The organism is Nonomuraea longicatena (genome assembly GCF_039525605.1).
Classification (GTDB): Bacteria; Actinomycetota; Actinomycetes; order Streptosporangiales; family Streptosporangiaceae; genus Nonomuraea; species Nonomuraea longicatena.
On record NZ_BAAAHQ010000041.1, the window covers coordinates 92,486 to 173,575 of the forward strand.

At 69.6% G+C, this 81,090-nt stretch carries 88 protein-coding genes and 1 tRNA gene; 60 read left to right on the forward strand and 29 right to left on the reverse strand.

The features are described from left to right. A partial coding sequence (locus ABD120_RS31970) for a hypothetical protein (protein ID WP_343953943.1) occupies positions 1-762 on the forward strand: 762 nt, incomplete at its 5' end. Between the two features lie 65 nt (positions 763-827). Here the strand turns inward: ABD120_RS31970 and ABD120_RS31975 are convergent. Then, the gene (locus tag ABD120_RS31975; RefSeq protein WP_343953944.1) at positions 828-1,934 is read right to left on the reverse strand and encodes a citrate synthase 2; all 1,107 of its coding nucleotides are present in this window, start codon (positions 1,932-1,934) and stop codon (positions 828-830) included. 154 nt (positions 1,935-2,088) lie between these two features. On the opposite strand from ABD120_RS31975, the gene pdxH reads away from it, so the two are divergent. From pdxH to ABD120_RS32000, 5 genes are all read left to right on the forward strand, one after another. Next, positions 2,089-2,730 (forward strand): pyridoxamine 5'-phosphate oxidase, encoded by a 642-nt coding sequence (gene pdxH, locus ABD120_RS31980; RefSeq protein ID WP_343953945.1) that lies wholly within the window; start codon positions 2,089-2,091, stop codon positions 2,728-2,730. 10 nt (positions 2,731-2,740) lie between these two features. Beyond that, complete coding sequence (locus ABD120_RS31985; protein WP_343953946.1) at positions 2,741-3,997, forward strand: MFS transporter; 1,257 nt, start codon at positions 2,741-2,743, stop codon at positions 3,995-3,997. A gap of 113 nt (positions 3,998-4,110) precedes the next feature. Then, positions 4,111-4,815, forward strand: a complete 705-nt coding sequence (locus tag ABD120_RS31990) for an iron-dependent transcriptional repressor DtxR (protein WP_343953947.1) — start codon at positions 4,111-4,113, stop codon at positions 4,813-4,815. A gap of 123 nt (positions 4,816-4,938) precedes the next feature. Continuing rightward, positions 4,939-7,161 (forward strand): ATP-binding SpoIIE family protein phosphatase, encoded by a 2,223-nt coding sequence (locus ABD120_RS31995; protein ID WP_343953948.1) that lies wholly within the window; start codon positions 4,939-4,941, stop codon positions 7,159-7,161. 17 nt (positions 7,162-7,178) lie between these two features. Further along, positions 7,179-7,946 carry an alpha/beta fold hydrolase gene (locus tag ABD120_RS32000; RefSeq protein WP_343953949.1) on the forward strand — a complete coding sequence of 256 codons (768 nt, stop codon included), beginning with the start codon at positions 7,179-7,181 and terminating at the stop codon, positions 7,944-7,946. Here ABD120_RS32000 and ABD120_RS32005 read toward each other — a convergent pair. Together ABD120_RS32005 and ABD120_RS32010 are read right to left on the reverse strand one after the other, a co-directional pair. Continuing rightward, positions 7,943-8,107, reverse strand: coding sequence for a hypothetical protein (locus tag ABD120_RS32005; RefSeq protein ID WP_343953951.1), 165 nt, complete (start codon positions 8,105-8,107; stop codon positions 7,943-7,945). The genes ABD120_RS32000 and ABD120_RS32005 overlap by 4 nt on opposite strands. Before the next feature lie 26 nt (positions 8,108-8,133). After that, on the reverse strand, positions 8,134-9,279 hold the full coding sequence (locus tag ABD120_RS32010) for an acyl-CoA dehydrogenase family protein (protein WP_343953952.1): 1,146 nt from the start codon (positions 9,277-9,279) through the stop codon (positions 8,134-8,136). 180 nt (positions 9,280-9,459) lie between these two features. Between ABD120_RS32010 and ABD120_RS32015 the strand changes: the two genes are divergently transcribed. The 6 genes from ABD120_RS32015 (at position 9,460) to ABD120_RS32040 (ending at position 15,244) form a co-directional block, all read left to right on the forward strand. After that, the gene (locus ABD120_RS32015) at positions 9,460-10,842 is read left to right on the forward strand and encodes a hypothetical protein (protein ID WP_343953953.1); all 1,383 of its coding nucleotides are present in this window, start codon (positions 9,460-9,462) and stop codon (positions 10,840-10,842) included. Then, positions 10,842-11,612, forward strand: coding sequence for a class F sortase (locus ABD120_RS32020; protein ID WP_343953954.1), 771 nt, complete (start codon positions 10,842-10,844; stop codon positions 11,610-11,612). Before ABD120_RS32015 ends, ABD120_RS32020 begins: the two co-directional genes overlap by 1 nt. 120 nt (positions 11,613-11,732) lie before the next feature. Continuing rightward, positions 11,733-12,638 carry a hypothetical protein gene (locus ABD120_RS32025; RefSeq protein WP_343953955.1) on the forward strand — a complete coding sequence of 302 codons (906 nt, stop codon included), beginning with the start codon at positions 11,733-11,735 and terminating at the stop codon, positions 12,636-12,638. A gap of 3 nt (positions 12,639-12,641) precedes the next feature. Next, positions 12,642-13,373: a class F sortase gene (locus ABD120_RS32030; protein WP_343953956.1), complete on the forward strand. Its 732-nt coding sequence runs from the start codon at positions 12,642-12,644 to the stop codon at positions 13,371-13,373. Positions 13,374-13,385: 12 nt separating this feature from the next. Beyond that, entirely contained in the window at positions 13,386-14,036 is a 651-nt protein-coding gene (locus ABD120_RS32035) for a hypothetical protein (protein WP_343953957.1), read from the forward strand. A gap of 62 nt (positions 14,037-14,098) precedes the next feature. Further along, on the forward strand, positions 14,099-15,244 hold the full coding sequence (locus ABD120_RS32040; RefSeq protein WP_343953958.1) for an acetyl-CoA C-acetyltransferase: 1,146 nt from the start codon (positions 14,099-14,101) through the stop codon (positions 15,242-15,244). A gap of 440 nt (positions 15,245-15,684) precedes the next feature. On the opposite strand, the gene ABD120_RS32045 is transcribed toward ABD120_RS32040, so the two are convergent. The 5 genes from ABD120_RS32045 to ABD120_RS32065 all read right to left on the reverse strand — a co-directional run bounded on the left by ABD120_RS32045 (position 15,685) and on the right by ABD120_RS32065 (position 21,632). After that, positions 15,685-16,572, reverse strand: a complete 888-nt coding sequence (locus ABD120_RS32045) for a carbohydrate ABC transporter permease (protein WP_343953959.1) — start codon at positions 16,570-16,572, stop codon at positions 15,685-15,687. After that, positions 16,573-17,493: a carbohydrate ABC transporter permease gene (locus ABD120_RS32050; RefSeq protein WP_343953960.1), complete on the reverse strand. Its 921-nt coding sequence runs from the start codon at positions 17,491-17,493 to the stop codon at positions 16,573-16,575. It lies immediately after the preceding gene. 71 nt (positions 17,494-17,564) lie between these two features. Further along, positions 17,565-18,842: an extracellular solute-binding protein gene (locus tag ABD120_RS32055; protein ID WP_343953961.1), complete on the reverse strand. Its 1,278-nt coding sequence runs from the start codon at positions 18,840-18,842 to the stop codon at positions 17,565-17,567. Positions 18,843-19,035: 193 nt separating this feature from the next. Further along, positions 19,036-20,898 (reverse strand): acyl-CoA dehydrogenase family protein, encoded by a 1,863-nt coding sequence (locus tag ABD120_RS32060; protein WP_343953962.1) that lies wholly within the window; start codon positions 20,896-20,898, stop codon positions 19,036-19,038. Between the two features lie 59 nt (positions 20,899-20,957). Continuing rightward, entirely contained in the window at positions 20,958-21,632 is a 675-nt protein-coding gene (locus ABD120_RS32065; protein ID WP_343953963.1) for a nitroreductase family protein, read from the reverse strand. Between the two features lie 94 nt (positions 21,633-21,726). On the opposite strand from ABD120_RS32065, the gene ABD120_RS32070 reads away from it, so the two are divergent. The 3 genes from ABD120_RS32070 (at position 21,727) to ABD120_RS32080 (ending at position 23,833) form a co-directional block, all read left to right on the forward strand. Then, positions 21,727-22,230: an Lrp/AsnC family transcriptional regulator gene (locus ABD120_RS32070; protein WP_343953964.1), complete on the forward strand. Its 504-nt coding sequence runs from the start codon at positions 21,727-21,729 to the stop codon at positions 22,228-22,230. Positions 22,231-22,239: 9 nt separating this feature from the next. Next, entirely contained in the window at positions 22,240-22,800 is a 561-nt protein-coding gene (locus ABD120_RS32075; protein WP_343953966.1) for a DUF1697 domain-containing protein, read from the forward strand. A gap of 73 nt (positions 22,801-22,873) precedes the next feature. After that, complete coding sequence (locus ABD120_RS32080; protein WP_343953967.1) at positions 22,874-23,833, forward strand: isopenicillin N synthase family dioxygenase; 960 nt, start codon at positions 22,874-22,876, stop codon at positions 23,831-23,833. A gap of 146 nt (positions 23,834-23,979) precedes the next feature. On the opposite strand, the gene ABD120_RS32085 is transcribed toward ABD120_RS32080, so the two are convergent. Beyond that, a complete protein-coding gene (locus tag ABD120_RS32085; RefSeq protein WP_343953968.1) occupies positions 23,980-24,897 on the reverse strand; it encodes a polysaccharide deacetylase family protein in 918 nt (305 codons plus the stop codon). A gap of 249 nt (positions 24,898-25,146) precedes the next feature. Between ABD120_RS32085 and ABD120_RS32090 the strand changes: the two genes are divergently transcribed. Further along, entirely contained in the window at positions 25,147-25,872 is a 726-nt protein-coding gene (locus ABD120_RS32090) for a GntR family transcriptional regulator (RefSeq protein WP_343953969.1), read from the forward strand. Here ABD120_RS32090 and ABD120_RS32095 read toward each other — a convergent pair. Further along, on the reverse strand, positions 25,869-27,269 hold the full coding sequence (locus ABD120_RS32095) for an amidase (protein ID WP_343953970.1): 1,401 nt from the start codon (positions 27,267-27,269) through the stop codon (positions 25,869-25,871). The genes ABD120_RS32090 and ABD120_RS32095 overlap by 4 nt on opposite strands. Before the next feature lie 167 nt (positions 27,270-27,436). On the opposite strand from ABD120_RS32095, the gene ABD120_RS32100 reads away from it, so the two are divergent. The 4 genes from ABD120_RS32100 (at position 27,437) to ABD120_RS32115 (ending at position 30,419) form a co-directional block, all read left to right on the forward strand. After that, positions 27,437-28,039, forward strand: a complete 603-nt coding sequence (locus tag ABD120_RS32100) for a TetR family transcriptional regulator (RefSeq protein WP_343953971.1) — start codon at positions 27,437-27,439, stop codon at positions 28,037-28,039. Beyond that, positions 28,036-28,947: an SDR family oxidoreductase gene (locus tag ABD120_RS32105; protein WP_343953972.1), complete on the forward strand. Its 912-nt coding sequence runs from the start codon at positions 28,036-28,038 to the stop codon at positions 28,945-28,947. Before ABD120_RS32100 ends, ABD120_RS32105 begins: the two co-directional genes overlap by 4 nt. An 88-nt stretch (positions 28,948-29,035) precedes the next feature. Next, entirely contained in the window at positions 29,036-29,239 is a 204-nt protein-coding gene (locus ABD120_RS32110; RefSeq protein WP_343953973.1) for a hypothetical protein, read from the forward strand. A 202-nt stretch (positions 29,240-29,441) separates the two neighbouring features. Continuing rightward, the gene (locus ABD120_RS32115; protein WP_343953974.1) at positions 29,442-30,419 is read left to right on the forward strand and encodes an RNA ligase family protein; all 978 of its coding nucleotides are present in this window, start codon (positions 29,442-29,444) and stop codon (positions 30,417-30,419) included. Here ABD120_RS32115 and ABD120_RS32120 read toward each other — a convergent pair. Further along, positions 30,401-31,177, reverse strand: a complete 777-nt coding sequence (locus ABD120_RS32120) for a hypothetical protein (RefSeq protein WP_343953975.1) — start codon at positions 31,175-31,177, stop codon at positions 30,401-30,403. The two genes, ABD120_RS32115 and ABD120_RS32120, sit on opposite strands and share 19 nt — an antisense overlap. Continuing rightward, positions 31,177-31,686: a SigE family RNA polymerase sigma factor gene (locus ABD120_RS32125; RefSeq protein ID WP_343953976.1), complete on the reverse strand. Its 510-nt coding sequence runs from the start codon at positions 31,684-31,686 to the stop codon at positions 31,177-31,179. The genes ABD120_RS32120 and ABD120_RS32125 overlap by 1 nt, the downstream gene beginning before the upstream one ends. A gap of 79 nt (positions 31,687-31,765) precedes the next feature. Between ABD120_RS32125 and ABD120_RS32130 the strand changes: the two genes are divergently transcribed. From ABD120_RS32130 to ABD120_RS32145, 4 genes are all read left to right on the forward strand, one after another. Further along, the gene (locus ABD120_RS32130) at positions 31,766-32,491 is read left to right on the forward strand and encodes a helix-turn-helix transcriptional regulator (RefSeq protein WP_343953977.1); all 726 of its coding nucleotides are present in this window, start codon (positions 31,766-31,768) and stop codon (positions 32,489-32,491) included. Between the two features lie 70 nt (positions 32,492-32,561). Beyond that, positions 32,562-33,107, forward strand: coding sequence for a hypothetical protein (locus ABD120_RS32135; protein ID WP_343953978.1), 546 nt, complete (start codon positions 32,562-32,564; stop codon positions 33,105-33,107). Positions 33,108-33,374: 267 nt separating this feature from the next. Next, positions 33,375-34,694, forward strand: a complete 1,320-nt coding sequence (locus tag ABD120_RS32140; protein WP_343953979.1) for an aspartyl protease family protein — start codon at positions 33,375-33,377, stop codon at positions 34,692-34,694. A gap of 64 nt (positions 34,695-34,758) precedes the next feature. Then, a complete protein-coding gene (locus ABD120_RS32145) occupies positions 34,759-35,718 on the forward strand; it encodes a threonine ammonia-lyase (protein ID WP_343953980.1) in 960 nt (319 codons plus the stop codon). On the opposite strand, the gene ABD120_RS32150 is transcribed toward ABD120_RS32145, so the two are convergent. After that, positions 35,700-36,905 carry an MFS transporter gene (locus ABD120_RS32150; RefSeq protein ID WP_343953981.1) on the reverse strand — a complete coding sequence of 402 codons (1,206 nt, stop codon included), beginning with the start codon at positions 36,903-36,905 and terminating at the stop codon, positions 35,700-35,702. The genes ABD120_RS32145 and ABD120_RS32150 overlap by 19 nt on opposite strands. A 104-nt stretch (positions 36,906-37,009) precedes the next feature. On the opposite strand from ABD120_RS32150, the gene ABD120_RS32155 reads away from it, so the two are divergent. Further along, entirely contained in the window at positions 37,010-37,915 is a 906-nt protein-coding gene (locus tag ABD120_RS32155) for a helix-turn-helix transcriptional regulator (protein ID WP_343953982.1), read from the forward strand. A 74-nt stretch (positions 37,916-37,989) separates the two neighbouring features. Here ABD120_RS32155 and ABD120_RS32160 read toward each other — a convergent pair whose 3' ends face one another. Beyond that, the gene (locus ABD120_RS32160; protein ID WP_343954044.1) at positions 37,990-38,547 is read right to left on the reverse strand and encodes a TetR/AcrR family transcriptional regulator; all 558 of its coding nucleotides are present in this window, start codon (positions 38,545-38,547) and stop codon (positions 37,990-37,992) included. A gap of 96 nt (positions 38,548-38,643) precedes the next feature. Here ABD120_RS32160 and ABD120_RS32165 point away from each other — a divergent pair, with 96 nt between their 5' ends. Next, a complete protein-coding gene (locus tag ABD120_RS32165) occupies positions 38,644-39,537 on the forward strand; it encodes a TIGR03620 family F420-dependent LLM class oxidoreductase (protein ID WP_343953984.1) in 894 nt (297 codons plus the stop codon). Between the two features lie 186 nt (positions 39,538-39,723). Here ABD120_RS32165 and ABD120_RS32170 read toward each other — a convergent pair whose 3' ends face one another. After that, complete coding sequence (locus ABD120_RS32170) at positions 39,724-40,110, reverse strand: AQJ64_40280 family protein (RefSeq protein WP_343954045.1); 387 nt, start codon at positions 40,108-40,110, stop codon at positions 39,724-39,726. A 443-nt stretch (positions 40,111-40,553) separates the two neighbouring features. Here ABD120_RS32170 and ABD120_RS32175 point away from each other — a divergent pair, with 443 nt between their 5' ends. Further along, entirely contained in the window at positions 40,554-42,344 is a 1,791-nt protein-coding gene (locus ABD120_RS32175) for a hypothetical protein (RefSeq protein ID WP_343953985.1), read from the forward strand. A 26-nt stretch (positions 42,345-42,370) separates the two neighbouring features. On the opposite strand, the gene ABD120_RS32180 is transcribed toward ABD120_RS32175, so the two are convergent. Both ABD120_RS32180 and ABD120_RS32185 read right to left on the reverse strand, forming a co-directional pair. After that, a complete protein-coding gene (locus tag ABD120_RS32180) occupies positions 42,371-42,610 on the reverse strand; it encodes a hypothetical protein (protein ID WP_343953986.1) in 240 nt (79 codons plus the stop codon). Positions 42,611-42,729: 119 nt separating this feature from the next. After that, positions 42,730-43,581 (reverse strand): SAM-dependent methyltransferase, encoded by an 852-nt coding sequence (locus ABD120_RS32185; RefSeq protein WP_343953988.1) that lies wholly within the window; start codon positions 43,579-43,581, stop codon positions 42,730-42,732. Positions 43,582-44,139: 558 nt separating this feature from the next. On the opposite strand from ABD120_RS32185, the gene ABD120_RS32190 reads away from it, so the two are divergent. After that, entirely contained in the window at positions 44,140-45,471 is a 1,332-nt protein-coding gene (locus ABD120_RS32190) for a helix-turn-helix domain-containing protein (protein WP_343953989.1), read from the forward strand. 4 nt (positions 45,472-45,475) lie between these two features. On the opposite strand, the gene ABD120_RS32195 is transcribed toward ABD120_RS32190, so the two are convergent. Continuing rightward, positions 45,476-45,655 carry a hypothetical protein gene (locus ABD120_RS32195; protein ID WP_343953990.1) on the reverse strand — a complete coding sequence of 60 codons (180 nt, stop codon included), beginning with the start codon at positions 45,653-45,655 and terminating at the stop codon, positions 45,476-45,478. A 38-nt stretch (positions 45,656-45,693) separates the two neighbouring features. Between ABD120_RS32195 and ABD120_RS32200 the strand changes: the two genes are divergently transcribed. Next, positions 45,694-46,266 carry a GNAT family N-acetyltransferase gene (locus ABD120_RS32200; protein WP_343953991.1) on the forward strand — a complete coding sequence of 191 codons (573 nt, stop codon included), beginning with the start codon at positions 45,694-45,696 and terminating at the stop codon, positions 46,264-46,266. Between the two features lie 31 nt (positions 46,267-46,297). Here ABD120_RS32200 and ABD120_RS32205 read toward each other — a convergent pair whose 3' ends face one another. Next, positions 46,298-47,434 (reverse strand): methyltransferase domain-containing protein, encoded by a 1,137-nt coding sequence (locus ABD120_RS32205; protein ID WP_343953992.1) that lies wholly within the window; start codon positions 47,432-47,434, stop codon positions 46,298-46,300. A gap of 539 nt (positions 47,435-47,973) precedes the next feature. On the opposite strand from ABD120_RS32205, the gene ABD120_RS32210 reads away from it, so the two are divergent. Beyond that, positions 47,974-48,519, forward strand: a complete 546-nt coding sequence (locus ABD120_RS32210) for an RNA polymerase sigma factor (protein WP_343953993.1) — start codon at positions 47,974-47,976, stop codon at positions 48,517-48,519. Further along, a complete protein-coding gene (locus tag ABD120_RS32215) occupies positions 48,516-49,418 on the forward strand; it encodes a hypothetical protein (protein WP_343953994.1) in 903 nt (300 codons plus the stop codon). Before ABD120_RS32210 ends, ABD120_RS32215 begins: the two co-directional genes overlap by 4 nt. A 47-nt stretch (positions 49,419-49,465) precedes the next feature. On the opposite strand, the gene ABD120_RS32220 is transcribed toward ABD120_RS32215, so the two are convergent. Both ABD120_RS32220 and ABD120_RS32225 read right to left on the reverse strand, forming a co-directional pair. After that, positions 49,466-50,221 carry an SDR family oxidoreductase gene (locus ABD120_RS32220; protein ID WP_343953995.1) on the reverse strand — a complete coding sequence of 252 codons (756 nt, stop codon included), beginning with the start codon at positions 50,219-50,221 and terminating at the stop codon, positions 49,466-49,468. A 425-nt stretch (positions 50,222-50,646) separates the two neighbouring features. Continuing rightward, positions 50,647-51,708, reverse strand: a complete 1,062-nt coding sequence (locus ABD120_RS32225) for a methyltransferase domain-containing protein (RefSeq protein ID WP_343953996.1) — start codon at positions 51,706-51,708, stop codon at positions 50,647-50,649. A gap of 351 nt (positions 51,709-52,059) precedes the next feature. On the opposite strand from ABD120_RS32225, the gene ABD120_RS32230 reads away from it, so the two are divergent. Next, entirely contained in the window at positions 52,060-53,382 is a 1,323-nt protein-coding gene (locus ABD120_RS32230) for an MFS transporter (protein WP_343953997.1), read from the forward strand. 413 nt (positions 53,383-53,795) lie between these two features. Here ABD120_RS32230 and ABD120_RS32235 read toward each other — a convergent pair whose 3' ends face one another. After that, on the reverse strand, positions 53,796-54,533 hold the full coding sequence (locus ABD120_RS32235) for a class I SAM-dependent methyltransferase (protein WP_343953998.1): 738 nt from the start codon (positions 54,531-54,533) through the stop codon (positions 53,796-53,798). Positions 54,534-54,679: 146 nt separating this feature from the next. On the opposite strand from ABD120_RS32235, the gene ABD120_RS32240 reads away from it, so the two are divergent. From ABD120_RS32240 to ABD120_RS32250, 3 genes are all read left to right on the forward strand, one after another. Next, positions 54,680-55,468 (forward strand): SDR family oxidoreductase, encoded by a 789-nt coding sequence (locus ABD120_RS32240; RefSeq protein WP_343953999.1) that lies wholly within the window; start codon positions 54,680-54,682, stop codon positions 55,466-55,468. Positions 55,469-55,600: 132 nt separating this feature from the next. After that, on the forward strand, positions 55,601-56,137 hold the full coding sequence (locus ABD120_RS32245; RefSeq protein ID WP_343954000.1) for an RNA polymerase sigma factor: 537 nt from the start codon (positions 55,601-55,603) through the stop codon (positions 56,135-56,137). Continuing rightward, positions 56,127-56,876, forward strand: coding sequence for a hypothetical protein (locus ABD120_RS32250; protein WP_343954002.1), 750 nt, complete (start codon positions 56,127-56,129; stop codon positions 56,874-56,876). The genes ABD120_RS32245 and ABD120_RS32250 overlap by 11 nt, the downstream gene beginning before the upstream one ends. Here ABD120_RS32250 and ABD120_RS32255 read toward each other — a convergent pair. Beyond that, complete coding sequence (locus ABD120_RS32255) at positions 56,865-57,881, reverse strand: adenosine deaminase (protein WP_343954003.1); 1,017 nt, start codon at positions 57,879-57,881, stop codon at positions 56,865-56,867. The genes ABD120_RS32250 and ABD120_RS32255 overlap by 12 nt on opposite strands. A gap of 65 nt (positions 57,882-57,946) precedes the next feature. Between ABD120_RS32255 and ABD120_RS32260 the strand changes: the two genes are divergently transcribed. From ABD120_RS32260 to ABD120_RS32285, 6 genes are all read left to right on the forward strand, one after another. Continuing rightward, positions 57,947-58,459, forward strand: coding sequence for a SigE family RNA polymerase sigma factor (locus tag ABD120_RS32260; RefSeq protein ID WP_343954005.1), 513 nt, complete (start codon positions 57,947-57,949; stop codon positions 58,457-58,459). Then, positions 58,456-59,388 carry a PASTA domain-containing protein gene (locus ABD120_RS32265; RefSeq protein WP_343954006.1) on the forward strand — a complete coding sequence of 311 codons (933 nt, stop codon included), beginning with the start codon at positions 58,456-58,458 and terminating at the stop codon, positions 59,386-59,388. Before ABD120_RS32260 ends, ABD120_RS32265 begins: the two co-directional genes overlap by 4 nt. 352 nt (positions 59,389-59,740) lie before the next feature. Next, a complete protein-coding gene (locus tag ABD120_RS32270; RefSeq protein WP_343954007.1) occupies positions 59,741-59,959 on the forward strand; it encodes a hypothetical protein in 219 nt (72 codons plus the stop codon). A gap of 41 nt (positions 59,960-60,000) precedes the next feature. Further along, entirely contained in the window at positions 60,001-60,519 is a 519-nt protein-coding gene (locus tag ABD120_RS32275; protein WP_343954008.1) for a hypothetical protein, read from the forward strand. A 61-nt stretch (positions 60,520-60,580) separates the two neighbouring features. Then, the gene (locus ABD120_RS32280; protein WP_343954009.1) at positions 60,581-61,075 is read left to right on the forward strand and encodes a SigE family RNA polymerase sigma factor; all 495 of its coding nucleotides are present in this window, start codon (positions 60,581-60,583) and stop codon (positions 61,073-61,075) included. Next, positions 61,068-62,306 carry a hypothetical protein gene (locus tag ABD120_RS32285; RefSeq protein WP_343954010.1) on the forward strand — a complete coding sequence of 413 codons (1,239 nt, stop codon included), beginning with the start codon at positions 61,068-61,070 and terminating at the stop codon, positions 62,304-62,306. Before ABD120_RS32280 ends, ABD120_RS32285 begins: the two co-directional genes overlap by 8 nt. Positions 62,307-62,310: 4 nt before the next feature. Here the strand turns inward: ABD120_RS32285 and ABD120_RS32290 are convergent, their stop codons facing one another. Continuing rightward, positions 62,311-63,513, reverse strand: coding sequence for a pyridoxal phosphate-dependent aminotransferase (locus ABD120_RS32290; protein ID WP_343954011.1), 1,203 nt, complete (start codon positions 63,511-63,513; stop codon positions 62,311-62,313). 171 nt (positions 63,514-63,684) lie between these two features. Here ABD120_RS32290 and ABD120_RS32295 point away from each other — a divergent pair. From ABD120_RS32295 to ABD120_RS32320, 6 genes are all read left to right on the forward strand, one after another. Then, positions 63,685-63,757 (forward strand) — tRNA-Trp (locus tag ABD120_RS32295). Positions 63,758-63,834: 77 nt separating this feature from the next. Beyond that, entirely contained in the window at positions 63,835-64,080 is a 246-nt protein-coding gene (secE, locus tag ABD120_RS32300; RefSeq protein ID WP_343954012.1) for a preprotein translocase subunit SecE, read from the forward strand. Between the two features lie 68 nt (positions 64,081-64,148). After that, positions 64,149-64,898: a transcription termination/antitermination protein NusG gene (gene nusG / locus ABD120_RS32305; protein WP_343954013.1), complete on the forward strand. Its 750-nt coding sequence runs from the start codon at positions 64,149-64,151 to the stop codon at positions 64,896-64,898. Positions 64,899-65,007: 109 nt separating this feature from the next. After that, positions 65,008-65,439, forward strand: coding sequence for a 50S ribosomal protein L11 (rplK, locus tag ABD120_RS32310; protein ID WP_343954014.1), 432 nt, complete (start codon positions 65,008-65,010; stop codon positions 65,437-65,439). 66 nt (positions 65,440-65,505) lie between these two features. Then, positions 65,506-66,225 (forward strand): 50S ribosomal protein L1, encoded by a 720-nt coding sequence (rplA, locus tag ABD120_RS32315; RefSeq protein ID WP_343954015.1) that lies wholly within the window; start codon positions 65,506-65,508, stop codon positions 66,223-66,225. A 524-nt stretch (positions 66,226-66,749) separates the two neighbouring features. Continuing rightward, positions 66,750-67,388: a DUF1707 SHOCT-like domain-containing protein gene (locus tag ABD120_RS32320; RefSeq protein WP_343954017.1), complete on the forward strand. Its 639-nt coding sequence runs from the start codon at positions 66,750-66,752 to the stop codon at positions 67,386-67,388. A gap of 10 nt (positions 67,389-67,398) precedes the next feature. On the opposite strand, the gene ABD120_RS32325 is transcribed toward ABD120_RS32320, so the two are convergent. The 5 genes from ABD120_RS32325 to ABD120_RS32345 form a co-directional block, all read right to left on the reverse strand. Beyond that, positions 67,399-67,929 carry a DinB family protein gene (locus ABD120_RS32325; protein ID WP_343954018.1) on the reverse strand — a complete coding sequence of 177 codons (531 nt, stop codon included), beginning with the start codon at positions 67,927-67,929 and terminating at the stop codon, positions 67,399-67,401. Between the two features lie 139 nt (positions 67,930-68,068). Next, complete coding sequence (locus tag ABD120_RS32330) at positions 68,069-68,260, reverse strand: hypothetical protein (protein ID WP_343954019.1); 192 nt, start codon at positions 68,258-68,260, stop codon at positions 68,069-68,071. A gap of 50 nt (positions 68,261-68,310) precedes the next feature. Then, positions 68,311-68,880 carry a TIGR00645 family protein gene (locus ABD120_RS32335; protein ID WP_343954020.1) on the reverse strand — a complete coding sequence of 190 codons (570 nt, stop codon included), beginning with the start codon at positions 68,878-68,880 and terminating at the stop codon, positions 68,311-68,313. Positions 68,881-68,931: 51 nt separating this feature from the next. Next, the gene (locus ABD120_RS32340; RefSeq protein ID WP_343954021.1) at positions 68,932-69,072 is read right to left on the reverse strand and encodes a hypothetical protein; all 141 of its coding nucleotides are present in this window, start codon (positions 69,070-69,072) and stop codon (positions 68,932-68,934) included. Between the two features lie 85 nt (positions 69,073-69,157). Then, complete coding sequence (locus ABD120_RS32345) at positions 69,158-69,370, reverse strand: hypothetical protein (RefSeq protein ID WP_343954022.1); 213 nt, start codon at positions 69,368-69,370, stop codon at positions 69,158-69,160. A 195-nt stretch (positions 69,371-69,565) separates the two neighbouring features. Here ABD120_RS32345 and ABD120_RS32350 point away from each other — a divergent pair, with 195 nt between their 5' ends. The 13 genes from ABD120_RS32350 (at position 69,566) to ABD120_RS32410 (ending at position 80,582) form a co-directional block, all read left to right on the forward strand. After that, a complete protein-coding gene (locus ABD120_RS32350) occupies positions 69,566-70,408 on the forward strand; it encodes an SCO4651 family lipoprotein (protein ID WP_343954023.1) in 843 nt (280 codons plus the stop codon). A gap of 278 nt (positions 70,409-70,686) precedes the next feature. Next, entirely contained in the window at positions 70,687-71,211 is a 525-nt protein-coding gene (rplJ, locus tag ABD120_RS32355) for a 50S ribosomal protein L10 (protein ID WP_343954024.1), read from the forward strand. Between the two features lie 69 nt (positions 71,212-71,280). After that, a complete protein-coding gene (rplL, locus tag ABD120_RS32360) occupies positions 71,281-71,670 on the forward strand; it encodes a 50S ribosomal protein L7/L12 (RefSeq protein ID WP_343954025.1) in 390 nt (129 codons plus the stop codon). 155 nt (positions 71,671-71,825) lie between these two features. Next, positions 71,826-72,827: an ABC transporter ATP-binding protein gene (locus tag ABD120_RS32365; RefSeq protein ID WP_343954026.1), complete on the forward strand. Its 1,002-nt coding sequence runs from the start codon at positions 71,826-71,828 to the stop codon at positions 72,825-72,827. 74 nt (positions 72,828-72,901) lie between these two features. After that, entirely contained in the window at positions 72,902-73,630 is a 729-nt protein-coding gene (locus tag ABD120_RS32370; protein ID WP_343954027.1) for an MlaE family ABC transporter permease, read from the forward strand. Further along, on the forward strand, positions 73,630-74,409 hold the full coding sequence (locus tag ABD120_RS32375) for an MlaE family ABC transporter permease (protein ID WP_343954028.1): 780 nt from the start codon (positions 73,630-73,632) through the stop codon (positions 74,407-74,409). The genes ABD120_RS32370 and ABD120_RS32375 overlap by 1 nt, the downstream gene beginning before the upstream one ends. Then, positions 74,406-75,464 carry an MCE family protein gene (locus ABD120_RS32380; protein WP_343954029.1) on the forward strand — a complete coding sequence of 353 codons (1,059 nt, stop codon included), beginning with the start codon at positions 74,406-74,408 and terminating at the stop codon, positions 75,462-75,464. The genes ABD120_RS32375 and ABD120_RS32380 overlap by 4 nt, the downstream gene beginning before the upstream one ends. Further along, entirely contained in the window at positions 75,461-76,453 is a 993-nt protein-coding gene (locus ABD120_RS32385) for an MCE family protein (RefSeq protein WP_343954030.1), read from the forward strand. Before ABD120_RS32380 ends, ABD120_RS32385 begins: the two co-directional genes overlap by 4 nt. Then, positions 76,444-77,433, forward strand: coding sequence for an MCE family protein (locus tag ABD120_RS32390; RefSeq protein WP_343954031.1), 990 nt, complete (start codon positions 76,444-76,446; stop codon positions 77,431-77,433). Before ABD120_RS32385 ends, ABD120_RS32390 begins: the two co-directional genes overlap by 10 nt. Then, a complete protein-coding gene (locus tag ABD120_RS32395) occupies positions 77,430-78,425 on the forward strand; it encodes an MCE family protein (RefSeq protein WP_343954032.1) in 996 nt (331 codons plus the stop codon). The genes ABD120_RS32390 and ABD120_RS32395 overlap by 4 nt, the downstream gene beginning before the upstream one ends. Continuing rightward, positions 78,422-79,621: an MCE family protein gene (locus ABD120_RS32400; RefSeq protein ID WP_343954033.1), complete on the forward strand. Its 1,200-nt coding sequence runs from the start codon at positions 78,422-78,424 to the stop codon at positions 79,619-79,621. The genes ABD120_RS32395 and ABD120_RS32400 overlap by 4 nt, the downstream gene beginning before the upstream one ends. Then, positions 79,588-80,088: a hypothetical protein gene (locus ABD120_RS32405; protein ID WP_343954034.1), complete on the forward strand. Its 501-nt coding sequence runs from the start codon at positions 79,588-79,590 to the stop codon at positions 80,086-80,088. Before ABD120_RS32400 ends, ABD120_RS32405 begins: the two co-directional genes overlap by 34 nt. Beyond that, positions 80,085-80,582 (forward strand): hypothetical protein, encoded by a 498-nt coding sequence (locus ABD120_RS32410; RefSeq protein WP_343954036.1) that lies wholly within the window; start codon positions 80,085-80,087, stop codon positions 80,580-80,582. The genes ABD120_RS32405 and ABD120_RS32410 overlap by 4 nt, the downstream gene beginning before the upstream one ends. The last annotated feature ends 508 nt before the right edge of the window (positions 80,583-81,090 follow it).

Below are 81,090 nucleotides of genomic sequence, written 5' to 3' on the forward strand. Positions count from 1 at the left end.
CGGGAGGACGAGTACACCAACAACCTGGCAGGGGATTTCAAGGACACGCTCGCCGTCGAGGGTGTGAAGCTCGCGGCGAGCGTGTCGTACACGGTGGCCTCCGGCGGCATCTCAAGCGCCGTCGTCCGGGCCTGCGAGCTCCACCCGGACGTGATCGTGTACACAGGCCGGGCACCGGAGTTCCGCGACTTCCTCAAGCGGATCGAGGGCAGCGGCTGCGGCTCCGGGGTGACCAAGGTGGTCGCCGGTGACGACGTGGTGAAGGTGGTCGTCGACTTCGGCGCCGAGATCGCCGGGATGGAGCAGGTCGAGGTCTACCACCTGTCGCTGGCCAACCGGGCGACCTGGGCGGCAACCGACGTCCAGCGGACCGCGTTCGTGCGCCAGCTCCTCGACGGCAGGCACCTCACCGCCACGGACGACCACCTGCTGCTCACCTTCGACGCCCTGAGCGTCATCCACGACGCGGCGGGCAAGGCGTACCAGGCGGCCACCACGTCCGGGCTGCCGAGCCGGGGGGACATCCTCTACCGGCTGTCCAGGATGTCGGGGTCGAACGCCTGGGAGGGCTCCAGCGGAGTGATCGAGTTCGGCCCGGGGGACCAGCACACGCCGGTGGACAAGGCGCTGACCGTGCTCAAGGTCGTCGCGGAGAAACCGCGCCACGTCGTCCCCGTCCTCCGCTGCGGCAGGCTCGACGCCTCGGAGCGGGCGGAACCCGACCCCCTCTGCGAGAAGCTGTCCGACGTCGCGCCGAAATGACGAACGGCTGCCGCATCGGATGCGGCAGCCGTCCCGGCCTGCGGGGGCCGTGTGAAACGGAGGTGTCAAATGGTGCCGACGACCTCGTCGGCGCCCGGTACGTCGCTCAGCGGGCGCTCGGCCGGGCCGGTGTACCTGGCGCTGGGGCGGACCAGCCTGCCCGTGCGCTTCTGCTCCAGGATGTGCGCGGCCCAACCGGCCGTGCGCGCGCAGGTGAACATCGAGGTGAACATGTGGGAGGGCACCTCGGCGAAGTCGAGCACCACGGCCGCCCAGTACTCCACGTTCGTGGCCAGCACCCGGTCGGGCTTGCGCGCGTGCAGCTCTTCGAGAGCCGCCGTCTCCAGAGCCGCGGCGACCTCGTAACGAGGTGCGTCCAGCTCCTTCGCCGTACGCCTGAGCACGCGGGCACGGGGGTCTTCAGCACGGTAGACACGGTGGCCGAAGCCCATCAGGCGCTGACCCTTGTCCAGCTCGCTCTGGACGTACTTCTTGGCGTCGCCCATCTGCTCGACGCCTTCGATCATGTGCAGCACGCGGGCGGGGGCGCCACCGTGCAGCGGACCGGACATCGCGCCGACGGCGCCGGAGAGCGCGGCCGCGACGTCGGCGCCCGTGGAGGCGATGACGCGGGCGGTGAACGTCGAGGCGTTCATGCCGTGCTCGGCGGCGGAGGTCCAGTAGGCGTCGATGGCCTTGACGTGCTTGGGATCGGGCTCACCGCGCCAGCGGACCATGAACCGCTCGACGATGGTCTTGGCCTCGTCGACCCGGTTCTGCGGCACCATCGGCAGGCCGAGGCCACGCGCCGACTGCGCAACGAAGGACAGGGCCATGACCGAGGCACGGGCGAGGTTGTCGCGCGCCTCGTCGTCGGAGATGTCGAGCAGCGGGCCGAAGCCGTAGGCCGGAGCCAGCATGGCCAGCGCGCTCTGTACGTCTACGCGGATGTCCCCGGAGTGGACAGGGATGGGGTGAGGCTCCGCCGGGGGTAGACCCGGCTGGAACTTGTTGTCGACCAGCAGGCCCCACACATGCCCGAACGGGACACGGCCGACCAGCTCCTCGATGTCAACGCCCCGGTATCGAAGGGCGCCCCCTTCTTTGTCCGGTTCCGCGATCTCGGTCTCGAAGGCCACAACGCCTTCGAGACCGGGTTTGAAGTCGGACATTCTCGGCCGCCTCCCTTTCTTGATGTCGAGATACCGGCGGGTCAATTTAACCCTCTACCGTCGGGTGCTCGGACTTCGGGCACGCCGAAACGCGATCACCGCTGGTGGGGGCCGTTGTGTGGGGTCGCCACCAAGCGCGCAAGAATACCGTCTCGTGGATGCCACCTCGCTTCCAGGGCTGCGCCGCTCGTACGAGGGCGAGCCCCTGCTGGAGGCCAACGTCGCCGCCGATCCGATCGCGCAGTTCGCCCTCTGGTTCCAGGAGGCCCTGTCCGCCGGGCTGCCGGAGCCGAACGCCATGATCGTCGCCACCGCCTCGGCGGGCGGGCGGCCAAGCGCCCGGACGGTCCTGCTCAAGGGGTACGACGAGCAGGGCTTCGTCTTCTTCACCAACTACGAGTCACGCAAGGGCCGCGACGTGTCGGAGAACCCGCGCGCCTCGCTGCTGTTCCCCTGGCACCAGATCCGCCGTCAGGTGCGGGTGGAGGGCACGGTGGTGCGGCTCTCGCACGAGCGGTCGGCCGACTACTTCAACTCCCGCCCGTACGGCTCGCGCATCGGCGCGTGGGCCTCGCGCCAGTCCGCCGTGGTGCGCTCGCGCGAGGAACTGGACGCCCGCTACGAGGAGCTCGCGGCCCGCTGGCCGGAGAAGCCGCCGGTCCCCGACTTCTGGGGCGGCTACCTCGTCGTGCCGACGGAGATCGAGTTCTGGCAGGGCCAGCTCTCCCGCATGCACGACAGGCTGCGGTATCGGCGGGCTCACCCTGGATGGGTGCTGGAAAGGCTTGCCCCGTAGATTGTCATGAATGTCCATAGGGGAGACCGTCAAACGGCATCTGGTCGACACCCGCCCCTTGGCGGTGCCCGCCTACCGGCGGCTGTGGATCGGACAGGCCGTCTCCCAGCTCGGCTCCGGCGCCACCGTCGTGGTGGTCTCCCAGCAGGTCTACGACCTCACCAGGTCGTCGCTGTGGGTCGGGCTGCTCGGGCTGGCGCACCTGCTGCCGCTGATCGTCTTCGGGTTGTGGGGCGGCGCGGCGGCCGACGCGGCCGACCGCCGCAAGGTGCTGCTGGCAGGGTCCCTGGTCACCTGGGTCGCGACGCTGTTCCTGCTGGCGCAGGCCGTTCTGGGGCTGGACCAGGTCGCCCTGCTGATCGCCGCCGTGGCCGTGAGCGCCACGGGGTTCGCCGTCACCTCGCCGACCAGGGGCGCGGTCATCCCGAGGCTGCTGCCCGCCGAGCTGGTGCCCGGTGCCAACGCGCTCAACTCCCTGGCCTTCAGCGTCGGCGCGGTCGGCGGGCCGATGGCGGGCGGGGTGCTGCTGGCCTGGCAGGGCTACGCGGTCGCCTACGCCTTCGACGCCCTGCTGTTCTCCGTCAGCCTGTACGCCGCGCTGCGCCTGCCCGCCATGCGGCCGCTGGCGGAGGCGGCCAGGCCGGGCGCGCGGGCGGTCTTCGAGGGCCTGCGGTACGTGGCCACCAGCCCGGTCCTGCTCATGTCCTTCGTCGTGGACATCATCGCGATGGTCTTCGCGCTGCCCCGCGCCCTCTACCCGGAACTGGCCGCCACCCGGTTCGCCGACGTGCCGGGCGGCGCCGCCCTGGCGCTCGGCTGGCTCAACGCGGCCATGGCGATCGGCGGCGTCGCCGCGGCGCTGCTGTCCGGCTGGGTGGGCCGGGTGCGCAGGCAGGGCCTGGCGCTGATCGCCGTCATCGCGCTGTGGGGGCTCGTGGTCGCGGCGGCGGGGCTCGTGGAGGCGCTGTGGCTGGTGGTGTTCCTCATGGCGGTGGGCGGGGCCGCGGACGTGGTCTCGTCGGTGTGGCGGCAGTCGATCCTCATGTTGCACGCCCCGGACGAGATGCGCGGGCGTATGCAGGGCGTGTTCATGGTGGTCGTCGCGGGCGGGCCGCGCCTGGGCGACGTCAGGGCGGGCGCCATGGCGACGGCCTCCGGGCTGGGGGTCGCGTGGGTCGGCGGCGGGCTCGCGTGCGCGGTCGCGGTGATCGCCGTCGGCCTCTCGGCGCGGCGGTTCCGGAACTATTGTTCGGAGATCGGGAAGTAACGCGCGCATGAGATTGTTGCCGTCCTTTGCCACCGTGAGCCGTTCTCCCAATAGGGTTCCCTCAGACCCCAGACCCCGGCCACGACCGGCGTAGCATCGAGATGGGAGGAGCCTTGACCGCACACGGCCTGATCGACACCACGGAGATGTATCTCCGGACGATCTACGAACTAGAGGAAGAGGGCATTGTCCCTCTCCGCGCGCGCATCGCCGAGCGGCTCCAGCAGAGCGGGCCGACCGTGAGCCAGACGGTCGCCCGCATGGAACGCGACGGCCTCGTCAAGGTGGAGGGCGACCGCCACCTGGCGATGACCGAGCTGGGCCGTAGCCTCGCCACGCGCGTCATGCGCAAGCACCGCCTGGCCGAGTGTCTGCTGACCCAGGTCATCGGGCTGCCGTGGGAGGAGGTGCACATCGAGGCCTGCCGCTGGGAGCACGTCATGTCGGAGTCCGTCGAGGCCCGCCTGGTCACGCTGCTCGACAATCCGACGGTCTGCCCGCACGGCAACCCCATCCCGGGTCTCGGCGAACTGGGCGCCCACGAGGCCGAGCAGGTGGCGGAGAGCGCGCTGACACCCATGGCGGATCTCGCCGGGCCGGGAGACGTTCCGGTCGTGGTACGGCGAATAAGTGAACAAGTGCAAAGCGATCCCGCTGTGATGCTTAAACTCAAGCAAGTTGGGATACAACCCGGACGCGAGGTGACGCTCGCGGCGAGCGACGACGGTGTGCGGGTGACAGGTGACAGTGACGCGAACAACACTCCCGCGGAGCTTCCGCGCGACGTTGCCGCGCACGTCTTCGTCTCCAAGCGCTGACGAGCGAGCTGCTGCTCGGGTGGATCTCACAGGGGAGCGCCTCCACTCCCGTACGGTCAAGACTGCTGCAGGAGCGCCCGTGGTTCGCTTTGCGCACATGCCTCGCCGAGGAGTGGTCCCCGGATGAAGCGATGGGGGGATCTTTCAACGGACACAGACGACCGCCTTGCCGCCGACACGGTCCTCGACCAGGCCGAGATGGCCATCGTCGTGACCGACCGGTTCAGCAACGTGCTCTACTGGAACCCCTTTGCCGAGAAGCTGTTCGGCCGTCAGGGCGGACCCACCGGCCGCGACACCTCGGTTCTCTCCCTCGGCATCATGGAGAAGGACCATCCGCTCGCGGTCGACCTCGCCAAGCACGTGCTCAAGGGCGGGGTCTGGGAAGGCACCTTCGACGTCAGGCGTGGTGACGGCACGATCGTGTACGTCCGCGCCCAGGCCGTACCGCTGCGCCATCCCTCCGGTTCGGTGTCCGGCGTGGTGATCACCGCCCGCGAGGCGCTGCGCAGCAACGAGCGCGAGAAGGACCGCTTCGGCCTGCTGGAACGCATCGGAGAGCGGCTGGCCGGCTCCCTGTACGTCGAGGAGACGCTCAAACGCGTCGCCGAGATGCTGGTCCCGCAGTTCGCCGACCACTGCTTCATCGAGCTGATGGAGGGCGAGCGCCTGGTGCGCCGGATCTCCCAGCACGTGCCCGGCTGGAACCCGCCGCCCGGCACCTGGAAGCCGGTCGGCGCCGAGATCCGCTACCCGCCGGGCCACTACGCCGACACGGCCCTGCGCCGCCAGGAGACGATCCTGGTCGAGGACTTCACCTCGACGAGCTTCCCCGCCCCTCACGAGGGCAGCGCGAAGATCTGCGGCGAGGTCGGCATGACCTCCGCGATCGTCGCCCCGCTGTGCGTGCGCGGCGAGACGCTCGGCCAGCTGTACCTCGGGCTGTCCAACCTGTCCGATCGCCGCAGCCCCCACTACGACGCCTTCGACCGTGATTTCGTCGGCGCCATCGCCACGAGAGTGGCCCTCGCGATCGACAACGCGTTGCTCTTCGAGGAAGAGCGGCACACCGCGGAGTCCTTCCAGAAGCACCTGCTGCCCAGGAAGCTGCCACAGCTCGACGGCCTGCAGATCGCGGTGCGCTACTACCCGGCCGCCCCGCTGGCCTCCCACGGCCAGGGCATCCAGACCCAGGTCGGCGGCGACTGGTACGACGTGATCCCGCTGTCGGCCGGCCGGGTCGGCATCGTGATCGGCGACGTCGAGGGCCGGGGCGCCAGGGCGGCGGCCATCATGGGCCAGTTGCGCGCCGCGCTGAGGGCGTTCGCCCAGGACGACAAGTCGCCCGCCGACATCCTGGCCAAGCTCGACGAGTGGACCCGCATCATCGCCACCGACGAGCTCGACGGCAGCGGCGCCGAGATCAGCGTCCCGCCGATCGTCACCTGCCAGTACCTCGTCTACGACGCCTGGTCGCGCGAGCTGTCGATCGCCAACGCCGGGCATGCCCCGCCGCTGCTGCTGTCCGACGGCGAGTGCGTGGAGCTGGAGTTCGAGGAGGTCGGCCAGCCGCTCGGGGTCCACGCCAAGGGCATGCACGCCGACCTGGTCTACAAGGAGGAGACGCGTACGCTCCCGCCGGGCGCCTCGCTGCTGCTCTACACCGACGGCCTGGTCGATCGGCGCCCCACCCGCGACGGGCGGACAGCGACCGACGAGGAGACCCTGGCGGTCCTGTTCGAGGAACTCGCCAAGGTCGCCGACGAGAGCGACGTCGAGCGCATCGCCGAGGCCGCCACGGTCGCGGTCCCCGGCGAGATCGACGACGACATGGCGATCCTGGTGGTCCGCTCCACCGACGTCGACCTCGACGTCGAGGAGCGCACCTTCCCGGCCCAGCCGATCATGGTCGGTGAGGCGCGGCGCATGGCCGCCGAGGCGTTCACCGGCTGGAACGTCCCCGAGGAACGCGCCGAGCTGGCCTGCCTGCTGGTCTCCGAGGTCGTCACCAACGTGGTGCTCCACGCCTCGGGTGCCGGGGTGCCCCGCCGCGAACTCGTGGTCGAGGGGCCGCCGCTGCCGTTCGACGAGTCGTGGGACTCACCCTTCGACGAGGACGTCACCACCGACAAGGAGTTCACGCTGCGCCTGCGCCGGGGCCGGGAAGCGGTCTGGGTCGAGGTGTTCGACCAGGACCTGCGCCTGCCTCGGATCCGCAGCGCCGGTGAGAACGACGAGGGCGGGCGCGGTCTCTACCTGGTCGACCAGCTTGCCCGGCGGTGGGGTTCGCGACCCACACCGGAAGGTAAAGCGGTCTGGTTCGAGATTCCCATGCGCAGCCGTTGAGTGGTTGACTCGGTGCTATGGAGCTGGCCTACGAACGCCGGGGCTCCGGCGAGCCGCTGATCCTTCTCCACGGCATCGGTCACCACTGGCAGGGCTGGTTGCCGGTGCTCGATCGGCTGGCGGCCGAGCGTGACGTGATCGCCGTCGATCTGCCGGGGTTCGGTGTGTCGCCCGCGCTGCCGGACGCGACGCCGTACACAGCCGAGTCGCTGGCCGACGCGGTCGAGTCGTTCTGCGAACTGATGGGGCTGCGCGAGCCGCACGTCGCGGGCAATTCCCTCGGCGGATATCTGGCGCTGGAGCTGGCGGCGCGCGGCTCGGTACGTAGCGCGACGGCGCTGTCACCGGCCGGGTTCTGGTCGGAGCCGGAACTGGTGTGGTGCCAGGTCGTGCTGCGCGGGATCCGGGCGGCCTCACGGAAGCTGCCGCCGGAGGCCGGGTCCTACACGAAGGTCGATCGGGCGCTGGCGGTCGGGTTGCTCGTGGCCCGGCCGGGACAACTGGATCCGATGGCGCTGGCGGCGGCCAGGCAGGCGATGGCGAGCGCGCCCGGTTTCGACGAGGCGCTCGCCTCGTTCGCCAACGTGCTGCCGCCCGGACCGCCCAAAGCGCCGATCACGATCGCCTGGGGTGAGCACGACCGGCTGCTGCCGCGCCGCCAGGCGGTGCGCGCGGCCCGGTGGTCGGGGCAGCGGGTGCGGCTGCTGAGGGGCTGCGGCCACCTGCCCATGAGCGACGACCCCGACCTGGTGGCCAGGGTCCTCCTGGAGGGCTCCGCCCGCTAACCGCGCAGGGTCTGCCCCCAGATGAGCAGGGTCGCGAGGATGAATACGATCATGATTCCGGCGTAGCCGACCGGCCCGAGCCTCATCGCCCGCCGTACGCGGTTGAGAAGCCAGGCGAACAGCACCGCCAGGAAAACCAGGAGGATCAGGCCGCCGTCCATGATTTCCAGTATGGCCCCTTCGGCGCTCAGAAGCCGAAGGAGCGGCCGATGATCTCCTTCATGATCTCGGTGGTGCCGCCGTAGATGGTCTGGACGCGGCTGTCCAGCCACGCCTTGGCGACGGGGTACTCCATCATGTAGCCGTAGCCGCCGTGCAACTGGAGGCAGCGGTCGATGACCCGGTTCTGCAGTTCGGTCGTCCACCACTTGGCCTTGGCGGCGTCGACGGCCGACAGCTGCCCGGCGTTCAGGGCGAGGATGCACTTGTCCACGTAATGGCGGGCGATCTCCACCTCGGTGGCGACTTCGGCCAGCACGAACCGGGTGTTCTGGAACTTTCCGAGGCTGCGGCCGAACGCCTCGCGGGTGCGGCAGTACTCGATGGTCTCCTCCAGCACCGCCTCGGCCGCCGCGACCGCGACGACCGCGATCGACAGCCGTTCCTGCGGCAGGTTGCCCATGAGCTGGATGAAGCCCTCGCCCTCGGCCGGGCCGAGCCGGTTGGCGACCGGCACCCGTACGTCGTCGAAGGACAGTTCGGCGGTGTCCTGCGCCTTGAGGCCGATCTTGTCCAGGTTGCGGCCCCTGGTGAAGCCGTCCATGCCGCGTTCGACCATCAGGAGCGTGGTGCCGCGCGCCCCGGCGTCCGGGTCGGTCTTGGCGACGACCACGACGAGGTCGGCGTTGATGCCGTTGGTGATGAAGGTCTTCTGGCCGTTGAGCACATAGTGGTCGCCGTCCCTGACGGCGGTGGTCCTGATGCCTTGCAGGTCGCTGCCCGCGCCGGGTTCGGTCATCGCGATGGCGGTGATGAGCTCGCCGCTCGCGAAGCCGGGCAGCCAGCGCTGTTTCTGCTCGTCGTCGGTGAGTTCGACGAGGTAGGGGGCCATCACGTCGTTGTGCAGTCCCCAGCCGAGGCCGGAGGCGCCGGTTCTGATGATCTCCTCGGTGATCACGGCGTTGTACCGGAAGTCGGAGATGCCGGATCCGCCGTACTCCTCGGGGACGGAGAAGCCGAACATGCCGATCCGCCCGGCCTTCTTCCACACGTCGCGGGGGACGATGCCGTCCTTCTCCCACTGGCCGTGGTGCGGGGTGACCTCGCGGGCCATGAACTCGCGGACGCTCTCCTGGAAGAGCAGATGTTCCTCGTCGAAGAGGTCTCGCCGCATGTGGTGCCTCCGGGGTGGTCTCAAGCTCCAGAATACGATTCTGTTACCCGAACGTATACCCGGTTCCCGGGGCCGTATCGGGTTCATCACAAGTCCTGGAACGTGCCGGTTTTCGGGGGTGTTGCAGGGGTTCCGCATCTAAGATCTACCTCCGGTCTATCCGTGTGATCGGAGGGTTCCGTGAGTCGGTGGAGCAAGGCGCTGGTCGCCCCCACGGTGGGGCTGGCGGCCACGGCTGCCCTCATCACGGCACCCGCGCAGGCCGACACCGTCAACGTCGTCGTCCGTTACAGCTGCACCGGCGGCATCGCGGGCTCCGCACCCGTCAAACTGGTGGCGCGGGTGAGCGTACCGACGGTGATCCGGCAGGGTGGGCTGCTGCGGCTGGGCTGGTCGGTCGCCTACGCCGACGACGTCAACCGCTTCAAGTCGCCCGACTACTTCCCCAAGGGAGCCCGGGTCTCACTCGTCGGCATCACCCGCCTCCAAGGGGCCTGGGAGGGCACCCTGGACTCCACCGGTGCGCGCGACCAGGACGAACTGCAGCCCGACCTGGGCCTTGCGTTACCCACGGGCATCTCCTCCTCCGCACACCTCGACCGGGCCGGGGTGATCAGCCTCAAGCCGGAGGGCATGACCGTCGACTTCGTCCCTCCCGACTACACCCTCACCATCAACGACGACGACCCCGAGGGGCGTATCGCCTACGCCCCTGCCTGGACGCACCATCCCGCGACGCCCGTGGAATACGGCGACCATCTGCGGGACGTCCACACCGGGACCGGCGTGGGGAGCTCGGCCATCCTGAAGTTCACCGGCACCGGCTTCGCGTATGTCGGACGCCGCATGCCGGGTGTCAGCAAGGTCAAGGTCGCCGTCGACGGACACGCGGCCGAGGTCGATCCGACCAGGCGGAAGGACGGTTCGGAAACCAACGCGACCGAGGGCAACGTCACGCTCTGGGAGCGCAAGGACCTGCCGTACGGGGAGCACGAGGTCGTCATCAGCAACACCGAGAACAAGCCCATCCACCTGGACGCGTTCAAGGTGTTCAACACCCAGCCCGTCCAGCCGCCCACCCACCACCGGGCGACCTGTGTGGTGACCAGCGCGCCGGACGAGATCGAGATCACCGTCGCCGGCCCGACGAGCACGCCCACCCCGACCGCCACACCCACGCCGACGGGCACCCAGACCCCGACGGCCACGCCCACCACCACCCGGACACCGACGCCCACCCCGACCCCGACGCCGACGCCGACGCGGACCACGCCAGAGCCGCACGACTGGCCGACCGGCGATCTGTCGCAGGTGGGTGTCGTGCCCGTCGGCGGCGGCAGCAGCAGCCCGTCGCGGCGGGCGACGCCCACGACCACCAGGTACGTCGCGCAGGCGGCCCAGGTGCGCTCCACGCCCAAGGGCGGGGTCGAGACCGGGCAGGCGCCCGATGACACGCAGGGATCGTACGGGCTGATCGCGGCCGGAGCCGCGCTGCTGATGGGCAGCGCGGCCGGAGGGCTGTTCCTCCGGCGCCGCCGCGCAGTCTCCGGAGGAACGAAGTGATGACCGAGCAGAAGAGCCCGCCGAACCGCGCACTGCCTGGCCTGCTGATCGCCGGTTCGCTCGCCGGGGTGGCCGCCGTCACCGTCGGTGTGCTGCAGTTGGCGCCCGTTCCCGACGGCGGTGCCCAGCCGGACGAGCGGCCGAGCACCATCGAGATGGTCAACGCGGGCGCCTCCCAACTCGCCCCGACGGTCGGTCCCGGCGGCGCCGACGTGCCGCTGCTGCCCGCCAAGCTCGACGCGCCGCCGCCTCCGGCCGCCGTGCCGACGGTGGCGCCGTTCCCCCGGGCCAAGACCGCCAAGAGCCGGCAGGCGCTGCGGCCGGTGCGCATCCGCATCCCCGACATCAAGGTGAACGCGCCGATCGGCCGGGTGACGGTCGACGACAAGGGCGCGCTGGGCGCGCCCCCGCTGTCGAAGCCGAACCTGGCGGGCTGGTACCGATTCAGCCCGGTGCCCGGAGCGCTCGGTCCCGCGATCGTCAACGGCCACGTCAACACGCGCAGCGGCCCGGCCGTCTTCAACCGGCTCGCCGAACTCGCCAAGGGCGACCAGATCTACGTCTACCGCTCGGACGGCAAGGTCACCCGGTTCACCGTGAGCGGGATCGAGCAGGTGAGCAAGGGGTCCTTCCCGACCTCCCGTGTGTACGGCAACACCGACAACGCCCAGCTCAGGCTGGTCACGTGCGGCGGGGTCTACAACAAGACCACCCACAGCTATGCCGACAACGTCATCGTCTATGCGACCCTGTCCAAGAAGAAGGGTTGACCGGGCTTCGGGATTTGACAGGCGATTGACAGGATGAGTTCGTAAGATCTCTACCAAACCGTGACTATCCGGTGGAATCCTGGTACGCCTGTTACACCTGTGCTGGAACGGAGAAAGACAGTGCCGACGTCCAAGGCGCGGCGACGCCTCGCCCTCAAGACCTCCGCCCTCGTGGTGGCCGGTGCTGGAGTCTTCTTCGGAGTTCCGGCCCTCGCCAACTCCATGGCACCCAAAGCGGTGACCTACACGTGCACGAACGTGAGCACGTCCACAGACACCGAGATCAAGTTCCAGATGGACCTCACCGGTCCGGTCAGCGCGGTCTCGCCCAGCGCGACCGCCGTAGTCACCTGGAAGATCGGCACCCCTTCCCCCACACTCACAGCGCCGACCCAACTCGCGCAGGGCGACCGGTTGGTCATCGAAGCTGATGCGATCATTACCGGCTCGCCCAGCCCGACCCCGAGCGAACTCCGGACGGCTGTGGTCACGAACACGCCCGGTGCCATAGCCCTGGGCAGCCCGCTCCAGCCACTACCGACCGTCCTTGTCTCTCTTACACCGACGGCGCGCGGAACCATGGCTGTGATCCCCTACGACTTCACTCTGCGCGTCGGCACCGCAGCCGGGGGTAACGTCGCCCTCTACGACTGCACGGTCACGACCGGCAAGGAGTCAGAGGCCACCCAGGCGGCGGCCCTGATCACGGTCGCCACCGGTTCGAGCTCGCCGTCGAGCTCGCCGACGACCCCGACCCCCACGGCCACCACTCCGACGCCGACTCCGACCACGCCCACGGCCACGCCGACGACCGCCCGTCCCACCAAGACCACGACGGTCATCGTCACCGAGACCCCCGCCGGTGGCGGCAAGGTGCGCAAGACGCCCAAGGACGGGGCGGACACCGGCGCGGGCGGCGACATGGGCCCCGACGGGCGGATGTTCATCCTGTCCGGCGCGCTACTGATCATGGCGGCCGGTGCGGGCGGCCTGATCCTGCGGCGCCGTAACATCAGCAAGGGCTGAGCGATGGCGGCGCAGCATCCGAGCGGTGGCGGCAAGGGCCTGCGGATCACGCTGATCAGCGCGGCCGTCGCCGGTGTCGTCACGGTCGTCGCCGGCCTGCTCATCGTGGTCTCTTCCCCCGAGGAGTACGGCCTGGCCCGCGACTCGCTGGCGCTGGAGGCCCAGCCCCGCCAGACGGGTGCGGCGCAGCCGCAGCAGGCGATGTTCGAGGCCCCGCCGAGCGTGCCGCCGCCGCTGCCGGCGCTCCAGCCCGCTCCGGCGATGCTGCCCTCCACGCCGAGACGCCTGGTGATCAAGCGTCTGGGCATCAACGCGCCGATCGGCTCGGTCGGGCTGGATCGGCGCGGCGCGATCCAGGTGCCGCCGATCAACAACCCGAACCTGGTGGGCTGGTACCGGCACGGCCCGACGGCGGGCGAGGGCGGCCCGTCGGTGATGCTGGGGCACAAGGACACGAGAAGCGGCTCCGCCGTCTTCAGCCGCCTGTACGAGATCAAGAACGGCGACACGATCGAGATCAAGCGCCAGGACGGCGTGACCGCCGTGTTCACCGTCGGCGGCGTCGAGCAGGCGGCCAAGACGACCTTCCCGACACAGCGCGTCTACGGCGACCAACCGGGCAGCAACGCCCAGCTCCACCTGATCACCTGCGGCGGCGTCTACAACCGCACCACCGGGCACTACACCGACAACATCATCGTCTACGCGACGATGACGAGCTCCTACCGAAGCTGAGGACGGGCACCCATGGGCTGGATGGCGAAGCGGCGACTGCGTACTGGCCCGACGGCGGCGCTGCCCGCCAACCCGGATCCGGCCGAACTGCTGCGGATCATCCGGCTGTCCGACCCCGACGCGAAGGCGGACGGCGCCGACATCCTGGCCGCCGACGTGCGTGTCCACGCCGCCGTCAAGGTCGAACCCGACCTGGTGGGCGGCGAGATGGAGGAGGTCTGGGCGCTGCGGGTGGCGGCGGAGGGGCCGCTGCCGTTCGACTTCTACGACCGCTTCCTCGCCGAGGGCGTGGCCGTCCGGCTGGACGGGCTGGCGCTGTGCCGGGGCCAGGTGAGTGATCCGTCCGACGAGGAGCGGGGCGCGGCGGTGATCCTGCCGGAGCGGCCGTCGGAGGAGAGGCTGGCCGAGGTCCTCGGGATCGAGCCGGACGAGAGCGGCGCCTTCGAGGGTGAGGACCTGCGGGCGGCGGTGGTGGCGCTGAAGACGCGGCCGCCGGCCGCGCAGGAACTGCTGCCGTTCGCGACGGACCTGACGGCGGTGGAGTTGCGCGGCGACGACCTGGAGCACGTCGGTACGGTCGCCCTCGCCCTGGCCGACGCGCTGCAGGGCGTCGTCGTCGACCGCTGGTGCTTCCGGATCGACACTCCGGGGGACCTGCTCTAGAGCAAGGCTCTGTTGTAGTCTCGTCAGTAACCGAATATTGCTCGGTTTCATGGAGGGCTACTGTGGCAGAGGCGTACATCGTCGGGGCGGTCCGCACCCCGGTCGGCAAGAAGAAGGGCGGCCTGTCCGCCGTCCACCCCACGGACCTGGCCGCACAGACCCTGAAGGCGCTCGTCGAGCGCACCGGCGTGGACCCGGCCGCGGTCGAGGACGTCATCATGGGCTGCGTCATGCAGTTCGGCCCGCAGAGCATGGACATCGCGCGCAACGCCTGGCTCAGTGCCGGGCTGCCCGAGACCACCGCCGGGGTCACCATCGACCGGCAGTGCGGTTCCTCCCAGCAGGCGCTCCACTTCGCCGCACAGGGCGTCATGTCCGGCACCCAGGACCTGGTTGTGGCGGCCGGGGTCGAGTCGATGAGCATCGTCCCGATGGGCTCGTCGATCACCGCCGCGCTGGAGAAGGGCATGCCGTTCCCGTTCGGCGAGATGTGGGTCGAGCGGTACGGCATGCAGGAGATCTCGCAGTTCCGGGGCGCCGAGCTCATGTGCGAGAAGTGGGGCCTCACCCGTGAGGAACTGGAGCGCTACGCCTACGAGTCGCACCAGCGGGCGGCCAAGGCCGTGGCCAACGGCTACTTCAAGGACCAGATCGTCCCGGTCGCGGGCGTCGAGGACGACGAGGGGCCGAGGCCCGACACCACCCTGGAGAAGATGGCGGCGCTGAAGACGCTCAAGGAGGACGGCGTCATCACTGCGGCCACCGCCTCCCAGATCTCCGACGGCTCCGGCGCGGTGCTCATCGCCTCCGAGCAGGCGGTCAGGGACCACGGCCTGACGCCCAGGGCGCGCATCCACCAGCTCGCGCTGCTCGGCGACGACCCCGTGTTCATGCTCACCGCGCCGATCCCGGCGACGCACAAGGCGCTGAAGAAGGCGGGCCTGAGCATCGACCAGATCGACGTCACCGAGATCAACGAGGCGTTCGCCCCGGTGCCGCTGGCCTGGATCAAGGAGGTGGGCGCCGACCCGGCCAAGGTCAACCCGAACGGCGGCGCCATCGCGCTCGGCCACCCGCTCGGCGGCACCGGCGCGATCCTCATGACCAAGCTGCTGCACGAGCTGGAGCGCACCGGTGGCCGGTACGGGCTGCAGACGATGTGCGAGGGCGGCGGGCAGGCCAATGTCACCGTCATCGAGCGGCTCTGAGCGGCTCTGAGCACATGACGACGCCCTCCGCCCCTGTGACAAGCAGGGGCGGAGGGCGTCGGCGGTGGTGCGCCCATGGCGTTGAGGCGCGGACTACCCATCCAGGTAGTTGCTCAGCGTCCCTTGGACGGGATGCGCCTCGGCGGTGCCATCGGCCGCTGGGGCATCTGGGGCATCGGCTGTCGCCGCTGCTGCCCGGGTAGGGACTTCTTCTTGGACTGTTTGCCGGAACGTACACGCATGAGGCGGCTCCTTCTCGTAATCAGCGACGCGACCGCGTCCGTCGCGTCAGGACGGGCAGTGACGTGTTCTCGGGCGGTTGCGCCCGGCTCATTACTGGTAAAGCCGCATGTCTGAAAATGTAAGACACTTCCGGTGCACTGGCAACGGTTTATTTTCCGGCCCCGGCCGCCCGCACCACGCGGCGGCCGGGGGCCGGGTCACTTGATCGAACCGGCGGTGAGTCCGCCGACGACCTTCCGCTCGATCAGCGCGAACAGGATGATCACCGGGATGGTGGCGATCACCGAACCGGCGAACAGGCCCTGCCAGTCCACGGAGTACTGGCCCATGTAGGAGTGCAGCGCCACCGGCAGCGGCTGGTTCTCCGGCGACGTCGAGAGCGTCAGCGCGACCACGAACTCGTTCCACGCCGAGATGAACGTGAAGATCAACGCGGTGATCACGCCGGGCATCGCCAGCGGGAGCGTGATGCGGAACAGCGCGCCGAAGCGGCCGTTGCCGTCGATGAAGGCCGCCTCCTCCAGCTCACGCGGGATCGAGGAGAAGTAGGCGTTGAGGATCCAGACCGCGAAGGCCAGGTTGAAGCCGCCGTTGACCAGGATCAGCGACCACACCGAGTCCACCAGGCCGAACTGGAAGAACTCCCGGTAGATGCCGACGACCATCGCGGTCGGCTGGAACATCTGCGTGATCAGTACCAGGACCAGGAACAGCGACCGGCCCTTGAAGTCGTGCCGCGCGGTGTAGTAGGCGGCCGGCAGCGCCACCACCAGCACCAGCAGCGTCGAACCCACCGCCACCTGCAGCGACACCAGCAGGTTGTCGGCCAGCCCGCCGCTCCAGAACCCGGCGATCGCCGAGAAGTCCCACGTGTCGGGGAACCACTGCGCCGTGCGCAGCTCCTTCTGCGGGCGCAGCGCGATCAGCACCATGACCAGGTACGGGAACAGGAAGACGAACCCGATCAGGTAGGCGAGCGCCGCGATCAGCGTGGTCTTGAGCTTGGGCATCCGCCGCGCGCCGCGCGGCCTGCCGTGCTGGGCCGGACGGTGCGCGGCCCGCGAAGGAGCGGTCGTCGTGGCCATCTACGCCACCTCCCGGTTCCAGCGGGAGACCCGCAGGAAGATGACGGTCAGCACGATCACCATGCCGAAGTTAACCACGGACATGGCAGCGGACTCCCCGAGGTTCGCGTTCTTCAGGACGTACATGAAGATCGTGGACGTCGCGGTGTCGTAGCCCGGCTGCCCCCGCGTCATCGCCCAGATGATCGGGAAGCTGTTGAAGACGTTCATCATGTTGATCAGCGCGGCCACCGTCAGCGCCGGGCGCAGCAGCGGCAGGGTGATCGACCAGTACGTCCGCATCTTGGAGGCGCCGTCCATCCTGGCCGCCTCGTACACGTCCGCCGGGATCGTCGCGAGCCCCGCCAGCAGCGCGTACGTCGTGAACGGCACGGACACGAACACCCCGACGAAGATCAGCCATGGCATCGCGGTGCCCGCCTGGCCGAGTTGGTCGGCCGCGTCGCCGCCCATCGTGCTCAGCAGGCCGAGCGAACTCGGCTCGATACCGAACACCTTCTGGACGAAGGTGCCGAGGTCGCGCCGGATCAGGTTGATGACCCCGACCTCGGGGTCGAGCATCCACTTGAAGACGATCGCCGTCATCAGCACCGACGCCGCCCACGGCGCGATCAGCGCCCAGCGGGCCACCTTGCGGCCCGGGAACCTCTGGTTGAACAACTGCGCCAGCGCCAACGAGATCACCACGGTCAGCAGCACGATCGCGACGACCCACACCACGCTGCGGACCATGATGTCGGCGAAGTCCTTCTCGGCGAACAGCTTGTCGTAGTTGGCGGGGAAGTTGACCTCGCGCACCACGCCGAACCGGCTGATCTGCAGGAACGACGACCGGACCATCTCGATGACCGGCCAGATCACCACGGCCGCGATCAGCAGCACCGCGGGCCCCACCCACGCGAGGGGCTCCAGCTTCTTCATGCGCACCCTTTCATGGAGGTGCGGCGGACGGCCCGGCACCCGGGCCCGCCCGCCGCACAGTCTCCGGACGATCAGCCGGTCTCGGCGGCCTTCTGGAGTTCGCCGAGCGTCTTGGCCGGGTCCTTCACCACGCCGCCCATGGTCTGCTTGATCTGGGTGTTCAGCTCCGACCACTTGGGGTCCTGGAACGGGTAGAAGCTGGCGTTGGGCAGAGCGTCGAGGAACGGCTTGAGCTTCTCGTCACCCGACAGCTTCTGGATGCCGGTGTTCGTGACCGGCAGCAGCTTGTACAGATCCACGATCTTCTCGGCGGCCGGGCCCGTGTAGAAGAAGTCGAAGAACTTCTTGATCTCTTCGGGGTGCTTGTTCTGGTTGAACGCCATGATCCAGTCCATGACGCCGAGCGTGGTGTCGAGGGGGCCGCTCTTGCCGGGGATGGCGGCGACGGCGTACTTGTCCTTGACGGTGCCCTTGTCGAAGATCGGGATCGACATCGGGCCGCCGGTGGCCATGCCGACCTTGCCGGCCGCGAAGTCCTCCCAGACCGTCTTGCGGTCCTTGGTGCCCGGGTTCGGCGTGGTCAGCCCCGCGTCCACCAGGCCCTTCACGTACGTGAAGGTCTCGGTGTTCTGCGGGGAGTTGATCGCCCACTTGCCCGAGGCGTCCTTGTAGCCGCCGCCGTTGCCGAGCATCCACAGGAACGACTCGCCCTGGGCCTCCTCCTGGCCGAGGGGCAGGCCGTACGGCTGGCTGACGCCCGCCTTCTTCAGCTTCTCCGCCGCGGCCTTGAGCTCGTCCCACGTCGTGGGCGGCTCGGCGATCCCGGCCTTCTCGAACAGTTCCTTGTTGTAGAAGAGCGCGCGGGCCGAGGAGACGAACGGCAGGCCGTAGGCGGCGCCGTCCACCTTGCCGAAGTCGGCGAACTTGGTCAGCATGTCCTGCTGGACGTTCGGGGAGAGGATCTCCTCGACCTTGTGGAGCAGGCCGTCCTTGACGAAGCCGGAGTAGTCGCCGGTCTGCAGGATGTCGGGCGCCTGGCCGTTCTGGACCATGGTGGCGACCTGCTTGTCGATGTCGTTCCAGTTGATGACCTGGACCTCGACCTTGATGTTCGGGTTGGCCTTCTGGAAGTCGTCGACGACCCCCTTCCAGAAGCCCTCGCCGGCGTTGGGGGCACCGGGGCCGTCGCCGTAGTCGGCGGCGACCATCTTCAGGGTGACCGGCCCGGAAGCCGACTTCTCGCCGCCGCCGGTCTCGGTGCCCGTGCCGCCGGAGCCGCCGCCGCAACTGGACAGGACCAGCATGGCGGCCAGGCCGAGCGCGGCGCCGCCCGCAAGCTTGATGTTCACCGTAGATACCGCCTTCTCGTCGGACGGGTCACGCTGGTCCGTACCAGCTCCGGGCCCCGTCTACTGGTTTGGGGGTGATTCGAGCCACAGCTCGATGCGCTGGCGTCAGCGTAAGCCCCGATTCGGCAGCCGGTCTATACCGGGTCGTCTCGATTTGAAAACATCGACGCCGTACCGGTCTAGACCGCCGGAGTCAGGTGATGCGGCGCCGGACCGACTCGCCGCCGTCGGGCGTGCCGATCCACGGGCCCTCGATCGACGGGTCGAGGATGCCCTCCTCGACGAAGTCGTAGCGGCCGTCGAGGACGTGCCCGGCCAGGCGGGACTCGGCCGCGTCGTTGTTGTCCCACAGCAGCGAGAACAGGGTCCGGATGCGCCGGGCCGCCTGGAGGCAGAAGGTGTCGGCCAGCTCCTGCGGGCGGCGGCCGAGGTCGCGGGCGTCCTCGTCGGCCTTCACACACACCGAGGTCATCGCGTACAACTCGGCGCCGATGTCCACGATCCGGCCGAGGAACGCCTGCCTGTGCTCCAGCCCGGCCTGCCAGCGCGACATGCCGTAGAACAGGGACCTGGCGAGCTTCCTGCTGGTCCGCTCCACGAACCGCAGGTGCCGGGCCAGCGGCCCGAAGTCCTGGTACGCAGCAGGCAACGTGCCCGAGCCCGCCACCAGCGTCGGCAGCCACCTGGCGTAGAAGGCGGCGGCGTGCTTGAGCGCCTCGGCGCGCTCGTGCCGTGAGGCGTCCGGGTTGACCAGTTCGCCGGCCGCGCTCAGATGGGCGTCCACGGCCTCGCGGGTGATCAGCAGGCGCATGATCTCCGAACTGCCCTCGAAGATGCGGTTGATCCGCGAGTCGCGCAGCATCTGCTCGGCGGGCACGCCGCGCTCGCCCCTGGCGGCCAGCGACTCGGCGGTCTCGTAGCCCCGGCCGCCCCTGATCTGGACCAGTTCGTCGAGCACCGTGTACGAGTGCTCCGTGGCGTACAGCTTGGCCAGCGCCGCCTCGATGCGGATGTCGTTGCGCTGGTCGTCGGCCAGGCGGGCGGTCAGCTCGCTGACCGCCTCCAGCGCGTACGCCGTCGCCGCGATGTAGGCCACCTTGGTGGCCACGGCCTCGTGCTCGCCGACCTTGCGCCCCCACTGCACCCGGGCGTTGCACCACTCCCGGGCGATCTTCAGCGCCCATTTGGCGCCGCCCGCGCAGGTCGCGGGCAGCGACAGGCGGCCGGTGTTCAGCGTGGTCAGCGCGATCTTCAGGCCCTCGCCCTCACGGCCGATGAGGTTCGCGGCCGGAACCCTGACGTCGCGGAACTCGGTGACGCCGTTCTCGATGCCGCGCAGGCCCATGAAGGTGTTGCGGCGGTTGACCGTGACGCCGGGGGAGTCGGCCTCGACCACGAACGCGCTGATCTTCTCGCCGGTGCGGGCCATGACGACCAGCAGGTCGGCGACGACGCCGTTGGTGGTCCACAGCTTGGTGCCGTTGAGGAGGTAGTCGTCGCCGTCGCGGACGGCGGTCGTGGCCAGCCGGGCCGGGTCGGAGCCGACGTCCGGTTCGGTCAGCAGAAACGCCGAGATCTCGCCCCTGGCGCAGCGGGGGAGGAAGGCCCGTTTCTGCTCCTCGGAGCCGAAGAGCTTCAGCGGCTGCGGCACCCCGATCGACTGGTGCGCCGACAGCAGCGTCGCGAGGGCCGGGCAGTACGAGCCGACCAGCATGAGCGCGCGGCAGTAGTACAGGTACGGCAGGCCCAGCCCGCCGTACTCCTCGGCGATCGTGATCCCGAACGCACCCAGGCCGGCCAGGCCCTTGACCACGTCGTCCGGGATCACGCCGGTGCGCTCGATGAGCGCCGGGTCCACGTGGGCGTGCAGGTATCGCCGTACGGACCTGACGAACTCCTCGCCCTTGGCCTGCGCCCGCGCGGGCACGGCGGGGACCTGGGTGACCAGACCGGGCTGGAAATCCCCGAGAAACAGCTGTTTGGCGAAACTCGGGCGAGCCCACTCCGCCTCGCGGGCCTGCTCGCCGAGTTCCCTGGCCTTGGCGTAATCGGTCATTTGCCCCTTCTTCCCCGTCTATGGGTGGTGTACCAAGACCAGGGGCGCTCCAACCGGCCTCAGCCGAACCGCACCAGAGCCTCGGCCAGCGGCTTGCGGTCCAGGTCCGGCACCTCGGCGTCGGAGGAGGGGAATCCGACGGGGAACAGGATGTAGGGCCGCTCGGCGGCCGGGCGCTCGCAGATCTCGGTGAGGAAGGCCATCGGGTTGGGCGTGTGGGTGAGCGTCGCCAGGCCCATCGTGTGCAGCGCGGTGATGAACAGGCCGCAGGCGATGCCGACGCTCTCGTTCACGTAGTAGTGCCTGATCCGCTCGCCGTCCGGGCCGGTGCCGTACTTCTGCGCGAAGCACACGACCAGCCACGGCGCCACCTCCAGGTAGCGCTTGTCCGAGGTGGTCTCCAGCCGGGCCAGGGCCGCGCGCCACTCGGGCGGCAGCCGGCCGCCCTCGTAGTTCTGCCGTTCCTCGGTCTCGGCGGCCTCGCGCACCCGCCGCTTGAGTCCGGGGTCGCCGATGGCGACGAACGTCCACGGCTGCTGGTGCGCGCCGGACGGGGCGGTGTTCGCGGCCATCACCGCGAGTTCGACGCACCGGTACGGCACCGGCTCGTCGCTGAAGAACCGGACGCTGCGCCGCCGCTCGACGTGGGAGTAGAACCCCGTGCCGCGCCGGATCATCTCCTCCGGGTCATACCGTTCCGGGGTGTAAGGGACGAAGGGATGCTGGTGCTCCATGAGAACCGCAGTCTCGGTACCACCCGCGATCCTGGCAACACCCGCCCGCCTATGCTGCCGATCTGACAGCCAACCCGCCCTCAGGGAGTCGAATATGCCGGCACGGCGCAGAGGACTGGACCCGCTCGACCTCCGGCTGCTGCGCCTGCTTCGCGAACGTCCGCGCAGCGGGCTGCTGGAGTTCGCCCGCCTGCTGGGCGTCGCCAGAGGCACGGTCCAGGCGCGACTCGACCGGATGGGCGACGACGGGGTGATCACCGACTTCGGCCCCAACCTCTCCCACGCCGCACTCGGCCACCCCGTGCAGGCGTTCACCACGCTGGAGGTCGAACAGGGCTCCCGCGAGCTCATCTCCAGGGCACTGGAGGCGATCCCCGAACTGCTGGAGGCGCACATCGTCACCGGGCCCGGCGACGTGTGGTGCCGCATCGCCGGGCGCGACCACGAGCACGTCCAGCGGGTCATCGACGGGATGCTGAGGATCGACGGAGTCCGGCGGAGCACCACCGTGATCGTGCTGTCCACGGTGGTGCCGCACCGGGTGGAGCCCCTGGCCCGCGCGAGCGTGTTCGATAGCGCTGCCTTAACCCAGCGCTAAAGTGTGCGGATGGGGACGATGTACGCGGCGCTGCTGAGGGGCGTCAACGTCGGCGGCAGCCGCCGGGTGCCGATGGCGGAGCTGCGCGATCTCCTCTCCGGCCTGGGGTTCGAGCGGGTCCAGACCTATCTGGCGAGCGGCAACGCCGTCTTCGCCGCCGCGACGGGCGACGAGCGGGAACTGGCGGCGCGCATCGGCGCGGCCGTCGAGCGGCGGTTCGGCTTCCCGGTGGACGTGCTGGTCCGCGATCACGCCTACCTGAAGGCCGTGGTCGAGGGCTGCCCGTTTCCCGCCGACCGGCTCGAAGGCAGGCAACTGCACGTCACCTACTTCGCCGAGCCGGTGACCGGCGAGCACTTCGGGTCGCTCGACGCGGCAGCGTACCTGCCGGAGGAGTTCCGGCTGGGTGAGCGCGCGCTCTACCTGTACGCTCCCGACGGGCTGGGCCGCTCCCGCCTGGCCGACGTGCTGGCTCGGCACGCGCCGGTCAAGGGCGTCGTCGCCACCACCCGCAACTGGAACACCGTCGCCAGGCTCGCCGAACTCACCGAGGACTCCACCCCGGGTTGAGGCTTCCTCCGCCGTGACCACCGGCATCGCGCGCCGAGGTCTCCGGGGCCGGTTCAACGGAATGCTGGAATCCATGACCTCCGTCACCATGGTCGACGGCTACGTGCCGGTCATCGACCTGTCCTCCAGAAACCGCCCCCAGGGCCGCCGGGCGCTCGCCGCCGCGATCGGCGGAGCCTGCGAGACCTCGGGATTCTTCGTCATCGTCGGCCACGGGGTGCCGACCGATCTGGTCGGCCGGATGCACACGGTCACCGACGCCTTCTTCCGGCTCCCCGAGGACGGCAAACGGCCGGTGGCCCACCGTCCCGGATTCTCGGGGTTCCGCACGTCGGGCGGCACCACCGCGCGCAGTCTCGACCAGCGGACGCCACCGGACCTGTGCGAGTCGTTCGCCGTCCACTTCACCGGCGAACTCGGTGATCGCGAGCGGGCCGCGCTGGGCGAGCACGACGCGCCGTGGAAGCTGGCCAATCTCTGGCCGGAGGTGCCCGCCGGGTTCAAGGCGACCTGGCAGGAGTACATGGCCGTGCTGGAGGAGCTCTCGCGCGACCTCCTGCGGTTGTCCGCGCTCGCGCTCGGCCTGGACGAGCGCTTCTACGACGCGAAGTTCGACCGGCACGTGTCGTCGCTGGTCGCCAACTACTACTACCCGCAGGTGGAGCGGCCGCTGCCGGGGCAGCTGCGGCGGGGCGCGCACACGGACTTCGGCGGGCTGACCGTACTCCACCAGCAGGACGACCTGGGCGGGCTGCAGGTGCTGCAGGGACAGGAATGGCGGGACATCCGGGCGATTCCCGGCAGTTTCGTGGTCAACATCGGCGACCTGATGGCGATGTGGACCGGCGGGCGCTGGGTGTCGACCATGCACCGGGTCGTCAACCCCGAGCAGGGCGACACCTCCTCGCGCCTGTCCCTCCCGTTCTTCTACCAGCCTGACCACGACGCGCTGGTCGAGCCCCCTGGCGCGGCCGCCGTCGTCGCGGGCGACTGGATGGCGGCGAAGCTGCGGAAACTGTTCGCCGTGGACTAATCCGGGCGGATGTCGAGCCGTACCCGGTTGGCGTGGCCGCCGGTACAACGGCCCGGCGGAGGGTCGGAGTTCCCCGGACATGAACAGGCCCCGCTCGGGCGGAAGACCGAGCGGGGCCTGTCGTTTCGCGGGTCAGTTCAGTTCAGTCACACGGGGCAGAGACCGGCGTTGGACCACACGTCGTTCGTGCCTGGTGTGTTGTTCTGTGTCCACCATTTCGCGGTCCACTTGCGACCGGCATGGGTGACGGACTGGCCGCCTGTGTACACCTGGGTGGGTGACCAGGCGGGGATTCCGGTGCAGTTCACCGCGCCGTTGAGGTCCTGCGGCACGTCGAAGAACCACCCGGCGGCCTTCAGTTCGGGCAGCAGCACGCGGACGGCGCTCACGGTCTGCTCGCGCACGCCGCCGGCGTCGTGAAGCAGCACCACGCCGGTGTCGCGCAGGTTGGTGCGGACGCTCTGGGCGATGGCGTCAGCGCCGGGAAGGGCCCAGTCGCGCGGGTCGACCGACCAGCCGACGGAGGTCATGCCGAGCTCCTGCGCCACGTCGGGCGAGGCGCCCCACTCGCCGTACGGCGCGCGGTAGTACTTGATCACGGCGTTGGGGACCGCGGCGCGGATCGCGTTGCTGGTCCTGGTCAGGTCGGCGCGGATGTCCGCCACGGGCTTGGTCTGCATGCTGTCGTGCTGCCAGCTGTGGTTACAGAGGGCGTGGCCTTCAGCGTTGATTCGGCGGACGAGGTCGGGGTACTTCTCGACCTCGGTACCCACTAAGCAGAAGGTCGCCTTGAGCTGGTTCTGCGCGAGCAGGTCGAGGACTTGCGGCGTGTAGGTCGGGTGCGGCCCGTCGTCGAAGGTGAACGAGACGGCCTTGCCGTCCCTCTGCGTACGGGTGACGACGGGAGCGGCCGCAGCAGTCGTGGTAGAGGCGCTCGGAGCACGGTCATAGGAACGAACCGCAGGTTCAGGTGTGGAGGTCGCGGACGCGGTGGTCGCGGCGAGCGTCGCCGATGCCAGAGCGGTCACCATGACAGCGGCCACTCTTGTGACAACAGAGAGCAAGATCAACTCCTTTGTGAAACATGATCGCCTGAGTTAGAAAGTAAAGTAAACTAACTAATGAAACAACCCCCCTTAGGGGTCGCCAATTGGTCTGAGAAGTGTCGGCACTCACCTGATCTACAGCCATCGGCTCCGACTTTCACCTGGTCAACCTGGCAAGGAGCGACGCATGTGCACAGCACACGGAGAAGGCCGCATATCGAAGAAGATGTCCGAAAATCGGGGTCGACGACACGGGGAGTGATCACCATGGGCCGACAACACCGGACTCTGGCGGTCCAGGTGCGCGATCAGCTCCGCACGATGGTCGCCCAGGAGGGGCTCGGGCCCGGCGACCGGCTGCCTTCGGAGAACGACCTCATCGCGCTGTTCGGCGTGGGCCGTACCAGCATCAGAGAAGCCCTCAAACTGCTCGAACAGGAGGGCCTGATCCAGGCCAGGCACGGTGACGGCCGCTACCTCACCTCACAGCCCAGCCTGGAGCGCCCGCTGACCCGCCTCGCGGGCACCACCGACATGCTGGCCGAACGCGGGTACGGCGCCAGCACCGTCGTCCTCGACCTCGCCGTCAAGGAGCCCACCCGCCGGCAACTCGACCTGCTGCGCCTGTCGCCCGGCGACACCGTCGTCCGGCTCGAACGCCTCCGGCGGCGCGACGGCGACGTGCTCGTCCACTCGACGGACCTGTTCCCGAGGGCGCTCATCCCGTTCCCGCTCGGCGAGGTGGACTGGACCGGGTCGTTGCTGGAGGTCCTGGCCGCCTACGACCACGTGGTGGAGTACGCGGTCACGCAGGTCAGGGCCGTGACACTGGCCGACGAGCAGGCCGCGCGGCTCGGCGCGGACGCGGGGGAGGGCGCCTGGCTGATGCTGACCCAGACGCACCATGACAGCTCCGGCCGCCCCCTGCTCCACTCGGTGGACTGCCACCGGGGCTCCGACTTCGCCTTCCACCTGGTCCGCCGCCGCGACTAACGGGGGGTGATCGGGGTCAGCGAAGTGGTGCGGGCCTCGATCGCCTCGGCGGCGTCCAGACATAGATCCTCACGAAAACGCGGCCCGATGATCTGGACGCCCTGAGGCAGCCCCTCGGCCAGGCCGGTGGGGACGGCCACCGCCGGAAGCCCCAGGAGGTTGACGGTCCACGCCATGCGCAGGGACGCCGGCCACCCGGCGAGCCGGTCGGCGTCGAGGTCGGATCCCACGGCGAAGGCCGGGCCGGTGCGGATCGGCGCGAGGACGAGCGGGGCCGTGCTCATCCACGCCATCCAGGCACGCGCGATCGAGGCGCGTTCCATCATGGGATCGAAGGCCGCCTGGCCGGCCGCCAGGTTCCAGTGCGGCTCGTACCGCTCCCAGAACCGGACGAAACCCTCGGAGGCCACCGACTCGACCGGCGGCTGCACCTCGTGCACCCGGCCGTAGGCGGACATGAGCTGCACGAAGATCTCCCCGGCCCGCACCAGGGCCGGGGCCGGGCTCTCCGTCACGACGTACCCCGCGTCGGACAGCCGCTCCGCCGCCTGGCGGAGGGCGGCGGCGACGCCGGGGTCCAGCTCGGGGCCGTCCGGGTCGGTGGCGAGCCAGACCCGCACGGGTGCCGGAACCGGGGGACCGGAAAGGGGCGCCGGCACGTGCCAGGGATCCCCGCCCTGGTCCGCGCACATGTGGGCGAAGGCCAGGCGCAGATCCCGCACGCTCCGGGCGATCGGCCCGTGCACGGCCAGCAACTGGAACCCGAACGGCGTCGGCCTCGGCGGCAGGCCGACCTGGGCCACGCGCCCCAGCGACGGCTTCAACGCGGCGACGCCGCAGCACTGGGCGGGCCAGCGCAGCGAGCCGGCTCCGTCGTTGCCCAGTCCCAGTGCCGCCATGCCGGTGGCCACGGCCACGGCGTCGCCGCCGCTGGAACCGCCGGGTGTGTGCGCGGCCGACCACGGGTTTCGGGTGGCGCCGCGTAGTTCGTTGTCGGTGTGCCAGCGCATGCCGAACTCCGGCATGTTGGTCCGTCCGATCGGGACGGCCCCGGCCGCGCGAAGCTCGGCGACGTGCGGTGCGTCGGCGGCGGCGACCGCGTCACGCAGCGAGACGATGCCGAGCGTCGTGGCGGACCCCGCGACGTCGATGTTCTCCTTCACGGTCACCGGGACCCCGCGCAGCGGGCCGACCGGCGTGCCCGAGCGCAGGTCCCGGTCTACCGCGTCCGCCGCCCGCAGCGCCTGCTCGGCCAGGACGGCGGTGACGGCGTTCACCCGAGGATTGACCTGGGCGATCCGCCGCAGATGTGCCTCGACCACCTCGCGGCTCGACACGGTGCGAGCTTGGACCTGCCGTGCCAGCTCCCATGCCGACATCTCCCATAACTCCGACATCGCACCCCTTCCTCGTTGCCGTATCGAGGAATCTAGGGGGCATCGTCACAAAATTGCAGTCTTGTGTTCACAGCCCGTGTCCGCCGCCGACCTCCCGGCCGGTGACTTGCCTTCCGGAGATCGGGGCCGTTTAATAAATGAACGAGCATTTATTAATGGAGGGGACGATGGCGGGGCGCCCTCGGGGGATCGGCGACAGGGAGATCTTGCGCGCGGCGGCGGAGGTGATCGGCCGGGTCGGCCCCGCGAAGCTGACGCTCGCCGCAGTGGCGCGGGAAGTCGGGCTGGTGCCCGGCACCCTGGTCCAGCGGTTCGGCTCCAAGGGCGGGCTGCTCCTCGCGCTCGGCGAACAAGCCGCCGAGGACGCCGACGCGATGCCCGGACGGGTGCGCGAGGAGCGAGAAACGGCACTGGACGCGTTGGCGTCGCTGGTCGCGGGGTGGATGGAGCCGATGAACACGCCGGAGCGCTTCGCCAACCATCTGGCCTTCCTGTGCATGGACCTCACCGACCCGGGGCTCCACGCCCCCGCCCTGCGTGTACATCTGGCCCAACGCCGGGCCGTGCAGAGTCTCCTGGCGGAGGCCGTGGAAACGGGTGAACTCCGCCCCGGCGTGGACGTCGTGCCGTTGGCCCGGTCCGTGCAGGCCGTCAGCGCGGGCGCCGGACTGACCTGGGCGCTTGAGCGTCGCGGAACCCTCTCCCAGGCGGTCGCCCACGAGCTCGACACGTTGCTCCGCCCGCACCTCGCCCCTTTGGAGGAAACATGACGATTCAGGCGCGATCACTGGCCGGAAGGGTGGCTCTGGTCGCCGGAGGCACCCGTGGCGGCGGGCGCGGCATCGCCGTCGAACTCGGCGCCGCCGGAGCCACGGTGTACGTCACCGGCCGCAGCAGCGCCTCCGGACGCTCGGATCTGGATCGTCCTGAGACCGTCGAGGAGACGGCCGAGAAGATCACCGCCGTCGGTGGCGTGGGCGTCGCCGTCCGCACCGACCACAGCCGGCCGGAACAGGTTCAGGCCCTCGTCGACCGGATCGCGGCCGAACAGGATGGACGGCTCGACATCCTGGTCAACTCCGTGTGGGGCGGCGATCCGCTGACCGACTGGGCGCATCCGCTGTGGGAGCAGGACCTGGAGAAGGGGTTTCGGCTGCTCCGCAGGGCCGTCGACACACACGTGATCACCAGCCGGTTCGCGCTGCCGCTGATGGTCGCGAGGAGGAGCGGCCTGGTCGTGGAGGTCACCGACGGCAACACCGCCCGCTATCGAGGCTCGTTCTTCTACGATCTGGCGAAGTCCTCGGTGATCCGGCTCGCGGTCGCGCAGGCGGCCGAGCTGAAGCCGTACGGGGTCGCGGCGGTGGCCCTCACGCCGGGGTTCCTGCGCTCGGAGGCGATGCTGGATCATTTCGGCGTCACCGAGGCCAACTGGCGTGACGCGGTGGCCAAGGACCGGCATTTCGCTCATTCGGAGACCCCGGCCTACCTGGGGCGGGCGGTGGCCGCGCTGGCCGCCGACCCCGGCATCATGGCCAAGACCGGGCGTGCCCTCGCCACCTGGGGACTGTACCGGGAGTATGGGTTCACCGACGCCGACGGCACCCAGCCCGACTTCGCGGCCTACTGGGCCGAGGGCTTGGAAGCCGAGTACGGGCCGCTCGGGGATCCGATCTAACTCTACACGCGGTAGTACTACAAATAGTAGAGTTCAGGCATCATCGTGGGAGCGGGAATCGTCGGCCTGGCCGCCGCCAGGGGTCACCGTGCTCGAACGGGCACCCGCCCTGCGGGACGGCGGCGGCGCCGTCATCCTGTGGGACAACGGCGCCGCCGTGCTCCGCGACCTCGGCATCGACGCCGAGGAGATCGGATACCGCCTCGACGGCACCGGGTGGCGCGGGTCGACGTCAGAGGGCCCACCGACCGGTTCGGGACCCCGGCCGTCTGCGCTCTGCGCGGCACCCTGATCCACCGGCTACGGCCGCGCGTGCCGAATCACCGTTACGGCCCAGCCACGCCCACCCGCCACCCGCCGTCCCCGGCGCGCGTGCGCAGGCGCCCGCCCCTCGCCGTGACGGCGCCCCGCCGCGACGACTCCGCCCTTGCCCGCCCTCCGGCGAAACCCGCTGTCCTGGCTGATCGGTTCGCACCTAGCATGAGGGCTCAGCTATGGACGTCGATTGGCCCGTTTACCCGAAGATGCCGCGCCGGGCGGGCCCCACCCCGCCCTCCGGCGGCCGGTGGGTCGCCACGGAGAAGATCCACGGCGCCCACCTCGCGGTGGTCTGCACCGAGGAATCGGTGCGGCCCGCCAAGCGCCGTACCTTACTGTCCGAAGCCGAACTCGACTCCTTCTTCGGCCTGTCGCGCTGCTGGCCCGCCCTCGCGGTCACCGCCGCCGACCTGGCCCGCCGCCTGCGGGAGGCCGAAGGCTCCGACGGCACCGTCATCCTCTACGGCGAACTCGCGGGCGGACACTACCCCCACCCGCACACCCCGTCCCCGCCCGGCGTCCAGCCGGTGCAGACCGGCGTCTGGTACCACCCCGACCTGATCTGGGTCCTCTTCGACGCCGTCCACACCTCCGGTGACACCACCGTCTGGACGGCGGACGCCGCCCTGCGCCGGGCAGCCGCAGAGGCGGGCGTCCACTGCGCCCCCGTCCTGGCCGAAGGCAGCCTGGCCGCCGTGGGCGAGCGGGCACCCGCCTTCCCGAGCCTGCTGCCCGCCCGGTTCGGGCTCCCCGCGCTGCCGGACAACCTGGCCGAGGGCCTGGTGCTCAAACCCGCCGACCGGTGGACGGCCGCCGCGCGTCCGGTGATCAAAAACAAGCATCCCCGGTTCGCCGAGGACGCCCGCTACCAGGGCTCCCGCCCCTACGAGCCGCCGGAGGAGGGTGCGGCGGGTGTCCCTGGCTGGCTCGTGGCCGAGGCCGCCCAGCGGCTGACCCCGAACCGCGCGGCGGCGGCAATGAGCAAACTCGGCCCCGCCGTCCCAGCCGAGGTCCTGGCCGAAGAGATCCTCACCGACCTGCTCACTGACCTGGAGGAGGACCTCGGCGGCCTGGACCCCGCCCACCTCACCGCCCTGCGGCACACCCTGGCCGCCGGTGCCGGAGTCCTGGCCGGTCAGTACTTGACCCGCTGAAGTGTGTCGCCGTTCGCGTCCATGAACAGGAGAGTCACCGCTTTGCCGCGAGAGGGATATCGCACGGCCCACCCCCAGAGCCGGGTGCCGACGCCCTTGGCGACCGTTCCCCGGAACTTCCGTCCGTCCTCGGTCACCGCCACCACCTGGTGGACCCCGGTCTTGGCGATGCCGTAGACCGCCCTGCCGGAATCGGGTTTCCTGGCCTCCTCGCGGATCAGCCTCCGCAGTGTTTTCTCAGAGGCCCCCTGCTCCATTCTCCGAACCTCGGCAGGGGTCCGGCGGCCATGGCTCATTCCCTGCGGACGGGCGAACTCATCAGCGGTGAGCGGCGGATAGCTGGCACAGCCGGTACCGCCGGACGTCGTCCAGGTCGCGCACAGCACCGGCCCTCCGCTGCGAGGCGCTTTGGCCAGCCATATCCAACCAGGTAGATCCGGAACCGGAACCACCTCGCCCAAGGGCGAATACTTCTTCTTCATAGCCCGGTGGCCGACGCTGGACGGCTCCTTCACCGGGGTCGCGGACGAACTGGTGCGCACCGGTTCCACGACAGAGGCGGTGTCCGCTCGCGGTACTTCCGGCACCACGAGCCGGGCAGCAGTCACCCCGACGGACATCGCCAGGGCCGACGCCGCGACCACGGCGTACCGGCGTCTGAGCGTCCGGCGTCCGACGGCGACGGCGCCGCCCACGTCCACCCGGGCGGGCGGCTGCTTCTCCCGGGCCAGAGCGTCGAACAGGTCCTTGGCGTCCATCAGCGCTCCTCCATGCTCGGCAGTCGTGAGTCCTCCACCCCGAGGACCGACCGCAGGGTGGCCAGCCCCCGGGAGGTCTGGCTCTTGACGGTTCCGGTCGAGCACCGCAGCGTGTGCGCGGTCTGCTCGACACTCAGATCGCAGTGGAAACGCAGCACCAGCGTGGCGCGCTGGCGCGGCGGCACGGCGGCCAGTGCCCGGCGCAGGTCCATGGCCAGGTCGCGGTCCCCTTCGGCGGACGGCGACGCGGGTGGCGCGGCCGTCAGCCGTACCCGGGAGAACCAGGAGGTCCGCTGCTCGGCGAGAAAGACCCGCACCAGGATCGTCCGCACGTAGGCGTCGAGGTTGTCGGCCGCGCGCGCCCGGCGCCACTTGACGTACAACCGGGTGATCGCCGCCTGCACCAGGTCGTCGGCCCGGTGCCAGTCCTCGCAGAGCGGGTAGGCGATCTGCCGCAGCCACGGCAGCCGCTCGCTCACATAGGCCGTGTACTCCTCATCGAAGCTCATACGGCTCCTCGGAAAACAGCTTCACGCCACACTGATGGGCTCTGCCCGTCCGGAGGTTGCACCGGCGACAATCTCACCTGTGGACGAGAGCGCGTCGCTGGCCCGGATCGCCCGGCGGCTGGAAGAGGTCGTCGGCGAACTGCGGGGCATCCCCGTGGAGGTCGAGCGGCTGGAAGACAGGGACCAGGTCAACGAGCAGATCGCCCGAGCCGTACGGTCGGCGACCGAACTGCGTGCCATGCACCCGGTCGGACCGACCGGGACCGGCAGGCAGGAGCAGCACAGCAGGCGCAGGGTGCTCGACGCCCTGGAACGCGGCATGACGATGCGCACCGTCGTCCAGGCGGGCCTCCTCGACGACCCGCGCAAGCTCGCCCGGATCAGGGAACTGCACGCCGCCGGAGACCTGCACCGGATGATCGACGAGCCGATCCAGCAGTTGCTGCTGTTCGACCGGACGGTGGCGTTCGTACGGATCACCCCGGTCGCCCTGGCGCCCGGCGCGTTGATGGTCAGGCAGCAGGGGCTGATCGCCGCCCTCGCCGACCTGTTCGAGCAGACGTGGTCCAGGGCGCGGGAGATCGCCGCGCCGTCCCCGCGACTGAGCCCGCGCGAGCGCGAGGTGCTGGCCCTCATCGCCGAGGGACGCTCCAACAACGCCGTCGCCCGCGCCCTGTCGATCACCGAGGCGGCCGTGGGCAAACACGTGGCGAGCATCTTCGCCAAGCTCGACCTGCCCGCGACCGAGGACGACAACCGGCGCGTGCTGGCGGTGCTCGCCTACCTGCGCGGGGCGGCGAGGTAGGGCCAGCTCTACCCGGACCTCGCTCCAGCCCCCCTGCGGACGCGATGCCGCCGGGGCTTCAATGACTGACATGCGACGATTGAGTGGATTGCTGGTGGGCGCGGTGGGCGGCGCGATCTTCGTCCTCGTCAACGCCCAGAGCCCGTTGGCCGGGCCGGTCGTGGGCGTGCTCCGGGTGCTCGCCTGCGTGGCGGCGGCGAGCGTGCTGGCCATGTGGTTCAAGGCGGCCCGCGAGGAGCGCCGCAACCCCGGGACGCCGGAGGGGCGCACCATGGTCAACCGGGGATACGTGCTCGTCGTCGTGGCCGAGGTGATCCTGCTCTTCGGCGGCCTCCAGGTGCTCAGGGCGCTCGACCAGCCCGCGGAGATGAACGTCGGCTGGGTGGCGCTGGTGGTCGGCGTGCACTTCATCGCGCTGGCACCGGCTTGGAAGACGTGGAGCATCGCCGTACCGGGGACCGTCCTGGCCATGCTCGGCGTCGCCGGGATCCTGATGGTGCTGGCGGGCTCGCCGGCCTGGGTGCCGTTCGTCAGCGGAGTGCTGTCGGGCGTGGCACTCCTCACCCTGACCGTCACCTACGGCTGGCGCACCCTCTCGGAACTCACCCACCGCTGACTCGTTGCGCCTCGGACGTGGTGGGGCTGAATTGTGCCTCACTACGTCCGCTGGATATCCGCTGGCTGATTTATTTCACGCGGTTCTTTCGCCCAACGACTGTTTCAGTCGGAGTGTGATGTACCTCCGCGAGACTTACCGGGAGTTAACAACGGAGTGGATTTCCTGGCTCAGGTCCGACGACAAGGTTGATTACCAGACGCGGGGCAGGTGGCGGATTCCGCTGCGACCGCGCTGCTGGGATCGCCATGACCTCAGGAGCCGACTGTGCGCAATTCCTCGGGACTCAACCGACGCCGATTTTTGGGACTGGCCGCGGGGGTGGGCGTGGCACTGCCGCTGCTCGACACGGGCGGCGCGCATGCCGCGTCGCCGTCCGCCGGCGACCCCGACAAGCTTTTCAAGGACGGCCACTTCAAGCGCGCCGAACACGGATACCGGCGCCTGCTCAAGGAGAACGCCGACAACGCGCACGCCGCCGCGCAGATCGGCTACATCGCGCTGCTGTCCAACCGGTTCGCCGACGCCGAGAGATTCCTCAGGCGGGCCGTCGCCCTGAAGCCCGACGACGAATTCTCCCTCTACCAGCTCGCGGACTGCTTCGTCCGCCAGGACAGGCTGGCGGCGGCCGTACCCTGGCTGCGCAGGCGCGGCGAGCTGACCGGGTCGCAGACCGATCTCGCCCACGCCAAGCTGTACGAGACGATCCAGGGCACCCCGTGGCAGGTGCACGGGCCGCAGTCCACCCGGATCCCCTTTCTCGGGCTCGAACCCCTGCCGCACATGGAGATCTCCGTCAACGGCACGGCGCCGAGGACCTTCCTGCTCGACACGGGGGCGACGACGGCCGGGCTCAGCATGCGACTGGCGAAAGAGGCCGGGCTGGAGGTGATCTCCGAGAGCACGGGAAGGGCAGACGGGCAGCAGTTCAAGATGTACTACGGCATCGCCAGGTCGGTGCGCATCGGCGACCTGGAAGTCCGCAACGCGCCCGTCCACTGGAACGAGGCCGACCGTCCGAACCTGCCCGACGGCACCGAGGCGGAGGGCACGATCGGCACCGTGCACTTCTACCATTTCCTGACCACCATGGATTACGGCCACCGGCAGTTCGTCATGCGTCGCAGAACCGCCGCCAACCGGCGTGCGGTCCGTGCCGAGGTGGCCCGGCTCAAGGGCGAGACCCTGCCGCTGTGGCTGGCGAAGGACCACTTCCCGTGCACGCTCGGCTCGCTCGACGACTTCGGGCCCCGGGTCGTCACCTTCGACACCGGCGGCCCCGGCCGGGGGATCGGCACCTCCGTCGCCTTCGCCGAACGCGCCGGGATCGAGATGGGCCCGCCCGAGCCGTGGAAGGGCGGGGTGGGGCACCGCATCGCGCCCGAGCGGCTCAGCCTCGGCAGGGCGACGCGGCGGCGGGTCACGGGGTGGGCGGAGGAGAACCCCAGGGTGGGAGCCGGGATGAAGTTCGACACGATCGCCAACTTCACCCACGACTTCTTCAAGCCGTTCGCCATCACCTTCGACTACGACGACATGAACCTGTACATCACCGGCGACTCCATGGACCCGGACACGGGTCGATGAGGGGCTCTTCTCGGCGGTGGACCGGACGAGAGTCGAGAGAGGGGATCTTCTACACTGCCGGGCCATGCAGGAGACGCGCCTCGACACCGCCCGGATCCGGGCGGCCCGCCGGCTGATCGATCCGGTGTTCCTCGACACACCGCTGTACCGCTGCGACGCGCTGGAGCCCGAGCTCGGGTGCGCGGTGAGCATCAAGCTCGAAACCGCGAACCCGGTCCGCAGCTTCAAAGGACGCGGCACCGAGATGGTCGCGAGCCTGCTCGCCGAGCAGGGTTCGCGGGCGGTGGTGTGCGCCAGCGCGGGCAACCTCGGCCAAGCCCTCGCCTGGTCAGGACGCGGCCGGGGGCTGGACGTCACGGTCGTGGCCTCCCGGTTCGCGCCTGCGGCCAAACTCGATCGCATCCGTACGCTGGGCGCCCGGCTGGAACTGGTCGACGGCGACTTCGACCTGGCCCGCGAACGGGCGGCGGACATCGCGCGGCACGACGGCATCCGGCTGGTCGAGGACAGCCTGGACCTTGATACCTGCGAGGGCGCGGCGACCATCGGCCTGGAACTGGTGGACGCCGTCCCGCCGTACGACGCCGTCCTGATCGCCCTCGGTGGCGGTGCGCTGGCCACCGGGGTGGGTCATGTGCTCAAGAGCCTGGCGCCCGGCGTCGAGGTGATCTGCGTCCAGCCGCTGGGCGCCCCGGCGATGACACTCTCGTGGCGGCAGCGGAGCGTCGTCACCACCGACTCGACCGACACCATCGCCGACGGCGTCGCGGGCCGGTTTCCCATCCCGGCCGTTCTGGACGACCTTCTTCTGGTCGCCGACGACGCCGTCCTGGTCAGGGAGGAGTCGATCGTCGCCGGTATGCGGATGCTTCTCGACCATGCCGGGCTCGTCGTCGAACCGTCGGCCGCGCTCGGCATCGCCGCGATCCTCGAAGACCGTGACCGCTTCGCCGACCGGCACGTGATCACCATCGTGTGCGGCGGCAACGTGGACATGGCCGCCTATCACCGCTGGACCAGATGAGAGCAGTCGGGGGACGGCGATCGCCGTCCCCGGACACGCAGGCTCATCGTGAAGACGACGAGTCCGACCAGGCTCATGGCGGCTCCGGCGTAGCTGGGGGCGACGTAGCCGCCGGTGACCTCCAGCGAGGCCGCGCCGAGAAGGCTGCCGAGGGTGGCGCCGGTGTTGAAGGCGGCGATGTTGGCCGTCGAGACCAGCGTCGCCCCCTCAGCGGCGATGGACAGCACCCGGTTCTGCAGGGGCGGGATCAGCCCGAAGCCCGCACAGCCCACGACGAACAGCACCACGACCGTCACCGCCGGGTCATGGGCGAAGAGCGCCTGCGCGACCAGGGCGAGGATGAGCACCGCAAGAAAGAAGGTGATGATTCCGGACGGATACCGCTCTGTGAACCGTCCGGCGGACCAGTTCCCGACGACGAGGCCGACGCCATACACCATCAGCAGCCAGGTCAGGGCGGAGGCCGGGAATCCGGTCACCTCGGTCAGCAGCGGCGCGATGTAGGTGAACGAAGAGAACAGCCCGCCGAAGCCGATGGCCGTCGTCGCCAACGCCACCCACAGTTTCCGCGAGCGGAGGGCCGCCAGTTCGTTCCGCAGCGTCGTGGGCGGCTGGTGCGTACCGGATGGAATGAGCACCGCGATGCCGACGAGGCCGAGCAAGCCGAGCAGGATGACCAGCCCGAACGCGGCACGCCAACCGGCGTGCTGGCCGACGAACGTGCCGAGAGGCATGCCGAGCACGTTCGCGAGCGTCACCCCGGTGAAGACGAACGCGATGGCGGCGGCGCGGCTGCGCGTGGGGACGAGCGACGCGGCGACGACGGACGCGACGCCGAAGTACGCCCCGTGGCTGAACGCCGACACGAACCGGCCGATCATGAGCACGGTGAAGGAGGGGGCGAAGGCGCAAACGAGGTTCCCGGCGAGGAAGACCGCCAGCAGCAGGAGCAGCAGCCGCTTGCGCCGGATCCGGAGCGTGGCAGCGGCGAGCACCGGCCCGCCGACGACGATGCCCGCCGCGTAGCCGGTGGCGAGCAGACCGGCGACGGCGACTTCGACGTCGAACTCGTCGGCCAGGGTCAGCAGCAGCCCATTGGTCATGAACTCGGTGGTGCCGATGGCGAACGCGCTGACGGTGAGTGCGAGCAGCGCCCAGCCCGCGTTCCGCGTTTCAGAGACTTTCACACCACGACACCGTGTACGGCGCGGGCGCGGCCACCCAGCCCCCTGCCATGGGTACACCTGACAGGGACAGCCGGACACGGGAGCGGGACCATACCGTTGAAGGCATGGAACGCGATAGTTTCGGTGCCTTTCTCAAGAGCCGCCGCGACCGGATGACCCCACAACGGGCAGGGTTGCGGACGTTCGGCACCCTTCGGCGCGTCCCCGGCCTGCGCCGCGAGGAGCTGGCGCAGCTCGCGGGCGTCAGCCTCGGCTACTACACGCGCCTCGAACAGGACCAGGCAGGGGCGGCGTCGCCGCAGGTGCTCGACGCCATCGCGCGCGTCCTGGCGCTGGACGAGGCGGAGCGCACCCATCTGCACAACCTCGCCCGCCATCCCGGCAGGAGCGCGCTCACCCGCCCCCGGCCAGAACGTCCGCATCCGAGGGTGCTCGCGCTGTTGGACGCGCTCGACGAGCGGACACCCGCGCTGATCCTCGGACGGCGCAACGACGTCCTCGCCTGGAACGGCGCCGGGCACGCGCTTCTGGCCCCGCACCTCGACGTGGACGCTCCCGCCGATCCTGCCCGTCGTCCGTCCATGTCGAGGCTGTTCTTCCTCGACCCGCACGTGCGCGAACTGCACCGCAACTGGGCCGAGCAGGCCCGCACCCACGTCGCCTACCTGCGGCTGGTCTCCGGCCGCCACCCCGGCGACGCGCGCCTGGCCGAGCTCATCGGCGAACTCGTCATGCGCAGCCCCGAGTTCGCCGCGATCTGGGCACGCGGCCAGGTCGAGGACTGCACCGCCGGAACCAAGCGGCTGCACCATCCGACGGTCGGCGATCTGGACGTCGACTACCAGGTCTGGCTCCAGCCCGACAGCCCCGACAACCGCCTGGAGATCTATACGGCGACACCGGGTTCACCCTCGGCGGACGCCCTGGTCCTGCTGTCCGCCCACACTTCCGCGCCGAAGGCGGCGGAGGTCAGAGCAACACACGGCAGTACAACTGCCGGTCGTGCTTGACCGCCTCCCGCGCGAGGTCGCACAACTCCGTCACGACTTGTGTCACCTCTTTCCCGCTCGTCCGGGTGGATCGTTCACGCGTCTCGACCGGGCGCCGAGGTCGGGTGGTGGGTGCGGAGGCCGTCCAGGGTCAGGGTGAGGAGGCGGTCGGCGCGGGCCGGGTCGGAGGCGGCCTGGGCGATGCCGGTCGTGAGCTCGGCCAGGTCGGTGAAGTCGACATCGGCCCGTATGAAGCCGTCCCGCTGGGCGGGAAGGAGAAGGCGGTCGGCGGCGGCGCGGAGCATGGCCCAGCAGTCGACGCCGGCCGTGGCCGTGGGGCGCATCATCCGGGCGCCCAGCCCCTTGTCGGTCATGGCGTGGGTGGTCAGCAGCCGTAGCCAGGCGAGCAGCGCCTCGCCGGACGGCCTCGACTCGGCCAGTTCCTCCGACTGCTCGCACAATCTGGACAGACGCCCCTGGAAGACGGCGGCGAGCAGCACGTCGCGGGTGGGGAAGTGCCGATAGAGGGTGCCGGGTCCGACGCCGGCGCGGCGGGCGATCTCGTTCAGCGACGCGTCGGGACCTTCCTCGGCGACCACCGCGATGGCCGCCGCCACGAGCAGGTCGCGGTTGCGGCGGGCGTCGGCGCGCATCGTCACGGGAACCTCCGGGCCGGGGTTGAAACGGAGAACTTCTCCGATTATAGTCCCGCACTATCCGGAGAGGTTCTCCGGGTAGTGAGGGGCATCATGACGGACAACGGTCTCGGCAGGATCGGCATCTGGACCTTCGCCTTCGACGGCCGGCCTGCGGCGCGGGTGCGCGACGCGGCGGCCGAGATCGAGGAACTGGGGTACGGCACGCTGTGGTTCGGCGAGGGGTTCGGGCGGGACTCGGTGAGCCAGTCGTGGCTGCTGCTGTCGGCCACCCGGCGGATGACGGTGGCGGCGGGCATCGCCAACATCGCGCTGCGCGACCCGATCACCATGGCCGCCGCCGAACGGGCGATCAACGAGGCGTACCCGGGCCGGTACGTGCTCGGCCTCGGCGGGCATCGGGTCAGCGACGGGCCGATCGAGATGGACGGCTACTCCATTCCCAGCAAGGGCAAGGCCGTGGCCTCCATGAGCGCCTATTTGGCGGCGATGGATGCGATTCCGCTGGGTTCGGCGGCTTCGCCGTACCCGCCGAGGAGGGTGCTGGCGGCGCTCGGGCCGAAGATGCTCGCGCTGGCGGCCGAGCGCACGCTGGGGGCGCACCCGTACTTCGTGCCCGTGGAGCACACCGCGCGCGCCCGGGAGGCCATGGGGCCGGACGCGCTGCTGGCGGTCGAGCAGGCCGTGGTGCTCGACACGGACGTGAGCCGGGCCCGCGAAGTGGCCAGGGAGCACGTCGGCTTCTACGCCGGAGGGGCTCCGCACCAGGTCGCCAGCCTGCGTCGGCTCGGGTTCGGTGAGGACGAGATCGCTCAGGTGGGGCCGAGGCTGGTGGACGCGATCGTGGCATACGGGGACATGGGGGCCATCGAGCAGCGAGTACGCGCACACTTCGACGCGGGCGCCGACCACGTATGCCTACAGGTGCTCACCGCCCGGCCCGGCGAGATGCCGCTGGCCGAGTGGCGGGAATTGGCGGCGCTTTGAGTCTGTACGGAGTCGAGATCACGGGGATTGGCCGCAGCGCTGGAAGAAGCGGCCGGGCTGGGGCGTTCTCGGGGCGGGCTGGCCGGCACAGTCCACCTGTCGGCCGACCGCCGATGCCGTCCGCTGTCGTGAGTGCGTTGTAGCGGCAAGCGTGGCCAGGGCGACGGCGATCTGTTTCCGTTATGCCTACTTACCCAGAGCGTTCGCGCGAGCGGTCTTCGCGTCCTCTCCCGTCAGGTAATCCACAGTCGTATCCGGCAAGGTGGGCAGATAGGCCCAGTGAGTGATCAGCTCGTCATCGTCCTGCGGATTGTCGCCCCCTCGGGCGTAAGGCAGCCGGACGACACCGTCCGAATCGACGAAGCAATCGTGGTACTTACGCTCGTCCTCATCGAAGTGGAGGGTAGTGAAGTACATCGGCCTCACCAGCCAGAATTCCAGCCCAGCGTCTGGATCGCGCTCGTCCGCATCGTCGGAGGCGAAACGGCCGGTGATCGCGGCGGCCACAGGTATCCCGTCCCTTGGAAACCTCTCCCGGCAGTCCACCCACTCCACTTCCGCACGTATGCCCATCTCAGCTCCAATCTTGGTCAAGTACAGCCATCTTCACATGCCTGCCCTCTCTCGTCCGATCATCGCCGCGAGCGGAACGTCTGATGACACGGCCCAGGCAGCGCAGCCTTCGTCCAGCCGACCGGAGCCGGCCGTAGACCGAGCGCGCCGGTAGCGGGCATCGGTTCGACCGCCAGCGCTGAATGCCTCCGTTTCCTCAAAGGAGAACAACTTCCGTTCGGGGCTCAACTTGCCACCGAAAGCCGCCAAACCCCGACAGCGGATCCGGCTATACGACGCGATTCCCGCACATTGCGAAGATCGGAACTCAACCGACCCTGCTTCTCGTGATGGATCATCACGAACTCACGACGATTTGACGTCATCTGTGGTCGCATGCGTGATGCGCCGATAGAGGGGCCTGAACAGGCTATTTATCGAGGTGTCGGATCGGTCGGTCGATCTTGGAAAAGGCACTAAGATCGCGTCCCGTGCTTTCGGATAATTTATGGCGGATTATCAGGATCGGATTACCGAGCCTGCTTCTTGCGGCAGCGGTCGCGGGCTTGGTGCTCGGCGACGCCTGGCTCTGGGCGGCCGTCGAATGGTCGCCGCCGCCCTTCGAGGAATTCTACGGGCGCGACGGCTTCGACACTCGGACGACTGCGGCACTGCTCGTGGCCGCCCTGATGAAGGCCACGTTCCTGTGGTTGATCCTGCGTACCCCCATTCGGGGACCGCTGGACCGCCGGACGAAGGCGCTGCGCCTCCTGCTGTATGTGGCGGTGGTGTACAGCCTCGTGCCGTGGTATCTGATCGGGCTGCTCCCCGACGCGGTCGGCGCGGCACTCCCCCTCGTGCTGTGGACCTCGATCGACGTTCTCTACCTGCTCATCATCCGCTGGCGCTCCCGCGTGTTGCGCGCGGCGGCCGGAGCGATGTTCGCGGTCGAACTGGTCTCGATGGCCAACTATCTGCTCGCCGTGCTCGACCTCCCGGCGTTTCAAGCGGGCCGCATCGTCGGACTGGGCTTCACCTTGAGCGCAGTGGTAGCGACCGTTCTCACGGTCGTCGGGCAGCGGCGCGACGGCCGGTGGAGCCGAGGCACCCAGGTCGCCGGATGGTCATCGGCCGGTGTCATCGTGGTGATGATCCCGGTCGACGGTATCTACTCCAGCGGCAATATGGTAATGCCGGTCATAATGGACATGATGGCGTTCGTGGGCACCGTGTGGATCGCGGCGACCGCCCGTGAACTGGCCGAAGGGGACCGTCCGGCCGGCCTTCCGCCCGCGCGACAACGCGTGATCCGCCTCGCGGTGGCGGCCGTGGTCGTACTGCCGGTCATGACGATGATCCACCCGGAGCAGACCCCGCACTTCACCTACACCGGCCGGTCGCTGGGCTGCTACCACCGGCCCAACTACGGTGACCTGAAACCCGAGGAACGCGATGCCGCGTTCTTGTGCCGGGCGCGGAGCACCGAGGGCGGACGCTCGCCCCTGTTCCCCGACAGCCTGCCGGACCAGACGATCCTCGCGCACGGGCGGGCGCTGTGCCGTGCGAAGGACCCCGGCGAGCAGGCGGCGATTCTGAAGCGGGCCGGGAGCGAGCGGCCCGACGGGGGCATGGACCCGTGGGACCTCGTCTACGTCTGCCCGGAGATCATCGGCCTGAGCCAGCCCGAGTTGCTGCTCTCGACCGCTGAGGAGGCGGCGGCCAGCGCCGCCTACATCGCCGAGGAGAACGCGAAGTGCCGCGACCCGTGGCCTCGGACGAAGGGTGTCGTCCAGGCCACGGCCAAATACTTCCTGTTCGCCGACGGCGACCACGGCTACCTGGTCCACGACCCCGGAGACAAAGCCTCCGAGAAGGCGGTGGAGCGGGCGATGGACAGGGTCTTCGACGACAGCGCCCAGATCGGGGTGTCGGGCAGCGCGGTGCTCGTCGGGCACATCGAGGACGTCATCGATCTGTGCCTGACGGTGAAAGCCTTCCGCTCCGCGCCGCCACTACGGATGGCCGGGTGGCAGCAGGTGACCGAGGTGCCGGTCGTCAGCCCCACCGGTCGGCTCGCCGTACCGGAGATGGATGGAGGGGACGTCGGAGCGGGCGCCCCGATGCCGAACCTGGCGATCGCCGGGAAGGGCCGCTACCGGGTGCGCGTCTACGTGCGGCTCGGCGACGAAGGGGAGGAACACCTGGTCGTCGTGTTCCCGGGTACGTCGAAGAAGCGATTGAAACTGAAGCAGTGAGCGGCCCTCCTGCGGGGAAGCGACACTCATATTGCGGTTCCGTGCATGATCAGCTCCCACAGTTCGTCCGCCCCTCGTTGTGTGGTCTGGGGGCTCAGGTAGTGGAGGAGGCCGGTGTTGGCGACGATGGTACGGCGGATGCGGTACACGCCGCCGGAGGTGAGTTCTTCGTAGCTGACTGGTTGGCAGAGGCAGGTGTGGCGGAGCACCCGGGGCGTCTTTCCGAAACGGCGGCGCCACCAGTCGGCTTCGAACTCCCACGTCACGGTGACGGGTCTCGGACCGACGGGAGCGGGGCAGTGGGCCTCGCCGCACCTGGGTCTCCGCTGGGCGGGTTCCGGCAGTGGACGGTCCAGGGCGGGATCGGGTGCCGGGCCGGGGCCGCTCACCGGTCGTTCCCGGGTGGGAGGAGGGTGGCGACGCCGCCGACGAACGTGGTGGCTTCGTCGAGGAACAGGTGGTGGATGGAGTCGGACGGCAGTTCGTCCCAGCTCCACCGGCCGCTGACCAGGTCCCGGACCTTCCGCGCGGGCCGGAACCTCACCAGGATCCCCGCCTCCGCGCACTCGGCGGTGGCCGCCTGGATCGCCCGCTTCGGGAGGACGCCGGGGTCCACGTGGGTGAGGACGAGCTTGCTGTCCGGCGGCAGCGTGTCGGCCAGGGTGTTGAGCACGGTGGTCAGTTCGTCGTCGGTGAGGAACTCGGCGAGCCCGGTCATCACGACGGCGACGGGCTCGGCGAGGTCGATCCGTGCGCGGATGTAGGGGTGTTCGAGAATGCTGCCGAGGTCGTGGCGTACGTCGGCCCGCATCACTTCGACGGCGGGGCCGCCCGCGAGCAGGGCCCGTGCGTGGGCGGCGACCACCAGGTCATGGTCCACATACAGGACGTGGGCGTCCGGGTTCGCCTTGAGAGCCGTCTCGTGGACGGTCTCCCCGAGGGGGTATCCGCACTTGAGGTCCACGACCAGGCCGCAGCCGGACCTAGCCGCCGCCTCCACGGCCTCCAGGGCGAAGTAGCGGCAGGCTTGCGCGGCGTAGGCCAGGCCGGGCAGCCGGAACTTCAGGCTCTCGGCGAGATCCCGGTCGGGCGTGCGGTGGTCCTTGCCGAGCAGCAGGTAGTTGTACAGGCGGGAGGCGTTGGGCCTTGTCGGGTCCAGCGCCGCATCAAGGGCGATGACCGTCTCGGCCGTGGACACGCTCTGGTGGGGAGGTCGGACTGTGGATAGTTTGGTCATGGGTCAGGACCTCGATTCCTGATCAAGGGCTCGCCGCACGCCGCTACCAAACTGTGTGCGGCGAGCCCGACTTGTGTGCCAGGCCCGGGTATCCGGGCCGTTCTGTTGGTGGTCGCCACGGCCGCGCGGCTGGTGACGCCTGCGCGCGGCCGTGGCGACCGTGTCCGGGCCCACCGCTCCAAGAGGGCAGGGCTGGCACAGCCCGGACGCCCGCGCAGCCGTCGTGTCGCGGAGGACTCGGCTGTGCGGGTGGTCAGGCGCAGTTCCGCTCGCCGTCTCGGCTCAGGCGGCTGCGCCTCACCTGGAGGGAGGTCTTGGGGCCTTCGGATCCGAAGGCGGTACGGAGATCATCGATGTGACCTGGGCGCGGCCCGGGCGGCAAAGCGTCATCGAGCCTCGCATTCGGGTTGGATCAATGCAGATGCGTGTTCTTCCGATTACGTGCAGTCGCAAGTCGGTAATGCCATCATGAGGTCTTGAGGAAAGGCACTGTAGGCGGTCGGTACGGTCATCTGCATTGACCAAACGACCACGGTGAACCAATACAGGAGTTCGAATATGAATACGGGCTCTCCTGATGTGGACCCGGTCCAAAACGCCTGGCATCGCCTGGGTTCAGAGATGCGGCGCATCCGGGAGATGCGCCAACTCAGCCGCCCAGCGGTCTATGCACAAACCGGCGACGACCCCTCTAATCTGGCCAAATGGGAGGCCGCAACGCGGCACATTCCCTCGGACGCCATGCGCCGCATCGACGATCTCTACGGTGCGAACGGTCTACTCATCGCATTGAGGGACATGGCCGCTGAAATTGACCGGGCTGCGCGCGTTAGCCCCAAAGCGGACACGGGGCATGCTATGGATATGGAGTATGTCCGACGCCAAATCCTCGCAAGCCTCGCTGCGCTCGGTACCACAGCTGTACTCCCTCCGCTCGGCACCCTGCGCCATCTGATGGGACCGGACCGCGTCCAAGACTGGGAAGAAGTCGTCTGGGAACGCTCCCTCGCCCTCCACACCCAGCCGATACCCGACCTGGTACAGGACCTCGCACAAGACATCATCGACTTTCAGCAGAACCTCTCCCGACTGGGCGCAAGCTCCCTCGCTGCCCCGTGGCAGCGCGTCAACGCACAATTGCTCTGCCTCATGGCGAGGGCTCTTGGGTCCGCTGGCCATCGTCGCGAGTCCCGCGGCTGGTGGGCCAAGGCCCGCGAAGCCGCTGAGAGGAGCGGCGACGGGCAGCTCCTGGCCTTCTTCCTGGCCCAGCAAACCGTCCAGGGCCTCTATGAACATCGGCCGGTCCAAGTGCTGCTGAACCACACGGACGAAGCACTCGCCGCAGCACAGGGAGCGCCCTGCGCCGGTGTCGTCAAGGCGCTCTCCATGCAGGCGCAGATTCGTGCGATGCAGGGTAACGTGCAGGGTTCCCTGATCGCTCTGCGAGAGCAAGCCCGTGAGTTCAAGCGACTACCGGACAGCGTCAGCGGTGACCACGACTCCGCATGGGGCTTTCCTGAGGAGCGGATGATGCACACCCGCTCCTTCGCCACCATCCACGGCACTGGCATGCCGGATGACGACGAAGCCCGGCAAGCGGCACTGGCGACCTACCCCGTGGGCAACATCCGAGGCCGAACCCAGATGCGACTTCACCAGGCAGTGCAACAGGTACGGAACGGTGACATCGTGGCCGGGCTCGACCTTGCGCGCGCCGCCGTCGCCGAACTGCCTGAGCATGATCGTACGATCTTCGTCCGCTTCGACGCCGAGGCCGTCCTGACTGCCGCGCCCAGGACGTTGCAGTCGAAGAGGGAGCAAACCGCCGCGATGGAGTACCAGCAAGTGCTGGCACTTCCATCTGGCAGCGTCTCGGATGCACAAGCATGACCTCTTACCGGATCCGCCCCGGCGAGGCCGCCGGGGCGGCTGTCCTCGGCGAGACGTAGGCGTGCAGATCATGGTCGAGGTTGGAGGGCAGATCGGCTCCCTTCGAGTACTCAACGAACTTCGGCCAGTACGACAGCTCGGCTGCGAAGGCATCGCGGCAGAGTTCCATCAGCCCCTCGACCATGCGACCCTCGCGCTCACACGATCTGAGGAGGAGCCGACGTGATCGACGAGGTGACCTTCCAACGGGTGAACGCCGTCGGCGCACGTACCCACCGCGGTCTGGTGGCCGATATCCATCGCGACGCCTACGCCGAGCGCATCACCACTGGGGAGGAGTTCGCCGCTGATCGGGCGTTCATGGATCGGTTCGACGCCTACACCGCCAGGCAGGGCTTTGACCTGGTATTCGGTCACCTGCCCGGCAAAGGAGGCGTTTCCGCTGTCGGACAGGCATGGGGGTGGGCTCTGGATGCTCGAAGTAGATGGTGGTCGGGACTGGAGTCCGAGCCCGAGCCGGGTTTCACCATCGAGTCCGGCACTCGCACCTTCGCCCTCTCGGAGATCATGGTGCGGCGGGCCTTCACCGGGCGCGGCTTCGCCCGCGCCCTGCACGACGAACTTCTGCGAACCCGCACGGAGGAACGAGCTACCCTGCTTGTCCGGCCGGACAACACCAGAGCCTACGCCGCCTACACCCGGTGGGGATGGCGTCAGATGGGCCGTCTTCGGCCGGGCTGGCCTGCCGCGCCGCTGATGGACGTGCTCATCCTGGACAGATGGCCGACGCGTTGACGCCGGTACATCAAACGGCGGCGGACCGCCATCATGGTGGACTGATCACCCGTTCGGGTGAGTCCAGCCAGATCTCCTGTCGATCTGCGGTGACGGTCATGCCGAACCGGTCGCGGCCGGGCTCGCCCCAGCCAACCCACTGGAAGTAGGCGGCCACGGCTTCGTCCCACACCGGCCGGTCGCCGACCTGGACGACCGGGTACTCGTCGGTGCCCGGTGTCCACACCGCCCTGGCCCGCTGACCCGGGTCGTCCGGATCGAGGGCCCACACGATCACGTGGTCCGGCCTCGGCTGGGTGTCGAAGTGCAATCCGGTGGCGGACGCCATGGCCAACAGGGCGCCCTGCGGCGCCTCGGCGATCATCCGGGGGTCCACGCGGGTGGTCCGGCTGTGCAGCGGTGCGTTGTCCGGTTTGGGTGGGTAGACGGTCCGGTGGCCGCGCATCAGCATGTACGAGGTGCGCGCCGGGAACCGGCCGTGCGCGCTGCCGTCCGGCATGACAACCAGGCGCACCACCTGGTCGTCGCCCTGCCCGGTGGAGTACGGCGCCACGATGACCGCGCCGGGCCGTGCCTGCTGGATCCAGGCGTAGGGGATGGACCGTACCGCGCAGGTGACGTGCACCCGGTCGTACGGCGCCCCGTCCGGCCACCCGTCCGCACCGTCTGCGACGACGAGCCGCACGGGCGCGTCCGCGAGGTTCTTGGCCGCCTGCTCAGCTACGTGCGGGTCCACCTCGATCGAGATGACGCCGCCGCCCGCGCCGACGAGGTGGGACAGCAGCGCGGCCGTCCACCCCGTGCCTGTGCCGATCTCCAGCACGCGGTGTCCCGCCTCAGGGTCGAGCAGGTCCAGCAGGGTGGTGACCGTGCTGGGAGCGCTGTTGGACGAGCTGAAGGTACCCTTCCCGTCGCGCAGGGAGGCGGCGCCGTCGGCCACCTGGGTGACGATGAAGTCGTTGGAGGCGACCGCCTCCAGCCACTCGTCGGGGTGGGTGTCCCTATCGATCAGGATCCGCTCACCACCCGTGCCCGAGATGAGGCCCTGCGGTGGGACGAAGGACTGCCGGGGAACCGCGCGGAACGCCTGCTCGATCTTTGGCGGGACCGGCCGCCCTCGGCGCTCGGTGATTGCGGCGAGCATGCGGCCGGTGGGGTCGGTGGTCACTTCTTGTCGCCGTGCTTACCCACGGTGGCCTCCTCGTTTCGCTCTGCCCGGTCAGACCATACGGCCGCATGTCTGGCGGAGGAAGGGCCTTCTCTGATAACCGCAGGGACACAACCCTGGTCGCGTCCGATCGATCCCGCCTGGCATGTACTCATTTGCCGGAAACCAGAGGTACGCCGTGGTCCCAAGAAAGGTGACGAGGGTTCCGGCGAGGTGGAGGCTGGCGAGGCTGCGGAAGGTGATTTCTCGCCCAGTCCACGTCACACCGAGCAGTGCCACGACCCAGCGATGTTGAGGAGCATTCCTCGCCTCTGTGGGGCGCCAGGATTGCCCTCCGTGCCACGCCAAGGCTCGGGGAGGGGCCGGGAGGCCCTGCTTGGGGGTTTGAGGCGCAAGCTCCAAGAGCCACTCTGGACAGGAGAGCGGCGAGGCCACACGAGATTCTCCGGTTCCGGGCGAAATGATCCGGGCGCATCCACCCATGAAGAGAGCGTTCGTACCAATACCGGAAGCGAAGGACGTCACGATGGGAACCGCCTGTGTCAGATGACACTCACAGGTTCGAAGCGGTCTACCGGGCGACCTACGACCAGATCACCGCCTACGCCGGACGTCGCTGCGACTCGCCGCAGGACGCGGCCGACGTGGTCGCCGAGACCTTCGTCATCGTCTGGCGCAAGATCGACGAACTGCCCCCGGGCGCGCAAGCGAGGCTCTGGGTCTACGGAGTGGCCCGCAACGTGCTGGCCGACCACCGCCGCAGCGCGCTGCGGCGCCAGGCGCGGCACCGGGACCTCGACGCGGAGATGGCCGACCTCTACGGCGATCTCGCCGACCACAGCGTCGAGAGGAACGCGATCGCCCAGGCGTTCGCGACGCTTCCCGAGGACGACCGCGAGCTGCTCGCGCTGCTCGCGTGGGAGGGCCTGGACCGCAGGGAGATCGCCACGATGCTGGGGCTCTCCCGCAACGCCGTCCGTATCCGGCTCCACCGCGCGCGCAGACGCCTGTCCCGGGCGCTCGAAGCAGCCGACGTTCGATTCACGCCGACCGACGCGGTCGTTTCCACGGGGAGATCACTATGAGAGACAGCGACGAGATCAACGAACTCCTGAGGCCGTTGGCCCGGATCAGCCCAGACGAACCAGGCGGGCGTGTTGGCGGCGCCCGCGCGCAGGCGCTGTTCGCCGACATCATCGCCCAGGAGCGGAACACGACGACGGAGGCGGTGCTCCTACGACGCCCGCGCAGGCGTGGCCTAGGGCGTCGCGCGCTGCTCGGGCTCGCCGCCTCCGCTGTCCTCGCTCTCGGCGTCGTCCTCGGGCCGAGCCTGCTCGGCGGCGTCGCGACCTCCTACGCCAACTCCGCAGTGGAGATCCACGAGGAGGCCGACACCTACGTCGCCCGGATCAAGAACCCCTACGCGGACGAGCGGAAGTTCTCCGAGGCGTTCCGTTCCCTCGGCCTCAACGTCGAGCTCAGGGTGATCCCGGTCTCACCCAGCGCGGTCGGCGAGATCGTGAGCCTGGGTGGCGGCATCACCCCGGTCAACGTGCCCATCGGGGCCCGCAAGGAGCCGGCGGACTGCGATCTGACCGGCAGCGGCTGCTTCATGGTGGTGACCGTCCCGGCGGCGATCAAGGGCACGCCCGATGCGGTGCACTTTGAGCTGGGCAGGCCAGCCAAGCCGGGGGAATCCTACGAGAACAACCACCAGCCGGCCACCCGTCCCGGAGAGCCGCTGGCCGGCGTCAAGGTGAGCGGCCGGACCGTCGACGATGTGCTGGGCGAGGTCGGCAAGCGCGGCCTGAGCGCGGAGTTCCGTCGCGTCGTGGTCCATGAGGGCGGGTACACGGTCGAACCGCTGGCCGCAGATCAGGTGGGCGGCGACTGGATCGTCTTCAAGGTCATACCTGCGCGTGAGGGCGTGGTCGGCCTGGAGGTCACCGCCGAGCGTCAGACGGGCCTCGAGTACGCGAACTGAGCACCGGAGCCCCGCCAGTCTCAAGGAGGTGCCGGTGTGGCGGCGCGCTACTTGCCTGCGGGGTTTCGGTCGTGCCAGTCCCGGTAGCGGATCCGGCCGAGGGTGGCGTCGTCGCGCGGCACCAGCGACCGCTCCAGCAGCTCGGCTCCGAAGTAGTGCGCGTGCGGGTCGGTGACCACCTCTCGCGGATCACCCCAGGAGGCCAGCGCGTCGCGGAAGAACTCGTCCATCCTGAACTGTTCGGGCCCGGCAACCTCGACTCGGCCGTTCAACGGCGTCCCCACCGCGACTCTGCCGATCGCCTGCGCGACGTCATCTCCCGCGATGGGCTGGAAGAGCACGGGCGCCATCCGCACCGTGTCGTTTTCCGTGGCGTCGTTGGCGATTCTCCGGACGAACTCGAAGAACTGGGTCGCGTGCACGAGCGAGAACGGGATCGACGACTGCTCGATCAGCCGCTCCTGAGCGATCTTCGCCCGGAAGTAGGCGTTCCCGGGCGGACGCTCCGTTCCCACCACCGACAGCGCGACATGGTGGCCGACGCCGGACGCCGCCTCCGCGGCGAGCTGGTTGCGGGTGGAGGTCTCGAAGAACTCCCGTACGGCGGACTCCTCGAAGGAGGGGGAGTTCGACACGTCGATCACCACCTGCGCGCCCTCCAGCGCCTCGGCCAGCCCTTTGCCGGTGAGAGTGTCCACACCGGTGCTCGGCGCCGCTGCCGCCGCCTCGTGGCCGTGCTCACTCAGCTTGGCCACGAGTTTCGACCCGATGAGCCCGGTCCCGCCCACCACCACGATCTTCATACGGACCTTCCTGTCGCCGGGCGCCCTTCGCCAACCGGTCGCCTGCTAGGAAGGGACAGTTCCGACCTGCGACAGCCCCCAGCAGGATCTCCGTGGCCTCGCCTCCAGCGTTCCTCGTCCTGTCTCCGCTATCACAATCCGGGCGGCAAACTTTCAGCAACCGTCGCCGACGTCCCTCCCTGCGGGACGTTCAGGTCCGCCGACGAACAGCTCCAGCTGAAGGAGGTGCTGGTTGCCTGCCCGCACCAGGACACCCTGCACGGTCATGTCAAGGCGTTCGCAGAGATGATGACCGGCCGTCACGGCGACCGCACTGTTCGTGACGGCACCACACAAAGATCGCCAGACCCATCAACCGCTGCAAGTCGACAACATGACGACGGTGCCGTCACGCGGGCACGGTCTGTCACGTGGGGATCGAGCTGTCACGCGGGATCGAGTTCGAAGATCACTTCGCCTACCGCGAGGTCGATGAAGTGCCGCCTCCGTACCGACCAGCCGCCCTCACCGAAGACCGACTCCCAGTCGGGAACGGTCGGGAGGAACTTCCCCATCAGGTCGTGGGCGAGTTCGAACCCGAGAGTGAACGTGCGGAACTTCCGATCGTGTGTCACAGCAGAGCGAGTGGCGTCGCCGAGCAGAAAGCGCCGGGCGTTGGGAAACAGCGCGCGGATTCTCCGGAGTTGGCCGATGCAGTCATCGCGGGGCCAGAAGTCGTGCCCCATCATGAAACACGTGATCAGTTCGACATCGTCGAACGTCTCGCGGCTTTGCATGGTCCGCACATCCGCCTCAAGAAACGAGACGCGGGCGGCGAGGTCGGCCGTGTCCGCATCGTCCGCGGCGTCCTTGATAGCGGCGGCGGCTATATCGATGCCGATACCGTGAGTCTCGGGAAACCGGCGCAGCAACCGCAGGATGCGTTCACCGCTGCCGCATCCCAGATCCACGATGCGACGAGGCTTGAACTCCAGATTCTCGACCGCCTGCCAGAACCATGGGTCGTAGGTGAGCGCGCTGATCTCCCGGCAGGCTCGCGCGATCGCGGATGAATCCCGCCGGCAGAATTCGCCGTGCCGATTCTTCTCCATCATCACTTCCGGTATCTCCCGGAAGAGCTGGGCGCTGCCGCGCATCAGCCAGTGAAAAAAGGCGCGTGTCCGGTACGCTTCGGCGAAATACGCGGCGGGCACGGCCTTCGTGCCGTCGCGGTGCACGATGCCGACCGCGGCCAGGGCACGTAGCAGCCCGACCGTCGACCGCGGGTCGAGTTGCCGCCGGGCCGCGAAATCCGGTGCGTCGATCTCCCCTCGGTCATGCAGTTCGTCCAGCATGCCGAGATCCCAGGCGGCGCTGAGGGCGGATGCGGCAACCGCCGAGTTGTAGATGTACGCCACTGCCTCTTCAGCGCTGCCCACAGTGTCACTCATCCTCGCGGTTCCTAGCGGCTCGGAGATATGAATATGCATGCTTTCCGTCAGGCGCATTTCACCTGTGGATACCCGCGTAATCTTCCCGGGGATCGTCCTGTTTCATCCTCCGGATCCTGACCTTGATCTCCTTCTGGCCGAGGCCTTTTGCCCCGCCGGAAGTCCGGACCCGTACATGAATGACTGATGGCTCGTTGTTCAGCCAATCCAGGAACTACCCGGTGACCACCGGACCGGGTGGGTGCCCGACCGGAGTCAGGCGTCCGCGCCGGCCCGGCCCGGACGCTCTTTACGGTCCCCGCAGGTGGGTCGCCCGGGCGACCAGGGCACTTACCTGTCGTGAGTGAAGCATCACGACGAAGACGAACAAGGCAGGACCGCGCCGTACTGGCAGCGGTCTGCGCGGGCATGTTCATGACCCAACTGGACTCGACCATCATCAACGTGGCCCTCGGCGCGGTGAAAACCGACTTCCTATCCCCTACTGCCACGGTCACCTGGGTCGTCGATTCCTACCTGGTCACGTTCGCGTCGTGCCTCCTGGGCTTCGGAGTCATCGGAGACCGCCTCGGACGCAGGCGGATGTACTTGGCCGGCCTGGCGCTCTTCGCCGTGACGTCCGCGGGCTGCGCGATGGCCCCGGACGTTGGCTGGCTCATCGGACTGCGGGCCGTGCAGGGCGTCGCCGCGGCGGCGGTGCTGGTCAACTCACTCGCCGTGCTCCTCGACTGGTTCTCCGCCGAGGATCGTCCCCGGGCGATCGGCTGGTGGGGAGCGGTGGCCGGTATCTCCCTTGCGATCGGGCCTCCTCTGGGCGGCCTGATCGTGGACGGCCTCGGCTGGCGCTGGGTGTTCTGGATGAACTTCCCGGTGGCGCTGGCGGGCATCGCGATCAGCCGTCGCGTGGTACGTGAATCGTACGGATCGCCGCGCCGCATGGACTGGCCCGGCCAGTTGCTGGCCCTCGCCGCGCTGGCCACGCTCACGCTGGGCGTGGCCAGCGGCGCGAGCAGCGGCTGGACCGCCCCGTCGGCTCTCGGGTGCCTGTCCGCCGCCGCCGTACTGGCCGTGGCGTTCGTCATCGCGGAGTCCCGGTCCGCCGATCCTCTGGTGCCCCTGCGGCTGTTCGGGTCCCGGCCGTTCGTCTGCGCCAACCTGGCCGCGGCGATGGTCAGCTTCGGCACCATGGGCCTGCTGTTCCTGATCAGCATGTATGTCCTGCAGGTGGACCACGGGTCGGCGACCGCCGCGGGCATGCGGATCGTCCCATTGTTCGCCGCCCACGGGCTGGCCAGTTCCTCGGCCGGACGCCTCTGCGCTCGCTGGGGCGGCCCGGTGGTGGCGATCACCGGCGCCGCTGTAGCCGCGATCGCCACCTGGTGGCTGGCCTGGTCCGCCGGGGACACCGCCGTCATGGTCCTCGCGTTGACGATCTGCGGCATCGGCGTGGGCGCGGGCATGTCCGCGCTCGTGGCCTGCGTCGCTGCAGCCGCCCCAGGGGAACCGGCGGGTCTGACCTCGGGATTGAACAACACCGCGCGGCAGATCGGAAACAGCGTCAGCGTGGCCCTGCTGGGTGGACTGGTCGCGGCGGCCGCCACACCGCAGCAGGGGGTGCAGCTGGCGCTGTGGGTGAACGGCGCGGCGTACTTCCTGGCGGCGGTGCTGGCGGCGGCCCTGGCCGTCCGCAGGAACACGGGGCGTCCGGAAAGGGACGAAGCGCACTGCTGAGCGGCTACGAAGCGCAGACGTTTCTGCGGGTGGCCAGACGCCGCGCCCATGGCACGGCACCGACTCCCCGGCCGGTTCTTTCCAGGTACGGCGCTTTCTCGCTCCTGTGGGGCGTCAGGATTGCCCTCCGTGCCACGGTCGAGGCTCGGGGTGCAGGGGCCGGGAGGCCCTGCTCGGGGTTTGGGGCGAAAGCCCCGATGTGGGGAGCCCGAGCGCGACAGAGCGAGGACCTCGCAGTTGAAGGGGGGTCCGGGGGGATCTTCCCCGCCCCCCAGGTGGGCGCTGCCTGGAGCCCCTCGCGCGAAGCGCGCCCTTGCGGAAGACCACGCCTTTGAGGCTCGTAGGCTGCCCGGAGCGCTTCGCGCGAAGCGCGCCCTTACGGAGGACCTTGCCTTTGAGGCTCCGTAGGCCCTTTAGGTTCGGGGGACGCGGGCTACGCAGAAGACCGTTTGGCCGAATGGGGGGCGGATGAAGCGTTCGATCAGGCGCGTGGCCGGGACGACCGTGCGGTCGTAGATCTTGACCAGGCGGGGGTCCGGGTAGCCGACTCCGCCTCTGCGGACGGCGGCCCACCAGGCGATGCCGCCCAGGAAGTTGATCGGCTTGATGACGTCGATGTCGAGGCCGGCCTTGGCGACCGTACGGGTGAGAGTCTTCGGGGTGTAGCGCTGGACGTGGCCGACCTTGCGGTCGAAGTCCCCGTAAAGCTGCATGTAGCCCGGCACCCAGATCACGATGCGGCCGCCCGGCTTGGTGACCTTGGCCAGGGAGCGCAGGGCCTCGGAGTCGGCCTCGATGTGCTCCAGGACGTTCATCAGGACGACGGTGTCGACCTGGCCCTCCATCGGCACGGCGTCCGGGAGGGCGAAGTGCAGGACGTCGATGTCGGCGCGGCCGTCGAAGCGCTTGCGCAGCTGCTCGACGCAGTAGGGGTCGAAGTCGCTCACCACGAGCCGGTCAAGGCGAGGCAAGAACTGCTCGGCGAAGTGGCCCAGGCCGGAGCCGATCTCCAGCATCGAGCGTCCAACGTGCGGTGCGACCATGTCGAACTCGTACTGCCGGTAGTTCTTGGCCTCGTCCCCACCCAGGTGGTTTTCCAGGGCCTCGTCGCCGGCCGCCGGTTGAACTACACGGTCATACCCAGAAGACATAAGTCCCGTTCTCTCAAGCGGGTTTGGATTTGGTCGAGTCTAGTGCCGACCAAGCAATGGAACTCACCGAACATACACGCCCTGTCACACCCCACGGGCGGGATCCGTCATAGCTGCAGAAAGATCCCGAAGATTGGAGAACCGCCATGAACACCCCGATCCTGCTCACCGGCGGCACGGGAACGCTCGGCCGACGCGTGGTCCCGCTCCTGCTGGAGGCGGGCTGTGACGTGCGCGTTCTCACAAGGGGCGGGTACGATCCCAGGCCCGGTGTCGAGTACGTCACCGGAGACATCTCGACCGGCGACGGGCTGGACGAGGCGGTGAAGGGCGTCGGGACCATCGTGCACTGCGCGGGCAGCGCCAAGGGCGACGATGTCAAGGCCAGGAACCTGATTCAGGCGGCGACCCGTGAGGGTTCACCCCACCTGGTGTACATCTCGGTGGTGGGTGCCGACCGGGTTCCGGTCGTGAGCGGCGTCGACCGAGCGATGTTCGGATATTTCGCGGCAAAGCGGGAGGCAGAGCGGCTGGTGGCCGGGTCGGGGCTGCCCTGGACGACGCTGCGCGCCACCCAGTTCCACGAGTGGTGCCTGACGGTGCTCGGGCAACTGGCGAAGACGCCGGTGGTGCTGCCGACCTGGGCGAAGGTACGGTTCCAGCCGGTCGACTCGGGCGAGGTCGCGGCCCGATTGGCCGAACTGGCACTCGGCGCCCCGGCCGGTCTGGTGCCCGATCTGGGCGGCCCGAAGGTTCACAAGATGGAGGACTTGGCTCGCGACTACCTGGACGCGGCGGGCAAGAACCGCCGGATCGTCCCCATGCGGACTCCGGGACGGGCGGCCGCAGCCTTCCGCGAGGGCGCCAACCTCGCCCCCGAGCACGCTGTGGGCAAGGGCACCTGGGAGGACTTCCTCGCGGCCACCTTCCGGTAGGGACCCAAGGGGCAACGGACCCAAGGGACTGAGGACCCAAGGGGCCGAGGATCCAAGGGGCCGAGTGGCCAGGGGCCCAAGGGCCGAGGGGGCTTCCGCAGGGCGCTCGGATGCGGTGGAATCGGGTCGTTCATGGACGACGACGAGGCGATAGCCCGCTCCCTGACCGGCGACCTGTCGGCATACGAGACCCTGGTCGCCCGCTACAGCGCGCTCGCGCACCGCACCGCCGCCCTCCTGGGCGCAGGCGACGAAGCCGAGGACGTCGTCCAGGAGGCGTTCGTCAAAGCCTTCCGTCACCTGGCCTCCTTCCGCCGCGACGCGCCGTTCAGACCGTGGCTGCTGCGGATCGTGGCCAACGAGACGCACAACCTGACCCGCTCACGCGGCCGCCGAGCCGACCTCACCGTACGGCTGAGCGCCACCGCCGAGGCCGCCGCACCGGACGACCCGGAAGGCGCGGCGCTGGCCACCGACCGCCGTACCCGCCTGCTGGAGGCCGTCAGGTCGTTACCGGAGCGGGAACGTCAAGCCGTCGTCTGCCGGTACTTCTTGCAGTTGTCGGAAGCGGAAACCGCCCAGGTGCTGGACTGGCCGCTGGGCAGTGTGAAGTCCCGCACCCATCGGGGACTGGCGAGGTTGAGAGAGGAGGTGGGCCGTGACCTCTGAGAAGGACGAGGGTCTGGAGGCCGATCTTCTCGCGCTGGGCGCGGCCCTGGACGTCCCGTCGCCGCCACCGGCCGACGTGGCCGCCGCCGTACACGCCCGCCTGCGAGCCGGTGGGGGCCAGGGTCCTGCCGCCGCCGTACGCGCCCGCCTGGAAACCGCGCAGGCCCCGCCCAGAAGGACCCGGAGGCGCTGGGTGCTGGTGGCGGCCATCGCGGCCGTGCTGATCGCGATCACCGCGGCGACCCCGCAGGGCAGGGCGGCGATCTCCCGCGTCCTTGAGTACGCCGGGATCGAACTGCAGCTCACCGACCTGCCCACTGCGACCCCCACCCCCACGGAACTGCCGACCGCGAAGACCGGGGCGACCTTCCCGCACCGCACCCCGGCCGTGCTCGGCACCCCCGACCGGACACTCACCTCCGACAACGGGAGGGTGCTGTCGATGTTCTGGGGCGATGTGACCGACGGGGTGCGGCTCGACCAGTTCGACGGCGGCCTCAGCCCGGTCTTCTTCAAGCAGTTGCGCCACCAGCCGCAGCCCGTCCGCCTCGCCACCGGCGAAGCCTGGTGGATCGCCGACCCGCACCCCGTCGGCCACATCGCCCGCGAGGACGGCACCAGGACCCCGCTCCGCCTCGCCACCCGCACCCTGATCTGGCAGGCGAACGGCATCGGCCACCGCCTGGAAGGCGCGAAGAACCGTGAGGACGCCGTCAGGATCGCCGAATCACTCCGTTGACAGCCACTCGTCCACACCCTTCAGCAGTTCGGCGCGCACCGACTCGGGTGCGGCGGAGGCCCGGATCGACTGCCTGGCCAGCTCGGCGATCTCGGCGTCGCTGAAGCCGTACACCGCGCGGGCCAGTTCGTACTGCGGCAGCAGCCGCGAACCGAACAGCAGCGGGTCGTCGGCCCCGAGCGCGATCGGCACCCCCGCGTCGAACAACCGGCGCAGCGGCACGTCGGCCGCCTGCTCGGCGACGCCGAGCCCGACGTTGGACGTCGGGCACACCTCGCAGGCGATCTGCCGGTCGGCCAGCCGCTCCATGAGCCGGGGCGACTCGGCCGCGCGCACGCCGTGGCCGACCCGGTCGGCGTCGAGGTCGTACACACACTGCTCGACGCTGCGCGGCCCGAGGAGTTCGCCCCCGTGGGGCACCGACAGCAGCCCGCCCCGCTTGGCGATGCGGAAGGCCCGCTCGAAGTCGCGGGCGGACCCGCGCCGCTCGTCGTTGGACAGTCCGAAGCCCACCACTCCCCGGTCGGCGTACTGTACGGCGAGCCGGGCCAGCGTGTTCGCGTCGAGTGGATGCCGGGTGCGGTTGGCGCCGACGACCAGCGCCATGCCGATGCCGGCGTGTGAGGCGGCCCGCGCGGCGGCGTCGAGCATGAGCTCCAGCGTCGCGGTCAGCCCGCCGAAGCGCTGCTGGAAGCCGGACGGGTCCACCTGGATCTCCAGCCAGCGCGAACCGTCGGCCGCCTCGTCCTCGGCGGCCTCGCGCAGCAGCCGGTAGACGTGCTCGGGCCGGGTCAGCACCGAGCGCGCGATGTCGTACAGGCGCTGGAAACGGAACCAGCCGCGCTCGTCGGTGGCCCGCAGCCGGGGCGGCCAGTGCTCCTCCAGCGCGTCGGGCAGGTGCAGGCCCTGCGACCTGGCCAGGTCGATGAGCGTCGGATGCCGCATCGAGCCGGTGAAGTGCAGGTGCAGGTGAGCCTTGGGGAGAGTGTGAAGCGGGCGGGACATCTGCCTAGTCTCCCACTCAACCTTCCTGTGGGGCCGTGCGTTCTGAAAGGCGACAAGGAGCGCTCATGACTGATGAAGACGAGACGGCGTTCGACGAGTTCATCGCCGCCAGCAGCACCTCCCTGCTGCGTACGGCGACGCTGGTCTGCGGCGCCACCGCGCACGACGCGGAGGATCTGGTGCAGACCGCGCTGGAGAAGGTGTATCGGCACTGGTCGCGGATCCGAGGCGACAGCCCCGAGGCGTACGCGCGCAAGATCGTGGTGAACACGGCCATCAGCAGGGCCCGCCGCAGGCGGATCGTGCAGGAGATCACCTTCGCCCGGCCGCCCGAGCACGTGGCGGCGACGCCGGATCTCGACCTGCGCGACACGCTCATCACCGAACTGCGCAGGCTGCCGCCCAGGATGCGCGCCGTGCTGGTGCTCAGGTACTGGGAGGACCAGTCGGAGGCCGCGACGGCCGCCCTGCTCGGGTGCTCGCTCGGCACGGTCAAGAGCCAGGCCGCGCGGGGGTTGGCCCGGCTGCGTGAGCACCTTTCCGCGCAACACCCCATCCACGAAGGGAGCACCCGATGAAGATCGAGGACGTCCTGTCGGAGGCGATGCGCAGGCACGTCGCCGACGTGCAGTCGCCGCCCGCGCTGGGCACGTCGGTCCGGCGCCGGAGCCGCTCGCACCGGCTCCGCGTCCGTACGGCCGGAGCCGCCCTGCTGACCGTCGCCGTGGCGGGCGGTATCCCGCTCTACCAGGCCGTCACGACACCGCCCACCGCGAATCCGACCGCCGCCGGCCCGGCGCGGGCGGTGGTGATCGACAAGATCAAGATCCCCGACGTCGTGTCGATGAAGCTGCACGAGGCCGAGCAGAAGCTGAAGGACGCCGGGCTCGCCGCCGAGGTGACCTCGACGGAGAGCGGCATACTCGTCGTCAAGGGCCAGAACCCGGCCGCAGGCACCCTGGCGGACCTGGGGGCGAAGGTCCAGCTTGAGGTCAAGGGAGAGAATCCGAACCTCCTGAACATCACCGAGCAGCGCCCCCGGACCTTCGCCGGGATCAAGCTCGACCACCTGCCCGAGGACCTGGTGTGGACCGGGATCTCGCAACGCCAGGACGACATCAAGATCGATGAGAAGGCGGGTGTGCTGTCCTTCCTCAGCTACCGCCAGCAGACGCAGGAAGAGGGCTATTACGCGCTCCGGGTGGACGTCTGGGAAGGAGCCATCGCAGAAGACGTCGAGCGCAAGCTGGCCAAGGCCGAGACCGCGGAGACCGCCGACGGCAGGAAGCTCTACCTCGCCGCCGTCAGCGAAGGCGGCGACCTCGGCGCGGTGGGAAGCGACATCGGCCCCGAAGGCGGCGCGAACAAGGTCGGAGTCAAGCTCAAGGACGGCCTGTTCGTCGAGCTGACCACCAGCCCCGACTACTCCGACCACATCGGCGGGCCCGAGAAGCTCACCGCCGAGCTGCGTAAGTTCGCCGAGGGGGTCAAGCTCGCCGAGCAGTAGCCGAACACCCGGGCAGGAGGCGTCGACGGCGTACGCGCACCGGGGTCGCGACGCTCGCACTCGCGTCATCGGCACTCGCCGTCATCCTCCTGTTCGCCTCCGGGTTCGGGCGGGGCGGGTACCCGCCCCGCCCGAACCCGATCGGCCGCGAAGGCCGCGCCTGCCGCCGCGACCGGCCCGCCCACTCTCGCGGTCGACACCGACAATTTCCGGCTCACCGGCCTCCCGCCAGAGCCCGAACGGGTCAGACAGCCGAACTCCAGGGAGGTCTCCGGGCAGCCCCGGTAGCTCCCATCAGGGGAGGGGCGGCCGAGCGAGGTTCGCGGAGGGTGACCGTACGGTCGAAGTGCGTGTGGAGCACGATACTGTCGCTGCTGACTGGGAGACCCACCGCAAACGCCTCATCCCGCACGGCACTCGCGACCTCACCGTGCGCGACCGGTCCGCGACGATCGGCGCCCACTCCGACGGCGGCCGGGCGCGCGTCCGGCTCGAACGGCCGGACACCGGAGCCTGGATCGAGGTCGGCGACCGCGCCTCGCCGACCTGTCGGCGATCGCGGTGTCGGTGAGAGCTCCCGGAGGCGGCTAGGGACCTTCCGGAAGGGCGGCGATGCGGGCAACTGAGCTGTGGGGAGCCGGTCTGCTCGTCCTCGCCCTCGCGGGCTGTACCGCGAAGCCCGACCCCGTGATCATCCGCCCGCCCGTCACACCCGTACCCGTCCCGGCCGTCGCCTTCGACTGCGGCCAGACCGAGGTACGCTTCCGCCCTCCGCCCACCGACCTGGTGGCCGGCGCGGGCTTCGACCGGGTGCGCTCGTTCACCAGGCAGGTCGAGGTCGAGGGGGTCGAGTTCACCGGCGCGGCGGGCGAAATCAAGATCGGCGTCGTGTGCGGTGTCAAGACGGCGGAGCACTTCGTCACCCTGGTTCTGCGGGCCCGGCTGACCGCCTACGACGGCAGGCCCGCCCTGCGCTGGCGCACCGAACCCGGCCAGCGCCACTTCATGTGGCTGGCCCGGCCGGGCACGGCCGTCTACATCTCGGCCGCGTCCGGACTCTCCGACCTGATCGCCCCGCTCGCCCAGGGCGTGAGCGTCGGCCGGGCAACACCCCCGCCGCCCCAACCGTAGGAAGCCGGTCGGGCAACCCTTCCGCCGCCTCAGCCGTAGGAAGGGGCATGGAGAACCCCGAGTGACGGCGTTCGCGGACTTCGTCGCGGCCCGCGCCACCAGCCTGCTCCGGCTGGCGCACCTGACGTGCGGCGCACCCGACGAAGCCGAGGACGTCCTGCAGAGCGCGCTCGAACGCGCCTACCGCCATTGGGGCCGACTGCGGCCGGACGCCGACCCCGAACCCTACGTCCGGCGCATCATCGTCAACCTGGCGATCAGCCGGGCCCGCAGACGGCGGATCCTGCGCATCGACCCGGTCCGCGACGTACCGGAGCGGCCGGTCCAAACGCCCACGTCGGGCGTGGAGGTGCGGCAGGTGCTGAGCGCGGCGCTGCGCGGGCTGCCGCCGCGCCAGCGGGCGGTGCTCGTCCTGCGGTTCTGGGAGGACCTCACCGAGGCGCAGACCGCCGAGATCCTCGGGGTCTCGCTGGGGACGGTCAAGAGCCAGGCCGCCAAGGGCCTGGCCAAGCTGCGAGGCGTGGTCGAGCTGGAAGGAGTGCGCAGCGATGCTTGAGCAGGAGCTGAGGCAGGCGATGGCAGAGGACGCGCAGGACCTGCGGCCCGCCTCCGACCTGGTCGACCAGGTGGTACGGCGCTCCCGGCGCCGGACGAGGCGGCGGCGCGGCGTCCTGGCCGCCGCACTGGCGTTGGCAGTGGGGACGGCGGGCACCGGCTGGCTGATCACGGACCGGAAGGACCCGGACCAGGTCGCCACCGCGCGCCACGTCACCTCCGCCGCACCGGTCGCGGTCGGCGGCGTCACGGTCGGCTACCTGCCGGAAGGACTGGGCGCCCCGCGCACGGAGCCGGCGGCGTACAAGGGACTGCAGGGCAGCGCGCTCGTCTGGCCCACCCTGCGGATCACCGTCTACCAGGGGCTCTACGACGTGAAGGCGGGTACGGCCACCGTACGCGGCCGTCCGGTGGCGCAGAACGCCGACCGGACCGAACTGCTGTGGCAGGAGAACGGCGACACCGTCGTCCAGATCCGCGTCGCCCCCGCCTTGAAGGGGGAACTGCGGCGGATCGCGGACGAACTGAGCACGAAACCGCAGGGCGGAGAGCGGTTCACGGAACTGCGTCTCACCCATTTCCCGCCGGACGCGCACGTCTTCCGGAAGGTGATCTTCGCAGGCCCCCAGCTCAGCAGGTCATGGGTCGGCGCGGACCACAGGTCTATCCAGATCAGCACGGTGCGGTCGGAGCACATGCCGCGCGACTGGGTGGCCGGGGTGAAGTTCGGTGCGCCGTTCCAGGTGAACGGCACCACCGTCCGCCCCGGCCCACGCGGCCACTCCCTGTACTGGGAGCAGCCGAAGGGCACGCATTACCGGCTGGCGGCCACTTCTCACTATAAGAAGGACCTGCGCCGCATCATCGAGGGGATCAGGCCCGTCGAGGACACCGACCCGCGTGCCTTCGGCAGCCTCGACGTCGGCTACCTTCCCGCGAACCTGCGGTCCTTCGGCGACGTTCCCACCTGGGCGTCCGACGGCCGCTGGATCAGCCTGCAACTCGTCGAAGGGGCGGTCGCGAAGGACCTTGCCGCCCTCAAGGCGGGCTCCGAGCGGCTCCAGGGGGGCCGAAGCCGGACGGTTGGCGGTCGCCCGGCCTGGCTCGGCCACGACATGTCGAACGAGGTGCTGCTGTGGATGGACCGGCCCGGGTACGGCGTGCGCCTGTACACGCGCGGACTGCCGCAGGCCGAGATCCAGCGCATCGCCGAGGGCGTGACGGTCAGGTGAGCGCCTAGCGGGCCTGCCCGAGCAGGTCGGCGATCCGCTCGACGCCCTCGGCCAGGGCCTCGTCGCCGAGGGCGTAGGACAGGCGGAAGTAGCCCGGCGTGCCGAACGCCTCGCCGGGCACCACCGCCACCTCGGCCTCCTCCAGCACCAGCTCCGCCAGTTCCGCCGACGAGGCGGGCCGCCTGCCCCTGATCTCCTTGCCGAGCAGTTCCTTGACCGACGGGTAGGCGTAGAAGGCGCCCTTCGGCTCCGGGCACACCACGCCCGGGATCTCGTTCAGCATCCGCGTCATCGTCAGGCGGCGGCGGTCGAACGCCTCACGCATCCGCGCCACCTCCTCAAGACCGCCGCCGACCGCCGCCAGCGCGGCCACCTGCGCCACGTTGGAGACGTTGGACGTGGCGTGCGACTGCAGGTTGGTCGCGGCCTTCACGACGTCGGCGGGGCCGATCAGCCAGCCCACGCGCCAGCCCGTCATCGCGTACGTCTTGGCGACGCCGTTGAGGATCACGACCTGGTCGGCGGGGACGTGGTGGGCGATGCTGGCGAACTCGGCGCCGCCGTACACCAGGTGTTCGTAGATCTCGTCGGTCACCACCCACAGTCCGTGCTCGCTCGCCCACGCACCGATGGCGGCCACCTCGGCGGGGGTGTGGACGGCGCCGGTCGGGTTGGACGGCGAGACGAACAGCAGGACCTTGGAACGCGCGGTCCGCGCCGCCTCCAACTGCTCGACCGTGGGCAGGTAGCCGGTGGTCTCGTCGGTGACGACGTTCACCTGCACGCCGCCCGCGAGCTTGATCGCCTCGGGGTAGGTCGTCCAGTACGGCGCGACCACGATGACCTCGTCGCCCGGGTCGAGCAGGGTCGCGAACGCCTGGTAGACGGCCTGCTTGCCGCCGTTGGTGACCAGGACCTGCCCGGCGCTCACCCGATAGCCGGAGTCGCGCAGCGTCTTGTCCGCGATGGCCTGCTTGAGCTCGGGCAGACCGCCCGCGGGGGTGTACTTGTGGTTCCTCGGCTGCCGGGCGGCCTCGACGGCGGCCTCGACGATGGCGGCGGGCGTGGGGAAGTCGGGTTCCCCGGCGCCGAATCCGATGACCGGGCGGCCTTCGGCCTTCATGGCCTTGGCTTTGGCGTCGACGGCCAGCGTGGCAGACTCGGAGATCGCGGAGATTCGTGCGGAGACACGAGGGCGGGTGGACATGCCCACCATGCTGCCACGCCGCCGCGCCACGCCGGTTGACCTGCGGCGTTGCGTGGTGGTTCGACGTTGCCTGCATTCTTCCCGTACACTTTCGCCTGGTCCTGCCGCTGCATGTCGAGCCGCGGTTCGGTCCATGCAGCGAGCTGACTGGGATACTCTTGTTGGCGACATAGGGCACTAGCGCAATTGGTAGCGCACCGGTCTCCAAAACCGGCGGTTGGGGGTTCGAGTCCCTCGTGCCCTGCGAGTGCGGTCCGCGCAATAATGGGCGTGTAAGCGCGCCGCATTACTGCGTCGGATACGACAGAACAGGTGAGGACTGTGGCGATCGACACGCGCGGCGAGACCGCAGGCAAGCCTAGTGGCGAGAAGAAGACCCGCACGTCTCCTGCCCTCTTCTATCGGCAGGTCGTCAACGAGCTGCGTAAGGTCATCTGGCCGACACGCAAGGATCTCATCACGTACACCACGGTCGTTCTGGTATTCGTTCTGATCATGGTTGCGATCGTGTACGGCCTCGACGCCGCTCTGGGCTGGGGTGTCATTCGCGTCTTCGGTGGCGAATGATCCCGGGCACGCCCGGCCCGGAAGGTCCCGCCCCCGCATCGCGAAACGACGAAAGAGGAAAGGTCACCGTGTCCGAGTCTTCACTGCCCGCAGACGAGTCCCGCGAGGAGCGGGACGAGACTGACGAGGCTACGGAAGAGACCGTCGAGGACGTCGTCGACGAGACCTCCGCCGTTGACGAGGACGGCGAAGTTGACGAGGACGGCGAAGAGGAAGACCTGCCCGAGGTCGACCCGGTCGAGGAGTTCAAGCAGTCGCTGCGTGGCCAGCTCGGCGAGTGGTATGTGATCCACTCCTACGCCGGCTACGAGAACCGGGTGAAGTCCAACATCGAGAGCCGCAACGTCTCGCTCAACATGGAGGACTACATCTTCCAGGTCGAGGTGCCCACGCACACCGTCCAGGAGTTCAAGAGCGGCAAGAAGGTGCCGGTCAAGGAGCGGGTGCTGCCCGGCTACGTGCTGGTGCGCATGGAGCTCACCGACGAGTCGTGGGCCGCCGTGCGCAACACCCCCGGCGTCACCGGCTTCGTCGGCCTGTCCAACAAGCCGTCGCCGCTGAGCCTCGACGAGGTCGCCAAGCTGCTCGCCCCGGAGCCCTCCGAGGAGAGCAAGCAGACCAAGGCCAAGGCGGCCGCCGGCCCCACGGTCGAGTTCGAGATCGGCGAGTCCGTCACCGTCATGGACGGTCCGTTCGCCACCCTGCCCGCCTCGGTCAGCGAGATCAGCCCCGAGTCGCAGAAGCTCAAGGTGCTCGTATCGATCTTCGGTCGCGAGACGCCGGTAGAGCTGTCGTTTAACCAGGTCTCCAAGATCTGACATACACTGAGTCGTTCGGCTGGCCGTCTCTCGCGAAGGGCGGCCTTCCGACATGTCCGGCCGGAAACGTCCCCGGACAGGCCATCCATCAGGACCCGGAGTAGGGAACATGCCTCCGAAGAAGAAGATCGCCGCGCTGGTCAAGGTTCAGCTTCCCGCTGGCCAGGCCACCCCGGCTCCCCCCGTCGGTACCGCCCTCGGTCCCCACGGCGTCAACATCATGGACTTCGTCAAGCAGTACAACGCTGCCACGGAGGCCCAGCGGGGCAACATCATCCCCGTCGAGATCACCATTTTCGAGGACCGCAGCTTCACCTTCATCACGAAGACGCCCCCGGCGCCCGAGCTGATCAAGAAGGCTCTGGGCATCGACAAGGGCAGCGCTGTCCCGCACAAGGAGAAGGTCGGCAAGCTCAGCCGCGAGCAGCTTCGCAGCATCGCCGAGACCAAGATGCAGGACCTCAACGCCAACGACATCGAGGCCGCTGAGAAGATCATCGCCGGCACCGCCCGGTCGATGGGCATCACCGTCGCCGAGTAACTTTTCCGACCCTCGTGGAAGGGCCGCGCTGGCCCGCACCACGGACTCCACCACAGGAGAAATCCCATGCAGCGCAGCAAGGCGCACAAGAACGCGGCCTCCAAGATCGACCGCGACAAGCTCTACACCCCGGCCGAGGCGGCGAAGCTCGCCAAGGAGACCTCCGCCACCAAGTTCGACGCCACCGTTGAGGTGGCGCTGCGGCTGGGTGTCGACCCTCGCAAGGCCGACCAGATCGTGCGCGGCACGGTCAACCTCCCGCACGGCACCGGTAAGACCGCCCGGGTCCTGGTCTTCGCGACCGGTGACCGTGCTGAGGCAGCCCGCGAGGCGGGCGCCGACATCGTCGGCGCCGACGAGCTCATCGACGAGATCTCCAAGGGCAACCGCCTCAACGAGTTCGACGCCGTCGTCGCCACGCCCGACCTGATGGGCAAGGTCGGCCGCCTGGGCCGCGTGCTCGGTCCGCGTGGCCTCATGCCCAACCCCAAGACCGGCACCGTGACGCCCGACGTCGCCAAGGCCGTGACCGAGATCAAGGGCGGAAAGATCGAGTTCCGCACCGACCGGCAGGCCAACCTGCACTTCGTCATCGGCAAGGTGTCCTTCGGTGAGCGTCAGCTCGTCGAGAACTACGCTGCCGCGCTGGACGAGGTTCTCAGGCTCAAGCCGTCGGCCGCCAAGGGCCGCTACGTGAAGAAGGTCACCTTCTCCACCACCATGGGCCCCGGCGTCCCCGTCGACCCCAACGTCGTCCGCGGCCTCACCGCCGAGCTGGACGCGTAAGCGTACGCCGCTTGACGAAGCCCCCGCCGGACTCCCGGCGGGGGCTTCGTGCTTTCCGGGCCGAGCAAGGTGCGGACCTGCGGTTCGACGGCAACCGGCCACGTCATGTCTGCGGAGCCGCCCTGAAACCGGCCTGTAGGGCGTCCACGGGCCTGCGGGGTGGCGCACAGGGCCATTGTGGGGCGGCTCGACGGCTCGGCCATCGCGGGTCCCTCTGCACCCGAGCACCTCCTGACGCATCGAGCACTCCGGGCACAGGGAGTGGAGATCGGGTACGGATCTCCGAAGCCGGTCAGCGAACCCTGTCCGCCGAACGGTGCCGGATCCGGAGTCACGGCTGCCCGCCGCGCAGCGCGGCGACTCTCGGCGCGTGTCAGCGGCGGTATCAGGACGGCAACAGCCCTGTGTCAGGACGATCGGCGATGGTGGACGCCACGAACGGTGCTCGCGGCCCGGGGCTGCGAACGGGGCGACGCTGTTCACGGGTCTCGCAAGATCGAACGCTGCAGGCAAGGAGAATCAGTATGGGGAGCGGCGCCAGCGGCAACGGGATCGCGCAGACTGCGCGGCGTGTCGGCGCACCCGCGCTGCGCGCGTCGGACGCGGATCGTGACCGGGTCATCGACGTGCTGAACGCCGCCGTCGCCGATGGCCGGCTCGACCCGGTCGAGTTCAACGAGCGGCTGGACGCGGTGCTGGCCATCCGGACCGTCGACGCGCTGACCCCGCTCATCACCGATCTGGTCGCGGTGCCGGGCGGCAGTGGCGCACTCGCGCTGCAGCTCGCCGCGGCGCCGGTCGAACCGGCCGCCGATCTGCTCACCATCAAGGAGAAGCACGGCTCGGTACGCCGGGACGGCCGATGGACGCTGCCGTACCGGCTGGCGCTGCGCACCGCGTGGTGCGACGTGTCGCTGGACCTGACCAGCGCGGTGCGCAGCGCGCCCGAACTGGTCATCGAGCTGCGGGTGCGCGGTGGCAACGTGGAGTTGCTCCTCGCACCGGACATGGTGGTGGACGCCAACGAACTGTCGGTGCGGCACAGCCTGCTGGCGATCAGCCGGGACGATGTCGACGGCGTACCGGAGACGCTGCGCGTCCGCCTGGTGGGTCGAATGCGGCACGGCCGACTCGACGCCCGGTGGCAGGCGCCGCGCCGGTGACGCGGAAGGATCAGGCGTTGCGGGCGCCGTACAGGATGTTGACGAAGCCGATCTCCGCGATGTTCTTGGTCAACTCGACGTTCAGCCACCCTGCCACGTCGGACAGCGTGAGCTCCTGCCCCCACTCCAGACCGGCGGTGCGCGAGGTGGAGTCGAGATCGGCGTCCGTGAGGCCGGCGAGGGCGGCCCGCCACTCGTCCTTCAGCCCACGCAGCCATTCCACGGCGGAGGTCAGATCACCGGGCCAGAAGATCTCCTCGCGCGCGGGAGCGCCGGAGCCGAAACAGTGGCCGAGGGTGGTGGTCCACCAGTAGCCCATGTGCCAGGTCGTCCAGCCGATCGTGAAGGCGGGGACGGGGGTGGGCTCGGGAACCTGCCAGTCGGGGATCCAGCGGCCCTGCTCGTCGGGCCGGACGGTCCAGCAGTGTGGCGCGGGCTCCCACAGGCAGACGGTGTCGTCGAGCGTGGCCAGATGATGTTCGAACAGCGCCCAGGAGAGATCGAGCTGCTTGGTCAGAAGATCGATACGCGATGCGGTCATCCTGGGAGAGTGCCATCGGGCCAGGTCGCGGCACCAGCGGTTTTCAGACGGGACACCGGGGCGCCCGCAGCGCGGGGACCAGTGGTTTTCCTGGGACGCCGGGGCGCCCGCAGCGCGGGCAGGCACCCCGGCGAAGGGCTCAGGCGTCGTCGTCGGACACGCGAGAGGCACCGGTGCAGTCGGTGGGCGAGCCGCTGAACAGGACAAGCGGGCCGCCGCAGCTGCTGATCGGCGCGGAGACGGGTTCGACGATCTCGTCGTTGAAGATGATCACGTCGCCGATCAGACTCGTCTGGGGCTTGGGTGCCTCCGCCTCTGCGTACGCGCCCACGGGGGCGCCGACGAGGAACGTGGAGAAGAGGGCAGCGGCGATCTTGCTGCTCAGGCGGCGATCTGCTTGACCGGCGGGTCGGCCGCGCCCGGATTCTGGTCGGTGGAACCGGCGGGCCGGCCACCGTCCATGATGCGGTCTATCACCGCGAGGGCGACCGCCGAGACGATGAACGTGAGATGGATCAGTGTTTTCCATAGGAGTTCTCTGTCGGTGATGGAAGGTCGGGCTGCATTGATGAAGATCTGCAGGAGGTGGATCGAGGAGATGCCGATGATGGCCATGGCCAGCTTGACCTTGAGCACATTGGCGTTGACGTGTGAGAGCCACTGGGGCTGGTCGGGATGCCCTTCGATGCGCAGCCGCGAGACGAAGGTCTCGTAGCCGCCGACGATCACCATGATCAGGAGGTTGGAGATCATCACCACGTCCACCAGGCCGAGAACGATCAGCATGATGGTGGTCTCGGCCGGCTTGCCGCCGAAGCCGAGCGTGATGAGGTGGAGCAACTCCGCCATGAAGCGCCATACGTAGACGACCTGCGCGGCGATGAGGCCGAGGTAGAGCGGCGCCTGGATCCAGCGGCTCAGGAACATGACCAACCCGAGGCGCCGCAGCACGCTGTGCGGCTTGGGCGCCTGGGCGATGGACAGTAGCGGTGTCATCTGTTCTCAGGAGTAGAAGAGCGGCACATAGACCCTCTCAATGATGGCCGTCACGTTGACGAGGGCCGGATCGCTGCTGCCTGTCAGCGGGACGGCGGCGAGAGCCGCCATCCCGAGGAGCAGGCGGGCCAGGAATCGGTTGTCCAAGGAAGCTCCTTCGTCCGTGAGGGGATTCTGGGGTGCGCCGGTACGGCACGACGTGGGACGCCGTGCCGTTGTCCGCCGCGACCGGTCACGGCTGCAGGCAGCTGGTTACGGGGATCTCGAGGGGGGCGCCGCCGGCCGCGCCGATCGCTGCCGTGGCGCCGAGGGCCGATTCGCCGACGCAGCCCACGAGGGCCCCGGGTTCGAGGCCGGGAATGATCGCGTGGGCGGGTGCGGTGGTCAGGAGCAGGCCGCCTGCGGCGATGGCCGCTGCGGCGAGCAGACGTACGGTCCGGGTCATGAAACCTCCTGTGTCTGACGAGGAACTAGTTACTCACGGTAGTGGATCTGTAACGAATGGCTCAAGCGATTGGCCGGTTAGGGCAGGATCTTCAGACCTTGAGGACAGCCACTCGTTCAGGGATGCCCCTGAGGAATCCCCGGTTTGTCCCGTGATGGCCGACAGACACGGCGATCGCCGCGTAGGGTCGAAGTCATGCTGAAGCGAAGGATTACTCTCGCTGCCGCGGCGGCCGGTGCCGCGCTGACGGTGGCCGGGCTCGCAGGTTGCGGAACCACGGCCCAGCCCATCCAGGTCAACCTCGCGGCCTCCGAGGTGCTCGCCCAGGCGGTACAGAAGACCTCGCAGGTGAGCAGCTACACGGTGGACGCCGTGGTGGAGGTGAAGAGCTCGGGCCAGGGCGACGGCAAGGTCCAGGGCCGGATGCTCTACCAGGGCAAGCCGGAGCTCGCGGTCGACCTCACGGTCGACGGGGCGGGCCTCGGGGAGCGCGAACTGCCCGGCGGTCTGCGCGCCGTGCTCCTCGGCGACACCGTCTACGTCAAGGTCGAGGCCCTCAACAAGATGCTCGGCGCCCAGAAGCCGTGGATCAAGGTGCCGCTGAACGAGGCCGGCGGCGCGGGCGGGGTGCAGCAGTACCTCCAGCAGATCCAGCAGTTCGACCTGGCCGCCGTGACCAAGCTCGTCACCGCCTCCCAGGACGTCAAGCAGGTCGGCACCGAGAGCGTCAACGGGGTCGACACCACCCACTACAGCGGCACGTTCCCCGTGGACGCGGCCGTCCAGCAGTTGCCCGCCGACCAGCAGGAGGAGGCCAGGACGAACCTGGCCAGGCTGAAGGACAAGGTGACCTTCGACCTGTGGGTCGACGGCCAGGGGCTGCCCGCAAAGGTCCAGCTCAAGGGCGCCGAGCAGGGCAACACCCTCGACGCCACCCTGTTCTTCAAGGGCTTCAACGAGCCGGTCGAGATCAAGGCGCCGCCCGCCGACCAGGTGGGCGAGCTGCCCAAGGGCGAGCAGGGCGCCGTCACAAGCTGACCGCGTGCGATCGGCCTTCCGCGCGCCCCTTCGGCGTACGGGAGGCCGATTTGGCATGTAAGGCCGAAGCACGTACTCTGGTCGTTGCCGAAGACCGCCGGTCGTCACCTTGGCAAGTCCTGGTGACCGAAGGATCCACTCTCAGTGGACGGCCCGCGCAGGTGCGAAGCGAGTTTCCCCGCATGTCCGAAGGATGTGCGCGAAGCCCCGTGTGCCCTGCGCCCGGGGCTGTTCTCTTTCCAGGGGCCTTCTCCGGCGGCACATCTGGAAGGAGGCCCATGGCGAGGCCGGATAAGGCGACCGCAGTTGCCGAGCTCAGGAGCGAGTTCGAGGGCAGCAGCGCCGCCGTTCTGACCGAGTACCGCGGTCTCACCGTCGCTCAGCTCAAGGAGCTGCGCGTTGCTCTCGGTGGGAATGCGAAGTTCGCCGTGGCGAAGAACACCCTTACCAAGATCGCGGCCACCGAGGCCGGTCTGTCGGGTCTCGACGACCTGCTCGCCGGGCCGACCGCGATCGCCTTCGTCAGCGGCGACGTTGTCGAGGCTGCCAAGGGTCTGCGTGACTTCGCCAAGGCCAATCCCCTTCTGGTGATCAAGGGTGGTGTCCTCGAAGGCAAGACTCTGGACGCCACGGCGATCACCAAGCTCGCCGATCTCGAGTCCCGCGAGGTTCTCCTCGCGAAGCTGGCCGGTGCGATGAAGGCCAAGCAGTCCGCTGCTGCCGCCGTGTTCGCCGCGCTGCCCACCAACATGGCTCAGCTGGCCGAGGCCCTGCGCGCCAAGCGCGCCGAGGCGGGCGAGTAGTCGAGGGATTGCCGCAACACCCGCGGTCCCGTTCCTAGTTTTTCGCATGTCCCAAACGGAGGAAACATCATGGCGAAGCTCAGCACCGACGAGCTGCTCGGCGCGTTCAAGGAGATGACCCTTCTCGAGCTCTCCGAGTTCGTGAAGCTGTTCGAGGAGACCTTCGACGTCAAGGCCGCCGCGCCGGTCGCCGTCGCCGCCCCGGGTGCCGCTGCCGCCGCGCCCGCCGAGGAAGTCGCCGAGCAGGACGAGTTCGACGTCATCCTTGAGGCTGCCGGCGACAAGAAGATCCAGGTCATCAAGGAGATCCGCGCGCTGACCTCCCTCGGCCTGAAGGAGGCCAAGGACCTGGTCGACGGCGCTCCGAAGCCGGTCTTCGACGGCAAGGTCAACAAGGAGCAGGCGGAGAAGGCCAAGGAGGCCCTCACCGGCGCCGGCGCCACCGTCACCGTCAAGTAAGACGGCTACGCACCTTCGAAAGGGGCGGCCACACCCAGGTGCCGGGTGTGCCGCCCCTTTCGCGTGTCCGGGGAATTTCCCGGGAAGGCGGTCGGCGGAACGGCAACGCTATGTAAAGTGTGCGTCACGCTACACCCAGCCACGGAAGGTGCCGTGTGGGAGTCGAAGTCGTAGTCGACGGGCTGACCAAGTCGTTCGGCCGCCAGGTCATCTGGGAGGACGTCTCCCTCACCCTGCCCGCCGGGGAGATCTCGGTGCTGCTCGGCCCCTCCGGCACGGGCAAGTCGGTCTTCCTCAAGACCCTCGTCGGACTGCTGCGCCCCGACCGGGGCCACATCTGGATCGACGGCCATGACCTGGCCGGGTGCGGCGAGGACCGGCTGTACGAACTGCGCCGCCTGTTCGGGGTGCTGTTCCAGGACGGTGCCCTGTTCGGCTCGATGAGCCTGTACGACAACATCGCCTTCCCGCTGCGCGAGCACACGAAGAAGACCGAGGCGCAGATCCGCCGGATCGTCATGGAGAAGATCGAACTGGTGGGCCTGGTCGGCGCCGAGGGCAAGCTGCCCGGCGAGATCTCCGGCGGCATGCGCAAACGCGCCGGACTGGCGCGGGCGCTGGTGCTCGACCCCGAGATCATCCTGTTCGACGAGCCGGACTCCGGCCTCGACCCGGTCCGCACCGCCTACCTCAACCAACTCATCGTCGATCTCAACGCCGAGATCGAGGCCACCTTCCTGATCGTCACCCACGACGTCAACACCGCCCGTACGGTCCCCGACGACATCGGCCTGCTCTTCCGCAGGGAACTCGTGATGTTCGGCCCCAGAGAGATGCTGCTGTCGAGCGACGAGCCGGTCGTCCGCCAGTTCCTCAACGCCCGCAGGCACGGCCCGATCGGCATGTCGGAGGAGAAGGACGTCTCGGAACTCGCCGCGGAGGCCCGGCTCGGCCAGGATCCCGGCGCCCTGCCGCCGATCCCGCCGCAGTTGATGCCGACGGGCAACCGCATCCGCCGTACACAGCACGCCCCCGGCGCCTGGCTGGCCGCCAACGGGGTGGTGCCGCCGCAGGGCTCCTTCGTCGACGAGCGCGGCCGTAACTGGCTTGAGGAGTATCCGCGCCTGATCGACGCCCACGTGAAGGGCGCCCGCTGACCCATGGAAGACCCGGAACCCGTCCTTCGCGTCGCCCCGCGACGATACTGTGAGTACGCAGTCGGCGGCATTTCGTGATCAGAGCCAGTGGAGAGTTCGCCGCCCTTGTCCTCGACACCGCCCGAGTGTCGGTGCGACGCCCGTTCCAGTGGCGCGAGTTCGTCCGGCAGTCGTGGTTCATCGTCAGCGTCAGCGCCCTGCCCACCGCGCTGGTGTCGATCCCGTTCGGCGCCGTACTCGCCCTCCAGGCGGGCAATCTGATCCGCCAGTTCGGCGCCCAGTCCTTCACCGGCGCGACCGCCGTGCTCGCCATCGTGCGCGAGGCCAGTCCGCTCGTCACCGCCCTGATGATCTCCGGCGCGGCCGGCAGCGCCATCTGCGCCGACCTCGGCGCCCGCAAGATCCGCGAGGAGATCGACGCCATGGAGGTGCTCGGCGTCGACCCGCTCCACCGCCTCGTCGTGCCGAGGGTCGCGGCCTGCGCCCTGGTCGCACCCTTCCTCAACGGCCTGGTCACCACCGTGGGCCTGGTCGCCAGCTACCTGTTCAACGTCGTCGCCCAGGGCGGCTCGCCCGGCTCCTACCTGCAGTCGTTCAACGCCCTCGCCGAGTTGTCCGACCTGTGGATCGCCGAGGGCAAGGCGCTGGTGTTCGGCGCCACGGCCGGGCTCATCGCCTGCTACAAGGGGCTCAGCGCCGCCGGAGGCCCCAAGGGCGTGGGCGAGGCCGTCAACCAGACCGTGGTCTTCGCCGGGATGGTGCTGTTCGCCGAGAACTTCCTCATCAGCGCGGCGGTGCGCTGATGTCACTGGACCGGCAGGGCCGCTTCTACGCCCGCTCCCTGCTCGACCTGCCGCGGGCCGTCCGCTACCGCCGCGAGGTGGCCCGGCTGCTCGCCGAGGTCAGCCTCGGCACCGGCGGGCTCGCCGTCGTCGGCGGCACGATGTCCATCGTCGCGTTCATGACCTTCTTCACCGGCACCGAGGTCGGCCTGCAGGGCTACACCGCGCTCGACCAGCTCGGCACCTCGGCGTTCACCGGATTCCTGTCCGGCTACGTCAACACCCGCGAGATCGCCCCGATCGTCGCCGCCATCGGCCTGTCGGCCACCGTCGGCGCCGGATTCACCGCCCAGCTCGGCGCCATGCGCATCAGCGACGAGATCGACGCGCTGGAGGTCATGGCCGTCCCGTCGGTGCCGTTCCTGGTCGGCACCCGGCTGATCGCCGGGTTCGCCGCCGTCATGCCGCTCTACGTCCTCGGCCTGCTCGCCTCCTACGTCGCCACCCGCCTGATCACCACCGTCTTCTACGGCCAGTCCACCGGCACCTACGACCACTACTTCGACCTGTTCCTCGTCCCCTACGACGTGCTGTGGTCCTTCGGCAAGGTCCTGATCTTCGCCGTGCTGGTCATCCTCATCCACTGCTACTACGGCTTCCACGCCTCCGGCGGCCCGGCCGGTGTGGGCGTGGCCGTCGGGCGGGCCGTACGCGCGGTGCTGGTCGCGGTCAACGTGGCCAACGTCCTGCTCGGGCTGGCCATCTGGGGCACCACCACGACCGTGCGGATCGCCGGATGAGGTACGGCCTGGCGCTGCTCGCCGTCATCGCCGCCTTCGTCGCGGTCACCGTAGGTACCTACTTCAAGGTGTTCTCCTCCCGCACCACCGTCGTTCTGACGACCCCGCGAGCGGGACTGCAACTCGGCCCCCGCGCCGACGTGAAGTCCAGAGGCGTCGTGGTCGGCGAGGTCACCTCGGTGCGCGCCACCGAGGCGGGCGCCGAGCTCACCCTCGCCCTCGACCTGCCCGTCGACCGCGCGGCCGCCGTCAGCTTGCTGCCCAAGACGCTGTTCGGCGAGAAGTACGTCGAGCTCACCCCGCCGCCGCGCGCCATGGCCCCGCTGCGCGACGGCGACCGGCTGCGCGCCACGGCCGCCGCCGTGGAGGCCGGGCAGGTCCTCGACCGGCTGCTGCCGCTGCTGCGCGCCGTCCGGCCCGACCGGCTCAACACCGCCCTCACCGCCCTCGCCACGGCCCTGGAGGGGCGCGGAGAACGCGTCGGCGACGTCGCCGAGCGGGCCGAACGCTACCTCGGACGGCTGGAGCCGCACCTGCCGGCGATCCGGCGCGACCTCGCCAAACTCGCCGACGTCACCGCCCTGTACGGTGACGCCGCGCCCGACCTGCTGCGTACCCTCGCCAGCAGCGCCGACCTCGGGACCGTCGTCACCCGCGAGGAGGCCGCGATCGACGCCATGACCAGGGCCGTGCCCGACGCCGCGGGCAAGGCCGACCGGCTGCTCACCGACAACGAGACCGGCCTCGTCGGCCTCCAGCACGTCCTGCGGGAGCCGCTCGACCTCGCCGCCCGCTACTCGCCCACGATCCCGTGCGTCTTCCAGGGCCTCGACCGGCTGCAGCCGCTGCTCGACCACGCCTTCGGCGACGGGCGGGTCCGGGCGGTGCTGGAGTTGGTCAGGCCGGTGCCGCCGTACGAACCGGGGGTGGACCGGCCCGCCTACCGCGACACCAGAGGCCCGCGCTGCTACGGCCTGCCACACCCGCCGGTGCCCTTCCCCGGCGTGCGCTTCGACGACGGCGCCTCCGGCCTCGCGGAGCTGATGCTGCGATGACCACCGCCTCCTCGGCCCTGAAGCTGGCCCTGTTCGCGCTGTCGACCACGTTGTGCGTGGCCGTGCTGGCGATCACGATCTCCGGCGTGCAGTTCGCGCCGACCAGCCGCTACCGCGCGCTGTTCGTCGATGCGACGGGGCTGCGCGAGGGCGACGACGTCCGCGTGTCCGGTGTGCGCGTGGGCCGCGTCGAGCAGGTCGAGCTGGTGGGGGAGCGGGCGGAGGTGTCCTTCAGCGTCCTCGAACGCACCGGCCTGCCGCGCGGCGTGATCGCCGCCATCCGCTGGCGCAACCTCATCGGCGACCGCTACCTCGCGCTGTCCACCGGCAGAGGCGGGCCCGGCCTGCTCGAACCCGGCGAACGCATCACCGACACCCGGCCGGCGCTGGACGTGACCGCGCTGTTCAACGGCTTCCGCCCGCTGCTGCGCGCCATCCGCCCCGAGGACGTCAACAAACTGAGCTGGCAGATCGTGCAGGTGCTCCAGGGGGAGGGCGGCACCGTCGAGAGCCTGCTCGGCCACGTCGCCTCCCTCACCGACGGGCTCGCCGACCGCGACGCCGTCATCGGCCGGGTGATCGACAACCTGACGGCGGTGCTCGGCGAGGTCGCCGGCCGTGAGAACGCCTACGACAAGCTGCTCACCGACCTGAACGCCCTGGTAGGCGGCCTGGCCCGCGACCGCGAGGCGATCGGCGACTCGCTCGTCGCGCTCGACCGGCTGGCCGGGGTCACCGCCGGGTTCGTCGAACGGGCCAGACCGGACGTCGCCGCCGACCTCCGCCACACCGAGAGCCTGCTGAAGACCGTCAACAGCGAGGGGGAACTGGTCGACAAGGCGCTGACCGGCCTGCCTCCCCGGCTCAGCCAGCTCACCAGGAGTGTCTCCTACGGTTCGTGGTTCAACTTCTACCTGTGCTCGCTTGAGGTCAGGGCGGGTGCCACGACCACCCCGAAGATCGTCAACGAGAGCCCGCGATGCCGCTGACCTCCTTCCGCCGCCGCGATCCGGTGCCGCTCGGCCTCGCCGGACTGGCCGTCACACTGGTGCTCGTGTCGGCCGCGCTGTTCCTGCGCGCGGTGCCCACCGGCACCTCCTACACGGCCGCCTTCGCGGAGTCCGCCGGGCTGCGGCCGGGCGAGGACGTCGTCCTGGCCGGAGTCAAGGTCGGCGAGGTCGGCGCCGTCGCCCTCGCCGGTGACCACGTCCGTGTCGACCTGCGGCTGCACGAGGACGTACGGCTCGGCTCCGAGACCCGCGCGCACATCCGGCTGAAGACGCTGCTCGGCTCCCACGTCGTCCAACTCGAACCCGACGGGCCCGGCCGCCTCACCGGGCCGATCCCGGTCGGGCGCACCAGCGTGCCGTACGAGATCGTGCCCGCGATCGGCGACCTGTCCGAGAGCGTCGCCGCCGTCGACACCGCCCGCCTCGAACAGGCCATGGACGTCGTCGCCACCACCCTGGACGGCTCGTCGGAGGAGATCCGCTCCTCGCTGCGCGGCCTCGGCCGCCTGTCGCGGACCATCTCCTCACGCGACGACCGGCTGCGCGCCCTCGTCGGCCACACCCGTACGGTCACCGGCCTCATCGCCCGCCGTGACACCGAACTGCGTGAGCTCATCAGGGACGGCGACCTGCTGCTGCGCGAGATCCACGCCCGCCGCGCCGCCATCCACAGCCTGTTGACGAACACCGTCCTGCTCGCCGGGCAACTCGACGGGCTCATCGCCGACAACCGCACCACGTTGAAGCCCGCCCTGCGGCGGCTGCGGGGCTTCGTCGCCGTCCTGCGGCGCAACGAGGACAGTCTCGACCGCTCCCTCGGCCTGCTCGCCCCCTTCACCCGCCAGGTGACCGACGCGATCGGCAACGGCCGCTGGTTCGACGCGATCATGCAGAACCTGGTGCCCATCCCCGTCTCGATCCAGCCGCCCGACCGCACGCTCGGAGGACTCACCCGATGACAGCGACCCGCCGCGCGACCGTGCTCACTGTGCTCGCGGCGCTTGGGCTGGCCGGGGGCTGCGGGTTCGAGGGCGTGCAGTCGCTGCCGCTGCCCGGCGGCGCCGATCTCGGCGAGCGCCCCCGCGCCATCACCATCGAGTTCGCCGACGCCCTCGACCTGGTGCCCCAGTCGCTGTGCAAGGTCAACGACGTCACGGTCGGCAAGGTCGACGCCGTACGGCTCGGCGCCGGCTGGCGGGCCGAGGTGGTGTGCGAGGTGCGCGGCGACGTCGCCGTACCCGCGCGAAGCACCGCGGCGATCGCCCAGACGAGCCTGCTCGGCGAGAAGTTCGTCGCGCTCACCCCCATCGGGACCGGCCCGGCGGCCACCCGCATCCCCCTGTCCGCCACCAGCAGGAGCGCCGAGGTCGAGCAGGTGCTCGCCGCCGCCTCCCTGGTCGTCAACGGCGGCGGACTCGAACAGGCGGCCACCATCAACGCCGAGCTCGGCAAGGCCCTCGACGGCCGCACCGGCGCGTTCCGGCGGCTGCTGCGCCGGCTCGACACCTTCACCGCAGGGCTCGACGCCTCGAAGGCCGACATCGTGCGGCTGCTCGGCGACCTCGACCGGCTCGCCGCCACACTGGCCGCCCAGCGGCGGACGATCGCGCGGGCCGCGACCGACCTCGGTCCGGCGATCTCCCAGCTCAGCCGGCAGCGCAAGGACCTCACCGCGATGCTCGTCAGCCTCGGCCGCGTCGGCCGTACGGCCACCAGGGTCGTCGGCCGCTCCCAGGAGGACACCCTGGCCAACCTGCGGGCGCTGCGCCGGGTGCTCGACCACCTCGACCGCACCAAGCACCTGCTCGCCAGGAACCTCGACTACGCGCTCACCTTCCCCTTCCCCGGCTCGGCGACCGACCTGCTGCGCGGCGACTACGGCAACACCCACGTCACCGTCGACCTGACCCCGGAGACCGCCGTCGGCAACTTGCTCGGGAGGTCCCGATGAGACTGCGCCTGAAGCTCGCCGCCCTCCTCGCCGTCAGCGTGCTCGCGACCGGCTACACGCTGGTCAGGTACGCGAGGGTCGGCGCCGACCTGGTCGAACCCGTCTACCGGGTCGCCGTCGAACTGCCGGAGACCGGCGGGCTGTTCGAGGACTCCGAGGTCACCTACCGGGGGGTACGGGTCGGCCGGGTCGAGTCCCTGGAGCTGACCGGCGACGGCGTGCGCGCGACGCTGCGGTTGTCGCAGTCGCCGCCGATCCCGGGCGCCGGGCTGCGCGCCGCCGTCGCCAACCGCTCCGGCGTGGGGGAGCAGTACCTGGACCTGCGGCCCGCCGGTACGGCCCGGCCGTACCTCGTGGACGGCGACGTCATCGACAGGCGCCGCGTCATCCTGCCCGTCCCCACGGCCGCCCTGCTGGGCGACACCGAGCGGCTGCTGACCTCCGTCGACCCGCGCGACGTCGAGACCGTCGTCACCGAACTCGAACGCGCCCTCGGACCTTCGGCCCCGCACCTGCGTCGCCTGATCGACTCCGGCGACCGGTTGCTGGCCGGGGCCGAGCAGGTGCTCCCCGAGACCGTCACGCTCATCGAGAAGGGCGAACGGGTGCTCGACACCCAACTCGCCGAGGGCGCGCATCTGCGCTCGTTCGCCAGGGACCTCGCGTCGCTGACCGGCTCGCTGCGCGACGGCGCCCCCGACCTGGTCGCCACGATCGACGGCGCCGCACCCGCCGCCCGGTCGGCCGGCCGCCTCGTGGACGGCGTGGCGCCGCACCTGCGCCCGCTGCTCACCCACCTCGTCGTCGGCGGCCAGACCCTCTCAGCCCGTACGGCGGCGCTGCGGCAACTGCTGATCGGCTACCCCGCCGGGGTCGCCTCGGCGTTCACCGTGGTCCAGCCCGACGGGCTGCACCTCGGGCTCAACCTCAACCTGAACGTGCCGCCGCCGTGCAAGCGCGGCTACGAGCACGTCGAACGGCGTTACCCGCAGGACACGGCGGCCAGGGCGGTGGATCACCGTACCGGGTGCGCGGAGCCGCCGGGGAGCGCGACCGGTGTGAGGGGCGCCAGGAACGCGCCCAGGCCCGGCCCCCCGGCGACGATTCCGGGGTTGCGGGAGTGGCTCGCGGGTTATGATCCGGCGGTCGGGAGGGAGCGGACATGGCAGGCGCATCTGCTCGGCCCGCTCAGCTGACGATCGTCGTGCTCGCCCTGCTCGCGGTCCTCCTCGGCGGGGCGGCCTGGTGGGTCGGCGGTCAGCTGGGCGAGGAGCAGGCCAGGGACGACGACAGGGCGGGCGCGCTCGCCGCCGCGGGCACCCACGCGGTCAACCTGCTGTCGCTCGACCACAAGAGCGTCGAGTCCGACCTGGCGCGTATCCTCGCGACCTCCACCGGGCAGGCCAGGGCCGAGTACACCGCCAACGCGGGCAGGCTCAAGGAGACCACGCTGGCCAACAAGGTCGTCCAGCACGGCGTGCTGCGCGCCGCCGGCCTGGAGTCGCTGTCGGGAGGCACCGCGAAGGTACTGGTCGTCGCCGACGTGGAGATCCGCTGGGAGGGCTCGAAGAACGCCCCGCAGGAGCGCTTCTACCGCTGGTCGATGGAGGTCACCAAGGTCAGCGGGGTCTGGCTGGTCTCGAAGGCGGTGCAGGTGCTGTGAGGGTCCTGGTGATCGGCGTCCTGGCGGCGGCGGTGCTCGCGTTGTCCGGCGTGCTGTGGGTGCTGTGGTCCGACCTGCGCAATCTGCGCGACAGCGAGAGCGCGGGCACCCACGCGCTGGCCGCCGCCAAGGCGGTGGCGCCCGACCTGCTCTCCTACAACTACCGCACGATCGAAGAGGACCTGGCGCGCGCGGGCGGCCACACCACGGGCGAGCTGACCAAGCATTTCCAGCAGCTCGCGACCACGCTCGTGCCGACCGCGAAGGCCCAGAAATCGGTGCAGAGCACCGCCGTGGCGGCCGCCGCCGTCGAGAAGGCCACGCCTGATCGGGTCGAGGTTCTTCTCTTCGTGAACATGGGTACGGTCAAAGAGCCGCCCGGGGCGGCCGAACCGCAGCAACGGATCACCCAGAACCGCGCCAGGTTCGTCATGACCAGGAAAGACTCCCGGTGGCTGGTGGCCGAGCTGTCCACTCTGCTGGGGACGGCCTGAGCGCTCGGGCGCGCCGCTTCCTTCAATTGTTACCAAAAATCAGGTTTAGTGTGCCCTTTGTCCTGGGTAGTTCTGTCGGCGATGCACCGGTAGTCGGCATGGGTTCGGCCCTCGGTGTGACAGAGCGTTAGCCGTCTCCGTTCGCGGGTATCGTCTTGGGCCTGACGGTGGGCGCTTGGTCGCACAGGGGAGAAATCCCAGCGTCTCGGCCCCGAACCGGCGGAAAGTCGGGCTTGTGGGCTTGACGTTTGCGCTCGAACGGGCGATGCTGCGACCAACGTGGAGCATGCAGCGAGGGAGAAGTGGACAGGCGTGTGCCGTTCGGCTACACTGCCCCTTTGCGCTGCCCTTTGACGACCCGCTCCGCTTGCTCACGTTGCGAGGTTGTCTGGCGTGCGTGTAGTCAGTCCGCCGCGAGCCCTCGGAAGGACATCTGTTGGCAGCCTCGCGCAACGCCTCCGCCGTACCCGCCGGTCCCCGTCGCGTCTCTTTTTCGCGTATCCAGGAG

Bases quoted from the DNA above. Each gene is read 5' to 3' on its own strand.
- ABD120_RS32320 (WP_343954017.1), top strand. From the start codon at position 66,750: ATGGGGAGCGGCGCCAGCGGCAACGGGATCGCGCAGACTGCGCGGCGT.
- ABD120_RS31995 (WP_343953948.1), top strand. From the start codon at position 4,939: ATGAAGCGATGGGGGGATCTTTCAACGGACACAGACGACCGCCTTGCC.
- ABD120_RS32275 (WP_343954008.1), top strand. From the start codon at position 60,001: ATGCGGGCAACTGAGCTGTGGGGAGCCGGTCTGCTCGTCCTCGCCCTC.
- ABD120_RS32220 (WP_343953995.1), bottom strand. From the start codon at position 50,221: ATGAAGATCGTGGTGGTGGGCGGGACCGGGCTCATCGGGTCGAAACTC.
- ABD120_RS32075 (WP_343953966.1), top strand. From the start codon at position 22,240: ATGGGGACGATGTACGCGGCGCTGCTGAGGGGCGTCAACGTCGGCGGC.
- ABD120_RS32265 (WP_343954006.1), top strand. From the start codon at position 58,456: ATGAAGATCGAGGACGTCCTGTCGGAGGCGATGCGCAGGCACGTCGCC.
- ABD120_RS32160 (WP_343954044.1), bottom strand. From the start codon at position 38,547: ATGCGCGCCGACGCCCGCCGCAACCGCGACCTGCTCGTGGCGGCGGCC.
- ABD120_RS32290 (WP_343954011.1), bottom strand. From the start codon at position 63,513: ATGTCCACCCGCCCTCGTGTCTCCGCACGAATCTCCGCGATCTCCGAG.
- ABD120_RS32405 (WP_343954034.1), top strand. From the start codon at position 79,588: ATGGCAGGCGCATCTGCTCGGCCCGCTCAGCTGACGATCGTCGTGCTC.
- ABD120_RS32390 (WP_343954031.1), top strand. From the start codon at position 76,444: ATGCCGCTGACCTCCTTCCGCCGCCGCGATCCGGTGCCGCTCGGCCTC.
- ABD120_RS32385 (WP_343954030.1), top strand. From the start codon at position 75,461: ATGACCACCGCCTCCTCGGCCCTGAAGCTGGCCCTGTTCGCGCTGTCG.
- ABD120_RS32170 (WP_343954045.1), bottom strand. From the start codon at position 40,110: ATGGGCATACGTGCGGAAGTGGAGTGGGTGGACTGCCGGGAGAGGTTT.
- ABD120_RS32325 (WP_343954018.1), bottom strand. From the start codon at position 67,929: ATGACCGCATCGCGTATCGATCTTCTGACCAAGCAGCTCGATCTCTCC.
- rplA (WP_343954015.1), top strand. From the start codon at position 65,506: ATGCAGCGCAGCAAGGCGCACAAGAACGCGGCCTCCAAGATCGACCGC.
- rplL (WP_343954025.1), top strand. From the start codon at position 71,281: ATGGCGAAGCTCAGCACCGACGAGCTGCTCGGCGCGTTCAAGGAGATG.
- ABD120_RS32065 (WP_343953963.1), bottom strand. From the start codon at position 21,632: ATGGAGCACCAGCATCCCTTCGTCCCTTACACCCCGGAACGGTATGAC.
- ABD120_RS32035 (WP_343953957.1), top strand. From the start codon at position 13,386: ATGGGCTGGATGGCGAAGCGGCGACTGCGTACTGGCCCGACGGCGGCG.
- ABD120_RS32345 (WP_343954022.1), bottom strand. From the start codon at position 69,370: ATGACCCGGACCGTACGTCTGCTCGCCGCAGCGGCCATCGCCGCAGGC.
- ABD120_RS32400 (WP_343954033.1), top strand. From the start codon at position 78,422: ATGAGACTGCGCCTGAAGCTCGCCGCCCTCCTCGCCGTCAGCGTGCTC.
- ABD120_RS32070 (WP_343953964.1), top strand. From the start codon at position 21,727: ATGCCGGCACGGCGCAGAGGACTGGACCCGCTCGACCTCCGGCTGCTG.
- ABD120_RS32165 (WP_343953984.1), top strand. From the start codon at position 38,644: ATGACGGACAACGGTCTCGGCAGGATCGGCATCTGGACCTTCGCCTTC.
- ABD120_RS32125 (WP_343953976.1), bottom strand. From the start codon at position 31,686: ATGAGCTTCGATGAGGAGTACACGGCCTATGTGAGCGAGCGGCTGCCG.
- ABD120_RS32000 (WP_343953949.1), top strand. From the start codon at position 7,179: ATGGAGCTGGCCTACGAACGCCGGGGCTCCGGCGAGCCGCTGATCCTT.
- ABD120_RS32060 (WP_343953962.1), bottom strand. From the start codon at position 20,898: ATGACCGATTACGCCAAGGCCAGGGAACTCGGCGAGCAGGCCCGCGAG.
- ABD120_RS32120 (WP_343953975.1), bottom strand. From the start codon at position 31,177: ATGGACGCCAAGGACCTGTTCGACGCTCTGGCCCGGGAGAAGCAGCCG.
- ABD120_RS32030 (WP_343953956.1), top strand. From the start codon at position 12,642: ATGGCGGCGCAGCATCCGAGCGGTGGCGGCAAGGGCCTGCGGATCACG.
- ABD120_RS32350 (WP_343954023.1), top strand. From the start codon at position 69,566: ATGCTGAAGCGAAGGATTACTCTCGCTGCCGCGGCGGCCGGTGCCGCG.
- ABD120_RS32010 (WP_343953952.1), bottom strand. From the start codon at position 9,279: ATGCGGCGAGACCTCTTCGACGAGGAACATCTGCTCTTCCAGGAGAGC.
- ABD120_RS32020 (WP_343953954.1), top strand. From the start codon at position 10,842: ATGACCGAGCAGAAGAGCCCGCCGAACCGCGCACTGCCTGGCCTGCTG.
- ABD120_RS32375 (WP_343954028.1), top strand. From the start codon at position 73,630: ATGTCACTGGACCGGCAGGGCCGCTTCTACGCCCGCTCCCTGCTCGAC.
- rplK (WP_343954014.1), top strand. From the start codon at position 65,008: ATGCCTCCGAAGAAGAAGATCGCCGCGCTGGTCAAGGTTCAGCTTCCC.
- ABD120_RS32115 (WP_343953974.1), top strand. From the start codon at position 29,442: ATGGACGTCGATTGGCCCGTTTACCCGAAGATGCCGCGCCGGGCGGGC.
- ABD120_RS32105 (WP_343953972.1), top strand. From the start codon at position 28,036: ATGACGATTCAGGCGCGATCACTGGCCGGAAGGGTGGCTCTGGTCGCC.
- ABD120_RS32190 (WP_343953989.1), top strand. From the start codon at position 44,140: ATGAATACGGGCTCTCCTGATGTGGACCCGGTCCAAAACGCCTGGCAT.
- ABD120_RS32215 (WP_343953994.1), top strand. From the start codon at position 48,516: ATGAGAGACAGCGACGAGATCAACGAACTCCTGAGGCCGTTGGCCCGG.
- ABD120_RS32135 (WP_343953978.1), top strand. From the start codon at position 32,562: ATGCGACGATTGAGTGGATTGCTGGTGGGCGCGGTGGGCGGCGCGATC.
- ABD120_RS32240 (WP_343953999.1), top strand. From the start codon at position 54,680: ATGAACACCCCGATCCTGCTCACCGGCGGCACGGGAACGCTCGGCCGA.
- ABD120_RS32195 (WP_343953990.1), bottom strand. From the start codon at position 45,655: ATGGTCGAGGGGCTGATGGAACTCTGCCGCGATGCCTTCGCAGCCGAG.
- ABD120_RS32005 (WP_343953951.1), bottom strand. From the start codon at position 8,107: ATGGACGGCGGCCTGATCCTCCTGGTTTTCCTGGCGGTGCTGTTCGCC.
- ABD120_RS32225 (WP_343953996.1), bottom strand. From the start codon at position 51,708: ATGCGCCTGACGGAAAGCATGCATATTCATATCTCCGAGCCGCTAGGA.
- ABD120_RS32185 (WP_343953988.1), bottom strand. From the start codon at position 43,581: ATGACCAAACTATCCACAGTCCGACCTCCCCACCAGAGCGTGTCCACG.
- rplJ (WP_343954024.1), top strand. From the start codon at position 70,687: ATGGCGAGGCCGGATAAGGCGACCGCAGTTGCCGAGCTCAGGAGCGAG.
- ABD120_RS31975 (WP_343953944.1), bottom strand. From the start codon at position 1,934: ATGTCCGACTTCAAACCCGGTCTCGAAGGCGTTGTGGCCTTCGAGACC.
- ABD120_RS32045 (WP_343953959.1), bottom strand. From the start codon at position 16,572: ATGGCCACGACGACCGCTCCTTCGCGGGCCGCGCACCGTCCGGCCCAG.
- ABD120_RS32090 (WP_343953969.1), top strand. From the start codon at position 25,147: ATGGGCCGACAACACCGGACTCTGGCGGTCCAGGTGCGCGATCAGCTC.
- ABD120_RS32050 (WP_343953960.1), bottom strand. From the start codon at position 17,493: ATGAAGAAGCTGGAGCCCCTCGCGTGGGTGGGGCCCGCGGTGCTGCTG.
- ABD120_RS32230 (WP_343953997.1), top strand. From the start codon at position 52,060: ATGTTCATGACCCAACTGGACTCGACCATCATCAACGTGGCCCTCGGC.
- ABD120_RS32260 (WP_343954005.1), top strand. From the start codon at position 57,947: ATGACTGATGAAGACGAGACGGCGTTCGACGAGTTCATCGCCGCCAGC.
- ABD120_RS32395 (WP_343954032.1), top strand. From the start codon at position 77,430: ATGACAGCGACCCGCCGCGCGACCGTGCTCACTGTGCTCGCGGCGCTT.
- ABD120_RS32245 (WP_343954000.1), top strand. From the start codon at position 55,601: ATGGACGACGACGAGGCGATAGCCCGCTCCCTGACCGGCGACCTGTCG.
- ABD120_RS32145 (WP_343953980.1), top strand. From the start codon at position 34,759: ATGCAGGAGACGCGCCTCGACACCGCCCGGATCCGGGCGGCCCGCCGG.
- ABD120_RS32100 (WP_343953971.1), top strand. From the start codon at position 27,437: ATGGCGGGGCGCCCTCGGGGGATCGGCGACAGGGAGATCTTGCGCGCG.
- ABD120_RS32080 (WP_343953967.1), top strand. From the start codon at position 22,874: ATGACCTCCGTCACCATGGTCGACGGCTACGTGCCGGTCATCGACCTG.
- ABD120_RS31985 (WP_343953946.1), top strand. From the start codon at position 2,741: ATGTCCATAGGGGAGACCGTCAAACGGCATCTGGTCGACACCCGCCCC.
- ABD120_RS32155 (WP_343953982.1), top strand. From the start codon at position 37,010: ATGGAACGCGATAGTTTCGGTGCCTTTCTCAAGAGCCGCCGCGACCGG.
- ABD120_RS32095 (WP_343953970.1), bottom strand. From the start codon at position 27,269: ATGTCGGAGTTATGGGAGATGTCGGCATGGGAGCTGGCACGGCAGGTC.
- ABD120_RS32235 (WP_343953998.1), bottom strand. From the start codon at position 54,533: ATGTCTTCTGGGTATGACCGTGTAGTTCAACCGGCGGCCGGCGACGAG.
- ABD120_RS32285 (WP_343954010.1), top strand. From the start codon at position 61,068: ATGCTTGAGCAGGAGCTGAGGCAGGCGATGGCAGAGGACGCGCAGGAC.
- ABD120_RS32380 (WP_343954029.1), top strand. From the start codon at position 74,406: ATGAGGTACGGCCTGGCGCTGCTCGCCGTCATCGCCGCCTTCGTCGCG.
- ABD120_RS32255 (WP_343954003.1), bottom strand. From the start codon at position 57,881: ATGTCCCGCCCGCTTCACACTCTCCCCAAGGCTCACCTGCACCTGCAC.